This window comes from Actinomadura sp. 1N219, assembly GCF_044326405.1.
Lineage (GTDB): Bacteria > Actinomycetota > Actinomycetes > Streptosporangiales > Streptosporangiaceae > Spirillospora.
Genome location: NZ_JBIRAY010000011.1, coordinates 229,207 through 342,550, shown reverse-complemented (window position 1 = coordinate 342,550; position 113,344 = coordinate 229,207). Strand labels below are relative to the sequence as shown.

The window sequence follows — 113,344 nt, the reverse complement described above, 5'->3', positions numbered from 1 at the left end:
GGGAGACGGTCGTCACCGGACGTGACGGCGCGCACCCGAGCCAGAAGAAGGTCTACGTCGACGCCCTGACCGGCAAGCGGTTCGCCGAGCAGGAACTCGTCGTCGCGGGCACCGGGACCGGCATCTGGGGAGGGCCGAACCTGCAGTTCGGAACGACCCAATCCGGCGGCCAGTACACGATGCGGGACCCCGAGCGTCCCGGCATGAGCTGCGCCGACTACAGCAGCAAGGCGGTCTTCTCCGGTCCTGACGACGTGTGGGGCAGCACGTCCAAGACCAGCAAGGAAGCCGGCTGCGTCGACGTCATGTACGCCTCCAAGGGCCACTGGGACCTGCTGAAGTCGTTCGGGCGTACCGGCCTGACCAGCGGCGGCCAGTGGGCTCCGGCGTTCGTCGGCCTGAACGCCGTCAACGCCTACTGGCAGAGCGGCCAGGCCCAGTTCGGCTACAACCAGCAGAACCAGTGGATCACCGGCACGGACGTCGTGGCGCACGAGTTCGGTCACGGGCTCGACAGCTACACGCCCGGCGGGATCTCCGGCGGCAACACGCAGGAGTTCGTCGGGGACGTGTGGGGAGCGGCCGTCGAGGCCTTCCTCAACAACCCCGAGGACGTCCCGGACTACACGGTCGGCGAGGAGATCAACCTCACCGGCAACGGCCCGATCCGCAACATGTACAACCCCTCCCTGGTCAGCAACGACCCGAACTGCTACTCCAGCTCGGTGCCGAACATGGAGGTCCACAAGGCGGCCGGGCCGGGGAACCACTGGTTCTACCTGCTGGCCGAGGGCAACAACCCGGGCGGCGGCAAGCCGACCAGCCCGACCTGCAACAACAGCAGCATGACCGGCATCGGCATCATGGCCGCGACGAAGATCTTCTACAACGCGATGATGCTGAAGACGTCCGGGACCAACTACCCCCGGTACCGGGTGCTGACGCTGCAGGCCGCGAAGAACCTCGACCCGTCCTGCACCTACTACAACAAGGTCAAGGCCGCGTGGGACGCGGTCACGATGCCGGCCCAGTCCGGCGAGCCGACCTGCCAGCCGACCGGTGGCAACGACTTCTCGATGTCGGTGTCGCCGAACAACGGCACGGTGAAGCCGGGCGCTTCGGCGCAGGCGACGGTCGCCACGACCGTCACCGAGGGCGCCTCGGAGGCGGTCGACCTGACCGCGGCCGTGTCGCCGGCCAACAGCGGGCTGACCGCTAGCTTCAGCCCGGCGCGCGTCCAGTCCGGCAACACCTCGACGATGACCATCACCGCGAGCGACACGGCGCAGACCGGGCCGTTCACGGTCACCGTCACCGGCAGGTCCGCGTCGAAGACCAAGACCGCGACGTACTCGCTCAACGTCGACGGCGGCGGACCGGGCACGACCGACCCGCCGAACGTCAACGTCGCGAACGTCCAGGCGCACCTGCAGCAGTTCCAGAACTTCGCCACACAGAACGGCGGCAACCGCTACGCCGCGGGCGCGGGATACACCGCCTCGGTCGCCTATGTGGAGCAGAAGCTGCAGGCCGCGGGGTTCACCGTGACGCGGCAGGCGTGCACCTCCGGGTGCACCGCGGGCTCCGGGCCCAACCTGATCGCCGAATGGCCGGGCGGTGACGCCAACAGCGTCTACATGTTCGGCGCGCACCTCGACGGCGTCCGGGCCGGACCCGGCAGCAACGACAACGCCACCGGCTCCGCCGCGCTGCTCGAGACCGCGCTGACGCTGGCGCAGACCAAGCCGACCATGCTCAACAAGGTCCGCTTCGGCTGGTGGACGGACGAGGAGCAGGGCCTCAACGGCTCCGAGTTCTACGTCGCCCGCCTCGCGCAGACCGAGCGGTCGAAGATCAAGGGTTACTTCAACTTCGACATGGTCGGCAGCCCGAACGCCGGCTACTTCATCGACAACCTCAACTCGTCGCTGTCGGCGAACCTGAAGGGATACTTCGACTCGATCAACCTCGTCCCGGACGAGATGGGCGAGTGCTGCAGTGACGACGGCCCGTTCCGCAACGCGGGGATCGCGACGTCGTTCCTGTCCACCGGCGCGTCCGCGACGAAGTCGTCCGCGCAGGCGCAGAAGTGGGGCGGCACGGCCGGACAGGCGTTCGACCGCTGCTACCACCAGGCCTGCGACGCCTACCCGAGCAACATCAACACGACCGCGCTCGACCGGAGCGCGGACGCCATCGCCTGGGCGCTGTGGAAGACGTCGGTGGGTCAGTCGAACCCGTCGAACGACTTCTCCATGACGGCCAGTCCCACGTCCGGAAGCGTCCAAGCAGGACAGTCGGCCACGGCCACCATCAACACCGCCGTGACCGAGGGCGCCGCCCAGCCGATCAACCTGACGGCCACGGTGTCCCCGGGCGGGCCGAGCGTCAGCTTCAGCCCCGCCACCGTCCAGGCCGGCGGCTCGTCCACGATGACCGTCGCCACCACGTCGGCCACCGCGGCGGGCGACTACGTCGTGACGGTCACCGGAGCCGGGCAGTCCGCCACGCACACCGCGAGCTACACCCTGCGGGTGCAAGGCGACGGAACCGACGACTTCTCGGTTTCGGTGGACCCGTCCAACGGGACCGTCGAGGCCGGAAGTTCGACGCAGGCCACCGTCCGCACCGCCCTCACCCAGGGGACGGCGCAGCAGGTGGCGCTGTCGGCGACGGTCTCTCCGGGCGGCCCGACGGCCACCATCAACCCCGGTGAGGTCAAGGCCGGCGGAACCGCTTCCCTGACGCTGGCCACCACCGCGAGCACGCCCGAGGGCAGCTACACGGTGACGGTCACCGGACGGGGCTCGGTCACCCGGACGGCCACCTACACCCTGACGGTGACCAAGACACCGCCGGACGACCGCACGTTCACCAGCGAGACCGACTACCCGATCCGCGACTACACCTGGACGGTCAGCCCGATCCCGGTCGCGATCGAGGGCCAGGCGGCGACGACGGTGAGCCTGTCGATCGACGCGACGCACACCTGCGCCGAGGACCTCGGCATCTGGCTGCGCTCGCCCACCGGCGGGGACTACGTGGTCAAGCGGCAGGGGACCGGCCAGTACCAGTGCACGCCGTGGAACGGCGAACGGACCTTCCAGGTCCCGGGCGTCAACTCGACGGCGAGCGGAAACTGGCAGGTGTACATCTACGACTACGGGCCCCAGGACATCGGGACCCTTAGGGGCTGGAGCGTCACGCTCTAGCCGCAGGCGGTAAGTGTCCGGTCCGGTCTTCTCCTCGGGATGGGGGTGGAGGCCGGGCCGGACATCCACATATTCCCCCCATCCCGCCAAGCGCAGCTCGACCCCCAGAGGAGGTGCGCAAATGTCCAGAAGGTCACGCTTCCTGGCAGCGGTGATCCCGCTCGCCGTGACCCTGATCCTGCCCGCCGCCGCGGCGTCGGCCACTCCCGTGCGGAGCGGCGATGCCGCCAGGCAGGCCCAATCCCGCCAACCCGCCCTACCCGCCCCCAAGCCCGATGCGGCCGGAGAGAAGAAGGCCGCGAACTCCGAGCTCCGGTACTCGCCTGACAGCCGAACCACCCAGGTGACCGTCCGCCAGCCCGGCTCCAGTTACGTCAAGGTGCATTTCGCGTCCGTGAGGCTGCTTCCCGGTGACCGCGTCACCGTCGCCTCGCCGTCCGGCCGCGAAGTGCACACCTACTACGGCGACCCGACCGTCCGTAAGCAGCGCGGCGACTCCCCCTTCACCGTCCACGGTGGGACGGGGTTCGCCGCTATGTCGATCGACGGGGACGCCGCCGTCGTCACCCTGCACTCGTCCGCGAAGCGCGGGAACGCCGCGGCGCTGACCCGGCAGGGGTTCGGCGCCCGGATCGACTCCTATTTCCGCGGCTTCAGCCAGGCCGAGTACACGGCGACCAATCCCCGTCCGTTCAGCGTCTGCGGAACCGACGGTCGCCGCGACGTGACCTGCTACAAGGAGAGCCATCCCACCGAGTACGCCCGCTCCCGCTCGGTGGCCCGCCAGCTCCTGAACGGCCTCGGCCACTGCACCGCGTGGCGTGTCGGCGACACCAACACGATGCTCACCAACCAGCACTGCATGGAGAGCGAGGCCGACCTGCGGGGCAGCGAGTTCCAGTTCGACTACGACTGCGCCACGTGCGGCGGCCGCAACCCGGGGGCCGGCACGAAGGTCAGCGGAGCGCAACTGCTCAAGCTGAGCCCGCTGAGCGCCCTCGACTACGCGCTGTTCTCGGTGAACAACTTCGAGAGCATCCAGCAGTTCGGGACGCTCTACCTGGAGACCCGCGAGCCCACCGCGGGTGAGCGGATCTACATCCCCGGCCACGGCGACGTGCTGCCGAAGCGGCTGTCGGTCGTCGAGGACGGCGGCGGCAACTGCGTCATCCGGACGCCGTCGTCCGGGGTGAACACCGGGTACATGTGCGACACGTCGGGCGGGAACTCCGGTTCGCCGGTCCTCGCCGGGTCCTCGCACAAGGTGATCGCGCTGCACCACCTCGGCGGCTGCCCGAACTGGGGCACCCGGATCAGCCTCGTCTACAAGGAGATCTCCAGCCTGATCGACAACGAGCCGGGAACCCCCGACTCCCGCGTCCTGAGCGGCTGAACGGCTGAGCGGTCGATCCGCTGATCCGCTGATCCGCGCAGGTGAATGACCTCTCGTCCGGGACGTTCTCCTCCCGTGGGTCCCGGCCGGGAGCGCTGTCCGGCGATCCCTTGGCGGGGAGGACGCCGGATGCCCGCCGGTACCGCACCGGCCGTGACCTGGCCCATGAGCCGGTGCGGTACCGCGACGGGACACCCCGCCGTCCGGCCGCCCTTCGGCCGGCTGCCGTCCGGCCCGGGTTCCGGTCATCGGGACCGGTGCTCGACCGGGCGGCGCGCGGGCCTCTACTATCGCCGCACCCATTCAGGTCGCCCTCGCGGCGGCGCCGATCGGGCCAGGCGCGGGCCCCTCACGAGTGGTCGCCCGGCCATGCCGCCCGCTCAGGGCCCCCGGCCGTCGGCGTCTGCTGGGAGGAACATATGGACCGGACCGCTGACTACGTCGTCGTGGGCGCCGGCAGCGCGGGATGCGTGCTGGCGCGGCGCCTGGCCGAGTCGGGCGCGGACGTCGTCCTGGTCGAGGCCGGCGGCCCGGACCGGACGCCGCTGGTGCGCAAGCCGGGCCTGATCGCCGTCTTCCACAACGTCCCGCAGCTGAAGAAGAAGCTGGACTGGGGCTTCTACAGCACCCCGCAGAAGAGCGCCCTCGACCGGAGGATCCCGCAGACGAAGGGGCGCGTGCTCGGCGGCTCCGGGTCGATCAACGGGATGCTGTTCGTGCGCGGCAACCGGCGGAACTACGACGACTGGGCGGCGGACGGCTGCACCGGCTGGGGCCACGACGACGTCCTGGACAGCTTCAAGCGGATGGAGAACTGGGAGGACGGCGCCACCGCCCTGCGCGGCGCGGGCGGGCCGATCCAGGTGACGCGGCAGCGGGACCTCACCCCGGCGTCGGAGGCGTTCATCGAGGCCGTGATCGAGACGGCGGGCGTGAAGCGGAACGACGACTACAACGGCGAGGTCCAGGACGGCGCCGGGATCTTCCAGCAGAGCGTGCACGAGGGCCTGCGGTACAGCTCGTCCGTCGGGTACCTCGACGATCACGGCCTGCCGAACCTGACGATCGTGACGGGCGCGATGGTGGAACGCGTCGTCGTCCGCGACGGGCGCGCCACCGGGATCGACGTCGTCACGAAGAAGGGGCGCGGGACCGTGCGCGCGTCCCGCGAGGTGATCCTGGCGGCCGGGACGTTCGGTTCGCCGCAGCTCCTCATGCTGTCGGGCGTCGGCCCGTCCGCGCACCTGCGGGAACACGGCATCGACGTGCACGCCGACCTGCCCGTCGGGGACAACCTGCACGACCACATGTTCGTCCCGATGACGTACGTCATGGACAGCGCCCGGCACCGGGGCACCGCGCCGTACTTCGCGTCCGGCGTCGTCAGGGAATGGACGAAGGGCGGGACGTGGGTCGCGCGCAGCGTGTTCGAGGCGGTCGGCTTCGTCCGCACCGGGCAGGCCGGTCCCGGCGACATCCCCGACCTGCAGCTCCACGCGCTGCCGTGGTCGTATCCGTTCCCGAACCAGGACGCGCCCGTCCGGCACAAGGTGGACAAGCGCTCCGCCCTCACGATCATGCCGACGCTGATCTACCCGAAGAGCCGCGGGACGCTGCGGCTGGCGTCCGCCGACCCGTACGCCGCGCCGCTCATCGACCCGGCCTACCTCACCGATCCCGACGACGCGCGCCTGCTGCTGGACGGCATCGAACTCGTCCGCGACGTGATGGCGAACAAGGCCGTCGCCGGGGACGTCGAGGAGGAGCTGTCACCGGGCCCCGGCTTCCCGGACCGGGACGCGCTGGCCAGGGAGCTGCCGAACCGCGCGACGACCGTCTACCACCCGGTCGGCACCTGCCGGATGGGCGCGGACGAGCGGGCCGTGGTCGACCCGGAACTGCGGGTCCGCGGCGTCGAGGGCCTGCGGGTCGCGGACGCGTCGATCATGCCGTCCATCACGGGCGGGAACACCAACGCGCCGAGCATGATGATCGGCGAACACGCCGCGAAACTGATCCTCAGCGACTGGCCGTAGCCGGGAAGGCGGCCACCCACCGGCGCTGCCACGGTGTCTCGACGGCGCGCGGATGATGATGTTCGCGCGCCCAAGCCACGGCTTCGGACGGCTCCACCCCGGACAGGACGGCCAAGCACGCGATGACCGTTCCGGTGCGTCCGACACCGCCTCCGCAGGCGACCTCGACCGCCGCACCGGAACGGGCCCGCTCATACAGGGCACGGATGTCCCGGACGGCCGCGTCCCGGTCGCGAGGCAGCAGAAAGTCGGGCCATTCGATCCATACGGCGGGCCAGCTCAGCGCCGCCTCATGACGTCGGCGGAGACGTCCCGAGCCCAGGTAGAGCCCGAAGTCGGGCACGGGCCCGTCCGGCAGCGGCCTGCGCAGCCCCCGCCCCCTGACCCACACCCCGTCGGGAAGTCGCAGCGCGCCCGTCAGCGGAGACGTCATCGCGCCAGCCTACGTCGCCGGTTCCTTCGTGGTGACGTGGAAGTCGAGGCCGTCGCTCACGGCGGAGACCTCGACGTGGCTGCCGTGCCGCAGGTCGCCGGCGAGGAGGAGGTCGGAGAGCCGGTCGTCCACCTGCCGCTGGATCGTGCGGCGCAGCGGCCGGGCGCCGAACTCGGGCTGGTAGCCGCGCCGCGCCAGCCAGTCCACCGCCTCGGTGGTGAAGGACACGTCGACGTCCTGCGCGCGGAGGCGGCGGCGCGTCTCGTCCAGCAGCAGGTCGGTGATCTGCCGGAGCTGGCCCTCCTCCAGCCGCTGGAACACGATGATCTCGTCGATCCGGTTGAGGAACTCGGGCCGGAACGACTCGCGCAGCCGCCGCATGATCCGGTCGCTGAGCGCGCTGCCTGGACCGCCGCCGTCCGGCCCGGCGCCGGGCGTGCCGAACCCGACCTCCGTCCGGCCGGTGATCAGCTCCGAGCCGAGGTTGCTGGTCATGATCACCACGGTGTTGCGGAAGTCGACCGTGCGGCCCTGCGCGTCCGTCAGCCGCCCGTCGTCCAGCAGCTGCAGGAGGACGTTGAACACGTCCTGGTGCGCCTTCTCGATCTCGTCCAGCAGGATCACCGCGTAATGCTGCCGCTTGACGGCGTCGGTGAGCTGCCCTGCCTCCTCGTAGCCGACGTATCCGGGCGGCGCGCCCATCAGCCGGCTCACCGTGTGCCGCTCCTGGAACTCGCTCATGTCGAACCGGATCAGCCGGTCGCGGCTGCCGAACAGTGCCTCCGCGAGCGCCTTCGCCAGCTCCGTCTTCCCGACGCCGGTCGGGCCGAGGAACAGGAACCCGCCGATCGGACGGTCCGGGTCGCCCATCCCGGCCCGGGACCGCCGGACGGCCCGCGCCACCGCCGCCACCGCGTCCTCCTGCCCGATCACCCGCTGGTGCAGGTGCTCCTCAAGCCGGGACAGCCGCTCCCGCTCCGCCTGCGTGAGCTGCGTGACGGGCACGCCGGAGATCCGCGACACGACCTCGGCGATGTCGTCCGTGTGGACGCACGGGACGGCGTTCGGCGCGTCGTCCTCACGCGTCTCCGCCAGGTCCTTCTCCAGCCGGACGATCTCGTCGCGCAGCTCGGACGCCTTCTCGTAGTCCTCGTCCGCGACGGCCTGGTCCTTCTCCCGGCGGCGCCGGTCGAGCCGCCGCTCCATCTCGCGGCGGCCGCCGTCCCGCGTCCCGGACCGCAGCCGGACCCGCGCGCCCGCCTGGTCGATCAGGTCGATCGCCTTGTCCGGCAGGAACCGGTCGGTCAGGTACCGGCTCGACAGGTCGACGGCCGCGAGCAGCGCCTCGTCGGTGAACCGCACCTGGTGGTGCGCCTCGTACCGGTCCCGCAGGCCGCGCAGGATCTCGATGCTGTCGTCCGGGCTCGGCTCCGGCACCAGGATCGGCTGGAACCTGCGCTCCAGCGCCGCGTCCTTCTCGATGTTCCTGCGGTACTCGTCGATGGTCGTCGCCCCGACGACGTGCAACTCGCCGCGCGACAGCGGCGGCTTCAGCATGTTCCCCGCGGACATGGCGCCCTCCGCGCCGCCCGCGCCCACGATCGTGTGGATCTCGTCGATGAACACCACGAGGTCGTCGCTGTGCTCGCGGATCTCGTCCACGACCTTCTTCAGCCGCTCCTCGAAGTCGCCGCGATACCGCGTCCCCGCGACGATCCCGCCGAGATCCAACTGCACGATCCGCTTCCCGCGCAGGGTCTCCGGCACATCGTCGTCCACGATCCTCTGCGCGAGCCCTTCGGCGATCGCGGTCTTCCCGACGCCCGGATCACCGATCAGCACCGGATTGTTCTTGGTGCGCCGCGACAACACCTCGACGGTCTGCTCGATCTCGTCCTCGCGCCCGATCACCGGGTCGACACGGCCTTCCCGGGCCAGAGCGGTCAGGTCGCGGCCGAACTCGTCCAGCGTCGGGGTGCCGGTCGCCTGCCCGCCGCCGGCCCCGCTCGGCGGCTGCTGGCCCCCGCCGGTCGCCGCCTGCTGCAGCGTGTCGGGCGTCACATGCTCATGGTCGAGAATGCGTCCCGCGCTGGACCCGCGATCCAGCGCCAGCGCGAACAGCAGATGCTCGGGCCCGATATAGGACGACCCGAGCGCCCGCGAAACCTGGTGCGAATCCAGCAGCGCCCGCTTCGCCGACGGCGTCAGCTCCGGCGGGACGTCCCGCGGCTCTCCCCGCCGGGCGTGCTCCTCGATCTCACCCTTGATCTTGTCCGGGTCGGCCCCGGCCCGCGCCATCCACTGCCGCGTGCCCTGCTGCCGCGTCGCCGCCCACAGCAGATGATCGGTGTCCAGATCGTCGCTGCCCCACTGCGCCGCCTGCGCCGCCGCGTCCCGCACCAGCTCCCGCGCGGGCTCGCTCATCAGCCGCGCGATGCTGATCCGCTCCATCGGCCGGCGCTGCGCCCGCGCGCCGAAGAACCGGGCGAGCATCTCCTCGAACGGGTCCATGCCGCCGGATCCGTACCACTCCGAGGTCATCTCCGAAACCCCCCTGCCCCCGTTGAAGACGCCTTATCGCAACGGTCAGGGACCTGCCCGTGGCAAGCCCCGGAAAACCCCAGCCCCAAGCGGGCCCGCACCCCGCCCAAAAGCCCCGCGCCCGAGGCTACGCGCGTTCCACCGCCCCCCGCGGGAAGTCCGCTACGGAGCAGCCCTCAGCGACAGGCAGAACTCGTTCCCCTCGGGATCGGCCAACACGACGTTGTCCGGATACCGAGCCTGGACGGTCGCACCAAGAGCGGTCAGGCGCTGGATCTCCGCCTCCGGGTCCGCAGCGGCCAAATCCACGTGCACGCGATTCTTCACACGCTTGGCCTCTGGGACGAGCTGAAAGAACAGCCGAGGCCCGCCGTCCACCGGCTCGACGAGCACGGTCGGATCGTCCTCGACGCTGTTGATCCCCAGCGAGCGCAGCCGTGCCAGCTCCGCGTCGTCGTACGGTGCGACGGAATAGCCGTCCAGGACCGCGGCCCAGAACCGCGCCGTGGCCGCCGGGTGAGCGCAGTCGAGGACGATGTCACGAAGTCGCGCCATCCCCCCATGACACCAGACGCGGACAGACCACCTTACGACCCAAGCCTCATCGGTTAGCGATCTGTAAGGTGCGCGGGGGGTCAGTGTGAATGGGTGTCCGTGCTTCGGGTCTTTCGTTCTACGCCGCGGCGCATGGCCTCCAGGAGGACCTTCGCGACGAGGCCGAGAATGACGAGGTCGCCGAGCATCTGCAGCGACGTCAGGGCGCGTGCCGCCTGGGAGCGGGGGACGATGTCGCCGAAGCCGACCGACGAGAACACGGTCAGGGTGAAGTACAGGGCGTCGACGTGCGTCAGCGGCTCGGAGAAGTCGCGTCCGGCCCCCTGGCTCATGAGGCAGTAGGACGCGGCGAACAGCAGCAGGAACAGCGGGACCAGCGTCGCCAGCGCCTCGACGGTACGGAGCCGCGGTGACGGCGACCGCACGATGGCGCGGGCCTGCCAGGCGATGAGCAGGCCCAGCGCCGCGAGCGCAGCGACCAATGCCACAGCGGCCATCGGCGTGAACGATCTGTTCAGCGGAGCCACGAAATACAAGGCCAGCAGGCACGCCGTGGTCAGCGCCGTGCGCAGCAGCAGCGTCAGTGTGAGCCGGCGGGTGGCCCGGCGCGAGCTGATCTCCACGACCCATCCATGCCCCGAACCCGCCGCGGAGCACGCGCCTCGCCCGCGGTGCTTGGCCCAGCGACGCGATCGGCCGTCACAGAGAGACCACGCTGGGGGCGGTCGCACGGCCGAGGATTCGGCACAGGACGTTGATCAGGGTGGCGGCGGGGTCGTCGCCGGTGGTCTTCGACCGCCAGGCGACCATGAGGTCCGGGCGGACCAGCAGGGCGCCGTCCTCGTCGATCTCGGAGATGTCGGCGAAGTCGCCGTAGGCGTCCTCGTAGTCGCAGCCGCGGCCGACGCCGCGCACCGCCAGCGGGACGCCGAGCTCGGCGGCGGCGCGCTCGGCGGCGTCCCGCCAGGCCGTGCCCCGGATCCGGGTGATCAGGGTGAACTCGCCCCTGCCGCAGAGGTCGAGTGTCGAGACGCGGCGCTGGTCCCTGGTGAGCCACACGTGCGGGAGGTGGCGGCCCGGCGCGGTGGTGGCGAAATGGTGGATCTCCTCGTCGCGCGGGGCCTGCGGCTCGGGTAGGCCGTCGCCGACGATCGCGGCGGACCGGTAGTGCTGGTTGGTCTCCACGCCGTGCGCGTTGAAGCAGATCAGTGTCCCCTGCAGCGCCTTCTGCAGCGCCTCGCGGCGGTCGGCGGCCGCGGCGACCGGGGCCTCCAGCTCGTCCAAGGCCCGGTTCAGGTCGTCCGCGCCGGGGGTCGGCGGGAGCTGGAGCGCCTGGAAGATCGGGCCCAGGGTCGCGTTGCTCCGGCTCGCCCGCTCCACGATCTGCCGGGCCACCGGGAGCCTCTCCTCGCGGTAGGTGTCCAGTCTTCCCGCGCGCACGTCGGGGATCAGTGCCGGTGGCCCCAGATGTCGGGGCCCGGGATCTCGGTGACCTCCCAGGTCTCATCGTCGATGAGAACGCCGCCGCACCCGAATTCGGTGTGCACTCCGACCGGAGACTCGGCGTAGAAGGAGAACATCTTGTCGTTGCTGTGACGGCCGAGCGACATCGTCACCGGAACATTCCGATCGAGGACGAGATCGTAGGTGAGACCGACCTCGTCCAGGTCCGTGACCTCCAGCATGAAATGGTGAAGGAATGGCTGGTCGACGCCGAAGAAAGGGCCGTCCACGAAGGCGATGCTGTGATGGCGGGGATTCGTGTGCAGGAAGGACGCCTGGAATGGCCTGCGCATCGTGTCGCTGATTTTGAACCCGAGGACGTCGGTGTAGAACTCCTGCTGGGCGGCGACGTCCGGGCTCGCGAGCACCACGTGACCGAGACCGAGATCGCCGGTCACGAAGGCGCTGATGTCGCGGGCCGAGGTGAACGCGCCGTCACCCGAGGACGCCCCGTGATAGAGCTCCACCCGATTACCGGCCGGGTCGGTCAGATGGGCCATGCCCCCGACTCGGCGGATTTCCAGCTCCCGCGAGGTGGCCTGCCGGAATGCGATGCCCCGGTCGCTCAATTCGTCGAGTGCGGCCGACAGGGCGGCGGCGTCCTCCAGTTCCCAGCCGTAGTAGGCGCCGCCGTCCCGGTCGGCCTGCTCGACGGTGATCCGGTGATGGACGTCGTCCATCCGGAAATGGGTCGTGCCGTCCTCGCCGTCCACCCGCTGGAGGCCGAGGATTCCGGTGGCGTATTCGGTGAACGCCGCGGGCTCGCGCGCGTCCAGTCCGAGATAGCCCAGTTGCTTGATTTCCATCAATGCATTCCCTTCGGGGCCGAAAGGCGGGGCGTCAGGCCCCGCGCCGGTCCAGGAAGTCCAGCGTGACCTGCGAGAACAGCTCGGGATATTCGATCATCGCCCAGTGCCCGCAGTGCGGCAGCACGAAGCCGGTGGAGTTCTCGATGAGCTCCAGGAAGCGGTACGCGTGCTTGATCGGCGCGACCAGATCGTTCTTCCCGTTGACGACGAGGGTGCGGGCCTTGACGGAGGAGATCTCACTTTCGGAGTACGCCATCCCCACCTCGCGGACCCACCGCATCGTGGCCACGTAGGCGGCGCGGGTGTCCGGTTCGATCGAGGACCGGTATCGGTAGTCGATCTGCTCCTCGGTCGGCACGTACGACGGGTTGGTGAGCGCGGTGATGACCCGGCGCATGCCCTCGAAGGTGAAGTCGTAGTTCAGGATCGGGCCCAGCGCGGGGCTGAGCTCGTTGCTCGCTCCCGCACTCCCCATCAGCACCAGATCGGCCACCAGATCGGGACGCTGCATCGCGACGCCGAGCGACATGGCACCGCCCATCGAGTTGCCGACGAGGCTGACCCGCTCCAGGCCGAGCGCCTCGATGAAGTCGATGAGCTGCCGGATCCTGTCGGGCTGGCCGTAGCCGAACCCGGCCGGGTCCGGCTTCCCGGAGCGGCCGAACCCGACCATGTCGATGACGATCGTGCGCCGCCGGGCGCTGAAGTACGGCAGGCAGTCACGCCAGTTGGACAGGCCGTCGGCCCCCGCCCCGCCGCCGTGGACGAGGATCACCGGGTCCCCTTCGCCGGCCTCGAAGTAGTGGGTCTGGAAGCCGCCGGTGGCCACCATCCGTCCGTCGATCGTCATGCGGGGGCTCCTCAGCTCTCTCTGGTGCGTTGGATGGATTGTTATACGATCCATCGAAACTTCGTCAAGCCCGCCCGGTATCAGTCGACTGTATTCCATCTGAGCTGTGCATACACTGCTTTCCAGATCAGCTAATGATCGTGGTCAGCGTGAGATTGCGAGCCGCGGGCGTCGAAGGGGAGACTGAGCACGTGACGACCTGCACGCTGAGCCTGGAGCGCCGTTGACGCCCGCCGCGAGGAGCGCGGGTTCGGCGAGCGACCGGGCGCACGACGCGATCCTGACCAACCTTCGCGACGGCGTGTACCTCGCTGGCGAGCGGCTCACCGAATCGCGGCTGACGGACGAGATCGGCGTGAGCCGGGTGCCCCTGCGCGAGGCGCTCAAGAGACTCGACGCCGAAGGTGTGCTGGACCTGCATCCGCACCGCGGTGCCGTGGTCCGCGTCCTCGAACGACGGGACATCGCCGAGTTCTTCCAGGTACGGATCCTGCTGGAGGGCTTCGCGAGCAGGCTGGCCGCACAGCGGATCCACGAGGACGACAACCTCGACTTCTTCAGCGGCCTCCTCGACCTCACGCAGCGGGCCGCGTCAGGCGACGAGGCGGCCGAGTTCCAGACGCAGAATGACCTCGTGCACGGCGGCGTCGTCCGCCGAAGCGGCAACCGGCTGCTCGTGCGGCAGTGGGAGACGATGCAGCTCCCGTTGCATCGCCTGCGGCATTTCGCGAGCTCGTCGACCCGGAGCTACGACGCGTCCACCGATGACCATGCCCAGATCCTGCGCGCGGTGGTGGTGGGCGACGGACCCGAAGCCCAGGCCCGCATGGAGGCACACCTGCGGCACGTCGTCGGCACTGTCATGGAGCTGAACCGCACCGAGTTCGACAACGTCTTCAACCCCGGCCTGCACTGAGAGGCCGAGCGCCAACGAAAGACCCCGACGCCTGGACGCGCGCCGGGGCCTTCGAGAGGAACTGGTCAGAGCGGGGGTTGCAGGTCGAGGTCGCCGTCTTTGATCTGGCTAATGAGCGTCGCTAGCTCGCCCTGCCTAAGAGCCAGCTGCGGTCCGTCCGGGTCTTTGGAGTCCCGAATCAGGGAGGTCGAGGTGTTCGTAGAGATCTCGACGCACTCACCGTGGCCGCCTTGGCTGTGGCTGCTCTTACGCCACTGGATCATCCTGGATCGTCTCCATCGTCTTCCGGATCAGCGCCCGCGTGTCTCTTTCGGACAATGCATGGCATCTGATCTCGTCGAACTGGATCCCCAGCAGAGTGACCTCCGCCGGGTCTTCGATCAGTCTTCCACCGAATTGGGCCTCTACGTACCCAACGTGGCTTCGGTCCGCCTTGGTGAGGAGGACCATTGCGCCATCGAGCCCAGGGTGCCACCCATCGGTGATCCGGACTGCCTGGATGTGTATGTGAGGTGCTTCTCCAACGTCGAGGAGGTGCTGGAGTTGCTCTCGCATGACATTCGCGTCACGCCAACGGCGAAGGACGGCGGCGTGGTCGAGGACGACGAAGAGGTGAGGCGGGTTCGTGTCCCGCGTGAGGATGTCCCGCCGTGACAGGCGCTGAGCGATGAATTGCTCGTCCTTCTCCCTCGGAGGAGTGGTCGCCCTCATGTAGCCCTCGGTCTGGAGGAGGCCGGGGATGTAGAGGGGCTGGAAGGTGCGGATCTCCGTGGCCTCGGTCTCGTGGACGACGTACGCCTCGAACCATTCGTTGAGGTGTTCGCGCTGGGCGTGGAACCAGAGGCCCTGGAACATCTCGCCGGTGTTGAAGAACTCGTCCAGCCTCTTGCAGAAGTCCTCGTCGGGGTGGTTCCGGCGGCCTTCGTATGCCGCAATTGTCTCGCGTGTCGTATATAGCTCCTTTGCCAGGTCGTTCTGGCTCATGTTCTTGATTTCGCGCATCAGCCTCAGCGTGTATGCGAGCTGGGCCCTCATGCTCTGGCGGGGGTCAATTGGGACAGATGGGGGCATTTGCGATCCTCCACGGATGGTATGTCGCGAAGTATCACTCCGTTCTGTAGCCACCATAAGTCATTGGCGTCAATCTTGGGAGTCAGAAGGGACAAAGACGCGAGCGGAAGTGAAATCGATGAACGCGAGCCCGCAGGAAAACAAGATCGAGGCATTCGAGCCACTGCCGGCGGTCGGGGAGGCGGCGTCCGGGCGCTGGGCCGCCCCGTACCTGGCCCAGCAGACCAGTCTCTGGACCGTTCACGTCCGGCGCCCGCTGACGCACCGGCAGGTCGACGCCGGATTGGCGGACACGGTCTGCGCCTCGACGCTGGACGCGCTGGAGACGGCCATGACACGCCAGGACGAAATGGCGCGAGAGCTGAGTGCGCGTCCGAATTCGGTGCCGACCTGGTCGCGGGAGGCGTGACGCATGGCGATCGAACTCGGACCCATTCTGTTCTGGCTGCTGCTGTACGGCGCGGCATGCGCGATGTTCGGGGTCGGCGTGGCCTGGCTGATATGGCCCTGGATTCACCGCCGTGGAATTCACCGCAAGGGCGCCGCCACCCGCGCTTCCGCGTCCAGGACGCGTCCGTCCCGCCACAGCGCCGCCTCGACCGGCAGGCGCTATTCCCCGCCGCCCGGCAGACGGACCGGATACACCGGATAGCCGCTCCACCCGAAGACGCCTCCGGACGATGGTGAGCGAGCATCCCCCCGCCACTCCGCCGTCCGGAGGAGCAGCTAACCCCCGGCAGAAGGAAGGTGGTCTATGTAACCAATCTTTTGGGCGGCTCCTGGCCCCGGTGGTATCCGTGCGAGCATCACACCACCGGGGCCTTCACCGTCATCGCAGAGCAGTCGGCGATGTCGTGAGTCTCAGGCGTCAGGCCCAGTCGACGTGGTCGATGATGTCGTCGTGGGGCGGCAGGTCCTCCAGCCTCTGGCCGGGAGCGAGCCGCTGGGTGTGGCCGGTGCGCTCGTCGGTCAGCACGGCGGTGGCGTGGGTGTTGTTCTGCCAGGACGAGATGCTGTTGGCCGCCGTCCCGCCGTCCATCGGCAGGTCCTTGAGGGCGACCCGGTAGCGGGCGAAGATTCCGTAGGCCGGTCCCTTGTGCCTGAAGAACCTGTACAGGCAGAGCATCGCCTTGGGGCAGGTTGCGCTGGGAGCGAGCTTGACGACGCCGGGCGGCAGGCCCCCTCCGCGCGGGACGGGTCCGGCGTGGGCCGTCCCTGGGGCGGCGGCCGTGGTGGTGAAGGCGGCCATGGCGACCGCAGTGATGATCAGGCGTGATTTCCGGTTGGCCATCGAGGTGCTCCGTTCGTAGTTCGGCTGTGGCGAGCGGTGTCGCACAGAGCTCAACACGCGTTTCAGGTCAGGCGCCGGGGTGTCAGGCGCCGTCCGGCCGGAGGTGGGTGTCCGGCCGGACGGCGGTAAGGCGAGGGGTTGTTAGGCCCAGTCGACCTGGTCGACGGTGTCGTTGTACGGCGGCGGCTCCTCCAGCTGCTGGCGCGGGAAGAGCGGCCGGGCTGTGCCGGTGTCCTCGTCGATCAGGACGGCCAGGGTGTCGGTGTTGTTGACCCAGGACGAGACGTTGTTGGCGGCGGTGCCGCCGTTCATGGGCAGTTCCCTGAGGTCGACCTGGTAGCCCGCGCCGATTCCGTAGGCCGGTCCCCGCCGGTTGTAGTGCTGGTAGAGGCACAGGGTCGCCATGGGGCAGCGCTCGGAGTCGTTGAGCTTGATGACGCCCGGCGGCAGGTCCAGCCGCGCCGGGGCGGCGGCGGCCGAGGCGGCGGGGGTGGCCGTGGTGGCGAGGGCGGCCAGGGCCACCACGGTGAGGGTCAGACGGGATCTGCGGGCCATGAAGGCTTCTCCGTTTCGTGTGACTGGAATGTGTCCGCGAGAGCGACCTCGCGGCATGAGATTCACACGGAGAGTGATGCCCGGGTCAGGCAATGAGAGTGACTCTATGTGGTCAAGTGACTGCACAGTGTAACGACGTGGGTCGTGTGGGTTAGCGGTAGCCGCGTTTGAGTAGGTATTTGGCTCCTGCCTCGAAGCCCTTGGGGCTGAGTTGTGCGAAGCCGAAGGCGTCGGCTAGGCGGTCGGTGATGTTGAAGGCGGTGCAGACCGCTAGTGCGTCCTGGATCTGTTGGGGTGTGGCACCGGTGGCCAGCACGTCGCGCATGTCCTGGGCGCTGACGGTTCCCTCTCGCGTCAGCTTGCCGAGCATTCGCAGTGTCGCTCGCAGCGGCTCCTCGATGGGCGCCGATTCGAGGTCGGCCAGTGCCGCCGCGACTCGTGGTGCGTCCTGGTAGGCGCGCGTGGCGGTGGCGGTGTGCGCGGCGATGCAGAATGCGGTCTCGTTCACTTTCGACACGTAAGCCGCCATTAGCTCCCGGTCGCCCACCGTCCAGGCGGACGGTCCGCGCATCGCCTCGTGGGTGAACTCCTTGGCGCTGGCTCCGTAGAAATCGGGGCGGTAGAACGTCACCTTTGCGGCGTCCGGTACCGGGTGGCCGGAGAACAGCCGGATCATGGCGAACAGCAGCTTGGTTCCGGGGCGGTAGCCGTTGTTGAGGATGTCAAGTCGCATGGTCCGACCTCGCTTCGGCCAGGGCCGCCAATCCGGCTTCGTAGAGGCGGGTGGATTGGCCTACCGCCGCGCATACCACCAGCTCGAAGAGCTTGTCTTCGGTGCAGCCGCACGCCTTCGCTGAGGCCAGGTCCGCTTCGGTGACCTGCGCTGGAGCGTCCGAGATCTTGGCGACCAGCGCGTCCAGGGGTGGGGAGAGGCCCTCGTTGTTGAATGCGCGCGCTCGTTGCTCTGTGGATGCCTTGCCCTCTGCTGTCAGCACGCGATCCACCAGGGCTCGGTGCGCTGCTTGCTTCTTGTCCTCGTCCGGCATGGCGCCTCCTCTATCTCCTTACGTACAAGACGATTGGCGCGCGGCCGGATACGACACGCAGCTCAGAAAGCGACCTGCGCAGGCGCGGTAGGGTCTGGCGGGTGGACGGGACGGCGGGGCTTCCGGATGTTGAGGGCATGGATCCCCGGCGGGTCCACGCCGCGTTGAGCCTGCTGGCGGACGGCCGGTGGTGGTCGATGGCCGCTCTCATCCGGGCGAGCGCGGCGCCCCGGAGGTCGGTGGAGGCGCTGCTGGCCGGGCTCGCGGTGGAGCGCGAGGACGATCGGTTCCGGCTGGACGCCGAGCAGGCCCGGGAGATCGGCGAGCTGCTGGAAAGCGCGCTTCGGCCGTTCGTCCCGGCCGATCCCGTCGGACATCTGCTGCCGGAGCATCGGGCCGTTGTCGAGCGGCTGGCGGATTTCATCGCGCGGGCGCCGCGGGGGCGGCATGTTCTCGATCATGTGGCGGCGACGCCGGAGACGGTGGTGCGGCGGGCGCTGCTGCTGGGGGCGCGGTTCTGGCTGGGGGACGCGCGGCTGCTCTGCGTCGGCGATCATGACCTGACCTCGCTCGCGGTCGGGATGATCCATCCGCAGGTCGAGACCCTGGTGGTCGACATCGATGAGCGGATTCTCGCCTATATCGACGAGCGGGCGGCGGAGCTGGGGTTGAGTGTTCGGACGCGGTGGGCCGATTTGCGGCTTGGGCTTCCGGGGTCGGCTGTGGAGTTCGCTGATTTGGTGGTCACGGATCCGCCTTATACGGCGGACGGGGTCGGGTTGTTCGTGGCGCGGGGCATTCAAGGGCTGCGTGAGCAGGCGCGTGGGCGGATGCTGCTTGCTTATGGGGCCAGTGAGCGGACGCCGATGCTGGCCTTGAAGGTGCAGAATGCGTTGCGGGATTTGAACTTGGTGTCCGAGGCCATTTACCCGGACTTCAATCGGTATTACGGGGCTGAGGCCATCGGGTCTGCTGCTGATTTGTATGTGCTTCGTCCTACGTCCAAGAGTCTTCCGGCGGCTAGTGCGCGTGCGGAACGGTTCAGTGCCGCCATTTATACGCAGGGGCCGCAGGCGGTTGAGGCGCGGGAGCAGTTGAAGGTTTCCGCCGAGGATCTGGGGGACGTTCGGCCGGACGTGCTGGTGGGGGCCTGGCCGAAGGACGTGCTGCCCGGGGTGGCGCGTGTGCGGTTGAGCACCTGGTTGGCCAAGCCTTACGCGGCCAAGGTGCGGCAGGTCGGTGTGGCGTTGCCCGCCGGGATGGAGGCGACGGCGGTGCGCGTGCTTTTGGCTACGCGGGCCGAGCGGGTGCGGGTCGTGTCGGACGAGGCGGTTGAGTTGGGCGAGCTTCCCGCGATTCTGCAGCCGGTTTACGAACTGAGTGGGGATGGGCGTGGGATTGAGGCCGTCCGCAGGGATGAGCCTCGTGATGATCCGGCGTTGCGCATTCTGCGGGCGGTGATGGATCGGGCGCATGGGAAGGTGGCCAACACCTGGCGGGACGCGTTGATCGACGTCCGTGGTGATCTGACGAAGCGGCAGGCGCGTGCGGTGGTCGCCGAGGCTGCGCCATGGGCGGCCGATGTGACCTTGCTTGAGTTGCCCATGCATCGGCTGCGGGAATTGCCGGGTGCTATTCAGGAATGCCTAGGTAGTGGCGGCGCGCCGGGCTAGTTCCTCCTGGAGGATGGGGATGCCCACTTCCATTGTTTGGACGCCGATCGTGCTTGCGATCTCCAATACGGTGGCGATCTCGTCCGGTGTCGCGCCGTGGCCGATGGCGTTGTCGATGTGGACTTTCAGGCCGTCCGTGAACAGGTGCGTGGCCGACGCGTCGATCGCGATGTAGATGAGTTCCTTGACCTTGGGCTCCAGGACGCCTCTGTTCCAAGGGATCGCGGAGAAGTTCAGGTAGGCGGCGAAGAAGGCGGGGGCGCGCTGGAGGACGTCCTCCCACGCGGTGTCCCAATAGCCGCGGCGCCGGACGAATTCGGCTTTGATGCTCTCGCGGTCGATGTCGTCGCTCGGAGGCGGAGGGAGGTCGCGTAGGAGTGGGAAGCCGGTGCTCGCCGCGTGGATGCCGAGAACGGCCGTGAGCTGGAACGTCTCCATGATCTCTTCGCGGGTCGCGCCGTGGTCCAGGGCGGCGCGGACGTGCCGCCGGATGCCGGGCTCGTGCAGGTGGGTGACCGCCGCGTTGACCGCCAGGGCGATCAGCTCCCGGGTTTTGGCGTCCAGTGCGGAATGTCGGTGTGGGACGTCCAGCAGTTCGACACAGGCCGCGTAGAACTCGGGGTCTGTGGCGCGGAGTGCTTCTAGGGCCTTCATCGCACTTCGATGAAGCCGACATACGGCAGCGTCTTGGTCAGCAGGTAGTACTCGCCGTGCGGCTTCGGCCATTGCGTGACGTTCCGTCCGGACTCGGCGTGGTAGTAGTTCGTGCAGTTCGCCCCCATCGCGGACGCGTGCTTGACGAGCTGCCGGTCCACCCACCGCACCCACCGCTCGGTGGCGGACGGACGAGTGTCCACGACCCGCAGCCCCTTACGGCGCATCCGCGAGATCGTCCGCACCGCTACCTCGGCCTGGCGTTCGAGCTGCGCCAGGACGGAGAAGCCGCCGTTCGTGTTAGGGCCGTACAGCATGAAGAAGTTCGGATAGCCGGGGACCGTTATGCCGAGGAAGGCTCTCGGGTCGTTCTTCCACGTGTCGTGAATGGAGACGCCGCCGGTGCCGCGCACGTCCAGCGATGCCAGGAACTTCGTCGCGTGGAAGCCGGTCGCCATGACGAGGACGTCGATTTCGCGTTCGGTGCCGGTGGCGTCCACGATGCCCTTGGGTGTGACCCGCGTGACCGCGTGAGGGACGAGTTCGACGTTCGGCCGGTTCAGCGCCGGATAGAATCCGGTCGCCAATACCGGGCGTTTGCAGCCCCACGGATAGTCGGGCGTCAACTGGGCGCGCAGGTCCGGGTCGTCCACCGTGGATCGGATGTATTCGCGGCATTGCCGAAGGTTGCGCTGCTGCCGTTTACCGTGAAGATCGTATCCCTTGAACATGACCCGGAACTGGTAGAACAGCCGCAGGCGGCGCAACTTCTGGACGACCGGCAGCCGCCTGAAAACGGCCCGTTCGCGTGGCGTGTAGTCGCGTTCGCCCTTAGGGAGGATCCAGCCCGGCTGCCGCTGGAAGACGTAGAGCTGCTCGACCTTTCCGGCGATGGCCGGGACGACCTGGGTGGCGGTCGAGCCGGTGCCGACGACGGCGACGCGCTTGCCGGACAGGTCGTGCGAAGGCTCCCAGCGGGCGGTGTGGAACTTCGGGCCCTCGAAGTCGTCCAGGCCGGGCCAGTCGGGGTGGCGCGGCCGGCTGAGCAGGCCGAGGCAGCTGATCACGACGTCGAACGGCTCCGTCTCGCCGGACGCGAGCCGCACGTCGTAGCGCGCCTCGTCCGCGTCCCAGGTGGCCGATTCGACGCGGACGCCGAAGCGGCAGTGCCGCCGGACGTCGAACCGGTCGAGGACGTGCTCGGCGTACTGCTGCAATTCCGCCTGCCCGGCGTGGGTGCGCGTCCAGTCGTAGGTCAGGAACGAGAAAGAATAGGCATGGGACGCGATGTCGACCTCGCAGCCGGGATACCGGTTGTCCCACCATGTGCCGCCCGGACCGTCCGACTGCTCGAAGACGGTGAAGTTCGTCAGGCCCTTCTTCTTGAGCTTCACCGCGGTGGCGATGCCGCCGAACCCGCAGCCGATGATCGCCACCCTGGGCCCTCGTGTACGGCTCATAGGGATATCAGTCTTTCCATGACTCGCACGCCGAATTCGAGGGAGTCCACGGGAACGCGTTCGTCCACGCCGTGGAACATCGCGGGATAGTCGTAACCCGCGGGCAGCAGCATCGGCGTGAAGCCGTACGTCTCCATGCCGAGCGTCCGGAACCATTTGTTGTCGGTGCCGCCGCTGAACACGAACGGCGCTACCTCGCAGCCGGGGCTGACCTGCCGCAGCGCCTCGGTGAGCAGGCCGAACCATTCGCTCTCGTGGTCGGAAAGGACGGACGGGCTTCGCCGCAGCAACGACACCTCGGTCCCGGAACCGGCGGCGGACGTGAGCTGCTCGTCCACGCCGTCCTCATGACCGGGGACGTAGCGGCAGTCGAACCGCGCCCACGCCTCGCCGGGGATGACGTTCTCCTTGTATCCGGCGCCGATCCGCGTCACGTTGACGGTGGTGCGGATTCCGGCGGCGAACATCCGGCCGAACGGGCCGGTCTGATTGGCGAGCACGTCCGCGACTTCGCCGGGGTCGGTGACGGGACGTCCGGCGACCCGGGACGCCAGCAGCCGCATCGGCTCGGTGATCGTGTACGGCTGCGCGGACGACACCAGCCGCAGCGTCGTCTCCGCCAGCCGCGGGATCGGGTTGTCGTCCGGGAGCATGCTGCCGTGCCCGGCGACGCCCTTCTCCACCACCTCGTACCAGCGCAGGCCCTTGTCGGCGACCGACACCGCGAACAGCGGGGCGGCGGCGGAAGGGACGGGAACGTTGAAGCCCCCCACTTCGCCGATCGCCGCACCGCACCCCTCGAACAGGTCCGGATGCTCGGTGACCAGGTGCCCGGCGCCCAGCTTCCCGCCGGTCTCCTCGTCCGCGAGGAACGCCAGCACGAGGTCGCGGCGCGGGCGGCGGCCACCGGCGAGCGCGCCGCCGACCGCGGCGAGGGTCATCGCGACCGCGTTCTTCATGTCGACGGCGCCGCGGCCCCAGACGCAGCCGTCCGCGATGTCGCCGCTGAGCGGGTGCCGCGACCAGGCGGCGGCGTCCGCCGGGACGGTGTCGAGATGCCCCTGGACGAGCAGCGCCGGCAGGCCAGATTCCGCCCCCTCGATCCGCGCGACGACGTTCGTCCGTCCCGGCTCCGCCTCGATGACCTGCGGCTCCAGGCCCATTCCGGACAGCAGCGCGGCGACGTACTCGGCCGCCTTCCGTTCCGTTCCGCCGGGGTTGGTGGTGTCGAACCTGATGAGGTCCGAGCAGATCTCCGCGACCGGCGCGACCGCGACCGCGCCGTCAGGCATTGCCGCCGCCCAGGGTGAGGGCCGCGACCGCGTACGTCCGGACGGCGGCCAAATACTCCTCGACCGCGACCCACTCGTCGTCCCAGTAGCAGTCCATCGAGCCGGGGCCGTAGGTGACGGCCTTGATGCCCGACTCCCAGAAGATCGGCGTGTCCGGCCACGCGGGATGCACGTCGTGCGCGGCGGCCTCGCCGGTGCTGCGGCGGTGCGCGGCGGCGACGTCGGCGAGGAGGCGTTCGCCGGACGGCACCCGCAGCGAGCTGCGCGGATTCTTCAGGCAGGTCGCCTCAAGCTCGACGTCCACCGGGAATTCGGTGAGGCGGTCGACGGCGCGTTCCACGGCGGCGCGGACGTCCCGCAGCACGTCGTCCTGCGTCTGCGTCGCGGGGAACCGGAAGTCGAACGTGATCTCGCAGCGCTCCGGGACGAGGTTGTGCGCCACCCCGCCCGAGATCTGCGCCGCGTTGCAGATCTTGACGTCGTCCAGCATCTCCCCGGACGCGCGCGTGATCGGCATCGCGAGCACCTCGCGGACGATCTCCGCGGCCCGCGCGATGGCGTTCACGCCGATGTCGAGCGCGGTCGTGTGCGCTGCCCGGCCGCGCACGGTCACGGTGACGTAGGCGATGCCGCGCTGGCCGGTGAGGACGCGCAGGCCGCTCGGCTCGCAGTTGATCGCGTATGCGCCGCGCAGCCCGTCCCGCAGCGCCTGCCGGGTGCCTTCGCCGCCCTCGAAATGGTTCGGGATGGCGAGCACGACGACGTCGCGCGGGAGCGGCACGCCGGAGCGGGCCAGCATCGCCGTGGCCATCGTCATCGCGGCCGTCCCGGCCTTCATGTCCGCGACGCCGACGCCGTAGACGCGGCCGCCGTCGATCTCGCCGCCGAACGGGTCCCGCCGCCACGATTGCGACGGCGGGTACACCTCCATGTGGCCGTTGAAGATGAGCGCGTCCCCCGGATCGCGGCCGCTGGACGCGCGGGCCAGGACGTTCGGCATCCCGTCCGTGCCCGAGCCGGGCAGCTCGACCGCGAGACCGGCGTCGGCGAGCGGCGCCGCGAGATGCTCGGCCGCGGCCGTCAGCGCCGGGCCGTCGCCCCAGACGCTCGGGATGCGGAGCAGGTCGCGGAGGAAGGCGACGATCTCCGGCTCGTGCCGGTCGATGAGGCCGAGCACCCGGGCCGTGCGGTCTTCCGTCGAAGTCGAAACGGTCGTCATCGTGGTCGCCCTTCAGTCGGAGAGCCGCCGCCCAGCTCCGGCCACAGGCCGTCCGGGCCGAACACTCGCGCGTGGAAACGTTCGCCGATGCGGCGGTAGCCGTCCGCGTTCGGGTGGAGGCCGTCGTAGAGGTCGTCCGCGTCCGCCGGGCCGAACAGGGCCCGTCCGTCGAGGTGGCGGAGGTGCGGGTCGCGTTCGGCGCGCGTTTCGACGATCTCCTCGATCAGCGTCCGGATGCGGGTGAGGGTCAGGCCGGACGACGGGCCGCCCGTCGCGTGGTAGCGGCCGGTCTCGTCCTGGACGGTCGGCCCGGCGCGGTCCTCGGCGGTGGGGCAGATGATCGGCGACACCACGAGCAGCGGCGTCCGCGGATGCCCGTCGCGGATCGTGTCGAGGAACCCGTGCAGCGCCGGGACGAACGTCCGCTCCTTGAGCGAGTCGAGGTTCTGCACGTTGATGCCGACCTTGAGCGTGACGACGTCGGCGGGCACGTCCCGGATCGTCCGGGCGGCGAACGGGTCGAGATGGCAGTTCCCGGCGAACGCCAGCGACGTCAGGTCGAGCCCCGCCTGCCGCGCCACCCATGTCGGCCAGGCGCTGGTCGGGCTCCCCGCCTCCGCGCAGTGGCTGATCGAGCTGCCGTAGTGCACCCAGCGGCGGCCGGGGAGCTTGCCGGGCGCGACGATGCCGTCCGCGCGCAGTTCCCGAAGCTCCACGATCGCGGCCTGGGGTAGCCAGATCTCGACGTCCTTCCAGGACGTGCCGAGCCCCTCGAACCGGATCGTCTCCGGCTTGCCCCGCTCGGTCTCGACCACTTGACCAGCGCGGACGACGCAGACGTCGCCGCCGCGCACCTCCTCGGAGAGCACCCGGCACCAGCTCGCGACCGCGTCGAACGCGACGGGGAAGAGCGGGAAGTGGGCGTTGCGGAACCGGGTGACGAAGACGTCCAGCTCGACGTTGTCGGCCTCGGTGCGGAACACGAGCCGCACCCCGGCGGGCCTCGGCACCATCAGCCGCAGGTACGGGTCGGTGAGCTGCGGGCGGGTCCAGGCGGGCAGCCGCCGGGGGATCAGCCCGGTGGACGTGCGCTCCACGTCGAGCGCGCCCGCGATCGTGACGGGGCCGTTCTCAAGGTCGATCTTCAGCACGTTCTGCTCCCTCCGGACGGGGCGGGATCCGCGGCTCCTCTGTGAGCCAGGCCGCGAGCATGTGGTCGTGCTGGCCGGGCGCGGGCGCCGGGCGGAACTCCTCGACGCCGCCCGCCATGCGGACGGCGCCCGCGAGGGTGCGGAAGCCGTCCGGTTCGTCCCGCACCAGGCCGCGGGCCAGCGTGTGCGGGTGGGACAGCGCCTCCCGGACGTCGAGGACCGGCCCGCACGGCACCCCCGCCGCGCCCAGCCGGTCGAGGACGTCCGCGCGGGTCAGATCCGCGAGCGCCGCCTCGACCTCCGCCTGGAGTTCCTCGCGGTGGCGGCCGCGGTCGGCGTCGGTCGTGTAGCGGTCGTCGGTGAGCCAGCCGGGCCGGTCGAGGACGTCTGCGAGCCGCGCGAACAGGACGTCGCTCGCCACCGCGATCGCGACCGGGCCGTCCTTCGCCTCGAACGTCCCGTAGGGCGCGCTGATCGCGTGGTGGCCGCCGGTCGGGTGCATGTCCTCGTCCGTGTGGAGCGCCCGCATCGCCACCGATTCCAGAACGGAGACGAGCCCGTCGAACATGGACACGTCGATGTGCTGGCCGCGTCCGGTGCGATCCCGCTGGTACAGCGCCGACAGGACAGCCACCACCCCGTACAGCGCGGGCACGATGTCGCCGATGCTCACGCCGACGCGCACGCCGGGCCCGCCGTCCGGGCCCGTCACCGACATCAGCCCGGACATCGCCTGCACGATCAGGTCGTAGGCCGGACGGTCGGCGAGCGGGCCCGTCTGGCCGAAGCCGCTGATGCTGACCGCGACGAGGGCCGGGTTGAGGCGCAGCAGCTCCTCGGGAGGGAAGCCCAGGCGGCCGATGACGCCGGGACGGAAGTTCTCGATCAGGACGTCCGAGCGGGCGACGAGCCGGGCGAACCGCTCGCGGTCGTCCGGGTCCTTCAGGTCGAGGGTGATGCCGAACTTGTTGCGGTTCATGAGGCGGTGGAAGCTGCTGCCGCCGTCCACGAACGGGCCGAACCGGCGGCCGTCGTCGCCCGCCGGCGACTCGACCTTGATGACCTCCGCGCCCAGGTCGGCGAGGATCCGGCCGCACAGCGGGCCGGACAGGACGCGGCTCAGATCAAGAACCCGGACGCCGTCCAGCGCGGCCCGTTCCCCGATCCGTTCCCCGGCCCGCTCCCCGGTCACCCGAACCATCGCAGGCCGCTCGCGCGGACGGCGTCGGCCGCCGTCTCGTACCCGGCGTCCGCGTAGCGCATGATGCCGATGCCGGTGTCGGCGGTGAGCGCCGCCGTGATCCGCTCGTCCGCGGCGGCGGTGCCGTCCGCGACGAGCGTGACCCCGGCGCTCTGCATGTAGCCCGCGTAGCCGCCGCCACCGGCGTGGATCGCCACGAGGTCGGCGCCCGAACCGGCCGTGAGCAGCGCGTTCAGCAGCGGCCAGTCGGACACGGCGTCGGAGCCGTCCGGCATGTTCTCGGTCTCGCGGAGCGGCTGCGCGACGCCGCCAGCGTCGAGGTGGTCGCGGGTGAACGCGACCGGGCCGTGCAGCTCGCCGCTCCGCACCGCCTCGTTGACCAGTAGCGCGAGCTTGGCCCGCTCGCCGTGCGCGAGCCACGAGATGCGGGACGGCAGCCCGGCCTGCCGCACGTACTTCTGCGCGATCGGGATCCACCGCTGGACGAGCGCGTTCCCGGGGAACTCCCGCACCACCATCGTGTCGATGAGGTCGATGTCGGCCTGCTCGCCGGACGTCGCCACCCACCGGAACGGGCCGAGGCCCCGGCAGAACAGCGGCCTGATGTACCGCTCGATGAAGATCGGGATGCGGAACGCGTCGACGCCGTTCTCCGCCGCCTGCGCCCGCAGGTTGTTGCCGTATTCGAAGACGACGGCGCCCGCGTCCTGCCAGGCGAGCATGCACTCCACGTGGGTCGCGATGGAGGCGCGGGCGCGGCGGGTCAGCTCGTCCGGGTCGCTTTCGCGGAGGGCCGCGGCCTCGGCGGGCGTCATGCCGGACGGCACGTACCCGTACATCAGGTCGTGCGCCGCCGTCTGGTCGGTGACGACGTCCGGGACGAGGCCGCGTTCGCGCAGCTCGGGAAGCACGTCGGCGGCGTTCCCGAGCAGCCCGATGGACGCGGCCGTCCGGGACGCGACCGCCTCCCGCGCCCAGGCAACCGCCTCGTCGACCGACTCGGTGGCGCGTTCCAGGTAGCCGCTGGCGATCCGCTTCTCGATCCGTTCGGGGTCGACCTCGACGCAGAGCGCGACGCCGTCCGCCATGACGGTCGCGAGCGGCTGCGCGCCGCCCATGCCGCCGAGCCCGGCGGTCACGACGAGCCGTCCGGCCAGGTCGCCGCCGAAATGCTCGTCGGCGACGGCGGTGAGCGTCTGGTACGTCCCCTGGACGATGCCCTGCGACCCGATGTACTGCCAGTCGCCCGCCGTGTACCCGCCCCAGGCGATCAGGCCGCGCCGCTCCAGCTCGTAGAAATGCTCGCTGGTCGCCCAGCGGCCGACCAGGTTGCTGTTGGCCATCAGGACCAGCGGCGCCCGCGTCCCGGTCGGGAACACCCCGATCGGCTTGCCGGACTGGACGACGAGCGTCTCGTGCTCCTCCAGCGTCAGCAGCGCCTCGGTCATGAGCTTCAGGGCGGCGTGGTCGCGGGCTGCCTTCGCGAGGCCCGCGTACACGATGAGGTCGTCCGGGCGTTCCGCGTGCGTGAGGGTGTTCTCCAGCATCCGCAGGAGCGTCTCCTGGCGCGGTCCCCGGCAGCGTAGTCCTCGGTGGGCGATGTCGGCGATCACCATGTGCGTCCCCTTCTCGCCCGCTTCGGGCGCCGTGCAGTTGTCAGTCCGGGTGGGGCCCCTCGTGCCCGCCGGGCAGCCGCGTGCGGCCCAGCGCGCCGCGCACGCCCGAGTCGCGGACGTCGTGCCAGAACGACAGGCACGCCTCCTCGATCCGGACGCCGAGGACGAGCGGCGCCACCCGTTTCTCCAGGTCGGGGACGTCGACCAGGCGTTCCAGCATCTTCTGGAACTCGTCCAGCCGGCCCTGGTGGTAGCGGACCTGCGCCTCGGCGAGCCGCTCCGCCGTGCCCTCGTCGCCGAGCTCGCTGAAGAACAGCTTCAGCTCGGCCTCGTTGCGGACCTGGAAGACCTCGGTGTCGGGGTCCCGGAGCCATTCGCGCAGTACTTCGCGGCCCGCGGGTGTGAGCGAGTACGTCCGGCGGCGGCGTCCCTCGGTCTCGGCGGACTCTTCCAGCAGCCCGGCCTCCGCCAGCCGCCGCGGCTCCACGTAGAGCTGGCTGTGCGGGAACGGCCAGAAGTAGCCGACCGAGCGCTCGACGGCCCGCTTGAGCTGGTACGACGAGCTGGGCCCGCGCAGGCCGATCAGCCCCAGCACGAGGTAGGAGCTGGACGAGAGGTTGATCGCCATGTTGTGAACTGTACCATCCATTCTGGACGGTCATCGGGCACGGCTCCTCTCACCATCGGACGAACGGGGATTCGGTCAGCCCAGCAGCTGCTGGCGTCCGGCGCGGCGCTTCATCGGGGCCAGCGCCGTCAGGTCGATCTCGATCAGGTACGGCCCGGCGCCGCGTTCGACCGAGCGGGCGAACGCGCGGTCGAACGCGGCGGCGTCCGCCACCTTCTCGCCGGGCACGCCCATCGCGGCGGCGAGCGCGACGAAGTCGGGAGTGTGCAGGTCGACGTCGTTGCGGGCGCCGTCGAACGTCGCGTGCTGGACGTCGCGCAGCACGCCGTACCCGCGGTCGTTGAACACGCAGACCGTGACGGGCGCGTCCGCCTGCGCGAGGGTCGACAGCTCGCCGATCGACAGCATGATGCCGCCGTCGCCGTGGACGACGACGGTGCGCTCCCCGCTGCCGAGCGCGGCGCCGATCGCCAGCGGCAGGCCGGGGCCGATCGCGGCGGACGCCGGGTGCAGCGACGTGCGCGGCTCCAGGACCGGCAGCAGCCGGTCGCCCCACGCGTACGCCGGGACGGTCGAGTCGCGGACGATCACGCCTGCCCGCGGCAGCGACCGGCGGATCGCGGCCACGATCGCCCGATGATCCGGACCGAGGGATTCCAGCGAGTTCTCGCGCGCCTCGGCGGCGGCCTTCCGGCCGGTCACAGCCCATTCCCCAGTGGCGGCGGTGGCGGTGACGTGCTCGTCGAGCGCGCGCAGCGTCTCGCGGGCGTCGCCGTGCAGCGCGACGGTGGGCGGGTAGGTGCGGCCGAACACGCTCGTGTCGGCGTCGGCGTGGATCAGCGCGCCGGTGAGCCGCAGTCGCCACGCGTCGGTCGTGTACATCTGGAAGCGGGCGCCCACGGCGAGGACGACGTCGGCGTCCTCGACCACGTCGCGCAACGGCGGCGTCGTGACCAGGGCGCCTAGGCACAGCGGGTGGTCTTCGGGGAGCGCGCCGCGTCCCTGCACCGAGGTGACGACGGGGATCTCCAGGCGCTCGACCAGGCGGCGCAGCTCGGGCCAGGCGCCCGCGCTGAGCACGCCGCCACCGGCCCAGATCAGCGGACGGCGGGCGTCCGCCAGCAGGTCCGCCGCCGCGCGCACCCTCTCGGCGGGCGGCGCGGCGCGCGGCATCGGAGCCGCCTCCGGAACCCGCGACGAAGCCGGGACCTGCGCGTACTGCAGGTCGACCGGGATCTCCACGGCCGTCGGACGCGGCCATCCGCGACCCGTCTCGCGGCCCGCCGCCACGACCGTTTCGGCGATGTCCTCGGCGCGGCGCACCGTCCACGCCTCGCGCGTCAGCGTGCGCAGCATGGCGAGCTGCTGCTCCGCCTCGTGCAGATAGCCCTTGGAACGGCCCAGGAAACGGCTCTCCACCTGGCCCGTGATTAGCAGGACGCGGGACCCCGCGAACTGCGCCTCGAACAGACCGCCCATCGTGTTCGCCGTGCCGGGGCCGGTCGAGGCTAGGGCCACGCCGAGCCGTCCGGTGACGCGTGCGTAGCCGTCCGCCGCGTGCACCGCCGCCTGCTCGTGCCGGACGTTCACGACCGTGATCCCGCCGTCCCGCCGGACGGCGTCCAGGATCGGCAGGTTGTGGACGCTCGCCACCCCGAACAGCATCTCCACGCCGAGCGCCCGCAACGCCTCGACGACCAGGTCGCCACCGGTGCGATCAGTCATCGCGCACCGTCCTCCAGCCCCCGCCCACCACCATTCAAAGGACGAGCTTCGCTCGGCCCCTTCGTGGTGTGCCGCTGGATCGCCTTCAGCTCGGTGAACTGGGTGATGCCGAACGCGCCCAGCTCCCGCCCGTACCCGGACTGCTTGTAGCCGCCGAACGGCGCGAGCCCGTTGAACGGCGCGCCGTTGATCTCGATGCTGCCCGCCTCCATCCGCTCCGCGAACCGCAGCGCGTGCTCCTCGTCCGCCGACCAGACCGCGCCCGCCAGCCCGTACGGGGTGCCGTTGGCGATCGACACGGCCTCGTCCTCGTCCACGTACGGGATCACGGCGAGGACCGGGCCGAACACCTCCTGCTGGGCGAGCGCGATGCGAGGGTCGTTGACCGTGAACGCGGTGGGGCTGGTGAAGTAGCCGTCGCGCGGCAGCTCGGCGTCCGGGAAGGACCAGATCGTCCGGCCGCCGTCGACGAGGGCGCGCTCGGTGGCCTCGGTCACCCGGTGCTTCTGGTTCCAGCTCGCCAGCGGGCCGACGTCGGCGTCCGGGTCGCCGGACGGACCGACCCGGTACGTCGCCATCGCCGCCGCCACGAGCTGCTCCGCCTCCGGCAGCGACTGGAACGGCACGAGCAGCCGGCTCAGCGCCGTGCACGTCTGCCCGGTGTTGATCAGGACGGTCCGGACCACCCGCTCGACGGCCGCCGCCAGGTCGCCGTCCGGCAGCACGACCGCCGCGGACTTGCCGCCGAGCTCCAGCGTCACCCGCTTGATCGACCCGGCGGCGACCTCGGCGACACGGCGGCCCGCGCGGGTCGAGCCGGTCAGCGACACCATCGCGGTGCCGGGGTGGCGGGCCAGGTACTCGCCGACGTGCAGCCCGTTGCCGAACAGCAGGTTGAACGACCCGGGCGGGGCGCCCGCCGCGTCGAACGCCTCCGCCAGGACGAACGCGTCCAGCGGCGCCACCTCGCTCGGCTTCAGCACGACGGGGCAGCCGGCGGCGAGCGCCGGGCCGATCTTCGCGGCGGTCTGCAGCAGCGGGAAGTTCCACGGGGTCATAGCGGCGACGACCCCGACCGGCTCGCGCAGGACGGTCGAGCCGCCGGACGGCGCCGGGCCGTCCAGCGGCGCGGCGAAGTCGACGTCGGCGACGGCCCGCGCGGTGTTCCGGAACGTTCCGACGGCGGTGCGCACCTGGTAGTTCGCGCAGTGCTTGCGCGGCATGCCCATCTCGCTGGAGATCAGCGCCGCGATCTCGTCCAGCCGGTTCTCCAGGTGGTCCGCGACGCGTTCCAGCAGGCCGGCGCGGTCGGCGGGCTCCATCGCGCGCAGGACGGGACGCGCCCGGCGGGCGGCCTCGACGGCCCGGTCCATGTCCTCGGTCGCCGACTCGCGGACCGTGGCCACGCACTGCCCGGTCGAGGGATCGATGACGGCGATGACGTCCTCGCCGTTGTTCTCGACCCACGTCCCGTCGATGTATGTGTCCGCACGATGGTCCATGTCGCTCCGCTCACACCGGTCTTTGGGCGATTGGACCGAAGCCTAGAATCATCCGCTCGGAATGGGTTGGGGCTGGACCACCAAAGAAATCCGATGGTCATTATGTGTCCCGCACATGGCGGGCCGGATGGCGGGCATCGGGTCAGGCGAACAAGCGGGCGCGCAGATCCGTCCTGGCCTCTTCGCGGTCGCGGCGCATCTGGATCGCGTCGTAGGCCATCAGCGCGACATTGAGATCGCCGATGTCGGTGATGCGGCGCATATCCCGTCCGGTCAGCGTCGCGATCTGCCGCAATCTGTAGGCGACCGTGTTCGGATGGACGAGGAGTTCCTCCGCCGTCCGCTGCAGCGCCATATCGCAGGTGATGTAGACGCGGAGCGTGTCCAGCAGATGCGGCTTCTCGACGAGCTGCCCGATGCGGGTCTCGATCAGCCGGTTCGACACCCACCGGTTGTGCGCGAGCAGCACTTCGAGGATCACGTCCGTGCACTGGGTGACCTGGCCGCGCTGGTCGCGGTAGATGCTGATCTCCAGCGCGGACAGCGCCTGCCGGCAGCTGTGCCCGGCGGCCGACAGCGACTTGCCCGGCTCGCCCGCCGACACGAACAGCGACCGGCCCGGCTCGCCGTCCAGCATCTCGGTCAGCAGCGGGACCAGCCCGGGGCCCGGCCGGTCGAGCGGCACCAGGGCGAGCAGCACGCCGCGCCGCTCCCGCAGGAGGATCTCGCGGCGCGGGTCGTGCCGCCACAGCACCTCCAGGATCCGGCGGCGGACGCGCGCCCACTGCTGCGCCGTCGGCGCCGGTTCGTGGTAGGCCGCGACCGCGCGGAACGGCTGGTGCGGGTTGATGTTCAGCATCCTGGCCTGGTCGTTCACCGTGCTCGCGTCGACGGCGGGACCGGCGATCAGGCAGCTCAGCAGGTCCGTGCTGACCCGGGCCTGCCAGCCCGCCAGCTCGTTGTAGGTGCTGGTGAACGACTCCAGCTCGCGGGTGCAGAGCACGTCGAACAGCTCGGCGAGGCGCCCGAGGACGGCGCGGACGCCGTCCATCGCGATGCCGCCGGAGCCCGCGCCCGAGTGGGCGAGGACGTGGTCGGTGACGACCCGTTCCAGCAGCCGCAGCCACTCGACCGCCTCCACCACGGACCGGCCCTGCAGCGCGACGCGCGCTCCGCGCCCGGACGGCAGCTCGCCGACCGGCCCGTCGCTGGCGAGACCCGACGAGCACACGCCGATGACGCTCACCGCCATGTCGAACGCCTCGACGGGCGCCTGGCGGTCGACGGTTCCGGACTCGGCCGCCGAGACGTACTGCCGGACGAATTCGTTCGCGAGCGCGGTCGACGCTGATTCGAGTTTCCGGGCCACGATCGCCAGCGGCTCGGCGACGACGGCGGACGTGTCGGACGGTGCCATGTCACCCCCCAGTCCGGGGGCCAGGAGCGACCTGCGTGACGCACCTGGCCCAGGTTGTGGAGATGTATCACGCGATTTCATCCCACGTCAACGGCATGGTCGCCGAGGCGGGCGGGCGCGGAAGCCGGCGAACTGTGCCGCTCACACAGGCCGCCTCAGCGACTTTTGTGACCCGGCCCTCATGACATATGGCGGGCCGTAACCGTTGACTGGTCGGCATGCGGCAACGGAGGGACGGTGAATCGTGACGGCGAGTACCTCCGCGACGAGGCTGCCACCGGCCGGTGACGTCCCCGGCGCGCCCCCGCCCAGGCGGCGGCGCCCGCGGCGTCCGGACTTCGTCGCGATGGCGCTCGGCCTGCCGGTCGCCTTCATGGCGATCGTGTACGCCTATCCGGTCGGCGCGATGCTGCTGAAAAGCTTCACCGAGCCGGAGCCTGGCTTCGGGAACTTCACCAAGGCGTTCACCGACGACGCCATCTGGGACGTCCTCGTGATAACCGTCCGGCTGTCCGCCGAGGTGGCCGTGCTGACCGTTCTGCTCGGCTTTCCGGTGGCCTATTTCCTGGCCCGGACGTCGAAACGCAAGGCGCGTTTCCTGGTGCTTCTCGTCATCATTCCGTTCTGGACGAGCATCCTCGTCCGGTCGTTCTCCTGGATCGTCCTGCTCGGCGACAACGGGCTGGTGACCACGATTCTGGAACCGCTGACCGGCGACTCGCAGGGAATGCTGTACAGCGAAAGCGCGGTGATCATCGCGATGACGCACATTCTGCTGCCGTTCCCGATTCTCATCATCAAGGGGACGCTGGACCAGATCGACACCTCGCTTCCGCCCGCCGCGCGCTCGCTCGGCGCCGGACCGCTGCGCGCGTTCGCGCACGTGTACCTGCCGCTGGCGCTGCCGGCCATCGTCAGCAGCGGGATGCTCGTGTTCGTCATCGCGCTCGGCTTCTACGTCACGCCCGCGCTGGTCGGCGGCCCGAAGCAGAGCACGATCGCCGTGGTCATCGCGCAGGCCGTCCAGGTCAACTTCGACTGGGGGATGGCGGCGACGCTCGCGACGATGCTGCTGGTGGTCGCCACCGCGCTGACGATGATCGTGCGGCGGCTCACCAAGGTGAAGGGCCTGGTGGCGCTGTGAGCACCGTCGACACGGCCGCGGCGCGGGAGGAAGCGGCCAGGCCCGCGCCGCCGCCCGGCGCCCGCCGCGGCCGCAGGTCGCCCGCGACGCCGATGGAACGGGTGCTGCGCTGGGTCCTGCGGGGCGTGGTCGCGCTGGTCCTGGGCTTCCTCGTGACGCCGATCGTGATCGTCGTCCTGGAGTCGTTCAACAGCGTCGACTACCTGTCGTTCCCGCTGGAGGGCTGGTCGCTGACCCACTACCGGCGGTTCTTCGCCGACTCGGCATGGGTGGACGCGTCCCTGCTCAGCGCCAAGATCGCACTGCTCGCCGCGCTGATCGCGACCGTGGTCGGCACGATCGCGGCCTGGGGCCTCGCGCGCAGCCAGGCCCGCGCGAAGGGCTTCGTCTTCGCGCTGCTGTACTCGCCGCTGCTGATCCCGATCATCGTGCTGGCGATGAGCTACTACTTCACGTTCGCCGACCTGAAGGTGATCGGGCACTGGCAGCTGATCTCCGTCGCGTACTCGGTGATGGGCATCCCGTACGTCCTCGTCGCGGTGTCGAACGCGCTGCAGCAGTTCGACCCCGAGCTGGAGAACGCCGCCAGGACGCTCGGCGCCGGCATGACCCGGACCCTGCTGCGGATCACGCTGCCGTCGCTGACCTCCGCGATCTCGGCGGGCGCGCTGTTCGCGTTCGTGATCGCCTTCGACGAGGCGGTGATCATCCTGTTCGTGTCCGGCAGCGGCTCCGTCACGCTCCCGCGCAAGCTGTGGGACAGCGTCCGCTACGACCTCACGCCCACGCTCGCGGTCGCCGGCACGATCCTCATCGCCGTCTGCCTCGGGCTGTTCCTCCTCTCCGAGCTGATCAAGATCCTCCGTGAACGGCGGGAGCGCCGATGACCGAGCAAGCGCCGATGACCGACGAGCGGCCCGGCCGGCGGCCCGCCGGAGGGCCCGCCGGGCAGGCCGCCGCCCTCGCGACCGACCGGCAGGTGGTCTTCGACGGCGTCCACAAGTGGTACGGCGACGCGCCCGCCGTCCACGACTTCAACCTCGCGATCGCGAAGGGCGAGTTCGTCACCCTGCTCGGACCGAGCGGCTCGGGCAAGACGACGAACCTGCGCATCCTCGCGGGCCTCGAATCGGCCACCGCCGGAGAGGTCTACCTGGCCGGACGCGCCGTCACCGACGACGTCCCGGAGAAGCGCAACATCGGCCTGGTGTTCCAGAACTACGCGCTGTTCCCGCACATGACCGTCGCGCAGAACATCGCGTTCCCGCTGCGGATGCGCCGGATGAAGAAGGCGGACGCGCAGCGCGAGATCGACCGCGTGCTGACGATGACGCAGCTCACCGAGTACAGGGACCGCTACCCGCGGCAGCTGTCCGGCGGGCAGCAGCAGCGCGTCGCGCTCGCCCGCGCGTTCGTGTTCGACCCGAGTGTCCTGCTGATGGACGAGCCGCTCGGCGCCCTCGACCGCAACCTGCGCGACCACATGCGGCTTGAGCTGAAGAACCTGCGGAAGCGGATCGGCGCGACCGTCCTGTACGTCACGCACGACCAGGACGAGGCGCTCGCGCTGTCCGACCGGATCGGCGTGATGCACCGGGGCGTCCTGCAGCAGACCGCGCCGCCGGACGAGCTGTACGAGGAGCCGGTCAACTCGTTCGTCGCGAAGTTCCTCGGCCAGTCGATCTGCCTGCCCGCCACGCGGGTGGACGAGGACGCCCGGCACACCGTCGTGGACGTGGCCGGAATGTCCGGGCGGATCCTGGTCGACAAGGCCAACGACGTCTCGGCGGACCCGGCCGGGGAGTTCATGATCCGTCCGGAGCGGGTCCGGATCGGCGCGGACAAGCCGGACGCCGCCGCCGGACGCAACGCCGTGGCCTGCACCGTCGTCACCCACGTGTATCTCGGCCCCCAGCTCGAGGTGCACCTGCGCACCGCGGACGGCGCCGAGCTGCAGGTGGTGGTGCCGTCCGAGGCGCGGGCCGACTACACCGAGGGCTCGTCGCACTGGCTGAGCTGGGGCGCGGCCGACTGCCGCTTCCTGGCCCACGTGACCTGACCGCACCGCACCCACCGGAACGCGCCTCCCGCCACGACCTCTATTCGGCATGCCCTCGATTCGCACGGATTCGCACGGAAGGGACGTAATGGAACTCCCGGCACTCAAGTGCTGCACCTGGCACATGGACGGCGACGTCGGTGTGCTCACCCTGAACCGGCCGGAACGGCTCAACGCGATCGCCAACACCGACATCGACGAGCTGGACCGCGTCGTCATGCGGGCCGGCAAGGAGCCGTCCGTCCGGGCCATGGTGATCACCGGCGCGGGGCGCGGCTTCTGCTCCGGCGCGGACGTCAAGGAGTGGGCCGCGCACGCCGACGCGGACGAGGAGTCGTGGCCCGCGAAGATGCACCGCACGATCGCGCGGCTCTACTGGCTGCCGATCCCGGTGATCGCGGCGGTGAACGGCGTCGCGGCCGGGTCCGGGTTCGACATCGCGCTCACCGCCGACATGCGGTTCGGCTCGACGGCCGCCCGGTTCGGCCAGGTGTACGCCCAGCGCGGCATCTGCCCGGACGCGGGCGGCTCCTACCTGCTGCCGCGCCTCGTCGGCGAGGCCCGCGCGGCCGAGCTGATCTACACCGGCCGGATCATCGACGCGGACGAGGCGCTGCGCATCGGCGTGCTGTCCGAGGTCGTCGAGCCGGACCGGCTGATGGAGCGCGCGCTGGAGCAGTCGCGGATCTTCGCCGCCGGGCCGACGATCGCGATCGGCGAGGCGAAGCGGAACATCCGGTCAGGCCACACGCTGAGCATCGAGGAGGCGCTGCGGAACGAGCAGCGCGGCGCCCGGATCTGCGTCCCCACCGAGGACAAGGCCGAGGGGCTGGCCGCGGCGATCGAGAAGCGCCGTCCGGTCTTCGTGGGGCGATGATGACCGCCCGGCAGTTCGCGACGGACGGCCACCGCCTCGACCGGCTGTTCCGTCCGGCGAGCGTCGCGGTCGTCGGCGCGTCCCCGAAGGGCGGCTATGGGCTGCGGACGCTGCGCAACATGCGCGGCGTCGGGTTCGCGGGACGCCTGTACGCCGTCCACCCGACCCATACGGAGGTCGGCGGGGTCCGGGCCTACCCGTCGCTGAGCGACCTGCCCGAGGCGCCGGACGCGGTGGCCGCCGCGATCCCGGCGCCCGGCGTCCCGGCGCTCGCGGCGGAGGCGGCCGGGCTCGGCGCGGGCGGCATGGTCGTGTTCGGCGCTGGGTTCGCCGAGCGCGACGCGGACGGACGCCGCCGCCAGGACGACCTCGTCGCCGCCGCGGGCGACCGGCTGCCGCTGATCGGGCCGAACTGCCTGGGCGTCGCCAGCTACCGGGGCCGTGCCGCGCTCTGGGGCATCGAGATGCCGTACGTCCACGCGGACGCGGACGGCGTCGTCGCGCTGGCCGCGCAGAGCGGGAACATGGCGCTGACGATGATGCTGTCGGGCCGCCTGCCCGCGGTCGCCTACGGCGTGTCGGCCGGGAACCAGGCCGTCCTCGACCTGGCCGACTGCCTGGAGTACTTCCTCACCGACCCCGGCGTGAAGGTCGTCTGCCTGGTCATGGAGGGGTTGGCGGACGTCCCGAGATTCCGCGCGCTCGCGGAGCGGGCCGCGTCGCTCGACGTGTCGGTCGTCGTCCTGAAGATGGGCCGGTCGGCGGTCGGCGAGGCCGCGACGGTCGCGCACACCGGCACGCTCGCCGGACGGGACGCGTCCTACGACGCGCTGTTCCGGCAGACCGGCGTGCACCGCGTCCACGACCTGGACGAGCTGATCGCGCTCGCCACGCTGCTGGCCGCTCCCCGCAGGCCGCGCGGCGGCAGGGTGGGCGTCTTCGCCAGCTCCGGCGGCGAATGCGGCCTGATCGCCGACCTCGCGGACGACGCCGGCGTCCGGCTGGCCGAGCTGGACCCAGCCGCCGAGGCCGCGATCGCCGCGGTGCTGCCGCCGTACATGGGGATTCGCAACCCGCTCGATCTCGGCGCGAACGCCTGGGGCGACCAGGACGTGTACCGCGCCGCCGCCCGCGCGATGGGGGAGTGCCCGGACGTCGACGTCGTCGCGTTCCTGGGCGACGCGCCCGCCCTCGCCGACCCGCTGGACGAGATCGGCTGGACGGAGATGATCGTCGGCGCGGGCGAGGCCGCCGCCGAGCTGGACGTCCCGGTCGTCATGATGACGACCACCACCGATCTCACCCCCGGCCTGACCGACCTGGCCGGGCGGAACGGGGTCGTCCTCCTCGCCGGGACGCGCCCCGCCCTGCGCGCCATCGCGCTCGCCGGCGAGCCGCGTCCGGCGGCGAGCGCGATGGTCTCCACCCCGGCCACCGCCCCGGAGACGCGCCGCCACGCCGCAGCGCTGCTCAAAGGAACGCTGCCCGAGGCCGAAGCGAAACGACTGCTGTCGGTCTACGGCGTGGTGTCCCCGCCCGGCGAGGTGGCGGCCGACGCCGACGCCGCCGCCGAGATCGCCGGACGGATCGGCTACCCGGTGGTCTGCAAGGTCCACGCCGCCGGGCTCGCGCACAAGTCCGACATCGGCGGCGTCGAGATCGGGCTGGCCGACGAGAAGGCGCTGCGCGAGGCCGTCCACCGCATCGAGGAGCGCACCGGCAGGGCGAACGAGGTGCTGGTCGAGCGCATGGCCGGGCCGGGCGTCGAGCTGATCGTCGGCGGACGCAACGACGCCGCCGGTTCGCTGGTGGTCATCGGCGCGGGCGGCGTCCTCACCGAGTTGCTGGACGACGCGGTCCCGCTGCTCTGGCCGTTCGGCCCCGACGACGTCCGCGCCGTCCTCCGCCGCCTGAAGATCGGCGCCCTGCTGGGCGGCCTCCGCGGCGCCGGGCCCGCCGACCTCGACGCGCTCGCCGGCACGGCCGTCCAGGTCGGACGGCTGCTGGCCGACTTCCCCGAGATCGCCGAGATCGACGTCAACCCGCTGCTCTGCCGCCCCGACGGCTGCCAGGCGCTCGACGCGCTCATCGTCCTTGCGAGAGGAAACTGATGGACTTCGCGATTCCCGGCCATCTCGTGGAATTCCGCGAGACGGTCCGCCGGTTCACCGAGACCGAGCTGATCCCGCACGAGGACTACGTCGAGGAGCACGACGGCCTTCCCGAGGACGTCGAGCGGCGCATCCGCGAGCAGGCCGTCGCCATCGGACTGAATTCGATGGGCATGCCCGAAGAGGTCGGCGGCGGCGGAATGGACGTCCTCAGCCAGGTCCTCGTCACCGAGGTGCTGTTCCGCGCGGCGGGCGGCGTCGCCGAGACCGTGCCGACCACACCGAGCGTCCTGCTGGCCTGCGACGACGAGCAGCGCGAGCGGTTCCTGGTCCCATGCGTCCGTGGCGATATCCAGTGGTGTTTCGCGCTGACCGAACCCGACACCGGATCGGACGCGGCGGGAATCCGCACCCGCGCCGAATTCCGCGACGACTCCTGGGTCATCAACGGCCGCAAACGCTTCATCAGCCACGGCGACACGGCCGACTTCGCCATCGTCTTCGCCCTCACCCACCCCGACCGCGACGAAGACCGCATCACCGCCTTTCTCGTCGAGAAGGGCACGCCCGGTTTCAGCGTCGGCCAACTCCACAAGACGATGGGGCATCGCGGCTACCGGCAAGCGGAGCTGGTGTTCGACGACTGCGCCGTCCCCACGGCGAATGTGCTCGGCGAGCCCGGCCGCGGTTTCAGCCTCGGCCACGGCGCGCTCAGCAGCGGACGCATCATGACGGCCGCGCGCTGCCTCGGCCCGATGGCCCGGCTCATCGACGACGGCATCGAGTGGGCGAAGCAGCGCGTGCAGTTCGGCCGTCCGATCGCCGACTACCAGGCCATCCAGTTCATGCTCGCCGACTGCGCCACCGACCTGCACGCGTCGCGCCTGATGACGTACGAGGCGGCGTGGTCGGCCGACCGCGGCGCGGCGCCCAAGATCGTCCACGCCAAGTCGGCCGCGGCGAAGCTGTTCGCCACCGAGGCCCTCGGCCGGGTCGCCGACCGCGTCCTGCAGATCTTCGGCGGCACCGGCTACATGAACGAGACGTACGTCGAACGCGCCTACCGCAACGCCCGCATCGAGCGGATCTGGGAAGGCACGTCCGAGATCCAGCGCGTCATCATCGCCCGCAACCTGCTCAAACGAGGAATGTTCCGCTGAGGTCACCCCCGCCCTGAACCCGCGCCCCACCCCCGAAGAAGGACGATTCCCATGAAGATCCCCGGAAGATCACAGAGTTCCCCGCTCGCGCGCCGCGACGTCCTGCGCGGCGGTGTCCTGCTGGCGGGCGGCATCGCCGCCGCCCCGCTGCTCAGCGCCTGCGGCGGCTCCGGCGGGGGCGGCGGCAGCAAGAAGGTCGTCGTCGCCGACTGGGGCGGCGCGCTCGTCGAGGCGGAGAAGAAGTACATCTTCGAGCCGTTCAGCAAGGAGACCGGGATCGAGGTCGTGGTGGCCGGCCCGCCGACCCCCGCCAAGATCAAGGCGATGGTCGAGACCGGCAACATCGAATGGGACCTGATCGCCGGCGGCCCCAGCACGGTCCTGCCGATCGGCCGCAAGTACTTCGAGCCGCTGCCGGACAAGCTGCTCAGCATTCCCGGCATCGACCCGTCCTACGTCGACAAGAACTGGCTCACCTACTACCTGTTCTCGATCGTCATGGCCTGGAACACCTCGGTCGTCGGCGCCGGGAAGAAAATGGAGGGCTGGGGCGACTTCTGGGACACCGGCAAATTCCCCGGCCGCCGCTCGCTCCGCGGCGCCGACAACGGCGTCCCGCCGGACATGGAGTTCGCGGTCCTCGGCGACGGCGTCGACATGAAATCGGTGTACCCGATCGACGTCGACCGCGCCTTCCGCAGCTTCGGCAAGCTCAAGCCCAACGTGCCGCAGTGGTGGACGTCCGGCGCCCAGCCGGGCCAGATGCTCGTCAGCAAGCAGGTCGGCGCGTCCAGCATCTTCTCCGGACGCATCGGCGAGCTGAAGAAGAAGGGCGCGCCGCTCGACTTCACCTGGAACGGCGGCATGTTCCAGCTCGCCGCCTGGTCGGTCGTCAAGGACGCGCCGAACAAGGAGAACGCCTTCAAGCTGATGGAGTTCTCCGTCCGTCCCGACATCCAGGCGAGCGTGTGGAGCAAGTACCCGAACGGCCCGTCGAACTCCAAGGCCCTCGACCTCATGGACAAGGAGTTCGCGAAGACGCTGCCGTCCCACCCCCAGAACGTGGAGGTGCAGTTCCTCCAGGACGCCGAATGGTGGGGGACGAACCGCGACGCCGTCCTGAAGCGCTTCCAGGAATTCGCGAAGTCCTGACCGCCCCGACGGCCTGACCGCCCCGACGGCCTGACGCCCCCCCCGACGCACCCGAGGAGAACAATGGAATCACTGGCAGGCCGCGCCTACCTGGTCACCGGAGGCGGCACCGGCATAGGCGCGGCCACCGCCCTCCATCTCGCCGGGCAGGGTGCGTCGGTGACCGTGATCGGGCGCCGCAAGGAACCTCTGGAGAAGATCGCGGCCGAGGTGAAGCGCCAGGGCGGCGGCGACGCCCTGGCGCACCCCGCGGACGTCCGCGACCCGGACGCCGTCGACGCCGCCGTCCAGACCACCCTCGATCGCTTCGGCCGGATCGACGGCCTGGTCAACAACGCCGCGGGCAATTTCGTCACCCCGGCGGAGAAGCTGTCGCCGAACGGCTGGCGGGCGGTGGTCGACATCGTCCTCAACGGCACCTGGAACTGCACGTCCGCCGTGGCCCGCCACATGATCGGCGCGGACCGTCCCGGCTCGATCGTCAGCGTGATCGCCACCTACGCCTGGACGGGCCATCCCGGCACCGTCCACAGCGCCGCCGCCAAAGCCGGAGTGGTGGCCATGACCCGCACCCTGGCCGTCGAATGGGCCCGCTACGGAATCCGCCTGAATTGCATTGCTCCCGGCCCGACAGAAACCGAAGGCGCAGGCAACGCCCTTTGGGCCACGCCCGAAGACCGGGACCGAGTGCTGTCGTCCGTCCCCCTGAACCGCTTCGCGACCGCCCCCGAGATAGGCGACCTGATCGCCCTCCTCCTCAGCGACCGCACCGCCTACATGACCGGCACGACCCTCACCGCGGACGGCGCCCAATCCCTGGGCCCCCAGATCTACGGCCCGCCCCTCACCACGAGCTCATCACGTGCTTGACGCGGGTGTAGTCCTCAAAGCCGTACATCGACAGGTCCTTGCCGTGGCCGGAGTGCTTGAACCCGCCGTGCGGCATTTCGGCGACCAGCGGGATGTGGGTGTTGATCCACACGCAGCCGAAGTCGAGCTTGGCCGACATGCGCATCGCCGTCGCGTGGTCGCGGGTCCACACCGATGAGGCGAGGCCGTGCTCGACATCGTTGGCGGACCGGACGGCCTCGTCCTCGCCGGTGAAGGTCTGGACGGTGATGACCGGGCCGAAGATCTCGGTCTGGCTGGCCTCGTCGTGCTGGCGCAGGCCGGACACCACGGTCGGCGCGTAGAAGTAGCCGCGGTCGCCGACCCGGGCCCCGCCGTGGTGGACGGTCGCGCGCCCGGGAAGCCGGTCGACCATTCCGGCCACGCGCGCCAGCTGGTCGGCGTTGTTGAGCGGGCCGTAGGCGGCGCCGGGGTCGGTCGGCCCGGCGGTGCGGGTCGCGCGTGCCTGCTCGGTCAGCGCGGCGACGAGCTCGTCATGCACTTCGGCGGCGACCAGGACGCGGCTGGCGGCGGTGCAGTCCTGTCCCGCGTTGAAGAACGCGGCGCCCGCGATGCCCTCGGCCGCGGCGGCGATGTCGGCGTCGGCGAACACGACGACCGGCGCCTTGCCGCCGAGTTCGAGGTGGGTGCGCTTGAGCCCGGCGGCGGAGGCGACCTCCATGCCCGCGCGGATGGAGCCGGTGATCGACACCATGTCGGGCCTGGGGTGGGCGACCAGGGCGCGGCCGGTGTCGCGGTCCCCGCAGACCACGTTCAGCACCCCGGGCGGCAGGGCCTCGGCGCAGATCTCGGCCAGGAGCGTGGTGGAGGCCGGGGTGGTGTCGGACGGCTTGAGCACGACCGTGTTGCCGGCGGCCAGCGCGGGCGCGATCTTCCACACGGCCATCATCAGCGGGTAGTTCCAGGGGGTGACCTGCGCGCACACGCCGACCGGCTCGCGGCGCACGAAGGAGGTGTGCCCCGCCATGTACTCGCCGGCCGAGCGGCCTTCCAGAATGCGCGCCGCTCCGGCGAAGAAGCGGAGCTGGTCGGCGCACAGCGGGATCTCTTCGGTGGCGGTGAGGGCCCGGGGCTTGCCGGTGTCGGCGCACTCGACGTCGACCAGTTCGTCGAGCCGCTCGTCGACGGCGTCGGCGATCTTGAGCAGGGCGCGCTGCCGCTCGGCGGGCGCCGTCCAGCGCCAGGACTCGAAGGCCCGCGCGGCGGCGTCCATGGCGGCGTCGATGTCGGCCTGCCCGGACAGCGGCGAGGTCGCGTAGACCTCTTCGGTGACCGGGTCGATGATGTCGAGCGTCCGTCCGTCCGCGGCGGCGCGCCGCCTGCCGTCCACGACGTTGGCGAAGGTCGTCACGGGCGTTCCCTTCATGATCCGCGATGTGCGGTTTCCGTCGTTGAGTGCGCTACAGACTATGAGATGAGTCATCAGATCTGTCAATGGCGACTAATATCGTGACGATGCGCCGCGTCGACGCCGGGCGTCACCCGGGGTTGGACGGTCCCTGCGATGATGCGGTCATGAGCAGGAAGAGCGCGACCATGCCAGAGCTCGACGAGATCTCCTGGCAGATCATCGAGCAGTTGCAGGAGGACGGGCGGCGGTCCTACGGGGCCATCGCCAAGGTGGTCGGGCTCTCGGAGGCGGCCGTCCGCCAGCGGGTGCAACGCATGACGGAGACCGGCGTGATGAAGATCGTCGCCGTCGCCGATCCGATGCGGGTCGGCGGGCGGCGGCAGGCGATGGTCGGCGTGAAGGTCAGCGGGACGCTGGAGCCGGTCGCCGCCGCCCTGTCGGAGATGCCCGAGTCGGTCTACGTGGTGGTCTGCGCGGGCACTTACGACATCCTCTGCGAGGTCGTGTGCGAGGACGACGCGCATCTGGTCGAGGTGCTGTCGACCCGCATCAGGTCGATCCCCGGCGTGGCGAGCACGGACACCTTCGTCTACCTCGAACTGCGCAAGGAGAGCTACCAGTGGCGGGCTCAGGGCTGACCGCATCGGCCACAGCTACTGATCTAGTTGCACAAGGGCGAGATCGCCACTAATTCACTTGCCTCACGGCCTGATGATGTGCGATAACGGACGCATGTCCGACAACGTGTTCCAGGCCGCCGGTGCGCCGGCGCGGCTCCCCGACGACACCTCCGCGCCCTCGATCGGGCACCTGTGGCTGCACTTCACCCGCCACTCCGCCGCGGACGACGCCGCGGTCCCGGTGATCGTGCGCGGCGAGGGCGCCTACGTGTGGGACGTCCAGGGCAGGCGCTACCTCGACGGCCTGGCCGGCCTGTTCGCCGTCCAGGTGGGACACGGCAGGGAGGAACTGGCCCAGGCTGCGGCCGAGCAGACGCGGCGGCTGGCCTACTTCCCGCTGTGGTCCCACGCCCATCCCAGCGCGATCGAGCTGGCCGACCGGCTCGCCGCCGACGCGCCAGGCGACCTGAACCGGGTCTTCTTCACCGTCAGCGGCGGTGAGTCGGTGGAGACCGCGTGGAAGCTGGCCAAGCAGTACTTCAAGCTGACCGGCAGGCCCCGCAAGCACAAGGTGATCAGCCGGTCGCTGGCCTACCACGGCACCTCGCAGGGCGCCCTGTCCATCACCGGAATCCCCGGCGCCAAGCAGGACTTCGAGCCGCTCGTGCCCAGCACGATCCGGGTCCCGAACACCAACTTCTACCGGGCGCCCGAGCACGCCGGCGACCACGAGGCGTTCGGACGGTGGGCCGCCGACCAGATCGAGCAGGCCATCGAGTTCGAGGGCCCCGACACCGTCGCCGCCGTCTTCCTGGAGCCGATGCAGAACACCGGCGGCTGCTTCCCGCCGCCGCCCGGCTACTTCGACCGCGTCCGCGAGATCTGCGACCGGCACGACGTGCTGCTGATCTCCGACGAGGTGATCTGCGCGTTCGGCCGGCTCGGGCACGCCTTCGGCGCCGAACGCTACCGCTACCGGCCCGACATGATCACCACGGCCAAGGGCCTGACCTCCGGCTACGCCCCGCTCGGGGCCGTCCTGGTGGACGAGCGGCTGATGGAGCCCTTCCGCCGCGACGGCGCGGTCTTCATGCACGGATCGACCTACGGCGGGCACCCCGTCTCCTGCGCGGTGGCGCTGGCCAACCTCGACGTCCTCGAACGCGAGGACCTCTACGGGCACGTCCGCGCCACCGAGTCCGCGTTCCGCGCCACCCTGGACAAGCTCACCGACCTGCCCATCGTCGGCGACGTCCGCGGCGGAGGCTTCTTCTACGGGATCGAGCTCGTCAAGGACAAGGCCACCCGCGAGACGTTCACCGCGCAGGAATCCAAGCGGATCCTGCAAGACCACGTGTCCACGAGGTTGTTCGAGGGCGGGCTCTACTGCCGCGCGGACGACCGCGCGGAACCGGTCGTCCAGCTCGCGCCCCCGCTGATCTGCGGCCAAGCCGAATTCGACGAGATGGAACAGATCCTGCGCGACGCGCTCACCAGCGCGTCGCGGCTGCTGTAACGCAGCCGAAGGCCCTAGCCGTCGGCGATGTGGGTGAGGCGGCCGTCGACCATGGTGAGGCGGACGGGAGCGTCGATCAGTTCGTCCGAGGTGGCCCGCAGGGGGTTCAAGGCGAAGGCCGTGAGGTCGGCCCGGGAACCCGGGGTGATGCGTCCCGGCCGGTACGGGTCACCCGCCGCCAGGGCCGCGTGAGTGGTCATTCCCTCAAGGGCCATGCGCGGGGTCAGGGCCTGGGCCGGGTTGACGGGAGCGGCGCCGGAGCCGGGGAGCGTCCGGATACGGGCGGCGACGAGCGTCTCCCGCGCGTCGTAGTGAGCGACCGGCCAGTCCGAACCGAGCACGAGCACCGCGCCCGCGTCGCGCAGGTCGCGGCAGCGCCAGGCGCGCCTGGCCCGCTCGGGACCGAGCCGCCGCGACCACGCGTCGGTCTGGTCGGCGCGGGCGTAGGTGCAGTGGCCGGGTTGCATGGACGCCACGACACCGAGCGATGCGAAACGGTCGATCTGCGCCCTGGTGACCGTCTCGATGTGCTCGATCCGGTGCCGGACGGACGAGGGTCCGGCGGTCTCCAGGGCGTCCAGCGCGTGTTTGACGGCCGCGTCGCCGATGGCGTGCGTGACGGTCTGGATCCCCTCTCCGGCCAGCTTGTGCACGGCGCGCGTGTACTCGGCCGGGTCACGCCAGAAGGAGTCGGCGTTCTCGCCGTGGCAGTCCGGTTCCTCCAGCCAGGCGGTACCGCCCTCGACCGTCCCGTCGATGAAGAACTTGACGGCCCCGACCGACCACCGGCGGCCGTGCTCGCGCTGGAGCGCCCGGACCTCGTCGAGGTCGTCGCCGGGCATGCACCAGGGGGCGAACCGCAGCCGCAGCGGCAGGTCCTCGTCCGCCTCGATCTCGGCGACGAGGGCCAGGGCGTCGGGCTGCCCGTCCATCACGTGGCCGCCGGTGAGGCCGGTCGCGGCCATCGAGGTGAGCAGGTCGAGCAGCCGGCGGCGGCGGACGTGCCGGTCGGGCGGCGGCACGAGCCGCTGCACCAGCTCCATCGCCGCGTGCTCCAGGAGATGGCCGGTCGGGCGTCCGTCGTCGTCGCAGACCACGGCGGCGCGCTGGTCGAAGGCGCGCGGCCCGGTGATTCCGGCCGCCTCCAGGGCGGCGGTGCCGGCCAGCGCGGAATGCGCGTCGTAGAGGCGCAGGAAGGCCGGTACTCCGCCGAGGACGTCGTCGATGAGGTCGCGGCTGATGCGCTGACCGCCGAACACGTTGTGATCCAGGGAATGGCCCTCCACCCAGCCCCCGCGGCCGATGCCGCGGACCGCGGTCGCCAGGACGGCGCGGAGGTCGTCGACCGTCCGGCAGCCCGACAGGTCGACGCCGCCCGCCGCGTCGATGCCGAGCACGGGATGCATGTGACCGTCGACGAGTCCGGGCGTCAGCGTGGCGCCGTCCAGGTCGAGCACCGTGGTGCGCGGGCCGCGCCGGTCGCAGGCCTCGGCGGCCTCGCCCACCCACGAGATCGTCCCGTTCTTGATCGCGAGCGCGGTGGCGTAGGGCCGGGCGGAGTCGAGCGTCACCACCCGCCCGCCGACGAGCAGCGTATCGGCGATGGTCATGGGGAGGTCCTCCTCAGCGGGTCGTCTCGGGCATGGCGGCGGCCGGATCGGCGGGGTCGGCGGGGTCGGCGTCGTCCTGGCCGAACCGCTCGTACACCTGGGGACGCGCCCGCCGCAGCCAGGCCGCGAGCGCGAACCCGGCGACCAGGACGACGGGGACGATCCCGATGATCGTCGCGTTCACCCGGGGCGACGCGTTCGTCAGCAGCGTGGCCTTGTCGATCACCAGGTACAGCGCGACCGCCAGCAGCAGGGCCGCCAGGCCGGGGGCCCAGAGCGTGCGCACCGTCCCCTCGCGGTGGGAGACGCGGCGGAAGAACAGCGGGATCGCGACCGCCACCATCACCTGGAGCAGGATGAGCCCGACGAGGCCGGGCGTGTTGACCCAGATCAGCAGCTGCGTGGTCGGGTCGGCGTCGGTGAGCGCGAAGGCGCCGACGACCAGCACGCTGAGCAGGGTCTGGACGGCCCCGGCCCGGTACGGCGAGCCCGTGCGCGGATGGGTCGCGCCGAGCCGCGCGGGCAGCAGCCCGTCCCGGGAGATCGCGAGGGAGTAGCGGTTGATGGCGTTGTGGAAGGCCAGCAGCGAGGCGATGAGGCTCGTCACGATCAGCACGTGCATCACGTCGGCGGCCCACGAGCCGAGGTAGGTGGTGGTGGCGCCGAAGAACAGCCCTTCCGGGTCCCCGGCGATCGCCGCGACGATCTCGCCGGGACCGTACGCCTGGACGATCATCCAGACGACGAAGCCGTAGAAGATCCCGAGGAAGCCGACCGCGGCGAAGGTGGCCCGCGGGATGGTCCGGCGGGGGTCGCGGGCCTCGGCCCGGTAGAGCACGGTGGACTCGAAGCCGATGAACGCGGCGAAGGCGAAGGGCAGCGCGGCGCTCGTCCCGGAGTCCAGCACGTTGGACGGCGCGAACGGCTCGGCACCCAGCCCGTGCGCTCCGCCGTCGAGCAGGACGGCCGCGCTCAGCACGACGAGGACGGCGGTCTCGGCCAGCAGCAGGACCCCCAGCACCTTGGCCCCGAACTCGACGCTGTGGAACCCCGCGTACCAGACGATCGCGATCCCGGCCATCGCGTAGACGGGCCAGGGCAGGTCGACGCCCGTCAGCGAGTCGACGGTGCTCCGCGTGGCCGCGCCGAGCAGGCCGTACATGCCGATCTGGAGGGCGTTGTAGGACATCAGCGCGAGCACGGCCGCCGCCACGCCCGCCGGACGTCCCAGCCCGCGGGTGACGTAGGTGTAGAACGCGCCCGGACGCGTGACGTACCGCGACATGGTGGTGAAGCCGACCGCGAAGACGGCCAGGACGACCCCGGCCGCCGGATACGCCGCCGCGGCCCCGATCCCCCCGGCCAGCAGCGCGAACGGCGCCAGCCCGGCCATGATCATCAGTGGCGCCGCGGCGGACACCACGTAGTAGGTGATGGCGCCGGTGCCCAGCACCCCGTGTCGAAGCTCTGTCTCCGGCCCCGCTGACCTCGTCATGGGACTCACCTCCACAGTGTAACCTAAACCTATTAGGTTTAGGTTTTTGGCATGCTAGACCGGATGACCCGCGTCACACCAGACGGTTCACATCACGGATGGATGAAGGGAGGTGGGATGGCGCGCCCCCGCAAACCCCTGCTCGACCAGGACCGGATCGCCACCGCCGCGCTGGAACTGGTCGACGAGGACGGCGAATTCACCATGCCCGCGCTGGCCCGGCGGCTCGGCGTCCAGACGCCGTCGATCTACCACCACGTGGACGGCCGGGCCGGAGTCATCGAACTGCTCCGAGCCAAGATCGACGAGGAGATCGACTCCGCGCTGCTCGACCTGCGCCCCTGGGACCGCGCCCTGGACGCCTACGCCCGCTCCTACCGGGCCGCGTTCGCCGCCCACCCGCACGTCATACCGCTGCTGGCGACGAGCACCGTCCAGGCGCCCCGCGTCGTGGTGGTCTACGACATGATCGCCGCGGTGCTCATCGAGGGCGGCTTCGCCCCGGAGCAGGTCATGCCGTCCTACACCGCCCTGGAGAACTTCCTGCTCGGCTCCGCGCTGGACCGGGCCGCCCCGGAGGTCATGTGGGAGGTCCCGCCCGGCGTCGAGGCCCCGCACCTGTCCCGGGCCCTGGCGGCCCAGACCACCTCCCCGACCCGTTCCGACCAGGCGTTCGAGTTCGGCCTCGCCGCCCTGCTCGACGCACTCAGAGCGATGAACGCGTCGCCCTGACCCGGGGCCCGGCTCAGCCGGGGAGGTCGCTCGTCTCGGGGTCCGTGCGGTCCACCTCCAGGGTGTCGGCGAGGAGGGCGCGGGTGTAGGGGTGCTGGGGCTCGGTGAGCACCGACTCGACCGCGCCCGACTCCACGACGTGGCCCTGGCTCAGGACGACGACGCGGTCGCCGATGCTGCGGACGACGGCGAGGTTGTGGGTAATGAAGATCATGCTCAGGCCGTCGTCCTGCAGCGTCCGGAGCAGCTCGACGACGGACGCCTGGACGGAGACGTCGAGGCCCGAGGTGACCTCGTCGCAGATCAGCAGCGTGGGGTCGCAGGCGAGGGCGCGGGCGATGGCGACCCGCTGGCGCTGACCGCCCGACAGCTCGGCGGGGTAGCGGTCCGCGAGCCGCCACGGGATCTCGACGCGCTCCAAAGCCTCCTTGGCCTTCGCGCGGGCGGCCTTTCCCCGCACTCCGTAGAAGTGCCTCAGCGGCACCGTCACCGCGGTCGCGACGGTCTCGCGGGGGTTCAGCGAACCGTAGGGATTCTGGAAGACGTACTGCATCTGCTGCTTGACGGCCTTCGTCCGGTCCCGCAGCCGGGGCGGGAGCGGCTTCCCGTCCATCTCGAAGGTGCCGGACTGGTCCTCGTGGAGCCCGATCAGGCAGCGGGACATGGTCGTCTTGCCGCTGCCCGATTCGCCCACGACCGCCAGGCATTCGCCGGGGGCGACGTCGAAGGACATGCCGAACAGGACCTGGGTCCGGCCGTAAGAGGCGTTCAGGTCCCGGACGCTCAGGACGGACGCGTCGCCCTGCGCGCTCTCGGCACGCCGCAAGGGCTCCTTAACCAGCACTGTCTGGTTCTCCCGGACGTGCTCGACGCGGACGCAGCGCACCGCCCCGCCCGCGGACGTGGCGACCAGCGGCGGCGCGGAGTCGCGGCAGCGGTCCTCGGCGAACGCGCAGCGGTCGGCGAACACGCAGCCGTCGAACTCGGCTCCGGGCGCAGGCGCCCGCCCGGGGATGGAGACGAGCGGCAGCCGCTGGCGCGTCGACGGGACCGACTCCAGCAGCGCGATCGAGTAGGGGTGCGCGGCGGAGAGCAGGACCTCCTCGCGCGACCCGGTCTCCAGCACCTGCCCGGCGTACATCACGGTCACCAGGTCGCCGACGGCGCCGACGACCGCGAGGTCGTGCGAGACGAACACGGCGGCCATGCCGCTGTCCGCGCAGAGGCGGGCGACCATCTCCAGGACCCTCGCCTGGGTGGAGACGTCCAGGCCGGTGGTGGGCTCGTCGAAGACGATCAGCTCCGGGCCCTTCGCCACGGCCATCGCGATCGCCACCCGCTGCTGCTGGCCGCCCGAGAGCTCCTGGGGGTGGCGCCGCAGGAAGGCGTCGTCCGAGGGCAGGCCGACCGTTTCGAGGACCTGCCGGATCCTCGGCAGGACCTCCTTCCTGGCGCCGACCATTCCCTCGGTGAGCTGGGTGCCGATCCGCATCGCCGGGTTGAGCGCCGTCGCGGGGTCCTGCGGCACGAAGCCGATGAGCTTCTTGCGCGCCTCGCGCAGGTCGTTCGGCGCGAGCGCGAGCAGGTCGACGCCGCCCACCACGACCTTGCCGCCGGTGATGTTCGCGCCCTTCTTGGCGAAGCCGAGCAGCGCGAGCGCGACCGTGCTCTTCCCCGAGCCCGACTCGCCGACGAGCCCCATGACCTGGCCGCTCTCCAGGCCGAACGACACGTCGTCGGCGATCACGCTGCCGTCGTCGAGGGCGACGGTGAGGCCGGTGACTTCGACCGCCTTCATGAACGAGCCCCTTCGGTGCGGCCGATCACGCGCGCGGCGCCCTCGGCGAACAGATTGCCCCCGATGGTGAACAGGGCGACGCAGGCGGCGGGGATGACGACGGCGAGCGGCTGGATGGCGAGGCCGTCCTTGTTCTCGCTGACCATGAGCCCCCAGTCGGACGCGGGCGGCTGGACGCCGAAGCCGAGGAAGCTCAGCGAGGCGAGCCCGACGACCGACCACATGAGCCTGAGCCCGATCTCCACCATGAGCGGGGACGTCACGCTCGGCAGCACCTCCCGCATGAGGATGTGGCGGGACGAGAGCCCGACCGTCCGCGCCCACATCACGTGCTCGCGCCTCATCACCGGACGCGCCGCGCCGCGCATCACCCGCGCCATCCCGGGCGTGAGCCCGATCGCCACCAGGACCACCAGGATCACCCGGTTCGGCCCGAGCATCGAGATGAACAGGATCGCCATGATGATCGTCGGGAACGTCAGCAGCACGTCGACGAGCCGCATCAGCAGCGTGTCGACGACCCCGCCCGCGAACGCCGCGACCAGCCCGATGGCGGTGCCGAGGATCACGCCGCCGGACGTGGCGACGATCGCCATCCAGGTCAGGTTGGCTCCGCCGCTGAGGATGCGCGACACGATGTCCCTGCCCAGCGAGTCGGCGCCGAGCAGCAGGCCGTCGCCGGGCGGCGCGTACGGCTTGGCGAGGACCGCGGTCGGCGAGTGCGGCGCGAGGAACGGGCCGACCAGCGCGAAGGCGATCATGGTCAGCAGCATGATCAGGCCGAGCCGGGTCTGCCTGGACGTCAGGACGCGGCGGGTGAGGTTCGCGGGCGGAGCCTGGACCCCCTGCTCCCCGGGTCGCGTTCGGATCATGGCCGGACGCTCCTTCTTCTGTCAGCGGACTCGTCTGTCGGCGGGATTCGTTCAGCGGGACTCGTCCGTCAGCGGGACTTGTTCAGGGTTCCGAGCACGTCGGCGAGCTGGTTGAAGCAGAAGAACGCGAACGCCATCAGCATGATGATGGCCTGGATCATCGGCAGGTCGTGGCCGGCGACGGCGTCCACGAGCGCCGAGCCGATGCCCGGATACGCGAACAGGTACTCGATCACGACCGAGCCGGCGATGGTGTAGGCGGCCATGATGCTCGCCGCCGGGATGCTGGGCGCGAGGGCGTTCGGCAGCGCGTGCCGGAACAGGATCCGCCGCATCGACAGGCCCTTGATGATCGCGAGCTGCACGTACTCGCTCTCCAGCACGTCGATGAAGGACACCCGCACGAGGCGCGAGAGGTAGGTGACCCCGACGAGCACCATGACGGCGAGCGGCATCACGAGCTCCCGCGGATGCTCCCAGGGCACGTCCCCCGGCGGAATGATCGAGACCGGGGGGAGCACCTTGAAGACGACGGTGCCGAACAGCGCGATCACGAGGCTGCCGATGACGAAGTCCGGCGTCGCCGTCACGATGAGCGAGGTGCCCAGGTAGGACCTGTCCAGCAGCTTGTCCCTGAAGACGGCCGCGAGCAGGCCGACCAGCAGGGACAGCGGCAGGATGAGCACCATCGCGATGACGGTCAGCGTCGCGGAGTTGAAGATCCGCTCGGCGAGCAGCTCGGACACGGCCTGCCCGCTGACCAGCGAGTTCCCCATGTCGCCGGTGAGGACGTTGCTCAGCCAGTCCCAGTACTGGCTGAGCAACGGCTGGTCGAGACCCAGGTTCTGGTTCAGCTGGGCCACCTGCTCGGCGGACGCCCCGGGCCCGAGGATGATGTGCGCGACGTCGCCGGGCATCGCCTGCGTCGCCACGAAGACGATGACGGAGATGCACCACAGGGTCACCAGGCCCGTCAGCGCACGCCGCCCGATCTGCCACGCGAGGGCGGACCGCCGGGAACGACTCGGGGCCGGGGCGTCCTTGACCGTGTTGCCGGTCGTCGTATCAATAACCGTCACCGCGACACCGCCCTACCTGCTCATTGGTCGAGGCCGACCTTGGTGAAGTCGTACAGGTTCCCCGAGGGGAATTCCGGGATGAGGCCGCTCACCTTCGAGGAGTACACGCTCACCGTGGGGTTCGTCGCGGTGAGGATGCTCGCGCCGCGCTCGTGCTCGATCTTCTTCATCTGCTTCTGGATCTCGCACTGCTCCTGGACGTCGGCGGTGGCGTAGAGCTTCTTGGCCAGCGACTTGAACTCCGAGTCGTCCCAGTGGTTGTGGTTGAGCACCGCGTCGCCGCTGATCATCTCGGGCACGCCCTCAAGGTAGGGACGCGTGTCGTAGCCGGTGTAGAACGTCCAGTCGCCCCACTTCTCCAGGTAGGCGCCCAGCTCCATCTTCTGCACCTTGATGGTCACGCCGATCTTCTTGGCGTCCTCGGCCAGGATCTGGACGAGCTGGAGCATGCCGGGCTTGTTCGCGGCGGTCCGCAGGTCGATGGTGAGGTTCGACTTGCCCGCGTCCGCCAGCAGCTTCTTGGCCTGGTCGAGGTTCTGCTCCCGCTGGGGGACGGCCGGCACGCACTTGTCGAACCCCGAGTGGTCGTTCGCGACCTCGCCGAGCCCGTCGAAGGCGTTGGTGAGCGCGAGCTTGCGGTTGACGATCAGCCGCATCGCCTGCCGGACGCGCACGTCGTTGAAGGGCGGGCTGTCGGCGCGCATGCCGATGGAGACCTTCAGGTTCACGTCGCTCTTCATGACCTTCAGGCCCGGCGTCTTCTCGATCGTCGGCAGCGAGGTCTGGAGGATGTTGGAGCTCGCGTCGATCTGCCGGCCGATCAGCGCGTTGGTCGACGCCTCCGCCGTCTTGAAGCTGATGATCTTGACCTGGTCGAGCTTGGGCTTCGCGCCCCAGTAGCCGTCGAACCGCTTGACGAGCGTCTCCCGCCCGGGGGCGAACGAGACGAGCCTGAACGGGCCCGTGCCCATCGCCTGCTCGGGCTTGGACCCCTTCTTGTAGAAGATGATGTTGCTGTTGGTGACGGCGAACTCGAACGGCCCGTACGGCTTGGGCAGCTTGAACTTCACCGTCAGGTCGTCGACCTTCTCGATGCCCTTCGGGTCGATGAAGTCGATGTAGTTGCGCTCGATGAGCGCGTTCTTCTTGTCCAGGACCCGCTGGAAGACGGCGATGACGTCGTCCGCGCTGAACGCGCTCCCGTCATGGAACTTGACGTTCGGACGGAGCTTGACCGTCCACTCGGTGTTGTCCTTGTTGTGCGTGATGCCGGTGGCGAGGGCCCACTGGTAGCCGCCGTCCTTCGTCCGGTGGGCGAGCGGCTCGAACATCGAGGCGTTGCGGACGTAGAAGTCCTGCGACCTGAGGTTGGAGTAGGCGTCGAGGGTGGAGATGGTGCTGGCGACCACGCCGACACGGAGCATGCCCCCGGACGCACCCTGCCCCTCCGACGAGCCCGTGGAGCATGCGGCCGCGAGGCTGACGAGCATCGCGGAGGCCACCACGGGCGCGAGTATCGGGGGACGTCTCCTGTGCCCCTTGCCGACCAATCGACTCAACATCCTTCCTCCTTAAGGGAAGACGCTGGTGCGGGTGCGTTGGGAGCGCTTGTAGTTTGTATGACGTACGAAAGCAGACGTACTACGCCGCGTCAATAACGAAGGTGGACCTGGTCTGCGGAAAAGCCCGCGCTGCTGCCGCTGGCCAGTGAATAGAACGCACGGCTACCGTGCCGCCACTCCCGGTGGAGGTTGACCGACCCTCGGACGTATGACTAACTTACGTCATACAAAAATCGAGGAGAGGGCATGTCAGAGACCGGACCGGACCTGCGGATCGACCGCCCCGCGGAGACCGTTCCGCAGCTCGTCGTGCGCAGGGTCCGGCAGGCCATCCTCGAAGGCACGCTGTCGCCGGGACGCCGCCTCACCGAGCGCGAGCTGATGGAGCTCACCGGCGTGAGCCGCACCTCGATCCGCGAGGCCGTCCGCCACCTCCAGGCGCTGGGGCTCGTCGAGATGTCGGGCCGGAAGGGCGTCCGGGTGGCGGTGCTCGGCAGCGACGACGTCCGGCAGCTCTACGAGGTGCGCGCGGCGCTGGAGTCCGAGGCCGCGTCGCTCTTCGTCCAGCGCGCCACCGACACCGAGATCCTGGAACTGGTCAAGCTCACCCGGCCGGGCAAGAGCGACGACGACCAGCTCTCCTCGATCTACCATTTCGACGAGCTGCTGCTGGCGGGGGCGCGGAACGCCCTGCTGGCGTCCACCCTCGCGCCGCTCCACGCGCGCATCCACGCGCTGCGCCGGCTGTCGCTCACCATTCCCGGACGCCGGGAGAGATCCGAGCAGGAGTACCGCGACCTCGTCGCGGCCATCACCGACCGGGACGCCGACCGCGCCGCCCAGCTCGCCCGGCACCACGTGGACGCCGCGAAGGACGCGGCGCTCGCGGCCATCGCGAAGCTGGAAGAAGAACGAGCCTCCGGAGCATGACCGCCCAAGCCGGGCTCGAATGAGCGCCGCCGCCCCCCAGGAGGCCGCCGCATGAACGCGCACGCACCCTTCTCGAACAGGTTCCTGTACTGGATCGCTCTCGACTTCGCCGCCTCCGACCCGGCGGACGTCGCGCGGTTCAACCGGTTCTACGACGAGACGCACGTCCCCGAGGTCTTCGCGAGGCATCCGGGCTTCGTCGCCGCGCACCGCTACGTCCTCCAACTGCCGGACTCGCGGGGCGACCTCGGCGGGACGTACCTGGCGGCCTACGAGGTCGAGAGCGAGGAGGCGGCCGACGCGTACGTCGCCGGAACGACCGGGAGAACCGCCGGCGACGGAGCCCGTCCCGGCTACACCGACGACCCGCCGCTGTGGCCCGACCTGCTCACCCACCGATGGCGGGTGGTCTACGAGAAGGTCGCGGAGACCTCGCCCTCGACGGGCGCCCCGGGCGGGATCTACATCATCGGCATCGACCCGCCCGCGGACGTCGGCGACGAGCTGGCCGAGTTCGAGGAGTTCTACACCAAGATCCACGTGCCCGAGGCGGTGTCCATCGGCGGCTTCCGCCGGGGGACCAGGTACGCGCTGCGGCACGCGCTCGAGCATCCGGAACCCGGCTGCCCGCGCTACCTCGCCGTCTACGAGCTGGACGACGCCAGCGACGAGAGCGTCCTCGCGACGCTGCGCACGCTGCTGAAGGCGAAGACCTGGACCCCGGGCCCCGCCTCGTGGGCCAGGCACGCGACGCCGTGGCGGCTCTGGTACCGGAACATCTCGTTCATTCCACGGGCGACGTTCACTCCAGGGGCCACGCCGCCGGACGGAGCGACCGTCCGGCGACCTTGATGAGGGGGAGTCATGTTCATCCTGGACACCCAGATCCATATGTTCCTGCCGAACACTCCGGACCGGCCCTGGCCGGACATCGGCGAGACCTACACCGGGAAGCCGGAGTCCACGCCGGAGCAGATCCTGCCCAGGATGGACGAGCTCGGCGTCGACGCCGTCGCGATCGTCCCGGCCATCTGGGCGGGGGACGACAACTCGCCGCAGCTCGCCTGGGCCGCGGAGCACCCGGGCCGGTTCGGCGTGATGGGCCGGTTCAACCTCTGGGACCCCGACCGGGAGCGCATCGAGCGCTGGTTCGACGACCCGTGGATGCGCGGCATCCGGATGAGCTACCCGGACTTCCGCGGCCGCGACTGGATCGACGTCGACACGTTCCCGTGGTTCTGGGAGGCCGCGGAGCGGCTCGGCATCCCGCTGATGCTGCTGATCTACGGCCCCGAGGTCCGCAAGGTCGCCGCGATCGCGGAGCGGCACCCCGATCTCCGGCTGATCGTCGACCATATGGGCCTGATCATCGGCGACCCGGACACGCAGGACCTCTGGGCGCACATCGACGACATCTTCCCGCTGGTGAAGTACCCGAACGTCTACATGAAGTACTCCGCGATCCCCGACTACACGTCCGAGCCGTACCCCTACCCGTCGCTGACCCCGACGCTGCGCCGCGTCTACGACGCGTACGGTCCGCAGCGGCTCATGTGGGCCTCGGACACGACGCGGGTGCGCGGCGCGACCTGGCGGGAGAACCTCGACCACGTGCGGTACACGCTCGACTTCCTAAGTGAGGAGGACAAGGTCTGGATGCTCGGCCGGACGGCGGCCACGGTGCTGAACTGGCCCCGTCCCGAGGGCGGCTGGGAATGGGAGCACACGAAAGGATCGTCATGACAATTGCCACGCCTTCGGGCGCCGACTTCTTCGGATCCTGGATCGACGGATCGTGGCGCGAGAGCGACACGGGGTACCCGGCGATGAACCCCGCCGAGGGACGGCCGTTCACCGAGCTGGCGGCGGCGTCGACGGGCGATGTGGACGCCGCCGTCGCCAGCGCCGGGGCGGCCTTCCGCAAGACCCGCGACGCTCGTCCCGCCACCCGCGCCGAATGGTGCCGCTCGGCCGCCCAGGCGCTGCTCGCTTCGCACGAGGAACTCGCCCAGGTGCTCTCCACCGAGCACGGCAAGCCGGTCGCCGAGGCACGCGGCGAGATACTCTTCGCCGTTCGCGGGCTGGAGATGGCGGCGGAGTCCGTCCTCGCCGCGGGCGGCGAGACGCCGCACGTGCAGGACGCGAACAAGCGGGCGATCGTGCGCCGTGAGGGCCTGGGCGTGTGGGCGGTCATCACCCCGTGGAACTTCCCGGTGAACATCCCGGTCGAGTACATCGGCCCGGCACTCGCGTCCGGCAACGCCATCGTGTGGAAGCCGGCTCCCACCACGGCCGTCGTGGCGGCGAAATTCCGCGAGATCCTCCTCTCGGCAGACTTCCCGCAGGAATTGCTGCAATTGGTGGTCACGAACGAGGTCGCGGTCGCGAGCCACCTCGTGACGCACCCGGGAATCGCCGCTGTCGGTTTCACCGGCGGCAGCGGGACGGGCCAGTCCATCGCCAAATCGGCCTGGGACAAGAAACTCCTGCTCGAACTGGGCGGAAACTCGCCCATCGTCGTCCTCGGCGACGCCGACCTGGACATCGCCGCGACGGCGATCTCGAACGCGGCGTTCTGGAACGCGGGCCAGGTGTGCAGCGCCGCCGGCAAGGTCCTGGTGGCGGCGTCGTGCGCGGACGAGCTCACCCGGCTGCTCGCGAAGCAGGCCACGGACACGGTTCTGGGGTCCCCGCTGGACCCCGAGGTCACGATGGGACCGGTCCACCTGGAGTCCGGCATCGCCCGCTACGACCGGCTGATCCAGGACGCCCGGGAGCGCGGCGCGGACGTCGTGACCGGCGGCGAGCGGCTCCAGGACGAGGACGGCTTCTACTTCCCGCCCACCGTCATCACCTCCGTCGGCCGCGACGCCGCCCTCTTCGCCGAGGAGACCTTCGGCCCGATCGCCTCGCTGTCGGTCTTCGACGACGAGGAGGACATGGTCGCCGCCGCGAACGACGGCGACTTCGGGCTCGTCGGCTCGCTGTTCACGTCCGACGTCTCCAAGGCGTTCCGGCTGGGCGAGCGCATCGACTGCGGGCTGGTGGTGGTGAACGACACGTCCAACTACTGGGAGTACAGCCTGCCCTTCGGCGGCGCGGCCGGGCGCCGGTCCGGCCGGGGCCGGCTCGGCGGCCGCTGGGTCGTCGACGAGTTCAGCCAGGTCAAGACCCTCGCGATCGACGTCCGGTGACGCACCGGAATCCGGCCGCCGGCCGACTCCCGGCCTATCGGGTGCGGGGGAAGGTGGGGAGGCCGGGTTCCGGCTGGACGTTGACCGTGTTGAGCATCGCGGCGACCGTCCAGTAGCGGCCGATGACGGCGATGAGGTCCAGGAGCTGGGCCTCGTCGTAGGTCTTGGCGAGCGCCGTCCAGGTCGGGTCGGTCAGGCGGGTGTGGGCGTGCATCTCGTCGACCGCCCGGAGGAGGATCGACTGGAACTCCGTCCAGCCGTCGGCGGCGGGCCCCTGCGGGACGCGCTCGATCTCCTCGGGGGCCAGGCCGGCGGCGGCGCCCATCCGGACGTGCTGGCCGAAGGCGTACTCGCAGCGGCTCAGCCAGGTGACGCGCAGGATGACCAGCTCGCGGTCGCGGGCGGGGAGCGGCGACTGGCCGAGCAGGTAATTCTGCAGGGGGCGCTGCGCCCTCGTCAGGCCGGGGCTGTGCGCCCAGGTGCGGGACACGTGGGCGTCGCCGGTCAGCGCGTCGTCGCCGAACAGCTCGCGTTCGAGCCGGTGGTAGGCGTCCACGTCGACCGGGTCGATGCGGGGATCGGCAGAGCTCATGTCGCGTCCTCCATGTCGTGGGTTGCGGTGCTCCGCGCGCGGCCGTCCGGGGCGTGGCCGACGCTGACCACGGTGGGGACGGGGAAGTGCGGGGCGAGGATCTTCGCGTTCCGGTCGGCGGCGAGGGCCGCGAGCCGCTTGCGGCTGCGTATCGATTCCGAGGGTTCGTACTCGACGGACGGGAGCCAGCACGGATGGTCCACGTGCGCGGGGTGGTGCAGGACGTCACCGGCCAGGATCGCGGCCGCGCCGCCGTCCGCGACCAGCACCGACACGTGGCCGGGGGTGTGGCCGTGCGTCGGCAGGACGGTCATCGCGTCGGACAGGCGGAGCTCGCCGCCGAAGGTGTGGAGGAGCCCGGCGTCCTCGACGGCGCGGAGGCGGGCGCGGGCCTCGCCGGCCCCATCGCGGTTGAACGCGATGGCGTCGACCTCGTCGCTCGTCCAGTAGGCGTGCTCGCGCTCGTTGACGAGCACGGTCGCGTTCGGGAACGTGAGGGCGCCCTCGTCGTCCTTGGTCAGCCAGCCGCAGTGGTCGGCGTGGAGGTGGGTCAGGACGACCTGGTCGACTTCCTCCGGTCCGATGCCGAGCGCGGTCATGGCGGACGGCATCCCGCCCCCGCCCGCCAGGCCGGGGATCTCGTGTGCGCGGTGGCCGTAGCCCGCGTCCACGACCGTGACGTGGCCGTCGCCCGTGACGACGAATCCGCCGAAGGTCACGGTGAACAGCGCGTCGGGGTCCGTGACGCCGGCCGCGGGCATCCAGTCGGCCGGATCGGCGCCGGTGAACCAGTACTTGCGCGGTCCCCTGGCCACTCCGTCGCTGACGTGCGACACCCGCGTCCTGCCGACCTTGATCGTCGCCGAGGTCATCCGGGTCCTCTCCGTTCAGGCCGCTCGCCGGTACTTCGCCCGCCAGCCGACCTGGCGTTCCTCCCACGCGCGCGGGCCCGGGGTGAGCGGCGGTACGCCGGGCGGCCTAGGTTCCGGGTCTTCCGCCTCGTAGACCGCGTTGTAGCGGGGGCAGCCCGGCGCGGGGTGCGTGAACTCGTGCCAGAGCAGGAAGCGGGTGCCCCGGTCGTATCCGAGGCCGGAGACGATCTCGGGAAGGTGGGTTCGCGTGTAGAAGTCGTCGAAGGCGGCGGTCTCTGCGTCGGTGGCGTCCGCGGCGGGATCCATGCCGATCATCGCCATCTTGCCGGGGGTCAGCTCTCGTGCTCCGACCGAACCGGAGCTCTCCCAGATCATCCGCCACACGACCGCGGCGCGGTAGAACGAGGGCGGGCCGGTCGTGTAGACCGGCCGCTGCCTGCTGACGAACGCGCTCGCGGATTCCTCGCCGTCGATGCCGTAGACCGCCAGCCAGGACGGGACCGTCTCGTCGTCGAGGGGTTCGGTCAGCTCGTACCGCGCGCCGCTCACGAACCCCTCGTTGAGCCGGACGACCTCCGCGAGATGGACGGTGTCGTAGAAGTCGGCGAGCGCGCGCAGCTCCGCCTCGGACTCGTCCGGAGCGGGCCTGAGCCCCACCGCAAGGAACAACGGACAGCTCAGCGGTTGCCTCCCCATGAACCCTGCCACCCCTCCGCTCGGAACAGTTCACTACAAACCATACATTTCAGACGGTGCCGTCCGAACCTCGGGGGTGGCGCAGGGCGTCCGGGACGCCGCGGCTGAGCCGGACGCGGTGGAACGCGGGTGGAACGCGGCAACACCGTCCCGCCGGGCGGCGCCATTTGTGCAGGTCATAATGCATTTCGCGCGTCGAATTCGGCGAACATCGCCAATCAGGCGCCAGCCGATCAGGGGATTCTGACAATTCTTTGGAGCGGTCGAGCGTGGTTCAGTTCTCGGCCTGCGCTGGTCATGCGCGCGCGAACGGGCCGTTCTCATCGAGGTCTTGCCCGCAATCGGACGGAACGTTAACGTTCAGCTACCCGATAGGAAAGTTTCCTATCAGATGGAGTCCCGCATGCCCCGCTCTCCTCCATCGCCCCGATGGACGCGGCCGTGCCGCTCCGGCAGAAGCGGCTCGTCTCCCCGGCCCGAGGCCGACTCCCCGGCCTCGCACGCCGTCCGGTCCCGTCCACGCCATGCCATCACCACCCCCAAGGCAAGGACCCCCCGCATGAAGAAGTCACAACGCAGGCTCGCCGCCGCCGCGGCGGGCGTCGGAATCGCCCCTCTCATCGCAGTGATCCCGGCGACCTCGGCTTTCGCGCACGGGTACGTCTCGGCGCCGATGAGCCGGCAGGCGCAGTGCGCCAAGGGAATCGTCCAGTGCGGAGCGATCAAGTACGAGCCGCAGAGCGTCGAGGGGCCCAAGGGCCTGCGCAGCTGCAGCGGCGGCAACGCCGGATTCCGCGAGCTGGACGACGACAACAAGGGCTGGCAGGTCTCCAATGTCGGCCAGTCCGTGACGTTCACCTGGACGTTCACCGCCCGGCACAGCACGAGGAACTACGAGTACTACGTCGGCGGCCAGAAGGTCGCGGACATCCCCGGCAACAACAAGCAGCCGCCGGCCACCATCTCCCACAACGTCAACCTCGGCGGCGTGAGCGGACGGCAGAAGATCCTCGCGATCTGGAACATCGCCGACACCGCCAACGCCTTCTACGCCTGCATCGACGTGAACGTGCAGTAACTCGCGGCGGCACATCGGCGGCTGGAAATGGCCGGCTCGCTCCGCACCCCTGTGGCGGGCCGCACCGCGTGAAATCGCAAAGGATGTGAAGTGGTGCAACGCAAGATGACGCTGCTCGGCGCCGCGCTGCTCGCGGCGGGAGCGCTGTCGGCCATTCAGCCGATGTCGTCGGCCGCCGCCGCGGACTGCGCGACGGCCTGGGACGCCTCCAAGGTCTACACCGGCGGCGCGGTCGCGTCGCACGGCGGGCACAACTGGACGGCGAAATGGTGGACGCTGAACGAGTCACCCGGAAACACGATCGTCTGGGCAGACCAGGGGAACTGCGGTGGTCCCAGCGGTCCCACCGACCCGCCCGGCAGCAGTGCCTTCGTGGTGACCGAAGCGCAGTTCAACCAGATGTTCCCGAGCCGCAATTCCTTCTACACCTACACCGGCCTGACCGCCGCCATGTCGGCCTACCCCGCCTTCGCCAACACCGGCAGCGACACGGTCAAGAAGCAGGAGGCGGCCGCCTTTCTCGCCAACGTCAACCATGAGACCGGCGGGCTCGTCCACATCGTCGAGCAGAACAAGGACAACTACCCGCACTACTGCGACAAGAGCCAGCCCTACGGATGTCCCGCGGGGCAGGCCGCCTATTACGGCCGCGGGCCCATCCAGCTGAGCTGGAACTTCAACTACAAGGCTGCGGGCGACGCCCTCGGCATCGACCTGCTGAACAACCCGTGGCAGGTGGAGCGGGACGCGGCCACGGCCTGGAAGACCGCCATCTGGTACTGGATGACGCAGAACGGCCCGGGGACCATGACCCCGCACAACGCGATGGTCAACGGACGCGGATTCGGCGAGACGATCCGCAGCATCAACGGCAGCCTGGAATGCAACGGCGGCAATCCGTCCCAGGTGCAGAGCCGGGTGAACGCCTACAAGCGGTTCACCCAGCTACTGGGTGTCCCCACCGGTGACAACCTGACCTGCTGACGGAAAACATATAAATCCGATCGCGGATCGACCCCCTCGCGCGATCGCCCCGCATTCGACCCGCGTCCGGCCGCCACCGGACGCGGGTCGTCCGGTTCCGTCACCTCTCGCGGGCGGGAATGTAGAGGCGGATGTCGTCGACGTGCGCCGAACCCTCGTAGTAGTTCAGGTGCGGGTCGCCGATGATGAATGAGTCGGGGTAGGCCGAGCCCTTCGGCCAGGAATGCTCGGTCGTGAACGTCCCGGCGGGGCCGGTGTGCTTCAGTTCGCGGTCGAACCGGCCGTCGTATTCGCCCGGGGTCTGGTTGTAGTGCCAGATCGGACGGCCGTCCTCCACGAAATCGTGGCGGACGCGCAGCGTCGTCTGCCCGGTGTTGAGGAACGGGCCGCTCATCTCGAGCGTGTATCCGGTGCGGTCGCGTTCGATGGCGAACGTGTAGGACGCCTTCGGCAGCAGTTCCGGCCGCAGTTCGGCGCTGGTGAGATGCTGGCGGAACTTGCCGCCCGGCCCGTACGGCTTGTCCATGGACACGTTCCCGCAGGCCGTCTTGATGTAGTACTCGTTGCTGATGTTGTTGTTGGACGCCTCGCGGAACTTGTCGCCGCGGACGAACAGCGCGTTGACCCCGTTGAAGGTGCCGTCGAACGTCCGGTAGATCTCGCCGGTCTTCGGATTGCAGGTCCCGGCGCTCTTCCAGCGCTCGTCGTCGCTGTAGTAGCCGTCCATGATGACCTTGCGCCGGTAGTGGATGCCGGGGTTGCCGTGCGGCGCCGGGGTCGCGTAGTCGAGGATCGTCAGGTAGTAGAACCCGTTCTCCCTCGTCACGTCGGGATAGTCGCAGCGCGACTTGCCGGGCAGCGCGCCCTGGAACGTCCACGGGTACCGGGTCTTGCAGGGTTCGCGCGTGTAGCCGTTGTGCTTGCCGCCGTAGTCGAACGTGCCGCCGCGCTCGCCGCCGAAGTCGATGCCGCGCAGCGTCATCTCCACGCGGTAGCGCGGCGGGAGCGGGCGCGTGGGCCGGATGAGGACCCCGGCGTCCCAGCTCGGCTCGGAGATCCGCGCGGCCTTCTGCCCGCCCGGCAGGGACGCGGTCGACAGGCCTGGACGCGAGTCCGGCCGGCCGTCGCGGTCCTTGTCGACGGCCGCGACCTCGGCGGTCAGCCAGCCGCCGCGGCCGAACGCGACGCGCTTGCGGAAGACGTTCAGGGTGGCGAGCTGCCGCGCGAACAGCGGTCCGCTGATCTTCTTCCAGGCGTCGCCGTCGTCGTCGAACGCGTCGACGTGCCACGGGCTGTCCGGACCCTGCGGGTCGAGGCGCCACGGCGCCCCGTCGACCTGCAGCGGACGGTCGAAGCCCTCATGATCGACCAGCACCCAGCGTCCGCCGCCCGCAAGCCCGCCCGCAGGCCCGGCCGCGGTGCCGGACGCGTCGGCGGCACCGCCCGGCCAGGCCGCCGCCGGGACGATCGTCGCCGCCGCCGTCGCTCCCGCGGCCAGCAGCGTGACCTTCCGTGATCTCCTCAAGACGAGCCCCCTCTCTCGCGGGGACCCTACGGTCGCCGACAACCGCTCCTGGCAGTACGCCGCGGGGTCTTGCCCTCCCATGGGCACCCCTTGGCCGACTCGGTGGACCTCTCTTGCAATAAAGTTGCATTTGCGGCTTAGATGCACCAAGTGCCCCGATGTGCGAAGAGGTGATGTGCGGCGTGGCGAGCGGGACTACGCGGCGTGGGTTTCTCGGGCTGGCGGGAGGGCTGGCGGGAGCGGGCGGGGCGGTCCTGCTGAGCTCGTGCTCGTCCGGAACAACCGCCTCCGGCGCGCCCCGCAAGGGCGGGACGCTGCGAGCGGTGTTCCCCGGGTCCGGCGCCAAGGAGACCATGGACCCGCACGCCCAGCGCCAGTTCGTCGACATCGCCCGGCACAAGGCGGTCTTCGACAAGCTGGTCGACCTCGGCCCGGCGCTGCGTCCGGTGCCGCGCCTCGCCCAGCGCTGGGAGACCAACGACGACGCCACGGTCTGGCGGTTCCACCTGCGCGCCGCCACGTTCCATGACGGCCACGTGCTGGACGCCGACGACGTCCTCTACACGCTCGCCCGAATCCTCGACCCCAAGGGCGTCGACCGCCGGGCGCGGGCCTCGCTGTCGAGCATCGATCTGCGGAAGTCGCGGGCGGTCGGCAAGCAGGTCGTGGAGATCGTGCTGACGCGTCCGAACGCCGAGCTGCCGTCGCTGCTGGCCATGACCGGGACGGCCGTCGTGCGGCGCGGCTACGACGACCCGTCCAGGCCGGTCGGCACTGGACCGTTCCGATTCCAGTCGTTCACGGCCGGACGCTCGTTCACCGCCCGCCGGTTCGACGACCACTGGGACGGCCCCGCGCACCTGGACGAGCTGCGCATCCTGTCCGCCGAGACCGAGGCGCGGGCCAACGCCGTCCAGGCCGGGGAGGTCGAGTACGCGCATGAGATGACGCCCACGTTCGCCCGCGTCGTGAAGGCGAACCGGAAGGTGCGGATCATCGCCGCGCCCCGCAGCGGCGCCGAAGGCATCGTGATGAAGACCGACCGGCCGCCGTTCGACGACCCCGACGCAGCCATGGCCCTCAAGCTCCTCGCCGACCGCGCCCGCCTGGTCGAGGTCGTCTTCGGCGGACGCGGCGCCGTCGGCAACGACATGTACGGCAAGGGTTTCGCCTACTACCCCGGGGACGTCCCGCAGCGCGAGCGGAACGTCGAAGAGGCCCGCGCGCTCCTCCGCAAGACGGGCCTGATCAACAAGGAGGTCGATTTCTACACGTCCACGGCCGCCAACGGGTTCGTGGACGCGGCGCACCTGTTCGCCCAGCAGGCGGGCGAGGCCGGGCTGCGCGTGAAGGTCGTCACCGGGCCGCCGGAGAGCTACTACACGGATCAGCTCAAGACGGGCCTGCTGGGCAGCCACCGCTGCGGGGCCATGCCGATCCCGACCTACATCAGCGACAGGCTCCTCACCGGCTCCCCGCAGAACGCCAGCGCCTGGGAGCGCGACGACTTCGACAAGCAGTTCCGCCAAGCCCAGTCGATCGTGGACGAGGAGCAGCGCACGCGGCGCTACGGCGTCCTCCAGCAGCGCATCCACAACGAAGGGGGCCTGCTGATCTGGGGCCACCCCGACTGGCTGAACGCCGTGTCCACTCGCCTGCACGGGGTCAAGGCCGCCCAGCCCAACACCGTCGACTGGGCCCGGTTCGACAACGTGTGGCTGGTCTGAGCGGTGCTGCGTCATGCCGCGCGACGGGTGGGGCTGGCTGTCGTCCAGCTCGCGTGCCTCGCCGTTCTGATCTTCCTGCTGACCTCGCTGCTGCCCGGGGACGCCGCCGAGGTCCAGTTCAACGAGCAGACGGGGCTGGGGGAGGTCGCCCACCTGCGCGAGCAGCTCGGCCTGGACCGGCCGCTCGACGAGCGGTTCCTCGACTGGGCGGGCGCGCTGCTCTCCGGCGATCTCGGCACGTCGCTGGTCGGCGGGACGCCGGTGACCGAGATCGTCACCGGCTCGCTCACCGCGACCGTGCTCCTCGCCGCCGTGACGGTCGTGCTGCTCGTGCCGCTCGCGATGCTGCTCGGCCTGGCGGCGGGGCTACGCGCGGGCGGACGCCTCGACCGCACGATCACGGCGGTCACGCTGGCGCTCAACTCCATTCCCGACTTCGTCCTCGCGCTGGCGCTGGTCGCGGTGTTCTCGCTGCAGCTGGGCTGGCTGCCGTCCACCTGGCTGGGCGCGGAAGGCGGGCAGCTGCTGAGCCAGCCCGGCCTGCTGGTGCTGCCGGTGGCGGTGCTGCTCGCCCGGACGGTCTGCACGCTGTCCCGGCAGATCAGGGCGGGCACGATCGCCGCGCTGGAGGCGGGCTACACCGTCCAGGCGCGGCGGCTGGGGGTGCCGCGCGGCCGGCTGGTGCTGCGGCATGTGCTGCCGAACGCCGCCGTGCCGGGCGTCCAGGAACTGGCGCGGACGGGCGACCAGCTCCTCGGCGGGGTGCTGATCGTCGAGGCGGTGTTCGCGATCCCCGGCACCGCCACGGCGCTGATCGAGGCGGTGCAGAGCCGGGACGTGCCGACCGTCCAGGCGCTGACGCTGCTGCTGGCGGCGGTGGCGCTGACGCTCAACATCGCCGCCGACCTGGTCTGCGAGCGTCTCGCGCCCCGCGCGGAGGTGCTGCGATGACCCGCCGCTTCTCCGCGCTGACGCTGGTAGCGGTGCTGCTCCTGGCCGTGCCCGTCCTGGTCGCGGTGCTCGGACCCGTCCTCGCCCCGGCGATCACCCCGGACGACGGCGCCCCCTACATCAGAGGCGACGGGCACCTGCTCGGCACCGACGGGACGGGACGCGACGTCCTCGGCCTTCTCCTGCGCGGCGGGCCCAGCGCCCTGGGCGTCGCCTGCTGCGCGGTCGCGCTCGCCTACGTCCTCGGCGGGACGCTCGGGCTCGCCGCCGCCACCACCCGGCGCCGCTGGCTGGACGAGCTGGCGATGCGTCCGGTGGAGCTGATCCTGCCGATCCCGTCGCTGCTGATCATCAGCGTGGTCGGGGTCGGGTGGCGCGGGCGTCCGGAGGCCGTCGCGCTCGCGGTCGCGGCGATCAACGTCCCGGCGGTGGCGCGGCTGGTGCGGGCGGCGGCGCTGGACGCGGCGAGCGGCCCGGTCGCCGAGGCGATGCGGATGCAGGGCGAGTCGCGCGCCCGCGTCCTGTTCGGCCACATCGGACGGACCGTCCTGCCCGTCGCCGCCGCCGACGCCGGGACCCGCGTCTCGCTGGCCGTCTTCACCGTCGCCGCCGCCAACTTCCTCGGCCTCGGCCTGGACCCGAACTCGCCGGACTGGGGCGTCGCCATCGCCGCGAGCCGGGAGGCGCTGCTCGTCCAGCCGTGGGCGGTGTGCGCGCCCGCCGCGATGCTCGTCATGTTCACGGTCGGGCTCAACCTCCTCGCCGACCGGCTCCTGAGCGGCCGCGCCCGGGAGCGGTCGCGCAGTGCGAAGGCGGCACGATGATCGAGGTCAGCGGGCTGACGGCGCGCACCGGGACGTCCGAGATCCTGCGCGGAGTCGACCTCGGCGTGCGGGCGGGCGGGGTGACGGCGCTGGTCGGGCCGTCCGGCAGCGGCAAGACGACGACCGCGCTCGCGCTGCTCGGCGAATCCGCGCCGGGCGTGGAACTGCGCGGGACGGTCAAGGTAGGCGGCGTGCCAGTGGTGGACGAGCGCGGCGTCACGCCCGAGGCCGCCAGCCTGCGCGGAGGGACGATCGCCTACCTGCCGCAGCATCCCGGCAGCGCCCTCAACCCCGCGCGCCGGACCGGTGCCGTCATCAAAGAACTGGCGCGGCTGCACGGAAAGACGACCGTCGCCGACGCCATCAGCAAGGCCCAGCTGTCACCGGACAAATCCGTGCTGCGCCGCTTCCCGCACCAGTTCTCCGGAGGGCAGCGGCAGCGCGTCGCCCTCGCGCAAGTGCTGGCCTGCGGCCCCAAGGCGCTCATCCTGGACGAACCCAGCACGGGCCTCGACACCGTGACGCGCATGCGGCTCGTCCAGGAACTCTCCGCCCTCGCCGCCGACGGAATGGCGCTCCTGCTGCTCAGCCACGACCACGAACTTGTCGGTGCCTTGGCCGACCATGTCGTCATGCTGGACGACGGCCGCGTCACCGGCCAGGGCACGCCCCAGGACGTCCTGCCCGCAGCGGCGACACCGGCACGCCCCCGCAAGCCCGCGCCCGATGCACCAACGCGTCTGGAAATTCAGAATCTGACCGCCTGGCTGCGCGCGGGAGGACGCGGCGAAGTCCTGCACGACGTCTCCTTGTCGCTGCCACCGGGAGGCTGCCTGGGCGTCGCCGGGCCTTCGGGCGGTGGCAAGACGACCCTGGCCCGATGCATAGCGGGCCTCCACGAACGGCATCGGGGGAGCGTCCTCCTGGACGGGACGCCCCTGCCGCCGCTCCGCCGCCGTGATCGGACGCAGAAGCGCCGCGTCCAGTACGTGTGGCAGGAGGTCCGCGGCTCGTTCGCCGAGCGCCGCACCGTGCTCGACCAGGTGGCCAGAACCGCCGTCAAGCTCCGCGCATCACCACCGGGGAAGGCAGCAGTGGAGGCCGCCGACCTCCTCGCCCGCCTGGGCGTCGAACCGGACACCGCACGCCGCTCCCCGTCCGCCCTCTCCGGCGGAGAACTCCAGCGGGCGGCGTTCGCCCGCGCCGCGCTGGCCCGTCCCGACGTGCTGATCTGCGACGAGATCACCACGGCGCTCGACGCCGCCGCCACCGCCCGCGTCCTGGACGAGATCGCACGCCTGCGCGCGGACGGCACGTCCGTCCTGTGGATCGGCCACGACCTGGCCCTGCTCTCCGGCGTCGCGGACGAGCTGATCGTCCTCGACGGCGGCCGCGTGGTCGACGGCGGCGACCTCGGCCACGTCCTCGAAACACCCGAGTCCGGCACGACCCGCCTGCTGATCCGGGCGGCCCGACCCCAACGGAGGGAACCATGACCGAAACCGCCGCCTGGCAGGAATGGCAGGAAAGCTGGGACCGCCAGCAGGAGTGGTACATGCCCGACCGCGAGGAGCGCTTCCGCGTCATGCTCGACACGGTCGAGGCGGTCGCGGGCCCCGAGCCGTCCGTCCTCGACCTCGCCTGCGGGACGGGCACCATCACCGACCGGCTGCTGAGGCGCTTCCCCGGCGCCCGCGCCACGGGCGTCGACATCGACCCGGCCCTGCTCACCATCGCGGGCGGCCACTTCGCAGGCGATGACCGGGTGGAGCTGGTGACCGCCGACCTGACCGACCCGTCCTGGACGGACGCCCTGCCGCACCGCTCGTACGACGCCGTCCTCACCGCCACCGCCCTGCACTGGCTGGACACCGAACCGCTGCGCGTCCTGTACGGGCGCGTCCACGGCGTGCTCAGGGACGGCGGCGTGTTCCTCAACGCCGACCACATGACCGACGAGTCCACGCCCCGCCTCAACGCTGCGGCCGAGGCGTTCCACGCGACCCGGCAGGAACGCGAGCGGGCCGGGGGCGCGCTCGACTGGCCGAACTGGTGGACGAAGGTCGCCGCCGACCCCGTCCTCGCCGAGCCGGCCCGCCGCCGGTTCGCGATGCTCGGCGACCCCCGCAGCCCGGACGGCGCGCACCGGGCCGACCGTCCGACCACCACCCGATGGCACCTGGACGCCCTCCGCGAACAGGGCTTCGCGGAAGCCCGGCAGGTCTGGTGCTCGCACAGCGACGCCCTGGTCGCGGCCCTGCGCTAGGCCGACCCGCGCGAGGGGTCAGGTGGCGGGGCTCGGCTCGGGGCCCGGACGCCGCGGGGTGCTGACGGCGAAGTACAGCAGCACCATGCCCGCGATCTGAGCGAGGTGGTACACCGACGTCGGGTCCAGCGCGACGCGGCCGGTGACGTCCGGGTCGAGCGCCTTGGTCCCGGCGGCGGCCCCGCTGGCGGCCAGCGCGATGATCATCGGGCCCGCCATCGGGTCGCGGCGGCGGGCCGCAACTCCCCACAGGATCAGGATGCTGACCATCGTCAGGCTCTCGCAGGCCAGCAGCGCGGTGACGCCCGCGTGCCCGGTGACGGCCAGGCCCGCGTAGGCCACGATCCCGACCGAGCGCAGCAGCCAGAACGTCTTGTGGTGGCGGGGGCCGAGCACCTCGGCGACGGTCGCGGCCAGCAGGTACGACACCGCGACGACGACCATGGCGCTGATGACGGCCCAGCTCGGCTCGTCCCACCGGTCCGAGAACTTCACGAAGCCGTGGTGGACGAACCCGGCCAGCGCCGCGATCCCCGCCCACCAGAAGGACGTGCGCCAGTGCCGGTTGACGGTCGGCGCGCGTCCCAGCCGGACGGCGAGCGCCACCACGACCAGTCCCAGCGCGAGGTCGCTCAGCGCGGGCGCGGGTTCGGCGAGCATACGTGCACGGTACCGGGCAAATTACTCACTATGCGTGGCCGCCGTGCGTATAACATGAACGGTGATTTCGCCAGGGGCGCACCGCGGGGGGCGGGAGCGCCCGCCGCCTCCCCGCCCGCGCCGTGGAGTCCGCGTCCATGAGCTCTGCCTCACACTCGCACCGGAGGGTCCACAGGGCGATCATCTGCGTCGACATCGAGCGGTTCACCCGCCCCGGGCTCAACGACCTGCAGCGGGCGGACATGCGCGGAGGTCTCTACGAAGCCCTGGAGCGGGCCTTCACCTGGGCGGGGATCGGCTCGGACGACCGCTACCACGAGGACCGCGGGGACGGCGCGTTCTTCCTCGTCCCGACGGAGGGCCCGCAGGCCAGGCTCGTCGACCCGCTGCCGTTCCACCTGGCCGGTGAGCTCGGCCGGCACAACCGGGACGTGGACCCCGACACCCGCATCCGGCTCCGCGTCGCGCTGCACGCCGGGTACGTCCACCACGACCCGAAGGGCGTCGTCGGCACGGCGCTGAACGAGGCGTTCCGGCTGCTGGACGCCCCCGAGGTGAAGCGGGCGCTGGAGGACGCGTCCGGCGACCTGGCGTTCATCGCCTCGGCGCAGTTCCACCACGACGTCATCCGGACGCGCCGCGTGTTCGACTCGTCCGCCGACCGCGAGGTGCGGACGACGGGCAAGGAACCGCACGTCGAGGCGTGGCTCTGCGAGTTCGCCGAGCAGGTCCGCGCGGGCCGGGAGTTCTGCGCGTCGCTGGCCCGGATCCGGGACGCCCTCGCCTCCGTCGACGCGACGCTCCAGAAGACCCGGGAGGTCAGGGAGGAGACGGCCGAGAAGGTGTCCTCCCCGGTCCCGGACGTCTCCGACCCGGCGGCCGGGCTGCCCGAGCGCCTCGCCGCGCTCGGCGAGCCGCGCCCGGGGCACCGCTGGTCGCGGCTCCTCGCCGCCGCGTCGGAACTGGAACGGGACGCCGCCGCCGCGCTGGAGCAGGCGGGGTCGGCGCTCGCCGTCGTCCAGGCGCCGCTCGACGTGCGCGAGGAACTCCGCGGCCGGCTGGCGTCGCTGCAGGTGATGGCGCGGAACCTGGGCCGCGCCGAAGATCCCCGCCTCGACGAGCCGTACCGGACGGCCCACGACCTGCTCTGGACCGCGCCGTGCGACCTGGAGGCCGCCGAATCGGCCGTGCTGCGCTACCTGCGGGAGATCCAGGAGGGGTAGCCCATGAGCTCCATGAGCTCCACGAGCCAGTGCGTCCACTGCCGCAGGGGCGTCGTCCGGTCCGGGTTCTGCGACTTCTGCGGGATGGCGCCGCCGGCGTCCGCGCCGCCCCCGAAGGGGCCGGAGCGGCCGGAGCGGCCGCCGACCGAGCCGTGGTCCGGGCCGACGGAGCCGTGGCAGGGGCCCGCGGGGCAGACCCCGTCCAGGCGCATCACGCCCTACGGCCTGCTGGACATGGCGGGTGTGCCGCCCGTCCCGTACCGCGACCCCGAGACGGCCGTCCTGGCGGACGTTCCCGCCGACGAGCCCGTCCCGCAGCTCCGCCCCGGCGAGATGGTCGGCGGCCAGTACGAGGTCCAGGGCTGCCTGACGCACGGCGGCCAGGGCCGGATCTACCTCGCGCACGACAACAACGTCGGCCACTGGGTGGTCCTGAAGGGCCTCCTGGACGCGGGCCCGGACGTGTCCGACGTGCCGGAGTCGGAACGGGCCGCGCTCGCCGCGGTGAGCCACCCCAACATCGTCAAGATCCACAACTTCGTCCGGCACCCGGCCGGAACGGCGCGCCCGAGCCGGGCGGGCGTCCAGCGCTACATCGTGATGGAGTACGTCGGCGGCCGCTCGCTCCAGGAGCTGCTGAACGACAAGCGCCGCGACGAGGGCCCGCACGCCGTGCTCCCCGTCGACCACGTCATCGCCTACGGGATCGAGATGCTCTGGGCGCTCGACTACCTGCACACCCGCCGCATCCTCTACTGCGACCTCAAGCCCGCCAACGTCATGCAGTGCGAGCAGCGGATCACGCTCATCGACCTCGGCGCGACCTGGCGGATCGACGGCAGCCCGCCGGGCGCGCCCATCTACGGCACCCGCGGCTTCGGGGCGCCCGAGCTGCCCGAGCGGAGCCCGTCGATCAGCTCCGACCTCTACACCGTCGGCCGGACGATGGCGGTGCTCAGCTTCGACTTCGACTACACGGGCGAGTTCGAGACGACCCTGCCGGGCCGCGACGACGTCCCGCTGCTGCAGCGGTTCGACTCCTACGACCGGCTGCTGCGCCGCGCCACCCACCGGGACCCGGCCCGGCGGTTCCGCGGCGCGGCGGAGATGGCGGAGCAGCTGTTCGGCGTCCTGCGGGAGGTCATGTCCGCGCCGCGCAACGCCGATCCGTGGCCGGTGCCGTCCACGCTGTTCGGGCGGGAGCGGCTCGCGGTCGGCACCGAGATCGCCGCGTCCGACCGGGCGGTCGCGTCCGGCCGGGACGGGCCGGTGCTCGGCTCCCTCACCGCGGACGCCGCCGCGGCGGCCCTGCCGGTGCCCGTGATGGACGAGCCGGACGAGGCCGCCGGCCTCGCGGAGCTGACCGCGCGGGGGCCCGCGGAGATCGTCGAGACGCTGACCGCCCGCGCCGCCCGCCAGCCCCCGGCACTGGAGGAGCGGCTCGCCCTGATCCAGGCCCGCCTGGACCTCGGGCAGCGGGCGGAGGCCGACGCGGCTCTCGCGGAGCATCCGCCGTCCGACCAGGACGACGTCGACTGGCGCGTCCCCTGGTACCGGGGCGTCAGCGCGCTGATGGCGGGCGAGTACACCGAGGCGCAGAGCCTGTTCGACGGCCTGTACGACCGGATGCCCGGCGAGGCCGCGCCGAAGCTGGCGCTGGCGTTCTGCTGCGAAGGGTCCGGCGAGATGGCGGAGGCCGCCCGCCGCTACGAGAGCGTCTGGCGGACCGACCGCGGCTACCTCAGCGCGGCGTTCGGGCTGGCCCGCGTCCGGCTGGCGATGTCGGACCGCTCCGGCGCGGTGGACGCCCTGGACGAGGTCCCCTCGCTGTCCAGGCACTACGGCGCCGCCCAGCTCGCCGCGATGGCCGCGACGCTGCGCGGCCGCCCGTCCGACCAGCTGTCCAAGGAGCACCTGCAGAAGGCGGCGGCCCGGCTCGACCACGCGCGGGTCGACGGCGAACGGCGCCGCCAGCTCGTCGCCGAGCTGCTGGAGGCCGCGCTGGCCTGGGCCGAGGCCAAGGGCGAGGAGAACCCCGACACGACGCTGATCAACGCGCGGCTCACCCGCGACGGCCTGCGGAAGGAGCTCGAACGGACGTACCGGGCGCTGGCCCACGTCGCCGACGACAGAGAGACCCGGCACGCGCTGGTGAACAAGGCCAACGCGGTGCGCCCGAGGACGTTCCTCGGCCCCTGACCCCGCCCCCGACCCCTCGCCCCCCGACCCTCCGCCCCTGCACCCCGGCCCCCAGGAAGGTGATCGATGAGTGACCGCCCCGACTTCGCGGTCGAGATCCACCAGAACCCCTACCTCCCGGCGGACGGCACGCAGGTCCACGCCATCGTGCGCGTCGCGGCCCGGACCGGCAGGCCGCCGCTGCGCGCGCCGTCGTCGTCCGCGCCGCGGCCGTCCTCGGCGGCGGAGGTCATCATCGTCGACACCTCGGCGTCCATGGCGGGCGAGCGGCTGGTCGAGGCGCAGCAGGCGGCGAAGGCGGCGGTGGACGCGCTGCGCGAGGACGTCGACTTCGCCATCGTCGCCGGGGCCCGCGACGCCCGCATGGTCTACCCGCGCAACGTGCTGCTGGCTCCCGCGACCGACCGCTGCAAGGACGACGCCAAGATCGCCGTCTCCGCGCTGACGGCCGCGGGCGGCACCCGGATCGGCCGGTGGCTGCGGCTGGCCGCCGAGCTGTTCGACGGCTCCCGGCACGGCATCCGGCACGCCGTCCTGCTGACCGACGGCCGGAACGAGCACGAGACCCCGGCGGAGCTGGACGCGGCGCTGACCGGCTGCGCGGGCCGCTTCGTCTGCGACTGCCGCGGCGTCGGCGACGACTGGGACCCCGCCGAGCTGCGCGAGGTGGCCACCCGGCTGCTCGGCCGGTTCGCGGTCGTGGCCGATCCGCGGCACCTCACCGCCGACTTCACCGAGATGATCGGACGGGCGATGGGCAAGGCCGTCGCCGACGTCGCGCTGCGGGTCTGGACGCCCGACAAGGTCTCGCTGCGGTTCCTCAAGCAGGTGTACCCGGCGCGCCGCGACCTGACCGGCAAGCGGGTCGAGGTGGACCCGCACGCGGAGGGCCCGGCGACGGGCGACTACCCGACCGGCATCTGGGGGACGGAGAAGCGCGACTACCACCTGTGCGTCACGGTCCCCGTCGGGCAGCCGTACCAGCGGATGCAGGCGGCACGGGTATCGGTGGTGGTGCCGGGCCCCGGCGGCGAGCCGGACGAGTGCCTCGCCGAGGCCATGATCCTGGCCGAATGGACGGACGACAAAGCGCAGTCGACCGGACGGCACCCGTCCGTCGAGCACTACTCCCGGCAGGAGGAGATCGCCGACTCCGTCAGCGAGGGGCTGGCCGCGTACAAGAAGGGCGACGACGAGACCGCCGGCAGCAAGCTCCGGCAGGCGCACGAGCTGGCCGAGCGGACCGGCGACGCGGGGACGTCCCAGCGGCTCGACAAGGTCGTCGCGAGGGAGACCGGCGAGGTCCGGCCAAGGCATGACGTCAACGCCGCCGACCTCATCGCCCTCGACACCGAATCAAGCGAATCGACTAGCCGCCCCCCAGACGAGCCCGAGCCCGAGGCCGAAGGCAAGCCTGACGACGAGGGCGAGGGCTGAGCGTGTCCGGCAGACTGTTCCGGCTGTTCCGGCTGCACACCGTCCCGCGCCGCGTCCAGGCGCTGACGGCCGTCGTCCTGCTGGCGATCTTCGTGCTGTTCACCGTCACCGGCGTCGCGCTCCTGGACGCGCGGGCCGCCCTGCGCGCCATCGGCCACGACGAAGGCCCGATGGTGGTCGCCACCAACGACGTCTACCTCGCGCTCAGCGACATGGACGCCCAGGTCACCAACGTCCTGCTGACCGGCGCCGAGGACGAATGGCTCTGCGACGTCGACATGGACGGCGGCCCGTCCTGCGCGCGGAGCCTGCCCCGCTACTTCTACGACATCCGCCGCGAGGACGCCCAGCGGGCGGCGCTGCAGGCCGCGCGCCTCGCCGAGGACGACCCGGTCCGGCTGCGGACCGTCCAGTCCGTGCTGGACGGCCTGCACCTGTACGACCAGCGCGTCCAGGCGGCGATGGAGCGGGGCCGCGCCGCCGACCACGCGTTCGGGCGGCTCCCCGAGGACGCGGCCGCGGAGTACCGCGCGGCCACCAAGATCATGACCGAGGACCTGCTGCCCAAGGCCAACAACCTCACCCTGGCCGGCGCGGCGGACGTGGAGGCGTCCTACGGCGACCCGCTCTCCCGGATGAAGTCCGGCCGGATCTGGGTGCTGGTGCTCGGCCTTACGGTGCTCGTCGCGCTCGCCGGGCTGCAGGTCTACCTCGCCAAGCGCTTCAGGCGGGTGATCAGCCTGTTCCTGGTCGCCGCCGCCCTGGGCACGACGGCCCTGACCGCGGCGGCCGCGTCCCTGCTGGCGACCGAGGCCGACTACGTGCAGATGGCCAAGGAGGACGGCTTCGACCCCGTCCTCCGGCTGTCGAGGACAAGGGCGACCGGCAAGAGCCTGAACGCCGACCGCATCCGCGCCCTGCTCGACCCGGCCGACGCCGACCGCTACGACCAGACCTATTTCGAGAAGTCGCAGGCCATGCTCTACATCCGCGAGGCCCGCGACCTGGAGTCCTACTACGCCATGCTGGACGCGCGGGTCGCGCGCTACGGCGGCGACCCGCACCCGGTGTCCTTCGGCGGCTACTACGGCGTCGAGGCGACCGAGGCCGCGGGCCGCGGGCAGCAGGCGCCCGTCGACACGCTGCTGACGCGCTACCGCGCCTACCAGCAGAACGACCGCCGCGTCCGCGAACTCGCCCGTGCCGGCAAGCTCGAGGACGCCGCCAGGACCCACGTCGACCCGCGCTGGCATTTCCTGTCCCATCCCGCCTTCCGGCAGCACGACGCCGTTCTCGACGCCCGGGTCGTCCGCCATCAGCTCGTCGTCGACCGCATGGTGCGGGACGGGGAGGGCGCGCTGGCGCCCTGGGCGTGGCTGCTGCCGGCGTCCGCCCTGGTCATCGGCGCGCTGGTGGTGGGCGGCGTGTGGCCGCGGCTGGTGGAGTACCGCTGATGGGACGGCGGATCATCGCGACTGGAGGGAGCCGACCGTGCGTGCACTGCGCAACGCCGTGATCGTGATCGTGGCCGTCCTGCTCGTCGGCGTGGCGCTGGTCGCCTACCGCGCCGGCGGCGGCGACGCGTCCGCGTCGATCATCGGCAAGAAGAGCCTGCGGATCGGGGTCAAGTCCGATCAGCCGCGGCTGGGCCTGCTGATGTGGGACGGCACGTACAAGGGCTTCGACGTCGACGTCGCCACCTATGTCGCGGGCCGGCTCGGCGTCGAGCCCGACGACCTCACGTTCGTCGAGCTGACCTCGAACGAGCGGGAAGAGGCCCTGAGCGGCGGCGTCGTCGACATGGTGTTCGCCACCTACTCGATCACCCCGGAGCGCAAGGAGAAGGTCACCTTCGGCGGCCCGTACTACGTCGCGCACCAGGACATCCTCGTCCGCGCGGGCAACCGGTCGATCAGGAACGTGAGCGATCTGCGGGGCAAGCGGCTCTGCCAGGCCGCCGGGTCGAACTCGTGGCGCCGGGTCACCGAGGAGCGGAAGGTGGACGCGACGCTGGTCCCCGCGGGCAACTACAGCGAGTGCGTCACCGCGCTCAAGGAGGGCCGCATGGACGCCGTGTCCACCGACGACCTGATCCTCGCCGGCTTCGCCGCGGCGAACGGCTCGGGCACGACGATGGTCAAGGCGCCGTTCACCAACGAGAAGTACGGGGTCGGCATCAAGAAGGGGGACGTGGCGGGCTGCCAGGCCGTCAACCGGTACCTGACCGAGATGTACCAGAACGGCGCCGCGAAGACCCTGCTCACCGAGTGGTTCGGGTCGGTGGACTTCGCCGTCGGCACCAGCGTCCCGGAGTTCGAGGGCTGCGCCTGACCCCGGCCGGACGCGCAGCACCCGGCCGGACGCGCAGCACCCCGGCCGGACATGCAGCGGCGGGCGCCCCCCGAAGGGGACGCCCGCCGCGTTGCTAGCTCAGGGTCAGGCGGGAACGATGTTCTCCGCCTGCAGGCCCTTCTGGCCCTGGGTGACGTCGAACGTCACCTTCTGGCCCTCCTGGAGCTCGCGAAAGCCCTGGGCAGCGATGTTGGTGTAGTGGGCGAAGACGTCGGCGCCGCCGCCGTCCTGCTCGATGAAGCCGAAGCCCTTTTCGGCGTTGAACCACTTGACCGTGCCGGTGGCCATGGTCATCTCCTCTGGTCGGTCACGACCGCACACCTTGTCCGGCCGAGAACGCCGCGATGGCCCATCCGGAAGATCCAGAACAACAAAAATGCGCCTGAGGTTCAGATCCAACAGGCGCACGAACATGTCTATGGGAACCGCAACTACTCGCACAGTACCACACGAATCGGGGGCCCGAACAAGGCCCCCCGGGAGCGCCGCCGTCCGGCGCGGCTGTGAATTTCCTGTCGGGCGCGGGAGAGTTCCCTGCACAGGCCCGTTGGGCGCATAATGCGGTAATGAAGCGCTCCGGACCCGCCAGGCGGCGACATCTCCCCACCAGCCCCTTCAAACCCCCGCCCGCTGCCCCACCCGCCAAGGAGTTCGCGCTCCAGGACCAGGTCACGCACGACAAGTACGGGCTCGGGCGGATCCTGGAGGTGGAGCCGGGACGGGCCGTCCTGGTCGACTTCGGGACGCGGCGGGTCAGGATTCTCGCCCCGTACGAAAAACTCTTCAAGCTCTGAAACCCCTTGCCGGTCGGACGTGGAACGTGTCATCGAACGATCGGCCGGTGTTCTATTTCGTAAAAAATCGGTGACACTTCAGTCGCGGCGTGGAAAAGCATCACCGGGACGTCAGTCGGTGGTGATGGAGTCCGTCCGCCACCAGGTGAACCGGTGGACGTACCGCGCGCCCGCACCGCGCCGGCCGGGCCTGCGGCCGTAGGTGATGACGATGATGCCGCGCCCGCCCGCGCCTCCCTCGGCCTGATCGCCGGCCCCAGGACGCGCGGGCAGCGGATGGATCTCGCCGAGCAGCATCCGGGCGGACGCCCGCAGCTCCAGCCGGAGGTCGATCGCCCCGCGTCCCCGCATGGGGCTGCGGGCGAGGACGTCCTGGACCAGCGCGGTCAGCTGGTCGGCGAGCTCGTCGGCGGCCGAGCCCAGCCCCCATCGCCGCAGCGCGCGGCGGTACGCCCGGCGGGCCCGCCGGCCCGTCGCGCGGCCGGTCGGGAGCTGCCAGCGGCCGGTGCGCAGCGCGGGCCGGGGGGTTTCGGCGCTGTCTCTCGTTGACGTGGACACAGATATTCTCCGGGTTGCGACAGCCGGGTCCGGGAGGCACCGCGCGGCCGACGCCGCCAGTCCCGGCGCGGTCTGGTTGCGTCACGGGCTCTTGTGCCCGGCATTCGACCGCTCATGCGACCGGCCCGCGAACACGATGCCGTCCAATTCTTGACTGATTCCAGAAAGTGGGCCAGCCTGTGGGCGTGGCCATGGCCTTGGACTTCCGGCAGATGCTGCGCGGCGCCGCGCTGCGCGTGACCCGCCCCCGGTTGGCGGTGCTCGAAGCGGTGCACGCGCACCCGCACGCCGACACGGACTCGATCATCGGCGCCGTGCGCGCGGATCTCCCGGCGGTGTCCCACCAGGCCGTGTACGACTCGCTGCGCACCCTGACGACGGCCGGTCTGGTCCGGCGGATCCAGCCGGCCGGGTTCGTGGCGCGCTACGAGTCGCGGGTGGGCGACAACCACCACCACGTCGTGTGCCGGTCGTGCGGGGTCATCGCCGACGCCGACTGCGCCGTCGGCGAGGCGCCCTGCCTGACCGCCTCCGACGACCGGGGCTTCGAGATCGACGAGGCCGAGGTCGTCTACTGGGGCCTGTGTCCCGACTGTTCCACCACTGAGAGCTCCTGATTCGCCGCGCATAGCCCTGGGAGGATTCACATGTCCGAAAACAACGAGAACTTCGCTTACGACACCAACGCGGGGAGCGAGGGCGGCTGTCCGGTCGCCCACGGCCGCGCCCCCCACCCCACGCAGGGCGGCGGCAACCGCGGCTGGTGGCCGAACCGGCTCAACCTGAAGCTCCTCGCCAAGAACCCCGACGTGGCGAACCCCCTCGACGAGGGCTTCGACTACGCCACGGCGTTCGGCGGCCTTGACCTCCCCGCCGTCAAGCGGGACATCGCCGAGGTGCTCACCACCTCGAAGGACTGGTGGCCGGCGGACTTCGGCCACTACGGCCCGTTCATGATCCGGATGGCGTGGCACAGCGCCGGGACGTACCGCGTCCACGACGGCCGGGGCGGCGCCGGGTCCGGCCAGCAGCGCTTCGCGCCGCTCAACAGCTGGCCCGACAACGCGAGCCTCGACAAGGCCCGCCGCCTGCTGTGGCCGGTGAAGAAGAAGTACGGCCAGCAGATCTCCTGGGCCGACCTGCTGGTCCTGACCGGCAACGTCGCCCTGGAGACGATGGGCTTCAAGACGTTCGGCTTCGCCGGCGGCCGCGAGGACGCGTGGGAGGCCGAGGAGGACGTCTACTGGGGCCCCGAGACCACCTGGCTCGGCGACGAGCGCTACACCGGCGACCGCGAGCTGGAGAACCCGCTGGGCGCCGTCCAGATGGGCCTCATCTACGTCAACCCGGAGGGCCCGAACGGCAACCCGGACCCGATCGCCGCGGCCCGCGACATCCGCGAGACGTTCCGCCGGATGGCGATGAACGACGAGGAGACCGTCGCGCTGATCGCCGGCGGCCACACCTTCGGCAAGACGCACGGCGCGGGCCCCGCCGACCACGTCGGCCCCGAGCCGGAGGCCGCCCCGCTGGAGCAGCAGGGCCTCGGCTGGAAGAGCACCTACGGCACCGGCGTCGGCGCGGACGCGATCACCAGCGGCCTTGAGGGCATCTGGACGCCCACCCCGACGACCTGGGACAACTCGTTCTTCGAGACGCTGTTCCGCTACGACTGGGAGCTGTTCAAGAGCCCCGCCGGGGCGAACCAGTGGCGGCCGAAGGACGGCGCGGGCGCGGGCACCGTCCCGGACGCGCACGACCCGTCCAAGCGCACCCACCCGACCATGCTCACCACCGACCTGTCGCTCCGGTTCGACCCGATCTACGAGCCGATCTCGCGCCGGTTCCTGGAGAACCCGGAGGCGTTCGCGGAGGCGTTCGCCCGCGCGTGGTTCAAGCTGACCCACCGCGACATGGGCCCGATCGCGCGCTACCTCGGCCCGGAGGTCCCGGCCGAGACGCTCGTGTGGCAGGACCCCGTGCCCGAGGTCGACCACGAGCTCGTCGACGACGCGGACATCGCGGCGCTCAAGCAGCAGATCCTCGGCTCGGGCCTGTCGGTCGCGCAGCTGGTCGCCACCGCGTGGGCGTCGGCCGCGTCGTTCCGCGGCACCGACAAGCGCGGCGGCGCCAACGGCGCCCGCGTCCGCCTCGAACCGCAGAACGGCTGGGACGTCAACGACCCGGACCAGCTGCGGATGGTGCTGCGCAGCCTGGAGGGGATCAAGGAGTCCTTCGACTCCGCCCAGACCGGCGGCAAGCGGATCTCGCTCGCCGACCTGATCGTCCTCGGCGGCTGCGCGGCCGTGGAGCAGGCCGCCAAGGCCGCCGGGCACACCGTCACGGTCCCGTTCACCCCGGGCCGGACGGACGCGTCGCAGGAGCAGACCGACGTCGAGTCCTTCGAGGAGATGGAGCCGTCCGTCGACGGGTTCCGCAACTTCGTCGGGAAGGGCAACCGGCTCCCGGCCGAGTACCTGCTGCTCGACCGGGCGAACCTGCTCACGCTGAGCGCGCCGGAGATGACCGTCCTCATCGGCGGGCTCCGGGTGCTGGGCGCGAACCACCAGGGGTCGTCGCTGGGCGTCTTCACCGCGTCGCCGGGGACGCTGACGAACGACTTCTTCGTCAACCTGCTCGACCTCGACACCACGTGGCAGCCGACCTCCGATGACGCGGAGACCTTCGAGGGCCGCGACGCCGCGGGCGCGGTCAGGTGGACCGGCAGCCGCGTCGACCTCGTCTTCGGCTCGCACGCCGAGCTGCGCGCCCTCGCCGAGGTCTACGCGAGCGACGGCTCGGCGACGAAGTTCGTGAACGACTTCGTCGCGGCCTGGGACAAGGTCATGAACCTCGACCGGTTCGAGCTTCGCTGACAGACGGCGTCCGGGCCGGCCAGCATTTGCGCTGGCCGGCCCGGACGTTTTCATGTCGTGATCAGCCGGGCTTGATCAGGTGGGCTTGGGGCGGCACTTGGGGCAGAGGCCCCAGAACGTGACGTCGGCCTCGTCGATCAGGTATCCGGCGTCGTCGACCGGGTCCAGGCAGGGCGGGTGGCCGACGGCGCAGTCGACGTCCTTGACCGAGCCGCAATTGCGGCACACCAGGTGGTGGTGGTTGTCGCCGACGCGTCCCTCGAACCGGGCCGGGCTCCCGGCGGGTTCGATGCGGCGCACCAGCCCGGCGGCGGTGAGCGCGTGGAGCGCCTCGTACACGGCCTGCAGCGAGATGTGGCCGACCCGGTCGCGCACCCCGGACGCGAGCGCCTCGACGCCGAGGTGGTCGCCCTCCCGGACGGTCTCCAGCAGCGCGACCCGGGCGGCCGTCACCCGCAGGCCGGCCCCGCGCAGCTCCTCGGCGGTGGTCGGGGGGGATGCGGTCATGGCGCCGAACCTAACCTCGGGGACGCGAAAAACTTCGGACAGCGAACGATGCAAGTCTAATCGGACATTCGGCGATCGACGCGCTCGCGGGCGAGCGGCCGGCCGGCGGTCGGGGAGGACCGCCGACCGGCACGCACAACGGACGGACGCCCGTGGCCGGACGGACGCCCGCGGCCGGCCGGGGTGGCCGGGCGGGGTGGCCGGGCGGGACGCCGTCAGCGGACGCGGATCAGGCCCCACAGCCCCTCGGCCAGCGCCCAGCGGAACGCGCCCGTCCGGTAGGCGTAGTCCCCGGGCTCCCCGGCCCTGAACGTCAGGCTGCGGAGGGTCCCGTTGGTCAGCCCGCCGATCGCGCCCATGCGCGGGGTGTCGAGGTGCTCCTCCATAGGCCAGGTCTGCCCGTGGATCTGGAAGGAGTGGTTGCGCGGACGGTCGGCCCCCACCACCAGATGGACCTGGACGAGATCGCCCGGACGGCACCGCAGCATCGGAGTGCCCGGATCGTCCAGCGCCAGGGACGGACGGTGCGGGAACAGATGGGCGCTCCGGTAGTTGAACGCCTTCTGCCCCGAGTCCTCGGGCTCGTCCTCCAGGTCGGTCACCGGCTGGGTGGGGTCGCCGTGGTGGTACTGGCGCACGCCGTCCTGGAGGATCAGGACCAGCTCGTGGACGTCCTCGCCGCCAGGGCGGCGGATGACCGCCTGGTGGCCCGTCCACGCCCCGCCTACCGGAGTGGCGTCGGACGGCTCCACCACCAGGGCGCCCACCAGACCGCGGTGGCGGTGGGTGCGGAGGTCGGCGCGGTCCTCCAGGAGGATCACGCCGGGGGTGTCCGCGTACCAGCGGTAGGTGACGTCCGCGCCCGGCTTGACCGTGCCGTCCTCGTTGCGGCCGGCGAACGCGCCGTCGCTGTCGCGGACGTCGTAGCGCAGCGGCCCGACCGGATGCAGCGACACCCGCGCCGACACCTCCCGGTCGCCCGGCTCGTCCAGGGCCGGGAGCGGCGGGTCGTACGGCGTCGGCTCGGGCGGGACGTCCACCTCGTTCGAGAGCGTCAGCTCCACCCACTCGCCCGCCCGGCACCGCAGGACGAGCGGCTCGCCCTCCGGCGCCCCGTCCACGGTGTAGACCAGGCCGAACGGGTCGCTGCGCCGGTCGCTGTAGTGGATCTCGCGGGCGACCGCCCGGACGTGGTAGCGCCGGACATTGCCCGCGTCGGGGCGCTCGTCGAACGGCGGCGGCCCGTCGTCGCCGAACGCGTCCGGAAGCGGCGGGAGGTCGTCCTGCTCCTCCTCGTGGAGGCGGAACAGGCCCCAGCAGCCCAGCCACGTGTCGTCGATGGCCGAGAACGCCCACATATGGTCGCCGGGGCTGTGCGTCGGGTCCATGTGCAGGCTGAACGCCTCGGAGATGCCGAGGGTCTGCTGCGTGCGCAGCGGCGAGCGCGGATCGTCCCGCCAGGCGTGCCAGCGCATGCCGTGGACGGTGAATCCGTGCTGCTCCTCGTGCGATCCCTGGTAGAGGCGGACGCGGAGCTGCTCGCCGGGGTATGCGCGCAGTAATGGCGTCTGCGGGTCGCCGTGCACTGCGCTGGAGAACCAGTCGGCCGGGTCGCCGGGACGCTCGTGGAGCGGCTCGCAGCGGTATCCGACGGCCATCGTGCCCTGGTCGTCGAGGGCGCCGGGGAAGTCCGGCGGGTTGATCGGCTCGCCGTGCTCCCCGGCGCCGTGCTTGATCAGCGGGACGAAGTCGGCGACCGGGACCACCTGCTCGCGGAAGGCGCTCCCGTCCGGCAGCTTCACCACGGCCTGCGCCGCGTTGCGGACCTCCCGGTCGTGGTCGTGCGGGTCGACCCAGACGGCGCCCTCCGGTTCGGCGATCATGGAGCCGAACAGGCCGTGCCGCTGCCGCTCGTTGGCCAGCAGGTGGTCGTGGAAGAAGACGACGCCGAACTCCTCGTCGCAGTACCACCGGTACATCCAGGAGCGGTACCGCTCGTGGTCCTCCGGGCCGGCGTCGGCGGTGGTCGTCCCGGACAGGTAGTTCCAGCCGACGCTGGCGCCGTCCGACACCAGCGGGTCGAACTTCACCAGGTGGACGTGCAGCCCGCACTCCGGCTGGAACGGCAGGACGGCGTCGAACGCCGTCTCCTCGTGGCAGCCCGGCGGGAGCGCGTTGGTCAGGGTGAACTCGATGATCTCGCCCTTGCGGCCGCGGATCGCGATCGGCTCGATCTTCCGGGTGCCCTTGGCGAGCTCCTTCCGGAAGTTCTCGATCCCGCCCGCGGCGTCGATCTCCTCCTGGAGGACGAAGAACACGCCGCGATGATCATGCCAGGTCTCTTTGTGATCACCGCCGCCGCCGTGGCCGCCCCCGTGGTCGCCGCCGTGGCCGCCGCCGTCGTCGCCCCCGTGGTGGTGGCTCTCGAAGTAGTGCAGCGTGCCCTGCATGACGACGAGGTGGTAGCGGCGGACGGGCGCGTCCGGGTCCAGCGTGATCTTGGTGAACGCCTCGCCCGGTTGCGGGTCGGGGACGAACGCCGCCCGCTCCAGCGCGGTCGGCTCCCTTCCCATCCCCGCCGGCATCGCGGGCGTGCGCGGCGGGCGCGGCGACTTCTGCGGGAACGTCCCGTCGATGAACGCCGGGAAGCCCGGACGCTCGGCGCTGGCGGCGGGCGGTTCAGCGCGTCCGGGCAGCGGGCGGAGCGGCGCGATGGGCGTGCCGTCCGGGTAGCGTCCGGCGCCGTCCTGGAGGACGTCGAAGACCCGCCACATGCCCCACATGCCGGAGTGGAAATGGGGATAGAGGTGGCAGTGGAAGATGATGTCGCCGGTCGCCGCCTGCACCGAGCCCGCGCCGCCGATCGGCTCGATCGTGAACGCCTGCTGCGGGCTGATCGTGACGGAGTCGATGATGGGCGACGCGCCGTTCCCCGGCACGGCCCGCCACTGGTGCAGGTGGAGGTGGAAGACGTGCGTCTCCTTCACCCCGGCGTGCACCAGCCTGATCTTGGACGGGTCGCCGCCGTAGGCGCGGAAGATTGGCGTCTGCGGGTCGCCGAACAACCAGGAGCTGTGGTGCTGCTCCTCGCCGACGATCGCGTCCCGCGCCGGGTCGATCTCGCCCGCTTCGAGCATCCGCTCGTAGGCGAGGGAGCGCCAGCCCATCGGCTCGGTGCGGTAGCTCATGAGCATCATCGAGGCGGCGTGGTCGTTCTGCGGGTGCTCGCTGCCGTGCCCGCCCCCGTGGTCGTCGTCGTGCTCTGGGAACAGGACGGGCGCCAGCCGTTCCCCGCCCGCCGCGGGCGCGTGCGTGTGCGGCCGGGGCCGCTCGCACTCGTAGAGCGGGTGCGGCGGCAGGACGGGGTTGTCGTTGGGCGACTCGTCCTGCATGAACAGCGCGTACTCGCGGAAGCTCTCCTGCCCCGGGACGTGGACGTCGGCGTACAGGCCGTCCAGCAGCGGGCCGCCGGTGACCGGGTCGGTCCAGGTGGCGCCCTCCGGCTCGACGATCAGCGCGCCGAACAGGCCGTGGGCCTGGGAGCCGTCCTCGCCGCCGCGGAGGTCGGCGAGGTCGCCGAGGAAGAACACGCCCTCGTCCGCGGCGTCCCACTCGTAGACGATCGAGCCGCCCGGCGCGACGGCCGAGTCCGGGTTCCGGCCGACGGCGCCTCCGTCGGCGGTCACGACCCGGTGCCCGACGCCCTTGGCGTGGATTCCGGCCCGCTGCCGCAGCTCGTTGCGGAACCGGACGACGACCCGCTCGCCCACCCGGGCCCGCAGCACCAGCGGGCGGACGAGCGGGTGCGGGTCGGGGAGCAGCTCCGGATGCTCCAGCGGGTCGGGGAAGGGCGTGGGAAAGCTCTCCCGGACCTCCTTGAGCTCGGTCTCGTGGTCGGCCAGCGTGAAGATCATCCCGTTGCGGTCGTGGTCCCCGTGCGCGTCGAAGACGATGGGAACGTGCAGCGCGACGACGTCGTACACCCTCTTCACGGGCATCTATGAATCCCCCTGGAACTCCCGTTGTGTCGGCGGCCGTCCCTCTGGTGACGGCGGCCCGGCCTGCGCGGGGTATGCGAGGTGCGCGGGGTATGCGGGGTTCGCGGGGTGCTCGGCGCGCGATGCGCGGGTCGCGGTGTGCGCGCGGGATGTTGACAAGTATGACGAACTCGGCAGTCAAGTTGTTCCCGCCGAATCCGGTCAGTGCCCGCGCGGCGCCCGCGGGCCGTCCAAGCGCGTGCCGTAAACGCGGTAAACGGCATCCTTAAAGAGCGCAACAAACGCAATGTTAATTGTTAATAAGGCGCAAAGGCAAAGTGTTGACCAAGTCGGCGCAACCGGAATACCCTCTCGGATGATTCTCCAGACCGAGAGGATCGCCATTGACGTGTTGACGTCAAAGTCCTCCGTAAATACGCCGGTAACGGCCGGTGCGGCGCGGGTGCGGCGAAGGCGTCAACCCACAAACCCCCTGAGAGATACGACCCATGAAGAACGCCACACGTACGGCGATCGCGGTGGGCGCTGCCCTGCTCCTCCCCACGCTGGCGACCGCCACCGCCGCCTCCGCCTCGATCGACCCCCCCGCCGCCGACGCCCCGCCCGTGCCCAGCAAGGTCACCATCGGCGTCGAGACCATCAACGGCTCCGGCTGCCCGGCCGGCACCACGAAGGTCACCCCCTCGCACGGCAACACCGCCTTCACCGTCACCTACGACAAGTACGTGGCCTGGGCGGGCGGTGACGCGCCGTCCACGGACTTCCGGAAGAACTGCCAGCTCAGCGTGCAGGTCGACGCGCCCGAGGGGTACACCTTCGCGGTCGTCGGGATCGAGTCCCGCGGCTACGCCCACCTGGAGGCCGGCGCCACCGCGGTGCGCCGCACGAACTACTACTTCCAGGGCAACTCGGAGTCGCAGTCGGTCACCCACACGCTCAAGGGCCCGTTCGACGACGACTGGAAGTTCGCCGACAAGACCGACGCCCAGGGCCGGATCTTCAAGCCCTGCGGCAAGGACCGCAACCTGAACATCAACACCGAACTGCGGGTGGACGCGGGCGACTCGGCCAAGTCCAGTTTCATCGCAATGGAATCCGCGCGCGGGAACTCCGTCTACCACCTCGTGTGGAAAAGCTGCGCCTGATTCGCGCATTGCGTGACGCGATCCCCGCAAAGGGTGAGCGCCGCGCGGCCGGAACAGGGCGTGCCTGATCGGATGGTCGCCGTCCGATCACGCAACGTCGCCTGATTCGGACAGATCTTCAACCGCAGGGGGAGGCGTCCGCGCCTCCCCCTGCGGCCGTCTTGACTCGCACCGCGCGTGCCGGCACGCGAACGCCCCCGCGCGTGCCGCACGCGAACGCCCGGCCGGGACGCACCCGGCCGGGCGTTGCGGTGTTTTCGGTACCCAGAGGTTCTTCGGGTCCTAGAGGTTCTTCGGTCGGTACGCCTTGTACTCGCTGCCCGAGTCCAGGCCGTAGTCGCGCGTCCGGTGGTCGGTGCCGTACCGGCCGCGCTGCTCGTACGCCCAGTAGGACGTGCGGTCGCTGTTCGCCCACTTCTCGAAGATGACGACGTGGCGGGTGGTGTTGGTGCCCTCCGCGTCCATGACGAGGTCGCCCTTCTTCAGCTCGTCCATCGAGATGCGCTCGGTGTACCGCGACGAGGTGAGGCCCTGGGTGTTCGGGCCGGGCTTGTCCAGCCCCAGCGTCATCGAGACGTAGCCGGAGCAGTCGGCGCGGTACCCGTTGTGGCTGCGGACCTGGCTGTAGCGGACCCGGTCGTCCGTGCCCGGGTTCCAGGTCTTGGCCCGCGCGATCACTTCGGAGCGGGCGTCCGACTTGGCGGACTTCGTGGTGTCGGCCTTCTCGCCGGACGCGTCCGGCACGGCCCGCTTGGACTTCTTGTGGGGGAAGACCTGTGCTGCGGCGACCTTGTCGCCGGAGCCCGAGCCCGAGCCGGAGCCGGGGTCGGACAGGTCCGACGCGTGCGCGGTGCCCGCGACCACGCCGAAGAAGGCGAGGCCGAACAGGGCGCCGGTCGTACGCGGGCCTAGGGGAAAGCGGTTTTTGGCGTGCTTGCCTTGCAAGGGGTCTCCTTGGCTTCCAGACGCCTACCGGGTTAGCTGACGGGTTCGGACGTGGAAGTCGCCCTACGGCCTGGGGGCAGGCCGATTCACCCCAGTGCGATGTGGGTCCCCGGCTCCGCGCGGCGGCGGACTCGGCGTTGCCGCTGCGATCCTGATCAGGGCATGACGGCCCATCCGCGGGACCCTTGTGTCCCGCGTGCGAAAGAGCGGCGCTGATGTGGTGGCGCCCCAGGGAGGGACGCCGCTCTGTGAACCGGTCCTGGCTTCGCTCAGCGCCGCACGTCGGCGTGCGCATGGCCGGGCTGAGAACGGGTCTCGGGGAGACCGCGCGGCAGGACCGTCACCAGACGACGCGTGGGTCGCGCCGCCGCCACCCCCGTCCGGCGGCGCCGTCCGGGGGACCGTGTCCGGACGGACACGGTGGGGCAAAACGCCTGGCGAGCGCCTTGGTGAGCGACAAGCTACTCGCTACGCCAAAGGAAGGCAAACTCGGACAAAATCAACAACGCTGCAGCTCAGCGCCCTCAGCGGCGGCAGGCTAGGGGACGGGAGGCGCCATCGCGGTGATGCCGCGGGCCTGCGCCACCGCGTGCGCGGCCCACGCGCTCGTCTGCGGGCCCGGCGGGAACTGGGCGGTGTGGTGGAAGCCGGGACCGGTCACGGAGATGGTCACGAAGCCGAGGTAGCGGCGCTCCTTCATCAGCAGGAAGAGCAGCCCCAGCAGGCAGAACCAGACGAAGATGATCGTCAGGACGATGGCCACCGTCGGGATGCCCTCGGTGACCTGGGTGGAGTCCTGGATGATCCAGGTCGCGCCGTGCAGCGGGTAACGCCCGTACGGGAGGAGGACGTGCGCGCTCGTCAGGGAGATATCGCCGATCTGCAGCAGGACGGGTTCGGCTCCGCCGGGCGGAATCGGGTACATCCACTCACCTCTGTTCGCATGAACCGTCCGCTGATGCGAGGGATGTCCCCATCTTATTGCGTTACGCAAGAGGGGTCCCGGCTTGATCACGTTTGAGTTGCGGAGCGATCAGCCGTCCTTGTCGGAATTGGGGTGATTTCATAGATTTCCGGCAACGGGGGCCCTGTTCCTCGCGGCGCCGTCGTCCGTTACCGGCTCGAAATCCGGGCACGGGACGGGTATGCGCCCAGATCTCCCCGAGGAGACGTCCATGTCCGAGGTCAATCGCCGCGACCTGCTCGCCGGAGCCGCGGCCTTCGCCGGATTCGCGACCGTCGGCCTGCTGCCCGGCACCGCCGCCGCCGCGACCCGGCAGCGCCCCGGCGCCCTGCTGCCGCCCTCCCTCACCACCGGCGACAAGGCCGTCGTCGCGCGCATCGACACCCGCCGGGCGCTGCGGCACCTGAAGGCGCTCAGCGACGGGATCGGCTGGCGCATCGCCGGGACCGAGTCCGAGCATCGCGCCGCCCGCTACATCGCCGGGGTCCTGCGCGACCTCGGCTACAAGGTCGAGCTTCAGCCCTTCCCAGTCGCCGACAAGAATTTGGCTGAGATCCGCGCCAAGGGCGAACGGCTCTGGCAGGCCAGCGCCTCGCTGCAGGGCGCGACCGACTCCGTGCGCGGAACGGTGCTGGACGTCGGCAAGGTCTTCGAGGTCCCGGACGACGCTGACGGCAAGCTGGTGGTGTTCGACCGCATCCTCGGCCGGGAGACCGACCAGGCCAAGGCCGCCGCGGCCGCCGGCGCCAAGGCGGCGCTCATCGTCAACGCGCGCTCGGACTCCTTCCCCGAGCGCAAGGCCGCCTCGTTCGCCCCGGCCCTGAACGAGAAGGTCGCCATCCCGGTGCTCGGCCTGGCCGGATACCACGGCGAGCGGATCCGCGCGGGAGCCCGGCGGCTGTCGTTCGACATCACCGAGCACACCGGGATGACGTCGTACAACGTCCTGGCGGAGCGGAAGGCGACGCTGCCCAACCCCGACGGCAAGGCCGTCATCGTCAGCGCCCACTACGACAGCGTCCCCGGCTCGCCCGGCGCCAACGACGACGGCAGCGGGACGGTGCTGTGCCTGGAGCTGGCGCGCGTCCTCAAGCGGCTGCCCACCCAGCAGGCGATCCGCATCTACCTGTGGGGCGCGGAGGAGAACGGCCTGATCGGCTCCCGGCACTACGTGAAGGGGCTCGACGACGCGGGCGTCAAGCGGATCAGCGGCTGCTTCCAGAACGACATGGTCGCCACCAGCCACCCGCCCGCGGAGACGTACTGGCTGCTGTCCGTGGACGGCAAGGACAACACCACCACCGCCGCGGTGAACGCCGCCGCGCGCCGGCTCGGCTACGTCGACCAGGTCCAGGGCCCCACCGCCCGCGGCTCCAGCGACCACGAGGCCTTCTACGAGCGCGGCATCGCCGCGGGCAACTTCAGCTGGCGCGGCAACGAGGCGCCGAGCCAGCTCGAACCGATCTACCACACCCCCGAGGACACGATCGCGCAGAACATCAGCCTGAAGCGGCTCCAGGTCTCGATGGAGATCATCGGCTGCGCCGCGTACGAGGTGGCGCGCCACAAGTAGCGGCGGGAGGGCCGCCCGCGTCTTCTGCACGCCCCGTCCGGCATCGTCCAGGCTCGCCCGGTCTCGTCCGGCCTCGTACCGGTCTGTAACGCATTGCCGGACGGTGGCGCTGTAGGTCACGTCGGCGGTCCCCCGTAATGCACGGCCGCCGACGGGCCGCCGCATCGTGGGAGTGGTGCGGTGCGGCCCGGCCCCGCCCCCGTTTCCGCTCAGGTCACGTTGGGGCGGGGCCCCGCCGCCCCGACCGCCACCACCGCGCCGAGCCCGGCCATGAACGTGATCGGCAGGTTCATCAGCACCGAGAAGGTCGCGGCGAGCACCAGCCCGGCGCTGGTGATGACGCCGCCGGTGGTGGTCAGCCTGTAGTCGATGCCGAGCGCGACCAGGAAGATGAAGCCCAGCAGCACGGGCGCGGCGACCGCGCGCAGCAGCAGGATGAGGATCATCAGGACGACCAGCAGCACCAGCGGGATCACCAGCAGGCGGTCGCGGGACGCGCCCTCGGAACTGTCGAGCGCCTCAGCGGCCGGAGGGCGGCGCGGGGGGCTGGAAAACGCAAAAAGCGGGCCCTTCCCCAGTGGAGGTCTGGGGAAGGGCCCGAGGGAGACAGTGCACCCAGAAGCCGGTTTCTGGGGCGCTGATCACGGGTGCCTGGCGGCTCCCGTCATCAAACCTGCTCCCACAGAGCCGGCACATTGGCCGGGGTCCAACCAGGCTGGGCCTGGTGGGCCTGGATGCAGCGGTACTGCACACCGTTGTAGGTCACGGTGCTGCCGACCTGGTAGACGGTCCCGGCGGCCCAGGTGCCCGTGGGCGGGTCCGGGTCGCCCGGGTCACCGGGGCCGGGGCCGCCGGTGCCGGTGTGGAGCGTCAGGCCGTACACCTGGAGGATCTCGTTGATCGGCTGGTAGAACGTCGTCCCGCCGCTGGAGCAGTTGCCCGAGCCGCCGGACGTCACGCCCTGCGCCTGGGAACCGGAGATGTACGAGCCGCCGGAGTCACCGGGCTCGGCGCACACGGTCGTCCGGGTCACCCCGGTGATGGTGCCCTCGGGGTAGGTGACGCTGGTGTTGTGCTGCGAGATCGTCCCGCAGTGCCAGCCGGTCGTGGAGCCGGAGCGGCACACGGGCTGGCCGACCTGGGTGACCGTGGAGCCGGCGACGGTCGGGTCGGCGACCCTGCCGTAGCCGTTCACCTTGTTGGTCGAGGTCCACTGGCTGTTGGCCGAGACCCAGGCGTAGTCGTTGCCCGGGAAGCTGGAGCCCTGGAAGCTGCCCAGCGCGACACGGTTGTGCCCCTGGACGGCCGTGCCCGCGCGGCCGCAGTGTCCTGCGGTGGCGAAGCCGTGCGTCCCGCTGCGCGTGATCGGGAAGCCGACCGAGCAGCGTCCGCCCATGTAGTAGGCGTCGCCGCCGCGGATGTCGTAGTACGTGCGCGGCTTGACGTCGGACCGCTGGATGGCGACCTTGTCGAGGCTGACCCCGACCGCCTTGACGAGAGCGCGTGCCTTGGCGGGAGAGGAGCTCTGGAGCACGACCTTGTTGCTGCGGACGTCCACGAACCAGACCGGGGTGTGGGCCGGTCCGTTGTTCTGCATGGCACGATCCAGCTGGGCCTTCGCGGCGTCGAGCTCGGCGAGGCTGTGCTCGACGACCACGGCGCGGGCGCCGTGCGCCGCGATCTCGGCCGCCTTGGCGGGGTTGGTGGTGGCGACGTTGAGCGTGCCGCCGGTCTTGCCGGTCACGTAGCTGCCGGAGTAGCTGCCGGCCAGGCGGACCTGGAGCTTCCCGGCCTTGGCGCCGGTGTCGACCTGGTTGGCGAGCGCCTGCTTGGCCTGGGCCTGGGTGAGCCCGAGGTCGCGCTGCATCGCCTTCAGCAGGTCAGCCGAGGCGGTCGCGGCATTGGCCGCCGCCAACGGCTTGGTGTAGGAGCCGGGGGGTTTCTGGTAGGAGCCGGGCGGCTGGGCCGTCGCGGTGCCCTGGATGCCGGCGAGGCCCAGCGCGCCGACGGCGATTACGGCGACCCGAAGGCCGCGTCTGTGAGACATCGTCTCTCCTTGTGTGGGGGTGCGGCAAAGGTAGATTGCCTTTGTGCAGGTGAGAAAGCCTCTCCCCGGCTGTGTTCTGGCGAGTTGTCGCCGGTGTCGATCTTCGCCACCAATCCCACTTGCCCGGCCCGGCCAATCGGGCGGAAAATCAAAGAACTCCATTTGAGCGTGCGAAGATCACGCGCGCGGTGGAAAATGTGCGGCCGCCGCAGCCGCTGAGGCAAGAATTTGCGGGTTTCGGACGCGAGCTGGGCCCTCCTTGGACGGGTCGGATGGCCGCGTTCCGCGTGGATAGTGCTCAGAGGCTTGGCTGCCCCACGCCTTTGCTGGATAATCCGTCCATGTCTCCCGCGTCCGCTGCAACCGACGAGAATCCATTCGCGGCTCTCGGTATCACCACTCTGCAGCAGTCCCTTTACAGCACGTTGCTGCATCACCCCGGAACCACATTCGGTGAACTGGCCGAGTTGTCGGACGAACCCCGGCCGCGGCTGGCCGGGCTCCTGAAAGAACTCGAAGCGCTCGGCATGGTCGGCATCGACGCGTCCACCGACCCGAAGTACTTCCCCTACCCGCCCGACGCCGTCGTCGAGACGCTGATCCGCCAGCGGGAGACGGAGTTCATCCGCGCGCGCATCGAGGCCAAACGCCTCAGCGGCGACCTGCTCGCCGCCGAGCAGCGCACGAATCCGCAGAAACTCGTCGAGATCATCGACGGGATGGAGGCGGTGGTCCAGCGCTACGAGCAGGTCCAGCGCAGCGCGGTCAAGCACGTCAAGGCCATCGACAAGCCGCCCTACGCCGTCGACCCGAAGGCCCCGAACGAGGTCGAGCGCGAGCAGATCGGCCACGGCGTGGAGTACCGCGTCATCTTCACCCCGGACGCGCTCGCCATTCCCGAGAAGCTGGAAATGGCCCGGCAGGACGCCATCATCGGGGAACGCGCCCGGGTGCTGGAGAGCGCGCCGACGAAACTCATCATCGTGGACGACGAAATGGCGCTCATGCCGCTGCGGGGCGACGACCCCGGAATCAGCGCCGTGATCCGTCCCTCGACGCTTCTCGACATTCTCATCAATGTGTTCAACACCTGCTGGGAGCAGGCCACCCCGCTGCAGGGCGACAACGAGTCGGGGGACGTCTGGCCGCGGCTTTCCGAGGCCGACCGGCACCTGCTGACGCTGCTCGCCGCCGGGCTCAAGGACGAGGCGGTGGCCCGCCACACCGGAATGGGCGCGCGTACCGTGAGCAGGCACGTCGCCCGCCTGCTCCGCACGCTCAACGCCCGCACCCGGTTCCAGGCGGGCGTCCACGCCGCCCGCCGCGACCTGGTCTGACGGCGGAATCGCGCCGGACGCGCCGCCCGGGCTGGCGGCGGACGCCCGACCCGAATGTCAGAGGCGCACCTCGCGGCGGGAGGTGACGTTGAGCTTGCGCAGGATGTTCGCGACGTGCTCCTCGACCGTCCGGCGCGACAGGAACAGCGCCTGCGCGATCTCGCGGTTGGTGCGCCCGCCCGCCAGCAGCCGGGCCACGTCCCGCTCGCGGGGCGACAGTTCGTTGCCGTAGCCGCGGCGGCCCCGGCGGGACGGGGTGGCGGCGCCGGTGCCGCGGACGAGGTGGCGGCAGCGGGCGGCGTCGATGGGGGCGCCGAGCTTCTCGTAGGAACGTGCCAGCTCGCCGAGCACGTCGGCGTCGGCCGGCTCGCCGCGGGCGGCCTGCTCGGTGAGCCGGGCCGTCAGGTAGGGCAGGCCGAGGCGCTCGTAGCGGCGGATCGCGGACGCGAAGAGGCGGGCGGCGGCGGGGTCCCCGGCGGCGCGGGCGAGCTGGGCGCGGCAGGCGTCCAGGGCCGCGGCGGCGAGCGGGGCGTGCAGGCCGTCGAGCCCCGCGCGCAGGTCCGCCACGAGGGTGCGCGCGTCGTCGTGGCGTCCGCCCGCCAGGAACGCCTCGACGGCCTGCGGCGCCAGATCGCCCGCCCACACCCACAGGCCCTTCCGGCGGAGCAGCGCGGCCCCGCGGCCGGCGTGCGCGCAGGCGGCGGCGACGTCGCCGCGGTCCAGCAGCATCCTGACCATGCCGCCGGTCGCGGCGTTCGCGACGGGGATGATGGCGGAGTCGGGCTGGGACATGCGGGTGGCCTGGTAGCAGGCTTCGGCCCGGTCCCAGTCGCCGCGGACCGTGGCCAGCCAGCCGAGGACGAGCTGCAGCTCGCTGGCGACGGGCAGCAGGTAGGTGTAGGTCTGCGCCATCCCCTCGGCGCGCTCCTCCAGCCCGTCCCACGCGCCCGCGAGCCAGTCCAGCCGGATCTGGGTGGTCTTGGCGGTGCCGGTCACGTACGGGGCGCCGGCCTGCGTCGCGAGGGTGAGGCCGATGTGTAGGTGCTCCCACGCGTGCGGGTAGTCCCCGATCCACGAGCACGAGTCGGCCAGGTTGCAGTGCGACCGCGCCAGCTCCCGCGTCCGCTCGGCGTCGCCGGGCTCCGACGGCGCGGGCAGCAGCGCGATGCGGTCCCTGGCCCGCGGGTCGCCGGCGATCAGCCGGGCGCCGACGGTGTTGGCGAGCAGCGACGTGCGGAGCGCGCCCTGCGGGAGCTCGCCGAGCGCGTCGTCGACCTCGTCCAGCCAGGCGCGGCTCTCGGCGATCGGCGTCGTGCCGAGGTAGGGCAGGGCGAGGACGGCCATCCCGCGCAGCCGCCGCGCTGGATGGTCGCGCAGCGAGCCGATGGCCAGCTCGATGTGCGCGCGGCCCCGGTCCATCTCGCCCGTCCGGCGGACGAGCAGCAGCCCGAGCCACAGCCGCACCTCGCCGCGGACCGCGTCGGTCAGCCGGGGGTCCGACAGCAGCCGCTCGATCTGGGTGATCACCCCGTCGTGGTGCAGGCCGGTGAGGGCGTGCTGGCACAGCTTGGTGGCCAGCCGGTTCACGTCCGCGGCCGGGACGGACGGATCCGCGACCGTCGCGCAGAGCAGGTCGATCGCCGTCGAGGCGTCCCCGGCCGCCACCGAGGCGTCGGCGGCGTCCTCGCTGTGCCGGAGCCAATCGGCGAGCAGCCCGGCGTGCTTGGCATGCGCGGCGAGCCGCACCAGCGGCGGCGGGTCGCGCCGCGCCAGCGCCCGCAGCGCGCGCAGGTGCAGGTCCTGGCGGTACGGGCCGGGCAGCGCGTCGTACACGGCGCGCTGGGCCAGCGCGTGCCGGTAGCCGTACTCGTTCTCGGCGGTCTCGACCAGCACCGCGCCGTCGAGCAGCCGGGTGACCTGCTCGTGGTCCCCGGTCCCCGCGACCTCGCGCAGCAGCGCCGCCGTCGCCGGGACGCCGAGAACGGCCGCCGCCTCCGCGAGCGACCGGGCGGCGGCGGGCAGCGCGTGCATGCGCTCGGCCATCGCCTCCCGCAGCAGCGCGGGCACCTCGACGTTGTCGAGCAGCCGCCGGGCCGCGGCGCCGTCGAAGCGGACGCCGCCGTCGAGGTCGCGCAGCGAGTACGTCATCTCCTCGACGACGAACGGGATGCCCGCGGTGCGCTGCCGCAGGATCTCGGCGAACCCGGCGGGCACCGTCCGCCCGCCGAGGATGGCCCCGACCAGCCCGCGGACGGCCTCGGTGTCCAGCGGCCCGAGGACGAGGTGCGCGGCGGTGGTGCCGGGCGGCGGCCGGAACGCCCGGCCCAGCGGCGCGTCCGCGGGCAGGTCCTCGCGGCGGAAGGTCACCACGAGCGACAGGCCGGGCGGCGGGTTCGACATCACGAACCGCAGCAGCTGGCGGGTGCCGTCGTCGGCCCAGTGGACGTCCTCGATCACCAGCACCGCGCGGCCGAGCGCGGCGAGCAGGTCGCGGACCGCGCGGAACAGCCGGTGCCGCTCGGCGGCCGGATCGCCGAGCGGGTCGGGCGGGGGAGGGAGCCGGTCGGCCAGCTCGGGCAGGTAGGGGCGCAGCGCGCCCGTGACCGCGCTCGGCTCGGTGAGCCGGTCGCCGCAGGCGCGCAGGCACTCGAAGATGACGCCGTACGGGAACGGGTCGCGCAGCGGCTGGCAGTACCCGACCGCGATCCACGCGTCGTCGCCCGCGTCGCCCTCGTCACCCGCGTCGCCCGTGCGCAGGCCGTTGACCAGCTCGGCGACCAGCCGGGTCTTGCCGACGCCCGCCTCGCCCTCGACGAACGCGACGGACGGGAAACCGGCGATCGCGGTCGCGAGCGTGTCCAGCTCCGCCGCACGCCCGATCAGCACGGGCGAGCCGGTGCGGACGGAAACGGTCGACCGCCCGGACCGTCCGCGCCCGTTCACGCGTCCACCGTCGTCGGTCATTCTTCGCTCCCCGCCGGAAATGCCACGCGCGAGGTGACTGCGCCCCGAGCACCAGCGTGGATTCCAGAGGATAAGCGTCACTGTGCGTTTCCGGAACCCCGTGAATCGTGATTCTTAATCCCGTATCTCTACGGGGCGTTGCCACGGTTGTTCAGCGCTGATCGGCGGCGGATTGTAGCCGCCGAGTGGCCGCCCGCTCCCCAACCCCCACCTGAATGGCCACTCGTCCGGACGGCCGGAAACCGTTCGGATCAGGACGAAGGAGTGGTCATGCCAGCCACATGGCGAATTCCGGCGCGAACCGAAGGGAGGACCATGCGCGGCGCACCGCTGGCCGCGGTCCTCATGGCCTTCGCGTGCGTCGCCGCGCTGCCGGGCGGCACCGCCGCCGCGGACGAGCCGGAGGGCACGGTGACGCGGGCGGACAGGCCCGTCGCCGGCCAGTACATCGTGGTCCTCCGCGACGGCGCCCCGGCGGCCGCCCAAGGACAGGCCGCCACGCTGACCAGGCGTTACGGCGGGCTCGTCCGCGCCACCTACACGGTCACGCTCAACGGGTTCGCGGTACGGAACATGTCCGCGAAGCAGGCGCGGCGGCTGGCGGCCGACCCGTCCGTCAAGGCCGTGTACGAGGACGGAACCGCGCGTGCGGCGGGCGAGCAGCCGAACCCGCCGTCCTGGGGTCTCGACCAGATCGACCAGAAGACGACCAGCCTGGACAAGAAGTACACCTATCCGAACACCGCCGACGGCGTCACCGCCTACGTGATCGATTCCGGGGTGAACAAGGGCCACGCCGAGTTCGAGGGGCGGGCGTCCTACGGCTACGACTTCGTGGACGACGACGCCGACGCGTCCGACTGCTTCTGGCACGGCACCCACGTCGCCGGGACGATCGCCGGCAAGACCGTCGGCGTCGCGAAGAAGGCGAAGGTCGTCGCGGTCCGCTCGCTCGGCTGCGGCGGCAGCGCGCCGGACTCGGCGACGGTGAGCGCGATGGAGTGGGTCGCCGCCAACGGCAAGACCCCGGCCGTGGTGAACATGAGCCTCGGCATGGACACGGTCGGCGTCGGCGACGAGCAGGTGAAGGCGCTGGTGGCGAAGGGGTTCGTGGTCGCGGTGGCCGGCGGCAACAACGGCCAGGACGCGTGTGGCACCAGCCCCGCCCGGGTGCCCGAGGCGATCACCGTCGGGTGGATCAACCAGGGCGGCAGCCGCAGCGGCAACTACGGCACGTGCCTCGACCTGTTCGCGCCGGGCGGCAACATCTACTCGTCCGACCACACCGGCGGCTTCCGCACGGGCAGCGGCACGTCGATGGCGACGCCGCACGTCGCCGGCGCTGCGGCCATGTACCTCCAGGCCAACGGCGGCGCCACGCCCGCGCAGGTGGAGGACGCGCTCGTCGACAACGCCACCCCCGGCCTCGTCACGAACCCCGGGAGCGGCTCGCCGAACAAGCTGCTGTGGACGGGCTTCATCGGCGGCGGCACGACGGCGTGCGGCACCAAGGCCAGCGACGAGGACGTCGACATCCCGGACCCGGCCCCGGACGGCACCCCGCGCGCGGCGGTCGGCAGCACGATCGTCCAGGACGGATGCGAGGGCGCGGCGCCCGCCGCGCTGCCGGTGAAGGTGGACATCGACCACGGCTACACCGGCGACCTGGTGATCGACCTCGTCGCCCCGAGCGGCGCCGTCCACAGCCTCAAGAAGGCGGGCGGCGTCTCCGAGTCCGGCGGGCTGCACAAGACCTACACCGTGAACGCGTCCGGTGAGAAGGCCAACGGCGCCTGGAAGCTGCAGGTCCAGGACGTGTACCGGTTCGACACCGGCAAGCTCACGGGCTGGTCCATCACCTTCTGATGATCACTCCCGTTCCCGTCACCCCCATCAGCAGAGGGAACCCGAAGGAGAACTCCCGAATGAGAGCACCCCGAATGAGGGCACCGCGGCTGATCGCGCCGCTGGCCGTCGTGCTGGCCGCGTCGATCCTGCCCCTGACCGGCCCGGCCGCGGCGGACCAGCCGCGCCCGCGCAGCGCCGCGGCCATCCCCACCGACCAGCTCCAGCCCGGCACGACCCCCGCCCCGGGCATCGTCAACGGCCAGCGCGCCTCGTACAAGGACCACCCGTCGATCATCGCCGGGCTTCGGGTCGGCGGCGGCGGGCCGCAGGGCGCGTCCTGCACGGCCTCTGTCGTCGGGAAGCGGACGATCCTGACCGCCGCGCACTGCATGATCGACGTCACCGGCGCGAAGAGCTACGTGTACGGCGACGACGACCTGAACAGCTCGGGCGACGAGGTCTTCCGCACGAAGGTGGCGAAGTTCGTCACGCACCCGCAGTACCAGCAGCCGAACGACTGGCGGAAGGGGTACGACGTCGCGGTCGTCACGACGGAGGACGACATCCCGGTGCCGCAGAGCCAGTGGGCGAAGGTCGCCGGGTCGGGCGACAGCGAGCTCACCCAGCCGGGCAAGTCCGGTGTCGTGCTCGGGTTCGGCAAGCACCAGCCGGGCGAGCTGTACAAGACCACGCTGCCGGTCAACGACCCGAACGGCTGCCAGGTCTTCGACGTCCGGGTCAACGGCGACGTCATGCTGTGCACCGGGTACGACGACGGCCACACGGGGATCTGCTCCGGTGACAGCGGCGGCCCGTTCACCGTGGACGGCGTCGTCGTCGGCGTCGTGTCGTGGGGTGCGGGCACCTGCGACCGCTACGGGATCATGGCCCGGCTGACCAACGAGATGGGCGACTGGGCGAAGAAGACCATCGGCACCGAGCCCGGCGACGGGACGTTCGGCGTCGGCGTCAGCCCGGCGTCCGGCAAGGTCGAGCCCGGCAAGCACGTCTCCACGACGGTCACCAGCCAGCCCGGCACGCAGGGCGCGGAGAAGCTCGACCTGTCCGCGTCGGGGCTGCCCGCCGGTGCGACGGCGACGTTCCAGCCGTCCGCGATCGAGGCCGGCGGGACCGCCAAGCTGACCGTCCAGACGGCGGCGGACACCCCCGAGGGCACCTACAAGATCACCATCGGCGCGAAGGGGGCGTCCGGGACGAAGACCTCCGACTACACGCTGACCGTCGGCGCGGGCGGCGACACCGCGGGCCCGCAGGTGGCGATCTCGCCGGCGTCCGGCACCGTGCAGCGCGGCGGGTTCGCCAATGCGGCGATCACCGTCACCGGCGGGACGGGCGCGAGCCGCCTGAGCGGGTCCGGGACGGGCCTGTTCCTCGCGCCGTTCTTCAACCCGCCGTCCGTCGAACCGGGCGGGACCTCGCAGGTCACCGTCATCGCCCCGTTCACGCCGGGCACCTACAAGATCAACATCACGGCCACGGACGGCGCGTCGAGAACCGGCGGCGGCGTCTACACCCTCACCGTCCAGTGACCCCGGATCGGTGAGCCTGCGGGCTGGGGCCGCAGGCCGGCGGGCCGCGCTCTCCTGACCCGCGGCCCGCCGGACTGACCCCGCGGCCCGCTGCGCCGCGACCCCGCGACCCGCCTGGCCGCCCGGTGTGGGGGACGGCCCGGTGGGTCGCGGCCGGGCCCGGTGCCAGCCCTCACCGGGCCCGGCCGCATGTCACTCGTCAGGCCGCATGCCAACCGTCAGGCCGCATGCCAACCGTCAGGCCGCCGTGGCGGCCGGGGTGTAGTGGGACGCGTCGTCGCCCTCCACCAGGTAGCTGCGCTGCCCGTCGACACCGGCCGGGACGTCGCCCGCGACGGTGACGCGGTGCAGCAGGCGCGGCAGGTCGCCGTAATCGTCGGGCGCGTAGTGCTGCGTGATCCGGTTGTCGAACACGATCAGGTCGCCCGGCGCCCACACCCAGCGCAGGATGTTCTCCGGGCGGGTGACGTAGGACTGCAGGATGTCGAGGATGGCACGTCCCTCGCGCTGGGACGACAGCCCGACGATGTTCTGCGCGAACCCGCCGATGAACAGGTTCCGCTCGTCCGACTCGGGGTGCACGCGCACCACCGGGTGGGCGGTCTTCCATGTGCGGGACACGAACGCCTTGCGGTGCTCGGCCGCCTTGGCGGGGTCGACGCCGCTCTTGCCGGGCTTGACGTAGTCGTAGTCGTTGGTGTGGACGGCCCAGAGCCGGTCGGCGAGCTCGCGCAGCTCGTCGGGCAGGTCGCGGTAGGCGGCGGCGGTGTTGGCGATGAGGGTGTTGCCGCCGTAGGGCGGGATGACCAGGCCGCGCAGCGTGCTGATCTTGGGCGGGGTGCGGACGAAGGTGACGTCGGTGTGCCAGTGGTTGGCCCGTCCCGACTCGCTGTCGACGGGCAGGATCTCGGGACGCCCGTCCACGGCGGGGACGGTGGGGTGGGCGCCGGTGAGCGCGCCGAAGCGCGAGGCGAAGGCGACCTGGTCGTCGTCGGTGAGGTCCTGGCGGCGGAAGCCGAGGACCTTGTGCTCCAGGAGCGCGGCGTGGATCTCGCCGAAGATCGAGTCCGACAGTTCGCGGACGTCGACGCCCGTGATCTCCGCTCCGATGCGCCCGCCGATCCTGCGGATGTCGAAGTCGGACATGCATGCACCTCTTTCTCGTCGTGGGGGAGGTTCTCGTGGTGGGGAAGGAGGAACGCGCTGTCCCTAGAGCGAAGCACGGCCCCGAGGTATAGTCAACAATTCCTATCGTTTGAGTGGGAAATAGGTGAGGCTCTTGACCTCGACGGCCAGAACGGGCGGCACGGGAACGACACGACGACGATTCATCTCCACGCTCGCGGTGGCGGCCGCCGCCGTCCCGGTCACCGCGGCCTGCGGGGGCGCGGCGGGAAGCGCCCGGCGCACGAGCACCCTGCGCTACCAGGGCTGGACGGGCCAGGTCACGCTGCCGGAACTCGCCGCCGACCTCGGCCACCTGGGCGACGTGCGGCTGAAATGGATCGGCAACACGATCAGCGGGCCGCAGGACGTCCAGTCCGCGGCCACGGGCCAGGTCGACTTCGGCGGCGCGTTCAACGGCGCGGTCGTCAAGCTGCAGGAGGCCGGGGCGCCGATCACGGCCGTCATCGGCTACTACGGCACCGACGAGCTGTCCTACAACGGCTTCTTCGTCCTGGCCGACAGCCCGATCAGGTCCCCCCGCGACCTGATCGGGAAGAAGGTCGGGATGAACACGCTGGGCGGCCACTCGCAGGCCGTCCAGGACCTCTACCTGCGCCGCAACGGGCTGTCCGGCGGCGACATCGCGAAGGTGGAGGCGCTGGCGGTGCCGCCGGTCACCATGGAGCAGTCGCTGCGGCAGGGGCAGTTGGACGTCGCCGCGCTCAACGGGATCTTCCGCGACAAGGCGATCGCGTCCGGCGGCGTCCGCACGCTGTTCAAGGACCTCGACTTCCTCGGCGAGTTCACCGCGGGTTCCTACGTCTTCCGCGACGACTTCGTCGAGCGCAACCCCGACACCGTCCGCGCCTTCACGGCCGGGGTCGCCAGGACCATCGAATGGTCGCGGGAACGGCCGCGCGCCGAGGTGGTCGACCGCATGACCAAGATCCTCCGGTCGCGGGGACGCAACGAGAACGCCGACGCGCTCCGGCACTGGAAGTCGTGGGGCGTGGCGGGCGCGGGCGGCGTGATGACCGACCGGGAGTTCGACACCTGGCGGGCGTGGCTGGAGGACGTCGGCCAGATCAAGAAGGGCGAGGTCAAGGTCGCCGACCTGTACACCAACGAGTTCAACCCGTACGCGGGCGGGAAGGGCGGACGATGACCCCGAAGGCCCCGAAGACCTCGAAGACCTCGAAGACCTCGAAGATCAGCGTCGCCGGTGTCGGGAAGGCGTTCGCCGTCCGGGGCGGCGGCGAGGTCACCGCGCTCCACGACGTCCGGCTGGACGTGGCGGACGGCGAGTTCCTCGTCGTGGTCGGCCCGTCCGGGTGCGGCAAGTCCACGCTGCTCGATCTGATCGGCGGGCTGGCCGCGCCGACGTCCGGGCGGATCCTCATCGACGGGACGGAGGTCACCGGCCCCGCCCTCGACCGGGGCATCGTGTTCCAGCAGTACGCCCTGCTCCCGTGGCGGACGGCGCTCCGCAACGTCGAGTTCGGACTGGAGGCGGCGGCGTCCCGGACCGGGCTCCGCCGCCGCGAGCGGGCCGAGATCGCCCGCGAGCACCTCGACCTCGTCGGCCTGTCCGGGTTCGCGGACCGCTACCCGCACGAGCTGTCCGGCGGCATGAAGCAGCGGGTCGCGATCGCCCGCAGCCTCGCCTACGACCCCGACGTGCTGCTCATGGACGAGCCGTTCGCCGCTCTCGACGCGCAGACCCGCGAGTCCCTCCAGGACGAACTGCTGCGCATCTGGGCCCGGACGGGCAAGACCGTCGTGTTCATCACCCACGGCATAGACGAGGCCGTCTACCTGGGCGGACGTGTCGCCGTGCTGACGGCGCGGCCCGGCACCGTGAAGGAGATCGTCGGCATCGACCTCGGACCCCGCGACGACGACGCGGACGTCCGGTCGAGCCCCGAGTTCGCGGCGCACCGCCACGAGGTGTGGTCGCTGCTGCGCGACGAGGTCCAGACGGCACAGCGGCTGACCGTCCCGGCGCCGCGGAAGGAGGAGGTCCACCATGGTTAGCACCGCGAAGGCGCCCGCGCTCACCGAGCCCGAAGCCGCGCTGCCCCCGACTCGGTCGCGCCGCCCGGCGATCCCGCGAGCCGTCGCGACGACGACCACGGTCCTCCGGCGGACGGTCGCGCTCGTCGCGTTCTTCGCCGGCTGGGAGCTGGCCCCGCGCGCCGGCCTGGTCGACCCGATCTTCCTGCCGCCGGTGTCGGAGGTCGTCCCGGCGCTGTGGGACCTGGCCGAAGGCGGCCAGCTGTGGAGCAACGCCCGGACGAGCCTCGTCCGCTCGCTGTCCGGGTTCGGGCTGGCGATCGCTCTGGCGGTGCCGCTCGGCCTGCTGATCGGCTGGTACCGGCCGGTCGCGGAGCTGCTGAACCCGCTGCTCGAACTGTTCCGCAACACCGCCGCGATCGCGCTGCTGCCGGTGTTCATCCTGATCCTCGGCATCGGCGAGACGTCGAAGGTGGCCATCGTCCTGTACGCGTGCACGTGGCCGATCCTGCTCAACACGATCAGCGCCGTCCGGACCGTGGACCCGACGCTGGTGAAGTCCGCGCGGTCGCTGGGGCTGCCCGCGCCGCGCATCTTCCAGAAGGTCATCCTGCCCGCCGCCGTCCCGACGATCTTCACGGGTATCCGGCTGGCCGGGGCCACCGCCGTGCTGGTGATGATCGTCGCGGAGATGGTGGGCGCGAAGGAGGGGCTCGGGTTCCTGATCAACTCGTCCCAGCAGAATTTCGCGATCGCCGACATGTACGCCGGGATCGTCGCGATCTCCGCGCTCGGGCTGCTGTTCAACCATCTGCTCGTCCTGATCGAGCGCCGTTTCACGCGCTGGCGCACCGAAACCGGGCGCTAAGCCGACTCTTACCTCCAAGTCATGTGTTGACGCCGCCGTCCGTCTGTATCATTCTTTCTCGACCAAACATGTATAGAAAGTAGGGGAGGGCTGCAATGTCCGGACGCAGGGCGGCGTCGGCACTGGGGCTGGCGGCCATCGTCGTGGGGGCGGCGGCGGGATGCGGCGGATCGGCCGGGGCCGGGGGCGGGAAGGTCCGGCTGTCGCTGGTGGCCTACTCCACGCCGCAGGCGGCGTACGAGGCGATCATCAAGGAGTACCAGAAGACCCCCGAGGGGAAGGGCGTCACGTTCACCAAGTCCTACGGCTCGTCCGGCGAGCAGAGCCGGGCGGTGGCGTCCGGGCTGAAGGCCGACGTCGTCGCGCTGTCCCTGGAGCCGGACATGACGCGGCTGGTCGACGGCGGCCTCGTCGCCGGCGACTGGAACACCGGGCCGGAGAAGGGGATGGTCACCGACTCGGTCGTCGTCCTGGCGACCCGCAAGGGCAACCCGAAGAACGTCAAGTCCTGGGACGACCTCGTCAAGCCGGGCGTCGAGGTCATCACGCCCAACCCGTTCACCTCCGGCGGGGCGCGCTGGAACGTGCTGGCGGGCTACGGCGCCAAGGCGAACAAGGGCACCGACAAGGCGGCCGGTACCGCCTACCTGCACGTGCTGTTCAAGAACGTCCCCGTCCAGGACTCCAGCGCCCGCAAGTCGCTGCAGACGTTCGCGGGCGGCAAGGGCGACGTGCTGCTCGCCTACGAGAACGAGGCCATCTTCGCCAAGCAGAGCAACCAGCCGCTCGACTACACCGTGCCCGACTCGACGATCCTGATCGAGAACCCGGTCGCGGTGACGAAGAAGAGCGCCCACCCGGCCGAGGCCCGCGCCTTCCTGAAGTTCCTGTACGGCAAGAAGGCGCAGGAGATCTTCGTCAAGAACGGCTACCGGCCGGTGGCGGACGGCGTCCCCGGCGCCGAGCAGTTCCCGCGTCCGGCGGGGCTGTTCACCATCAACGACCTGGGCGGGTGGAAGACCGTCTCGGACGAGTTCTTCGACCCCAAGGGCAGCATCATGGCCGACGTCGAAAAGGGCATCGGCGTCTCGGTGGAGGGCTAGGGCTCCTCCGATGAGCGAGACGACGAAGAGCCCCACGGCCGTGGTGGACGAGAAAGTCGAGACGGCCGGCCCGGACTCCCCACCGGGGAGGAAGGGCCGGTCGGCCGGCCTGAGCGGGGCGGGCGGCACCGCGCTCGGCGTCGGCACGGCGACCATCTTCCTGAGCGCGGTGGTCCTGATCCCGCTGGCCGCCGTGATCTGGAAGGGCGCCTCGCAGGGCCCCGGCGGGTTCTGGGACGCGATCACCACCCCCGACGCCTGGGCCGCGCTGAAGCTGACCGTCATCGCCTCCCTGGTGGTGGCGCTGGTGAACCTGGTCATGGGCACGCTGATCGCCTGGGTGCTGGTGCGCGACTCCTTCCCGGGGAAGGGCCTGCTCGACCTGCTGATCGACCTCCCGTTCGCGCTGCCCACGATCGTCGCGGGCCTGGTCCTGCTGACGCTGTACGGGACCGACAGCCCGCTCGGCGTCTCGCTGGCCTACACCCGGACGGGCGTCGTCGTGGCGCTGCTGTTCGTGACGCTGCCGTTCGTGGTCCGGACCGTCCAGCCGGTCCTGCTGGAGCTGGACAAGGAGATGGAGCAGGCCGCCGCGTCGCTCGGCGCCGGCAACTGGACGATCTTCCGGCGGATCATCCTGCCGAACCTCGTCCCGGCCATGCTGGCGGGCACCGCGCTGGCCTTCACCCGCGCCGTCGCGGAGTTCGGCTCGACGGTGCTGATCTCCGGGAACGTCCCGTTCAAGACGCAGGTCGCGGCCGTGCACATCTTCGGGCAGATCGAGAGCGACAACACCGCCGCCGCCGCGGCGACGTCGACGGCCCTGCTCGTGCTTTCGCTGCTGGTCCTGCTGTCGATCGACCTGCTGCGCCGATGGGGGGCCCGCCGTGGCTAAGCACGGACTGCGCGTGATCGTCCTGGCTTACCTGCTGTTCCTGCTGATCCTGCCGGTCGGGCTGATCGGCTGGCGGACGTTCGGCGACGGCCCGGGCCCGTTCATCGACGCGCTCACCTCGCATTCGGCGCTGCACGCCTTCCAGGTGACGCTCGTCGTCGCGGGCTGGGCCGTCGTGCTGAACACGCTGTTCGGGGTGCTGGCGGCGCTGCTGCTCGTCCGGCACACCTTCCCGGGGAAGCGCCTGCTCAGCGCGCTGATCGACCTGCCGCTCGCGGTGTCCCCGGTCGTCGTCGGGCTGGCGCTGATCCTGGTGTACGGCGCGTTCAGCCCGGCGGGCGGCTTCCTGGAGGGGCGCGGCATCCAGATCATCTTCTCCACGCCCGGGATGGTGCTGGCGACGGTGTTCGTCTGCCTGCCGCTCGTGGTGCGCGCGATCGTCCCGGTCCTGGAGGAGATGGGCGACGAGCAGGAGCAGGCCGCGCAGACGCTCGGGGCGGGCGGGTGGCAGACGTTCCGCCGCATCACCCTCCCGAGCATCCGGGCGGCGCTCGGCTACGGCATCGTCCTCTCGCTGGCCCGCGCGCTGGGGGAGTACGGCGCGGTCGCCGTCGTCTCCGGCCGGACGGTCGACGAGACCCAGACCCTGACGCTGTTCGTCGAGGAGCGCTTCGAGAACTTCGACGTGCAGGCGTCCTACGCCGCCGCGCTGGCGCTGGCGGTGATCGCGGTCGCCAGCCTCCTGGCGACCAAGCTCCTGCGACCGAAGGACGGCACCTGATGGCGATCGAGATCCGAGATGTGAACAAGTCGTTCGGCGAGGCCGCCGTCCTGAAGGACGTGTCGGTGGACGTGGCGTCCGGCTCGCTGACCGCGCTGCTCGGCCCGAGCGGCGGCGGCAAGTCGACCCTGCTGCGCGTGATCGCGGGACTGGAGAGACCCGACTCGGGTCAGGTGCTGATCTCCGGCAAGGACGCGACCCGGCTGCCGCCGCAGCGGCGCGGCGTCGGGTTCGTGTTCCAGCACTACGCGGCGTTCAAGCACCTGACGGTCTTCGAGAACGTCGCGTTCGGGTTGAAGATCCGCAAGCGTCCGAAGGAGGAGATCAGGAAGCGGGTGGGGGAGCTGCTGGAGCTCGTCCATCTCGACCAGTTCGCGGCCCGGTACCCGGCCCAGCTGTCGGGCGGGCAGCGCCAGCGCATGGCCCTGGCCAGGGCGCTGGCCGTCGACCCGGAGGTGCTGCTGCTGGACGAGCCGTTCGGCGCCCTCGACGCCCAGGTCCGCAAGGAGCTGCGGACGTGGCTGCGCCGCCTGCACGACGAGGTGCACGTCACGACCGTGTTCGTCACCCACGACCAGGAGGAGGCGATCGAGGTCGCCGACACGATCGTGGTGCTGGCGGACGGCGTCGTCCAGCAGGCCGGGGCGCCGGGCGACATCTACGACAACCCGGCGAGCCCGTTCGTGATGAAGTTCCTCGGGCCCGTCACCGAGATCGGCGGGCGGCTGCTGCGGCCGCACGACGTCGAGCTGTCCGCCGAGCCCGGGCCGGGGACGAGACCGGCGGTGATCACGCGGGTGGTGCGGCTCGGGTTCGAGACGCGGGTGGAGTTCCGGGTGCGCGAACCAGGTGAGCCGGGAGAGTCCGCCCAGGAAAGTCCCGCGTGGGCGCAGATGACGAGGGAGTCGGCCAGGCGGCTGTCGGCGGAGGCCGGGGCCGAGGTGCATGTACGGCCGTCCGCCCGGGCCGCCACGGTTCCAGCGAGCTGATGCGACCTGGGACCGGGGAGCATCACCTTGTACGTCACCGCCCGCACCAATTACGCGATGCGCGCCCTGCTGGCCATGGCGGCCGCGGGGCCGGAGCCGATCAGCGCCCCCGCTCTTGCCGAGGCCGAGCAGATGCCGTTCACCTTCCTGCAGACGATTCTCGGGGAGCTGCGGCGGTCGCGGCTCGTGGTCAGCCAGCGGGGGCACGACGGCGGATACCGGCTGGCGAGGCCTGCGACGCAGATCACGGTCGGGGAGGTGGTGCGGGCCATGGACACCACCTTCGTGTCCGCGGACGACACCGCGCATCCACCCGGCCAGCGCCCGGCGTCAGGTGCCGCGGCGCACTTGGAGCAGCTCTGGCGCGCCGCGGACACCGCGCTGCGGCGCGTCCTGGACGAGACCACCCTGGACGACCTCACCCAAGGCCGGCTGCCCGCCCACGTGCGGGCCCTTGCCGACCCGGCTCCCCAAACGACTATCCAGATTGATTAAGTAGGAAATACCTGGGATGCTGGTCCCATGAGTTCCCGGGCCTCGCTCTGGTCCCGGCGGCACGTCGACCTCGGACGGCTGGCCGCCGGGCTGTGTCGCCGCGCCTGACCGCCGGCAGACCGAACGTCCAGAGACCGTCGAAGGTCCAGAAACCCAGGGAACGAAGCACATGACCATCAGCACGACGACCGCATCGCGGGGATCCGGCCTGGCCGGCACAGTCGCCGACCTGGCCGGACGGTGCGACGAGTGGCTGCCGCGGGTCCGGCTGGACCCGCGCGGCCGCTGGTACGAGCGCCTGCACCGGGACGCCGGGCAGGAGATCTGGCTGATCAGCTGGCTGCCCGGCCAGAGCACCGGCCTGCACGACCACGGCGGATCGCGCGGCGCGTTCGCCGTCGCGCTCGGCAGCCTGGAGGAGCAGGACCTGAGCGGCGTCCGGGAGGTCACGCCCGGACGGGCCCGCGCGTTCGGCTCCGACTACATCCACGAGGTGCGCAACGTCTCGACCGCGCCCGCCGTGAGCGTCCACGTCTACTCGCCGCCGCTGTCGACCATGAACCGCTACGACCTCGTCGGCGACCGGCTGGTCCGGCTGGCCACGGAGGAGGCCGCGCAATGGTGAGCCGGGCGGTGGTGACGCGCGCAGGGGTGACACGGCCGGCGCGCACGATCGACGAGGTCCTCGCCGACGCCCGTGCCCGGCTCCAGAGGGTGACCCCGGAGGCGGCGCATGCCCGGTGGCGGGAGGGCGCTCTGCTGGTCGACATCCGTCCGGCCGCCCAGCGCGCGGACGAGGGCGAGGTGCCGGGCGCGCTCGTGATCGAGCGCAACGTCCTGGAATGGCGGCTGGACCCGGCCTCCGACGCGCGCATCCCGCAGGCCACCGGGCACGACGTGCGCGTGATCGTCCTGTGCTCGGAGGGCTACACGTCCAGCCTGGCGGCCGCCGCGCTGCAGGACCTGGGCCTGGCGCACGCGACCGACGTGGCCGGGGGCTTCCACGCCTGGCGGGCCGCGGGCCTGCCCGCCACCACCGCTTAGAACGGCGTCAGGCCGCCGCGGCCTCTTCGACTTCGGTGGCGGTCTTCTCGGCCGTAGCGGCCTGGCGGCGGTGCTCCCGGATCGAATGGGCGAGGGCAGTGGCCCACAGCAGGTAGACGGCGGCGTACACCGGATAGCGGACGGCGCCGGGCGCCTCGACCCAGTCGCTGGTGAGCAGCGTGCGCGCGTTCGTCAGGATGATCAGCCCGCCGACCGCCGAGCCGAGGACGCGCGGCGGCAGGTGCCGGACGAGCCACGCCGCGATCGGCGCGGCGACGACCCCGCCCGCCAGCAGCGCGCCGGCCCAGGCCAGGTCGATCCCGGCGGTGCCGAGGCCGGTCAGGAAGCCCACGCTGGCGGCGACGGCCACCAGGAACTCGCTGGTGTCGATGGAGCCGATGACCTTGCGGGGCTCCAGCCGCCCGCTCGCCAGGATGGCGGGGGTGCCGACCGGGCCCCAGCCGCCGCCCCCGGTGGAGTCGACGAACCCGGCGACCAGGCCCAGCGGGGAGAGGAAGCGCCTGCGCAGCGGCTTGTCCAGGTTCCCGGTCGGCAGCCCGGCGAAGGTGAAGCGGGCCAGGACGTAGGCGCCGAGCCCGAGCAGGATGATCGCCATCAGCGGCCCGGCCACCTCCGTCGAGATCCAGGACAGGAAGGTCGCGCCCGCGAAGGCCCCGACCGCGCCGGGCAGGCCGATGCGGGCGACGACGCGCCAGTCCACGTTGCCGAAGCGCCAGTGGGCGGTGCCGGAGACCAGCGTGGTGCCGATCTCCGCGAGGTGGACGGTGGCGGACGCGGCGGCCGGATTGGTGCCCGTGGCCAGCAGCAGGGTCGTGGAGGTGACGCCGTAGGCCATGCCCAGGCTGCCGTCGACGAGCTGGGCGCCGAGGCCGACCAGCGCGAGCACGAGCAGAGACCGCATCTACCCTCCAATGTGGACTTCACATACTAAACAAGTATGGATTACCTGTATAGCAGACTCGTCCGCCCTCGCGTCAACCGTCGTATTTCCTATCTAACTGGTTGACTTAGGTGGAAATATGACGGACGATTGGGCGCGTGAATCAAGGTGAAGTCCTCGTCGCGCGGCTGCACGTCGATCTGCGACGGCAGGCCGGCGCGCTGTGTTACGGCCGCTGACCCGCATCCCCACCGGTTCTGACGGCTGACCCGAGGACTCATCATGACGATCATCAACAGCACCGATCCGTCCGATCGCGGCCCGCGCGACCGCGTCATCGACCTCCGCCACCTCGACGACCTCCGCTTCGACGACGTCGAGGTGTACCTGCGCGACCCCGAGCCCGAGGTGCGCGACGCCGCCCTCGGCGCCCTGATCAAGAGCGCCCGCGCCGGCCGCGCCCCGCACGGCGCCGGCGACGCGCTGGCGTGGGCGCTGGCCGACGAGCACGAGGACGTCCGGCGCAGCGCCGCCGGCGCCCTGCGCGACCTGCCCGAGCTCTACCTCGCCGACGACGGCGTCAAGGCGCTGATGCTGGCCGCCGCGCGCGGGCGGGAGCCGTTCGTCCGCGAGATCGCCGCCGAACTGCTCACCGGCCTGACCGAGGCGGCGGCGG

The 113,344-nt window shown here is 71.1% G+C and carries 101 protein-coding genes and 1 riboswitch (2 of these 102 running past the window's edge); of the genes, 54 read left to right on the top strand and 47 right to left on the bottom strand.

The genetic code is table 11. The features are described from left to right. The 3 genes from ACH35V_RS30710 to ACH35V_RS30700 all read left to right on the top strand — a co-directional run. Positions 1-3,212 carry the 3' portion of a M28 family peptidase gene (locus ACH35V_RS30710; RefSeq protein ID WP_395977625.1) on the top strand. 484 nt of this gene lie to the left of the window's left edge, so 3,212 of the gene's 3,696 nt are visible here — the last part of the coding sequence; the start codon falls outside the window, past its left edge; its stop codon occupies positions 3,210-3,212. A 121-nt stretch (positions 3,213-3,333) separates the two neighbouring features. Further along, positions 3,334-4,605: a trypsin-like serine peptidase gene (locus tag ACH35V_RS30705; RefSeq protein ID WP_395977623.1), complete on the top strand. Its 1,272-nt coding sequence runs from the start codon at positions 3,334-3,336 to the stop codon at positions 4,603-4,605. Positions 4,606-5,024: 419 nt separating this feature from the next. Next, positions 5,025-6,641: a GMC family oxidoreductase gene (locus ACH35V_RS30700; protein WP_395977621.1), complete on the top strand. Its 1,617-nt coding sequence runs from the start codon at positions 5,025-5,027 to the stop codon at positions 6,639-6,641. Here ACH35V_RS30700 and ACH35V_RS30695 read toward each other — a convergent pair. The 7 genes from ACH35V_RS30695 to ACH35V_RS30665 all read right to left on the bottom strand — a co-directional run bounded on the left by ACH35V_RS30695 (position 6,625) and on the right by ACH35V_RS30665 (position 13,332). Continuing rightward, positions 6,625-7,074, bottom strand: a complete 450-nt coding sequence (locus ACH35V_RS30695; protein WP_395977619.1) for a protein-tyrosine phosphatase family protein — start codon at positions 7,072-7,074, stop codon at positions 6,625-6,627. The two genes, ACH35V_RS30700 and ACH35V_RS30695, sit on opposite strands and share 17 nt — an antisense overlap. Positions 7,075-7,083: 9 nt before the next feature. Then, on the bottom strand, positions 7,084-9,615 hold the full coding sequence (locus ACH35V_RS30690; protein WP_395977617.1) for an ATP-dependent Clp protease ATP-binding subunit: 2,532 nt from the start codon (positions 9,613-9,615) through the stop codon (positions 7,084-7,086). Between the two features lie 162 nt (positions 9,616-9,777). Beyond that, a complete protein-coding gene (locus ACH35V_RS30685; protein ID WP_395977615.1) occupies positions 9,778-10,170 on the bottom strand; it encodes a VOC family protein in 393 nt (130 codons plus the stop codon). An 80-nt stretch (positions 10,171-10,250) separates the two neighbouring features. After that, entirely contained in the window at positions 10,251-10,793 is a 543-nt protein-coding gene (locus ACH35V_RS30680; protein WP_395977613.1) for a potassium channel family protein, read from the bottom strand. Between the two features lie 76 nt (positions 10,794-10,869). Beyond that, positions 10,870-11,610, bottom strand: coding sequence for a hypothetical protein (locus tag ACH35V_RS30675; protein ID WP_395977611.1), 741 nt, complete (start codon positions 11,608-11,610; stop codon positions 10,870-10,872). 8 nt (positions 11,611-11,618) lie between these two features. Further along, a complete protein-coding gene (locus tag ACH35V_RS30670) occupies positions 11,619-12,479 on the bottom strand; it encodes a VOC family protein (RefSeq protein WP_395977609.1) in 861 nt (286 codons plus the stop codon). Positions 12,480-12,513: 34 nt separating this feature from the next. Then, complete coding sequence (locus tag ACH35V_RS30665; protein WP_395977607.1) at positions 12,514-13,332, bottom strand: alpha/beta fold hydrolase; 819 nt, start codon at positions 13,330-13,332, stop codon at positions 12,514-12,516. Between the two features lie 223 nt (positions 13,333-13,555). Here ACH35V_RS30665 and ACH35V_RS30660 point away from each other — a divergent pair, with 223 nt between their 5' ends. Then, positions 13,556-14,248: a GntR family transcriptional regulator gene (locus ACH35V_RS30660; protein ID WP_395977605.1), complete on the top strand. Its 693-nt coding sequence runs from the start codon at positions 13,556-13,558 to the stop codon at positions 14,246-14,248. 65 nt (positions 14,249-14,313) lie between these two features. Here the strand turns inward: ACH35V_RS30660 and ACH35V_RS30655 are convergent, their stop codons facing one another. Further along, a complete protein-coding gene (locus ACH35V_RS30655; protein ID WP_395977603.1) occupies positions 14,314-14,511 on the bottom strand; it encodes a DUF397 domain-containing protein in 198 nt (65 codons plus the stop codon). Next, on the bottom strand, positions 14,495-15,283 hold the full coding sequence (locus ACH35V_RS30650; RefSeq protein ID WP_395977601.1) for a Scr1 family TA system antitoxin-like transcriptional regulator: 789 nt from the start codon (positions 15,281-15,283) through the stop codon (positions 14,495-14,497). The genes ACH35V_RS30655 and ACH35V_RS30650 overlap by 17 nt, the downstream gene beginning before the upstream one ends. Positions 15,284-15,437: 154 nt before the next feature. Here ACH35V_RS30650 and ACH35V_RS30645 point away from each other — a divergent pair, with 154 nt between their 5' ends. Both ACH35V_RS30645 and ACH35V_RS30640 read left to right on the top strand, forming a co-directional pair. After that, positions 15,438-15,728, top strand: a complete 291-nt coding sequence (locus tag ACH35V_RS30645; RefSeq protein WP_395977599.1) for a hypothetical protein — start codon at positions 15,438-15,440, stop codon at positions 15,726-15,728. A 3-nt stretch (positions 15,729-15,731) separates the two neighbouring features. Continuing rightward, positions 15,732-15,971 (top strand): hypothetical protein, encoded by a 240-nt coding sequence (locus ACH35V_RS30640; protein ID WP_395977597.1) that lies wholly within the window; start codon positions 15,732-15,734, stop codon positions 15,969-15,971. A gap of 216 nt (positions 15,972-16,187) precedes the next feature. On the opposite strand, the gene ACH35V_RS30635 is transcribed toward ACH35V_RS30640, so the two are convergent. The 4 genes from ACH35V_RS30635 to ACH35V_RS30620 form a co-directional block, all read right to left on the bottom strand. Then, positions 16,188-16,610 (bottom strand): hypothetical protein, encoded by a 423-nt coding sequence (locus tag ACH35V_RS30635; protein WP_395977595.1) that lies wholly within the window; start codon positions 16,608-16,610, stop codon positions 16,188-16,190. 141 nt (positions 16,611-16,751) lie between these two features. After that, positions 16,752-17,165 carry a peptidase inhibitor family I36 protein gene (locus ACH35V_RS30630; RefSeq protein ID WP_395977593.1) on the bottom strand — a complete coding sequence of 138 codons (414 nt, stop codon included), beginning with the start codon at positions 17,163-17,165 and terminating at the stop codon, positions 16,752-16,754. Positions 17,166-17,316: 151 nt separating this feature from the next. Further along, positions 17,317-17,898: a carboxymuconolactone decarboxylase family protein gene (locus ACH35V_RS30625; protein ID WP_395977591.1), complete on the bottom strand. Its 582-nt coding sequence runs from the start codon at positions 17,896-17,898 to the stop codon at positions 17,317-17,319. After that, complete coding sequence (locus ACH35V_RS30620) at positions 17,888-18,211, bottom strand: hypothetical protein (RefSeq protein WP_395977589.1); 324 nt, start codon at positions 18,209-18,211, stop codon at positions 17,888-17,890. Before ACH35V_RS30620 ends, ACH35V_RS30625 begins: the two co-directional genes overlap by 11 nt. 239 nt (positions 18,212-18,450) lie before the next feature. Here ACH35V_RS30620 and ACH35V_RS30615 point away from each other — a divergent pair, with 239 nt between their 5' ends. Next, positions 18,451-19,884 carry a bis-aminopropyl spermidine synthase family protein gene (locus ACH35V_RS30615; RefSeq protein ID WP_395977587.1) on the top strand — a complete coding sequence of 478 codons (1,434 nt, stop codon included), beginning with the start codon at positions 18,451-18,453 and terminating at the stop codon, positions 19,882-19,884. Here ACH35V_RS30615 and ACH35V_RS30610 read toward each other — a convergent pair. The 11 genes from ACH35V_RS30610 to ACH35V_RS30560 all read right to left on the bottom strand — a co-directional run bounded on the left by ACH35V_RS30610 (position 19,858) and on the right by ACH35V_RS30560 (position 33,749). Further along, positions 19,858-20,538: a carboxymuconolactone decarboxylase family protein gene (locus ACH35V_RS30610; protein ID WP_395977585.1), complete on the bottom strand. Its 681-nt coding sequence runs from the start codon at positions 20,536-20,538 to the stop codon at positions 19,858-19,860. The genes ACH35V_RS30615 and ACH35V_RS30610 overlap by 27 nt on opposite strands. Next, positions 20,535-21,998 carry a flavin-containing monooxygenase gene (locus ACH35V_RS30605; protein WP_395977583.1) on the bottom strand — a complete coding sequence of 488 codons (1,464 nt, stop codon included), beginning with the start codon at positions 21,996-21,998 and terminating at the stop codon, positions 20,535-20,537. The genes ACH35V_RS30610 and ACH35V_RS30605 overlap by 4 nt, the downstream gene beginning before the upstream one ends. After that, positions 21,995-23,290 carry a M20/M25/M40 family metallo-hydrolase gene (locus ACH35V_RS30600; RefSeq protein ID WP_395977581.1) on the bottom strand — a complete coding sequence of 432 codons (1,296 nt, stop codon included), beginning with the start codon at positions 23,288-23,290 and terminating at the stop codon, positions 21,995-21,997. Before ACH35V_RS30600 ends, ACH35V_RS30605 begins: the two co-directional genes overlap by 4 nt. Next, positions 23,283-24,509 carry a M20 family metallopeptidase gene (locus tag ACH35V_RS30595; RefSeq protein ID WP_395977579.1) on the bottom strand — a complete coding sequence of 409 codons (1,227 nt, stop codon included), beginning with the start codon at positions 24,507-24,509 and terminating at the stop codon, positions 23,283-23,285. The genes ACH35V_RS30600 and ACH35V_RS30595 overlap by 8 nt, the downstream gene beginning before the upstream one ends. Further along, entirely contained in the window at positions 24,506-25,660 is a 1,155-nt protein-coding gene (locus ACH35V_RS30590; protein ID WP_395977577.1) for a GDSL-type esterase/lipase family protein, read from the bottom strand. Before ACH35V_RS30590 ends, ACH35V_RS30595 begins: the two co-directional genes overlap by 4 nt. Continuing rightward, positions 25,641-26,852 carry a CaiB/BaiF CoA transferase family protein gene (locus ACH35V_RS30585; RefSeq protein WP_395977575.1) on the bottom strand — a complete coding sequence of 404 codons (1,212 nt, stop codon included), beginning with the start codon at positions 26,850-26,852 and terminating at the stop codon, positions 25,641-25,643. Before ACH35V_RS30585 ends, ACH35V_RS30590 begins: the two co-directional genes overlap by 20 nt. Beyond that, positions 26,849-28,477, bottom strand: a complete 1,629-nt coding sequence (locus ACH35V_RS30580) for a urocanate hydratase (RefSeq protein ID WP_395977573.1) — start codon at positions 28,475-28,477, stop codon at positions 26,849-26,851. Before ACH35V_RS30580 ends, ACH35V_RS30585 begins: the two co-directional genes overlap by 4 nt. Before the next feature lie 40 nt (positions 28,478-28,517). Further along, on the bottom strand, positions 28,518-29,105 hold the full coding sequence (locus tag ACH35V_RS30575; RefSeq protein WP_395977571.1) for a PadR family transcriptional regulator: 588 nt from the start codon (positions 29,103-29,105) through the stop codon (positions 28,518-28,520). Between the two features lie 75 nt (positions 29,106-29,180). Continuing rightward, positions 29,181-30,830, bottom strand: a complete 1,650-nt coding sequence (locus tag ACH35V_RS30570) for a thiamine pyrophosphate-binding protein (protein ID WP_395977569.1) — start codon at positions 30,828-30,830, stop codon at positions 29,181-29,183. After that, complete coding sequence (locus ACH35V_RS30565) at positions 30,827-32,332, bottom strand: aldehyde dehydrogenase family protein (RefSeq protein WP_395977567.1); 1,506 nt, start codon at positions 32,330-32,332, stop codon at positions 30,827-30,829. Before ACH35V_RS30565 ends, ACH35V_RS30570 begins: the two co-directional genes overlap by 4 nt. A gap of 142 nt (positions 32,333-32,474) precedes the next feature. Then, positions 32,475-33,749: a PucR family transcriptional regulator gene (locus tag ACH35V_RS30560; protein WP_395977565.1), complete on the bottom strand. Its 1,275-nt coding sequence runs from the start codon at positions 33,747-33,749 to the stop codon at positions 32,475-32,477. Positions 33,750-33,993: 244 nt separating this feature from the next. On the opposite strand from ACH35V_RS30560, the gene ACH35V_RS30555 reads away from it, so the two are divergent. The 8 genes from ACH35V_RS30555 (at position 33,994) to ACH35V_RS30520 (ending at position 43,122) form a co-directional block, all read left to right on the top strand. Then, complete coding sequence (locus ACH35V_RS30555) at positions 33,994-34,893, top strand: ABC transporter permease (RefSeq protein WP_395977563.1); 900 nt, start codon at positions 33,994-33,996, stop codon at positions 34,891-34,893. Beyond that, positions 34,890-35,780, top strand: coding sequence for an ABC transporter permease (locus ACH35V_RS30550; RefSeq protein WP_395977561.1), 891 nt, complete (start codon positions 34,890-34,892; stop codon positions 35,778-35,780). Before ACH35V_RS30555 ends, ACH35V_RS30550 begins: the two co-directional genes overlap by 4 nt. Beyond that, complete coding sequence (locus ACH35V_RS30545) at positions 35,777-36,952, top strand: ABC transporter ATP-binding protein (protein ID WP_395977559.1); 1,176 nt, start codon at positions 35,777-35,779, stop codon at positions 36,950-36,952. The genes ACH35V_RS30550 and ACH35V_RS30545 overlap by 4 nt, the downstream gene beginning before the upstream one ends. A gap of 88 nt (positions 36,953-37,040) precedes the next feature. Beyond that, a complete protein-coding gene (locus ACH35V_RS30540) occupies positions 37,041-37,829 on the top strand; it encodes an enoyl-CoA hydratase/isomerase family protein (RefSeq protein ID WP_395977557.1) in 789 nt (262 codons plus the stop codon). Next, complete coding sequence (locus ACH35V_RS30535) at positions 37,826-39,940, top strand: acetate--CoA ligase family protein (protein WP_395977555.1); 2,115 nt, start codon at positions 37,826-37,828, stop codon at positions 39,938-39,940. Before ACH35V_RS30540 ends, ACH35V_RS30535 begins: the two co-directional genes overlap by 4 nt. Then, a complete protein-coding gene (locus ACH35V_RS30530; RefSeq protein ID WP_395977553.1) occupies positions 39,940-41,100 on the top strand; it encodes an acyl-CoA dehydrogenase family protein in 1,161 nt (386 codons plus the stop codon). The genes ACH35V_RS30535 and ACH35V_RS30530 overlap by 1 nt, the downstream gene beginning before the upstream one ends. A 51-nt stretch (positions 41,101-41,151) precedes the next feature. Continuing rightward, a complete protein-coding gene (locus ACH35V_RS30525) occupies positions 41,152-42,252 on the top strand; it encodes an ABC transporter substrate-binding protein (protein ID WP_395977551.1) in 1,101 nt (366 codons plus the stop codon). Between the two features lie 63 nt (positions 42,253-42,315). Beyond that, entirely contained in the window at positions 42,316-43,122 is an 807-nt protein-coding gene (locus ACH35V_RS30520) for an SDR family oxidoreductase (RefSeq protein ID WP_395977549.1), read from the top strand. Here ACH35V_RS30520 and ACH35V_RS30515 read toward each other — a convergent pair. After that, positions 43,097-44,527 (bottom strand): gamma-aminobutyraldehyde dehydrogenase, encoded by a 1,431-nt coding sequence (locus ACH35V_RS30515; protein ID WP_395977547.1) that lies wholly within the window; start codon positions 44,525-44,527, stop codon positions 43,097-43,099. The genes ACH35V_RS30520 and ACH35V_RS30515 overlap by 26 nt on opposite strands. A gap of 149 nt (positions 44,528-44,676) precedes the next feature. On the opposite strand from ACH35V_RS30515, the gene ACH35V_RS30510 reads away from it, so the two are divergent. Together ACH35V_RS30510 and ACH35V_RS30505 are read left to right on the top strand one after the other, a co-directional pair. Further along, positions 44,677-45,150 (top strand): Lrp/AsnC family transcriptional regulator, encoded by a 474-nt coding sequence (locus ACH35V_RS30510; RefSeq protein WP_395977545.1) that lies wholly within the window; start codon positions 44,677-44,679, stop codon positions 45,148-45,150. Between the two features lie 94 nt (positions 45,151-45,244). Further along, positions 45,245-46,648: an aspartate aminotransferase family protein gene (locus tag ACH35V_RS30505; protein WP_395977543.1), complete on the top strand. Its 1,404-nt coding sequence runs from the start codon at positions 45,245-45,247 to the stop codon at positions 46,646-46,648. Between the two features lie 14 nt (positions 46,649-46,662). Here ACH35V_RS30505 and ACH35V_RS30500 read toward each other — a convergent pair whose 3' ends face one another. Beyond that, a complete protein-coding gene (locus tag ACH35V_RS30500) occupies positions 46,663-48,258 on the bottom strand; it encodes an amidohydrolase (RefSeq protein WP_395977541.1) in 1,596 nt (531 codons plus the stop codon). A 13-nt stretch (positions 48,259-48,271) separates the two neighbouring features. Beyond that, complete coding sequence (locus ACH35V_RS30495) at positions 48,272-49,753, bottom strand: APC family permease (protein WP_395977539.1); 1,482 nt, start codon at positions 49,751-49,753, stop codon at positions 48,272-48,274. A 117-nt stretch (positions 49,754-49,870) separates the two neighbouring features. Here ACH35V_RS30495 and ACH35V_RS30490 point away from each other — a divergent pair, with 117 nt between their 5' ends. Then, complete coding sequence (locus tag ACH35V_RS30490) at positions 49,871-50,485, top strand: TetR/AcrR family transcriptional regulator (RefSeq protein ID WP_395977537.1); 615 nt, start codon at positions 49,871-49,873, stop codon at positions 50,483-50,485. 13 nt (positions 50,486-50,498) lie between these two features. Here the strand turns inward: ACH35V_RS30490 and ACH35V_RS30485 are convergent, their stop codons facing one another. From ACH35V_RS30485 to ACH35V_RS30470, 4 genes are all read right to left on the bottom strand, one after another. Then, complete coding sequence (locus tag ACH35V_RS30485) at positions 50,499-52,283, bottom strand: ABC transporter ATP-binding protein (RefSeq protein ID WP_395977535.1); 1,785 nt, start codon at positions 52,281-52,283, stop codon at positions 50,499-50,501. Then, positions 52,280-53,155 (bottom strand): ABC transporter permease, encoded by an 876-nt coding sequence (locus ACH35V_RS30480; protein ID WP_395977533.1) that lies wholly within the window; start codon positions 53,153-53,155, stop codon positions 52,280-52,282. The genes ACH35V_RS30485 and ACH35V_RS30480 overlap by 4 nt, the downstream gene beginning before the upstream one ends. Positions 53,156-53,223: 68 nt before the next feature. After that, entirely contained in the window at positions 53,224-54,234 is a 1,011-nt protein-coding gene (locus ACH35V_RS30475; RefSeq protein ID WP_395977531.1) for an ABC transporter permease, read from the bottom strand. Between the two features lie 20 nt (positions 54,235-54,254). Next, the gene (locus tag ACH35V_RS30470) at positions 54,255-55,796 is read right to left on the bottom strand and encodes an ABC transporter substrate-binding protein (protein WP_395977529.1); all 1,542 of its coding nucleotides are present in this window, start codon (positions 55,794-55,796) and stop codon (positions 54,255-54,257) included. A 246-nt stretch (positions 55,797-56,042) separates the two neighbouring features. On the opposite strand from ACH35V_RS30470, the gene ACH35V_RS30465 reads away from it, so the two are divergent. From ACH35V_RS30465 to ACH35V_RS30450, 4 genes are read left to right on the top strand one after another with little or no spacing between them, the layout of a single operon-like run. Next, complete coding sequence (locus tag ACH35V_RS30465) at positions 56,043-56,726, top strand: GntR family transcriptional regulator (protein ID WP_395977527.1); 684 nt, start codon at positions 56,043-56,045, stop codon at positions 56,724-56,726. Between the two features lie 51 nt (positions 56,727-56,777). Continuing rightward, entirely contained in the window at positions 56,778-57,578 is an 801-nt protein-coding gene (locus ACH35V_RS30460; RefSeq protein WP_395977526.1) for a hypothetical protein, read from the top strand. A 12-nt stretch (positions 57,579-57,590) separates the two neighbouring features. Continuing rightward, positions 57,591-58,469, top strand: a complete 879-nt coding sequence (locus tag ACH35V_RS30455; RefSeq protein ID WP_395977524.1) for an amidohydrolase family protein — start codon at positions 57,591-57,593, stop codon at positions 58,467-58,469. Then, a complete protein-coding gene (locus ACH35V_RS30450; protein ID WP_395977522.1) occupies positions 58,466-59,920 on the top strand; it encodes an aldehyde dehydrogenase family protein in 1,455 nt (484 codons plus the stop codon). The genes ACH35V_RS30455 and ACH35V_RS30450 overlap by 4 nt, the downstream gene beginning before the upstream one ends. Positions 59,921-59,954: 34 nt before the next feature. Here the strand turns inward: ACH35V_RS30450 and ACH35V_RS30445 are convergent, their stop codons facing one another. The 3 genes from ACH35V_RS30445 to ACH35V_RS30435 are packed head-to-tail and all read right to left on the bottom strand — an operon-like array spanning position 59,955 to position 62,041. Further along, positions 59,955-60,512 (bottom strand): carboxymuconolactone decarboxylase family protein, encoded by a 558-nt coding sequence (locus ACH35V_RS30445; protein WP_395977520.1) that lies wholly within the window; start codon positions 60,510-60,512, stop codon positions 59,955-59,957. After that, a complete protein-coding gene (locus ACH35V_RS30440) occupies positions 60,509-61,384 on the bottom strand; it encodes an MBL fold metallo-hydrolase (protein ID WP_395977518.1) in 876 nt (291 codons plus the stop codon). The genes ACH35V_RS30445 and ACH35V_RS30440 overlap by 4 nt, the downstream gene beginning before the upstream one ends. A 15-nt stretch (positions 61,385-61,399) precedes the next feature. Then, complete coding sequence (locus tag ACH35V_RS30435; RefSeq protein WP_395977516.1) at positions 61,400-62,041, bottom strand: hypothetical protein; 642 nt, start codon at positions 62,039-62,041, stop codon at positions 61,400-61,402. Positions 62,042-62,639: 598 nt separating this feature from the next. On the opposite strand from ACH35V_RS30435, the gene ACH35V_RS30430 reads away from it, so the two are divergent. Together ACH35V_RS30430 and ACH35V_RS30425 are read left to right on the top strand one after the other, a co-directional pair. Continuing rightward, positions 62,640-63,158, top strand: coding sequence for a lytic polysaccharide monooxygenase auxiliary activity family 9 protein (locus tag ACH35V_RS30430; RefSeq protein WP_395977514.1), 519 nt, complete (start codon positions 62,640-62,642; stop codon positions 63,156-63,158). 90 nt (positions 63,159-63,248) lie between these two features. After that, entirely contained in the window at positions 63,249-64,142 is an 894-nt protein-coding gene (locus tag ACH35V_RS30425) for a glycoside hydrolase family 19 protein (RefSeq protein ID WP_395977512.1), read from the top strand. Between the two features lie 100 nt (positions 64,143-64,242). Here the strand turns inward: ACH35V_RS30425 and ACH35V_RS30420 are convergent, their stop codons facing one another. Continuing rightward, a complete protein-coding gene (locus ACH35V_RS30420; RefSeq protein WP_395977510.1) occupies positions 64,243-65,667 on the bottom strand; it encodes a hypothetical protein in 1,425 nt (474 codons plus the stop codon). A 182-nt stretch (positions 65,668-65,849) separates the two neighbouring features. Between ACH35V_RS30420 and ACH35V_RS30415 the strand changes: the two genes are divergently transcribed. The 5 genes from ACH35V_RS30415 to ACH35V_RS30395 are packed head-to-tail and all read left to right on the top strand — an operon-like array spanning position 65,850 to position 71,435. Continuing rightward, positions 65,850-67,394, top strand: a complete 1,545-nt coding sequence (locus ACH35V_RS30415) for an ABC transporter substrate-binding protein (RefSeq protein WP_395977508.1) — start codon at positions 65,850-65,852, stop codon at positions 67,392-67,394. A 3-nt stretch (positions 67,395-67,397) separates the two neighbouring features. Continuing rightward, positions 67,398-68,345 (top strand): ABC transporter permease, encoded by a 948-nt coding sequence (locus tag ACH35V_RS30410; protein ID WP_395977506.1) that lies wholly within the window; start codon positions 67,398-67,400, stop codon positions 68,343-68,345. Continuing rightward, positions 68,342-69,169 (top strand): ABC transporter permease, encoded by an 828-nt coding sequence (locus ACH35V_RS30405; protein WP_395977504.1) that lies wholly within the window; start codon positions 68,342-68,344, stop codon positions 69,167-69,169. The genes ACH35V_RS30410 and ACH35V_RS30405 overlap by 4 nt, the downstream gene beginning before the upstream one ends. Further along, positions 69,166-70,665 carry an ABC transporter ATP-binding protein gene (locus tag ACH35V_RS30400; RefSeq protein WP_395977502.1) on the top strand — a complete coding sequence of 500 codons (1,500 nt, stop codon included), beginning with the start codon at positions 69,166-69,168 and terminating at the stop codon, positions 70,663-70,665. Before ACH35V_RS30405 ends, ACH35V_RS30400 begins: the two co-directional genes overlap by 4 nt. Further along, the gene (locus ACH35V_RS30395) at positions 70,662-71,435 is read left to right on the top strand and encodes a class I SAM-dependent methyltransferase (protein WP_395977500.1); all 774 of its coding nucleotides are present in this window, start codon (positions 70,662-70,664) and stop codon (positions 71,433-71,435) included. The genes ACH35V_RS30400 and ACH35V_RS30395 overlap by 4 nt, the downstream gene beginning before the upstream one ends. Positions 71,436-71,453: 18 nt before the next feature. Here ACH35V_RS30395 and ACH35V_RS30390 read toward each other — a convergent pair whose 3' ends face one another. Beyond that, entirely contained in the window at positions 71,454-72,095 is a 642-nt protein-coding gene (locus ACH35V_RS30390; RefSeq protein ID WP_395977498.1) for a DUF6962 family protein, read from the bottom strand. Between the two features lie 137 nt (positions 72,096-72,232). On the opposite strand from ACH35V_RS30390, the gene ACH35V_RS30385 reads away from it, so the two are divergent. From ACH35V_RS30385 to ACH35V_RS30365, 5 genes are all read left to right on the top strand, one after another. Next, on the top strand, positions 72,233-73,318 hold the full coding sequence (locus ACH35V_RS30385; protein ID WP_395977496.1) for a hypothetical protein: 1,086 nt from the start codon (positions 72,233-72,235) through the stop codon (positions 73,316-73,318). A 3-nt stretch (positions 73,319-73,321) separates the two neighbouring features. Next, on the top strand, positions 73,322-75,517 hold the full coding sequence (locus tag ACH35V_RS30380; protein ID WP_395977494.1) for a tetratricopeptide repeat protein: 2,196 nt from the start codon (positions 73,322-73,324) through the stop codon (positions 75,515-75,517). Positions 75,518-75,583: 66 nt separating this feature from the next. Beyond that, positions 75,584-76,954 (top strand): VWA domain-containing protein, encoded by a 1,371-nt coding sequence (locus ACH35V_RS30375; protein WP_395977492.1) that lies wholly within the window; start codon positions 75,584-75,586, stop codon positions 76,952-76,954. A gap of 2 nt (positions 76,955-76,956) precedes the next feature. Further along, on the top strand, positions 76,957-78,408 hold the full coding sequence (locus tag ACH35V_RS30370; protein ID WP_395977490.1) for a hypothetical protein: 1,452 nt from the start codon (positions 76,957-76,959) through the stop codon (positions 78,406-78,408). Positions 78,409-78,445: 37 nt separating this feature from the next. Further along, positions 78,446-79,285, top strand: coding sequence for a glutamate ABC transporter substrate-binding protein (locus tag ACH35V_RS30365; RefSeq protein WP_395977489.1), 840 nt, complete (start codon positions 78,446-78,448; stop codon positions 79,283-79,285). Between the two features lie 105 nt (positions 79,286-79,390). On the opposite strand, the gene ACH35V_RS30360 is transcribed toward ACH35V_RS30365, so the two are convergent. Next, positions 79,391-79,594 (bottom strand): cold-shock protein, encoded by a 204-nt coding sequence (locus ACH35V_RS30360; protein ID WP_131971577.1) that lies wholly within the window; start codon positions 79,592-79,594, stop codon positions 79,391-79,393. 278 nt (positions 79,595-79,872) lie between these two features. Here ACH35V_RS30360 and ACH35V_RS30355 point away from each other — a divergent pair, with 278 nt between their 5' ends. Continuing rightward, complete coding sequence (locus ACH35V_RS30355; protein ID WP_395977487.1) at positions 79,873-80,100, top strand: hypothetical protein; 228 nt, start codon at positions 79,873-79,875, stop codon at positions 80,098-80,100. 111 nt (positions 80,101-80,211) lie between these two features. Here ACH35V_RS30355 and ACH35V_RS30350 read toward each other — a convergent pair whose 3' ends face one another. Then, entirely contained in the window at positions 80,212-80,658 is a 447-nt protein-coding gene (locus ACH35V_RS30350) for a hypothetical protein (protein ID WP_395977485.1), read from the bottom strand. Positions 80,659-80,870: 212 nt separating this feature from the next. Between ACH35V_RS30350 and ACH35V_RS30345 the strand changes: the two genes are divergently transcribed. Together ACH35V_RS30345 and katG are read left to right on the top strand one after the other, a co-directional pair. After that, complete coding sequence (locus ACH35V_RS30345) at positions 80,871-81,275, top strand: Fur family transcriptional regulator (RefSeq protein WP_395977705.1); 405 nt, start codon at positions 80,871-80,873, stop codon at positions 81,273-81,275. Positions 81,276-81,305: 30 nt separating this feature from the next. Beyond that, a complete protein-coding gene (gene katG / locus ACH35V_RS30340) occupies positions 81,306-83,534 on the top strand; it encodes a catalase/peroxidase HPI (protein ID WP_395977483.1) in 2,229 nt (742 codons plus the stop codon). A gap of 75 nt (positions 83,535-83,609) precedes the next feature. Here the strand turns inward: katG and ACH35V_RS30335 are convergent, their stop codons facing one another. After that, on the bottom strand, positions 83,610-84,041 hold the full coding sequence (locus ACH35V_RS30335; RefSeq protein WP_395977481.1) for a Fur family transcriptional regulator: 432 nt from the start codon (positions 84,039-84,041) through the stop codon (positions 83,610-83,612). Positions 84,042-84,256: 215 nt separating this feature from the next. Then, complete coding sequence (locus tag ACH35V_RS30330; protein ID WP_395977479.1) at positions 84,257-88,039, bottom strand: multicopper oxidase domain-containing protein; 3,783 nt, start codon at positions 88,037-88,039, stop codon at positions 84,257-84,259. 488 nt (positions 88,040-88,527) lie between these two features. On the opposite strand from ACH35V_RS30330, the gene ACH35V_RS30325 reads away from it, so the two are divergent. Continuing rightward, positions 88,528-89,184, top strand: coding sequence for a DUF4360 domain-containing protein (locus ACH35V_RS30325; protein WP_395977477.1), 657 nt, complete (start codon positions 88,528-88,530; stop codon positions 89,182-89,184). Between the two features lie 282 nt (positions 89,185-89,466). Here the strand turns inward: ACH35V_RS30325 and ACH35V_RS30320 are convergent, their stop codons facing one another. Next, positions 89,467-90,129, bottom strand: a complete 663-nt coding sequence (locus ACH35V_RS30320) for a hypothetical protein (RefSeq protein ID WP_395977475.1) — start codon at positions 90,127-90,129, stop codon at positions 89,467-89,469. A gap of 6 nt (positions 90,130-90,135) precedes the next feature. Continuing rightward, a riboswitch (cyclic di-AMP (ydaO/yuaA leader) is annotated at positions 90,136-90,276 on the bottom strand. 391 nt (positions 90,277-90,667) lie between these two features. After that, positions 90,668-91,054 carry a hypothetical protein gene (locus ACH35V_RS30315; protein WP_395977473.1) on the bottom strand — a complete coding sequence of 129 codons (387 nt, stop codon included), beginning with the start codon at positions 91,052-91,054 and terminating at the stop codon, positions 90,668-90,670. Between the two features lie 250 nt (positions 91,055-91,304). On the opposite strand from ACH35V_RS30315, the gene ACH35V_RS30310 reads away from it, so the two are divergent. Next, positions 91,305-92,666, top strand: a complete 1,362-nt coding sequence (locus tag ACH35V_RS30310) for a M20/M25/M40 family metallo-hydrolase (protein ID WP_395977471.1) — start codon at positions 91,305-91,307, stop codon at positions 92,664-92,666. A gap of 209 nt (positions 92,667-92,875) precedes the next feature. Here the strand turns inward: ACH35V_RS30310 and ACH35V_RS30305 are convergent, their stop codons facing one another. Together ACH35V_RS30305 and ACH35V_RS30300 are read right to left on the bottom strand one after the other, a co-directional pair. After that, complete coding sequence (locus ACH35V_RS30305; protein WP_395977469.1) at positions 92,876-93,142, bottom strand: hypothetical protein; 267 nt, start codon at positions 93,140-93,142, stop codon at positions 92,876-92,878. Positions 93,143-93,333: 191 nt separating this feature from the next. Next, positions 93,334-94,713, bottom strand: a complete 1,380-nt coding sequence (locus ACH35V_RS30300) for a carbohydrate-binding protein (protein WP_395977467.1) — start codon at positions 94,711-94,713, stop codon at positions 93,334-93,336. A 272-nt stretch (positions 94,714-94,985) separates the two neighbouring features. On the opposite strand from ACH35V_RS30300, the gene ACH35V_RS30295 reads away from it, so the two are divergent. Next, positions 94,986-96,050, top strand: a complete 1,065-nt coding sequence (locus tag ACH35V_RS30295) for a helix-turn-helix domain-containing protein (RefSeq protein WP_395977703.1) — start codon at positions 94,986-94,988, stop codon at positions 96,048-96,050. Positions 96,051-96,107: 57 nt separating this feature from the next. On the opposite strand, the gene ACH35V_RS30290 is transcribed toward ACH35V_RS30295, so the two are convergent. Continuing rightward, the gene (locus ACH35V_RS30290) at positions 96,108-99,014 is read right to left on the bottom strand and encodes an ATP-binding protein (RefSeq protein WP_395977465.1); all 2,907 of its coding nucleotides are present in this window, start codon (positions 99,012-99,014) and stop codon (positions 96,108-96,110) included. 315 nt (positions 99,015-99,329) lie between these two features. Between ACH35V_RS30290 and ACH35V_RS30285 the strand changes: the two genes are divergently transcribed. Next, positions 99,330-100,880 (top strand): S8 family serine peptidase, encoded by a 1,551-nt coding sequence (locus ACH35V_RS30285; RefSeq protein WP_395977463.1) that lies wholly within the window; start codon positions 99,330-99,332, stop codon positions 100,878-100,880. 74 nt (positions 100,881-100,954) lie between these two features. Further along, positions 100,955-102,412, top strand: a complete 1,458-nt coding sequence (locus tag ACH35V_RS30280; RefSeq protein ID WP_395977461.1) for a trypsin-like serine protease — start codon at positions 100,955-100,957, stop codon at positions 102,410-102,412. Between the two features lie 237 nt (positions 102,413-102,649). Here the strand turns inward: ACH35V_RS30280 and ACH35V_RS30275 are convergent, their stop codons facing one another. Continuing rightward, complete coding sequence (locus tag ACH35V_RS30275; protein WP_395977459.1) at positions 102,650-103,558, bottom strand: TauD/TfdA dioxygenase family protein; 909 nt, start codon at positions 103,556-103,558, stop codon at positions 102,650-102,652. 133 nt (positions 103,559-103,691) lie between these two features. On the opposite strand from ACH35V_RS30275, the gene ACH35V_RS30270 reads away from it, so the two are divergent. The 10 genes from ACH35V_RS30270 (at position 103,692) to ACH35V_RS30225 (ending at position 111,767) form a co-directional block, all read left to right on the top strand. Continuing rightward, complete coding sequence (locus tag ACH35V_RS30270; RefSeq protein ID WP_395977457.1) at positions 103,692-104,744, top strand: ABC transporter substrate-binding protein; 1,053 nt, start codon at positions 103,692-103,694, stop codon at positions 104,742-104,744. Beyond that, on the top strand, positions 104,741-105,613 hold the full coding sequence (locus tag ACH35V_RS30265) for an ABC transporter ATP-binding protein (RefSeq protein ID WP_395977455.1): 873 nt from the start codon (positions 104,741-104,743) through the stop codon (positions 105,611-105,613). Before ACH35V_RS30270 ends, ACH35V_RS30265 begins: the two co-directional genes overlap by 4 nt. Next, entirely contained in the window at positions 105,606-106,460 is an 855-nt protein-coding gene (locus tag ACH35V_RS30260) for an ABC transporter permease (protein WP_395977453.1), read from the top strand. Before ACH35V_RS30265 ends, ACH35V_RS30260 begins: the two co-directional genes overlap by 8 nt. A 95-nt stretch (positions 106,461-106,555) precedes the next feature. Beyond that, positions 106,556-107,563 carry a sulfate ABC transporter substrate-binding protein gene (locus ACH35V_RS30255; protein ID WP_395977451.1) on the top strand — a complete coding sequence of 336 codons (1,008 nt, stop codon included), beginning with the start codon at positions 106,556-106,558 and terminating at the stop codon, positions 107,561-107,563. Positions 107,564-107,573: 10 nt separating this feature from the next. Beyond that, positions 107,574-108,458: a sulfate ABC transporter permease subunit CysT gene (gene cysT / locus ACH35V_RS30250; RefSeq protein ID WP_395977449.1), complete on the top strand. Its 885-nt coding sequence runs from the start codon at positions 107,574-107,576 to the stop codon at positions 108,456-108,458. Continuing rightward, positions 108,451-109,239, top strand: a complete 789-nt coding sequence (locus tag ACH35V_RS30245) for a sulfate ABC transporter permease subunit (protein ID WP_395977447.1) — start codon at positions 108,451-108,453, stop codon at positions 109,237-109,239. The genes cysT and ACH35V_RS30245 overlap by 8 nt, the downstream gene beginning before the upstream one ends. Then, entirely contained in the window at positions 109,239-110,228 is a 990-nt protein-coding gene (locus ACH35V_RS30240) for a sulfate/molybdate ABC transporter ATP-binding protein (RefSeq protein WP_395977445.1), read from the top strand. The genes ACH35V_RS30245 and ACH35V_RS30240 overlap by 1 nt, the downstream gene beginning before the upstream one ends. Positions 110,229-110,255: 27 nt before the next feature. Continuing rightward, positions 110,256-110,723 carry an RrF2 family transcriptional regulator gene (locus tag ACH35V_RS30235; RefSeq protein WP_395977443.1) on the top strand — a complete coding sequence of 156 codons (468 nt, stop codon included), beginning with the start codon at positions 110,256-110,258 and terminating at the stop codon, positions 110,721-110,723. A 169-nt stretch (positions 110,724-110,892) separates the two neighbouring features. After that, complete coding sequence (locus ACH35V_RS30230; RefSeq protein ID WP_395977441.1) at positions 110,893-111,348, top strand: cysteine dioxygenase; 456 nt, start codon at positions 110,893-110,895, stop codon at positions 111,346-111,348. Then, positions 111,342-111,767 (top strand): rhodanese-like domain-containing protein, encoded by a 426-nt coding sequence (locus ACH35V_RS30225; protein WP_395977439.1) that lies wholly within the window; start codon positions 111,342-111,344, stop codon positions 111,765-111,767. Before ACH35V_RS30230 ends, ACH35V_RS30225 begins: the two co-directional genes overlap by 7 nt. 7 nt (positions 111,768-111,774) lie before the next feature. Here the strand turns inward: ACH35V_RS30225 and ACH35V_RS30220 are convergent, their stop codons facing one another. Continuing rightward, on the bottom strand, positions 111,775-112,689 hold the full coding sequence (locus ACH35V_RS30220; protein ID WP_395977437.1) for a sulfite exporter TauE/SafE family protein: 915 nt from the start codon (positions 112,687-112,689) through the stop codon (positions 111,775-111,777). Positions 112,690-112,826: 137 nt separating this feature from the next. Between ACH35V_RS30220 and ACH35V_RS30215 the strand changes: the two genes are divergently transcribed. After that, complete coding sequence (locus ACH35V_RS30215; protein ID WP_395977701.1) at positions 112,827-112,907, top strand: putative leader peptide; 81 nt, start codon at positions 112,827-112,829, stop codon at positions 112,905-112,907. Between the two features lie 43 nt (positions 112,908-112,950). Continuing rightward, on the top strand, positions 112,951-113,344 hold the start of the coding sequence (locus tag ACH35V_RS30210) for a HEAT repeat domain-containing protein (protein WP_395977435.1). It continues 539 nt past the right edge of the window; 394 of the gene's 933 nt are visible here — the first part of the coding sequence; its start codon is at positions 112,951-112,953; the stop codon falls past the right edge of the window.

Excerpts from the sequence above, each read along its gene's own strand:
- ACH35V_RS30480 (WP_395977533.1), bottom strand. The coding sequence starts at position 53,155 with ATGATCCGAACGCGACCCGGGGAGCAGGGGGTCCAGGCTCCGCCCGCG.
- ACH35V_RS30440 (WP_395977518.1), bottom strand. The coding sequence starts at position 61,384 with ATGACCTCGGCGACGATCAAGGTCGGCAGGACGCGGGTGTCGCACGTC.
- ACH35V_RS30645 (WP_395977599.1), top strand. The coding sequence starts at position 15,438 with ATGAACGCGAGCCCGCAGGAAAACAAGATCGAGGCATTCGAGCCACTG.
- ACH35V_RS30655 (WP_395977603.1), bottom strand. The coding sequence starts at position 14,511 with ATGATCCAGTGGCGTAAGAGCAGCCACAGCCAAGGCGGCCACGGTGAG.
- ACH35V_RS30395 (WP_395977500.1), top strand. The coding sequence starts at position 70,662 with ATGACCGAAACCGCCGCCTGGCAGGAATGGCAGGAAAGCTGGGACCGC.
- ACH35V_RS30565 (WP_395977567.1), bottom strand. The coding sequence starts at position 32,332 with ATGGACCATCGTGCGGACACATACATCGACGGGACGTGGGTCGAGAAC.
- ACH35V_RS30605 (WP_395977583.1), bottom strand. The coding sequence starts at position 21,998 with ATGAGCCGTACACGAGGGCCCAGGGTGGCGATCATCGGCTGCGGGTTC.
- ACH35V_RS30575 (WP_395977571.1), bottom strand. The coding sequence starts at position 29,105 with ATGGCGATCAACCTCTCGTCCAGCTCCTACCTCGTGCTGGGGCTGATC.
- ACH35V_RS30285 (WP_395977463.1), top strand. The coding sequence starts at position 99,330 with ATGCGCGGCGCACCGCTGGCCGCGGTCCTCATGGCCTTCGCGTGCGTC.
- ACH35V_RS30385 (WP_395977496.1), top strand. The coding sequence starts at position 72,233 with ATGAGCTCTGCCTCACACTCGCACCGGAGGGTCCACAGGGCGATCATC.
- ACH35V_RS30580 (WP_395977573.1), bottom strand. The coding sequence starts at position 28,477 with ATGGTGATCGCCGACATCGCCCACCGAGGACTACGCTGCCGGGGACCG.
- ACH35V_RS30220 (WP_395977437.1), bottom strand. The coding sequence starts at position 112,689 with ATGCGGTCTCTGCTCGTGCTCGCGCTGGTCGGCCTCGGCGCCCAGCTC.
- ACH35V_RS30505 (WP_395977543.1), top strand. The coding sequence starts at position 45,245 with ATGTCCGACAACGTGTTCCAGGCCGCCGGTGCGCCGGCGCGGCTCCCC.
- ACH35V_RS30500 (WP_395977541.1), bottom strand. The coding sequence starts at position 48,258 with ATGACCATCGCCGATACGCTGCTCGTCGGCGGGCGGGTGGTGACGCTC.
- ACH35V_RS30240 (WP_395977445.1), top strand. The coding sequence starts at position 109,239 with ATGGCGATCGAGATCCGAGATGTGAACAAGTCGTTCGGCGAGGCCGCC.
- ACH35V_RS30670 (WP_395977609.1), bottom strand. The coding sequence starts at position 12,479 with ATGGAAATCAAGCAACTGGGCTATCTCGGACTGGACGCGCGCGAGCCC.
- ACH35V_RS30230 (WP_395977441.1), top strand. The coding sequence starts at position 110,893 with ATGACCATCAGCACGACGACCGCATCGCGGGGATCCGGCCTGGCCGGC.
- ACH35V_RS30620 (WP_395977589.1), bottom strand. The coding sequence starts at position 18,211 with ATGCCGGACGAGGACAAGAAGCAAGCAGCGCACCGAGCCCTGGTGGAT.
- ACH35V_RS30300 (WP_395977467.1), bottom strand. The coding sequence starts at position 94,713 with ATGTCTCACAGACGCGGCCTTCGGGTCGCCGTAATCGCCGTCGGCGCG.
- ACH35V_RS30685 (WP_395977615.1), bottom strand. The coding sequence starts at position 10,170 with ATGGCGCGACTTCGTGACATCGTCCTCGACTGCGCTCACCCGGCGGCC.
- ACH35V_RS30310 (WP_395977471.1), top strand. The coding sequence starts at position 91,305 with ATGTCCGAGGTCAATCGCCGCGACCTGCTCGCCGGAGCCGCGGCCTTC.
- ACH35V_RS30490 (WP_395977537.1), top strand. The coding sequence starts at position 49,871 with ATGGCGCGCCCCCGCAAACCCCTGCTCGACCAGGACCGGATCGCCACC.
- ACH35V_RS30625 (WP_395977591.1), bottom strand. The coding sequence starts at position 17,898 with ATGCGACTTGACATCCTCAACAACGGCTACCGCCCCGGAACCAAGCTG.
- ACH35V_RS30700 (WP_395977621.1), top strand. The coding sequence starts at position 5,025 with ATGGACCGGACCGCTGACTACGTCGTCGTGGGCGCCGGCAGCGCGGGA.
- ACH35V_RS30460 (WP_395977526.1), top strand. The coding sequence starts at position 56,778 with ATGAACGCGCACGCACCCTTCTCGAACAGGTTCCTGTACTGGATCGCT.
- ACH35V_RS30335 (WP_395977481.1), bottom strand. The coding sequence starts at position 84,041 with ATGACCGCATCCCCCCCGACCACCGCCGAGGAGCTGCGCGGGGCCGGC.
- ACH35V_RS30375 (WP_395977492.1), top strand. The coding sequence starts at position 75,584 with ATGAGTGACCGCCCCGACTTCGCGGTCGAGATCCACCAGAACCCCTAC.
- ACH35V_RS30255 (WP_395977451.1), top strand. The coding sequence starts at position 106,556 with ATGTCCGGACGCAGGGCGGCGTCGGCACTGGGGCTGGCGGCCATCGTC.
- ACH35V_RS30405 (WP_395977504.1), top strand. The coding sequence starts at position 68,342 with ATGACCCGCCGCTTCTCCGCGCTGACGCTGGTAGCGGTGCTGCTCCTG.
- ACH35V_RS30275 (WP_395977459.1), bottom strand. The coding sequence starts at position 103,558 with ATGTCCGACTTCGACATCCGCAGGATCGGCGGGCGCATCGGAGCGGAG.
- ACH35V_RS30380 (WP_395977494.1), top strand. The coding sequence starts at position 73,322 with ATGAGCTCCATGAGCTCCACGAGCCAGTGCGTCCACTGCCGCAGGGGC.
- ACH35V_RS30515 (WP_395977547.1), bottom strand. The coding sequence starts at position 44,527 with ATGAAGGGAACGCCCGTGACGACCTTCGCCAACGTCGTGGACGGCAGG.
- ACH35V_RS30485 (WP_395977535.1), bottom strand. The coding sequence starts at position 52,283 with ATGAAGGCGGTCGAAGTCACCGGCCTCACCGTCGCCCTCGACGACGGC.
- ACH35V_RS30535 (WP_395977555.1), top strand. The coding sequence starts at position 37,826 with ATGATGACCGCCCGGCAGTTCGCGACGGACGGCCACCGCCTCGACCGG.
- ACH35V_RS30355 (WP_395977487.1), top strand. The coding sequence starts at position 79,873 with ATGAAGCGCTCCGGACCCGCCAGGCGGCGACATCTCCCCACCAGCCCC.
- ACH35V_RS30265 (WP_395977455.1), top strand. The coding sequence starts at position 104,741 with ATGACCCCGAAGGCCCCGAAGACCTCGAAGACCTCGAAGACCTCGAAG.
- ACH35V_RS30665 (WP_395977607.1), bottom strand. The coding sequence starts at position 13,332 with ATGACGATCGACGGACGGATGGTGGCCACCGGCGGCTTCCAGACCCAC.
- ACH35V_RS30390 (WP_395977498.1), bottom strand. The coding sequence starts at position 72,095 with ATGCTCGCCGAACCCGCGCCCGCGCTGAGCGACCTCGCGCTGGGACTG.
- ACH35V_RS30540 (WP_395977557.1), top strand. The coding sequence starts at position 37,041 with ATGGAACTCCCGGCACTCAAGTGCTGCACCTGGCACATGGACGGCGAC.
- ACH35V_RS30470 (WP_395977529.1), bottom strand. The coding sequence starts at position 55,796 with ATGTTGAGTCGATTGGTCGGCAAGGGGCACAGGAGACGTCCCCCGATA.
- ACH35V_RS30495 (WP_395977539.1), bottom strand. The coding sequence starts at position 49,753 with ATGACGAGGTCAGCGGGGCCGGAGACAGAGCTTCGACACGGGGTGCTG.
- ACH35V_RS30705 (WP_395977623.1), top strand. The coding sequence starts at position 3,334 with ATGTCCAGAAGGTCACGCTTCCTGGCAGCGGTGATCCCGCTCGCCGTG.
- ACH35V_RS30630 (WP_395977593.1), bottom strand. The coding sequence starts at position 17,165 with ATGGCCCGCAGATCCCGTCTGACCCTCACCGTGGTGGCCCTGGCCGCC.
- ACH35V_RS30545 (WP_395977559.1), top strand. The coding sequence starts at position 35,777 with ATGACCGAGCAAGCGCCGATGACCGACGAGCGGCCCGGCCGGCGGCCC.
- ACH35V_RS30445 (WP_395977520.1), bottom strand. The coding sequence starts at position 60,512 with ATGAGCTCTGCCGATCCCCGCATCGACCCGGTCGACGTGGACGCCTAC.
- ACH35V_RS30525 (WP_395977551.1), top strand. The coding sequence starts at position 41,152 with ATGAAGATCCCCGGAAGATCACAGAGTTCCCCGCTCGCGCGCCGCGAC.
- cysT (WP_395977449.1), top strand. The coding sequence starts at position 107,574 with ATGAGCGAGACGACGAAGAGCCCCACGGCCGTGGTGGACGAGAAAGTC.
- ACH35V_RS30330 (WP_395977479.1), bottom strand. The coding sequence starts at position 88,039 with ATGCCCGTGAAGAGGGTGTACGACGTCGTCGCGCTGCACGTTCCCATC.
- ACH35V_RS30690 (WP_395977617.1), bottom strand. The coding sequence starts at position 9,615 with ATGACCTCGGAGTGGTACGGATCCGGCGGCATGGACCCGTTCGAGGAG.
- ACH35V_RS30280 (WP_395977461.1), top strand. The coding sequence starts at position 100,955 with ATGAGGGCACCGCGGCTGATCGCGCCGCTGGCCGTCGTGCTGGCCGCG.
- ACH35V_RS30530 (WP_395977553.1), top strand. The coding sequence starts at position 39,940 with ATGGACTTCGCGATTCCCGGCCATCTCGTGGAATTCCGCGAGACGGTC.
- ACH35V_RS30595 (WP_395977579.1), bottom strand. The coding sequence starts at position 24,509 with ATGACGACCGTTTCGACTTCGACGGAAGACCGCACGGCCCGGGTGCTC.
- ACH35V_RS30400 (WP_395977502.1), top strand. The coding sequence starts at position 69,166 with ATGATCGAGGTCAGCGGGCTGACGGCGCGCACCGGGACGTCCGAGATC.
- ACH35V_RS30325 (WP_395977477.1), top strand. The coding sequence starts at position 88,528 with ATGAAGAACGCCACACGTACGGCGATCGCGGTGGGCGCTGCCCTGCTC.
- ACH35V_RS30360 (WP_131971577.1), bottom strand. The coding sequence starts at position 79,594 with ATGGCCACCGGCACGGTCAAGTGGTTCAACGCCGAAAAGGGCTTCGGC.
- ACH35V_RS30455 (WP_395977524.1), top strand. The coding sequence starts at position 57,591 with ATGTTCATCCTGGACACCCAGATCCATATGTTCCTGCCGAACACTCCG.
- ACH35V_RS30650 (WP_395977601.1), bottom strand. The coding sequence starts at position 15,283 with ATGAGGGCCCAGCTCGCATACACGCTGAGGCTGATGCGCGAAATCAAG.
- ACH35V_RS30635 (WP_395977595.1), bottom strand. The coding sequence starts at position 16,610 with ATGGCCAACCGGAAATCACGCCTGATCATCACTGCGGTCGCCATGGCC.
- ACH35V_RS30450 (WP_395977522.1), top strand. The coding sequence starts at position 58,466 with ATGACAATTGCCACGCCTTCGGGCGCCGACTTCTTCGGATCCTGGATC.
- ACH35V_RS30465 (WP_395977527.1), top strand. The coding sequence starts at position 56,043 with ATGTCAGAGACCGGACCGGACCTGCGGATCGACCGCCCCGCGGAGACC.
- ACH35V_RS30295 (WP_395977703.1), top strand. The coding sequence starts at position 94,986 with ATGGCCGCGTTCCGCGTGGATAGTGCTCAGAGGCTTGGCTGCCCCACG.
- ACH35V_RS30610 (WP_395977585.1), bottom strand. The coding sequence starts at position 20,538 with ATGAAGGCCCTAGAAGCACTCCGCGCCACAGACCCCGAGTTCTACGCG.
- ACH35V_RS30315 (WP_395977473.1), bottom strand. The coding sequence starts at position 91,054 with ATGTACCCGATTCCGCCCGGCGGAGCCGAACCCGTCCTGCTGCAGATC.
- ACH35V_RS30510 (WP_395977545.1), top strand. The coding sequence starts at position 44,677 with ATGAGCAGGAAGAGCGCGACCATGCCAGAGCTCGACGAGATCTCCTGG.
- ACH35V_RS30520 (WP_395977549.1), top strand. The coding sequence starts at position 42,316 with ATGGAATCACTGGCAGGCCGCGCCTACCTGGTCACCGGAGGCGGCACC.
- ACH35V_RS30430 (WP_395977514.1), top strand. The coding sequence starts at position 62,640 with ATGAAGAAGTCACAACGCAGGCTCGCCGCCGCCGCGGCGGGCGTCGGA.
- ACH35V_RS30640 (WP_395977597.1), top strand. The coding sequence starts at position 15,732 with ATGGCGATCGAACTCGGACCCATTCTGTTCTGGCTGCTGCTGTACGGC.
- ACH35V_RS30560 (WP_395977565.1), bottom strand. The coding sequence starts at position 33,749 with ATGGCACCGTCCGACACGTCCGCCGTCGTCGCCGAGCCGCTGGCGATC.
- ACH35V_RS30260 (WP_395977453.1), top strand. The coding sequence starts at position 105,606 with ATGGTTAGCACCGCGAAGGCGCCCGCGCTCACCGAGCCCGAAGCCGCG.
- ACH35V_RS30225 (WP_395977439.1), top strand. The coding sequence starts at position 111,342 with ATGGTGAGCCGGGCGGTGGTGACGCGCGCAGGGGTGACACGGCCGGCG.
- ACH35V_RS30600 (WP_395977581.1), bottom strand. The coding sequence starts at position 23,290 with ATGCCTGACGGCGCGGTCGCGGTCGCGCCGGTCGCGGAGATCTGCTCG.
- ACH35V_RS30290 (WP_395977465.1), bottom strand. The coding sequence starts at position 99,014 with ATGACCGACGACGGTGGACGCGTGAACGGGCGCGGACGGTCCGGGCGG.
- ACH35V_RS30695 (WP_395977619.1), bottom strand. The coding sequence starts at position 7,074 with ATGACGTCTCCGCTGACGGGCGCGCTGCGACTTCCCGACGGGGTGTGG.
- ACH35V_RS30570 (WP_395977569.1), bottom strand. The coding sequence starts at position 30,830 with ATGACTGATCGCACCGGTGGCGACCTGGTCGTCGAGGCGTTGCGGGCG.
- ACH35V_RS30345 (WP_395977705.1), top strand. The coding sequence starts at position 80,871 with ATGCTGCGCGGCGCCGCGCTGCGCGTGACCCGCCCCCGGTTGGCGGTG.
- katG (WP_395977483.1), top strand. The coding sequence starts at position 81,306 with ATGTCCGAAAACAACGAGAACTTCGCTTACGACACCAACGCGGGGAGC.